The organism is Azospirillum doebereinerae, assembly GCF_003989665.1.
GTDB classification, from domain to species: domain Bacteria; phylum Pseudomonadota; class Alphaproteobacteria; order Azospirillales; family Azospirillaceae; genus Azospirillum; species Azospirillum doebereinerae.
The window spans coordinates 113,919-225,892 of record NZ_RZIJ01000009.1 but is presented as its reverse complement, the minus strand read 5'-3'; the positions used below and the strand labels follow the sequence as shown (position 1 = coordinate 225,892).

The following is a 111,974-nucleotide window of genomic DNA, read 5'->3' as shown; positions in this document are numbered from 1 at the left end:
AAGCCAGGGTCGCAGATCGGCCGTCGTTCGTCGGAGCCCGTTGGCGGGCCGACGACGCTGGCCGCTTTCACGACTCAAGCGGACGATTGAGGGGGGAGACCGCGATGCTTCGCGACGAGGACCGCATCTTCACCAACCTCTACGGGTTCCAGGACTTCGGCCTGGACGCCGCCCGCAAGCGTGGTGATTGGGACAACACCGCCGCCATCCTGAACAATGGCCGCGAGTGGATCATCGAGAACGTCAAGGAATCGGGCCTGCGCGGACGCGGCGGCGCCGGATTCTCGACCGGCATGAAGTGGTCCTTCATGCCCAAGAACGTCGTCGACAAGCCGGTCTACCTCGTCATCAACGCCGACGAGGGCGAGCCGGGCACCTGCAAGGACCGCGACATCCTGCGCCACGATCCGCACAAGCTGATCGAGGGCTGCCTGATCGCCGGCTTCGCCATCGGGGCGTCGGCCTGCTACATCTACATCCGCGGCGAGTTCTACAACGAGGGCTCCAACGTCCAGCGCGCCATCGACGAGGCGTACGCGGCGGGGCTGATCGGCAAGAACGCCTGCGGCACCGGCTACAGCTACGACGTCTTCATCCACCGGGGTGCGGGCGCCTACATCTGCGGCGAGGAAACCGCGCTCATCGAGTCGATCGAGGGCAAGAAGGGCCAGCCGCGCAACAAGCCGCCCTTCCCGGCCCAGGCGGGTCTCTACTCCTGCCCGACCACGGTGAACAACGTCGAGTCGATCGCCGTGGTGCCGACCATCCTGCGCCGTGGCGCCGGCTGGTTCGCCGGCATCGGCCGTCCGAAGAACACCGGGACCAAGCTCTTCTGCATCTCCGGCCACGTCAACAAGCCGTGCAACGTGGAAGAGGAGATGGGCATCCCGCTGCGCGAGCTGATCGAGCGACACGCCGGCGGCGTGCGCGGCGGCTGGGACAACCTGCTGGCGATCATTCCCGGCGGGTCCTCGGTGCCGCTGATGCCCAAGGAGACCTGCGACACCGTCCTGATGGACTTCGACAGCCTCCGCGACGTCCGCTCCGGCCTCGGCACGGCGGCGGTCATCGTCATGGACAAGTCGACCGACGTCGTGAAGGCCATCGCCCGGCTGTCGTCCTTCTACGCGCATGAATCCTGCGGCCAGTGCACGCCGTGCCGCGAGGGCACCGGCTGGATGAGCCGCATCATGCAGCGCATGGTGTCCGGCAACGCGCGGGTCGAGGAAATCGACATGCTGCTGCAGGTCACCAAGCAGATCGAGGGGCACACCATCTGCGCGCTCGGCGACGCCGCCGCCTGGCCCATCCAGGGCCTGTTCCGCCACTTCCGTCCGGAAGTCGAGCGGCGCATCCAGGCCTACCGCAACGCTGCGCCGCTGGCGGCCGAGTAAGGAGTTCCCGTTCCCATGCCGAAACTTACCATCGACGGGATCGAGATCGAGGTCGAAGCGGGCACCTCGATCCTCCAGGCTTGCGAGCAGCTGGGCATCGAGATTCCGCGCTTCTGCTACCACGAGCGCCTCAGCGTGCCGGCCAACTGCCGCATGTGCCTGGTGGAGATGGAGCGCGCGCCCAAGCCCGTCGCGTCCTGCGCCATGCCCTGCGGCGACGGGATGGTCGTCAAGACCAACAGCGAGACCGTGCTGAAGGCCCGCAAGGGCGTCATGGAATTCCTGCTGATCAACCACCCGCTGGACTGCCCGATCTGCGACCAGGGCGGCGAGTGCGATCTCCAGGACCAGGCCATGGCCTACGGCTTCGACCGTGGCCGCTACGGCGAGAACAAGCGCGCGGTCCATGACAAGTACATGGGCCCGACGATCCAGACCGCCATGACCCGCTGCATCCATTGCACGCGCTGCGTCCGCTTCATCAACGAGGTGGCCGGGGTCCCCGACGTGGGCGCCGTGAACCGTGGCGAGCACATGGAGATCACCACCTTTGTCGAGAAGGCGATCGGCTCGGAGCTGTCGGGCAATCTGGCCGACGTCTGCCCGGTCGGCGCGCTGCTGCACAAGCCCTACAGCTTCACCGCGCGTCCGTGGGAGCTGCGCAAGACCGAGAGCGTCGACGTGCTGGACGCGGTCGGCTGCAACATCCGCGTCGACACGCGCGGCTCGGAAGTGATGCGCGTCCTGCCGCGCGTCAACGACGACATCAACGAGGAATGGCTGAACGACAAGAGCCGCTACGCCTATGACGGGCTGAAGCGCCAGCGCCTCGACCGCCCCTACGTCCGCAAGAACGGCAAGCTGGTCGCGGTCAGCTGGCAGGAGGCCTTCGCCACCGTCGCCGCCAAGGTCAAGGGGCTGCCGGGCAACCGCATCGCCGCGATCTCCGGCGATCTGGCCGACGTCGAGTCGCAGTTCGCGCTCAAGGAGCTGATGGGCCGCCTGGGCTCGGCCAACCTCGACTGCCGCCAGGACGGCGCGCGGTTCGACACCTCGGTGCGCGCTGGCTACCTGTTCAATTCCGGCATCGCCGGGATCGAGAAGGCCGACGTCATCCTGCTGGTCGGCACCAACCCGCGCTGGGAAGCCACGCTGGTCAACGCCCGCATCCGCAAGCGCTATCTGGCCGGCGGCGTCAAGATCGCCCTGATCGGCGAGCAGAAGGACCTGACCTACCCCTACGCCCACATCGGCACCGGGCCGGACGCGCTCCAGCAGCTCAGCGACGGCACCCACGCCTTCGCCGAGACGCTGCGCAACGCCAAGAACCCGATGCTGATCGTCGGCATGGGCGCCTTCCAGCGCGCCGACGGTCTGGCCGTCCAGGCCGCCGCCCGCGTGGTCGGCGAGGTCTACGGCATGTTCCGCGACGACTGGGCCGGCTTCAACGTGCTGCACACGGCCGCGGCCCGAGTCGGCGGCATCGAGGCCGGCTTCCTGCCGGGCGAGGGCGGCCGCGACATCCACGGCATCCTCGACGGGGCGTCGAAGGGCGAGATCGACGTCGTCTACCTGCTGGGCGCCGACGAGATCGACACCGCCCGTCTGGGCAAGGCCTTCGTGGTCTACCAGGGCCACCACGGCGACGCCGGCGCCCACCGCGCCGACGTGATCCTGCCGGGCGCCGCCTACACCGAGAAGAACGCGGTCTACGTCAACACCGAGGGCCGTCCGCAGCTCGCCCGCCTCGCGGCCTTCCCGCCGGGCGAGGCGCGCGAGGACTGGAAGATCGTCCGCGCGCTGTCGGAAGCCGTGGGCGCCACGCTGCCCTACGACACGCAGACGCAGCTGCGCCAGCGCCTGATGGGCGTCAACCCGATCTTCGCGGCGGTGAACGCGATGACCCCGGCGGCTTGGGCGCCGTTCGGCGTGCAAGGCGCCGTCGATCCGGCCCCCTTCGTGTCGCCGGTGACGAACTTCTACATGACCGACCCGATCAGCCGGGCGTCGGTGACGATGGCCAACTGCACGGAAGCGCTCGCGGGTGCTGTCGGCGGCCCTGCCCAAGAGAGGACTGGCACCCATGGCTGAGTTCCTGAACGGCTTCCTCTTGCCGCTCATCATCATGGTCCTGAAGATTCTGTCGATCACTGTGCCGCTGCTGGTGGCCGTGGCCTTCATGACCTACGCCGAACGCAAGATCATGGGTGCGATGCAGCTCCGCCAGGGGCCGTCGATCGTCGGTCCCTTCGGCCTGCTGCAACCCTTCGCCGACGGCCTCAAGCTGTTCGCCAAGGAGCAGATCCTGCCCGAGGGCGCCAACCGCGTGGTCTTCTACGTGGCGCCGATGATCACCTTCTTCCTGGCGCTGGTCGCCTGGGCGGTCATTCCCTTCGACTACGGCCTCGTGCTGTCGAACATCAACGTCGGCGTGCTGTACCTGTTCGCGATCTCGTCGCTGGGCGTCTACGGCATCGTGATGGCGGGCTGGGCGTCGAACTCGCGCTACGCCTTCCTGGGCGCGCTGCGCTCGGCGGCGCAGATGGTGTCCTACGAGGTCTCGATGGGCCTCATCATCATCTCGGTGCTGCTCTGCGTCGGCTCGCTGAACCTGACGGAGATCGTCAAGGCGCAGGAGACGGTGTGGTTCGCCATCCCGCTCTTCCCGATGTTCATCATGTTCTTCATCTCGGCGCTGGCCGAGACCAACCGCTCGCCCTTCGACTTGCCGGAAGGCGAGTCGGAGCTGGTCGCGGGCTTCATGGTCGAGTACAGCTCCGCCCCCTTCGCGCTCTTCTTCCTTGGCGAATACGCCAACATGATCCTGATGAGCGCGATGACCAGCATCCTCTTCCTGGGGGGCTGGCTGTCGCCGCTGCCCTTCGCGCCCTTCACTTGGATCCCCGGCGTGGTGTGGTTCGCGCTCAAGATCGCGGCCTGCCTGTTCACCTTCGTGTGGGTGCGCGCCACCATGCCGCGCTACCGCTACGACCAGCTGATGCGGCTGGGCTGGAAGGTGTTCCTGCCCTTCTCGCTGTTCTGGGTCGTCCTGACGGCCGGCGTGCTCGTGACCTTCGGCTGGCTGCCCAAGTAAGCGCGAACCGATCCCAAGAAGCCCATTACTGAATTTCGTTGAGAGTGCCGGCGGAGACCCCCAGGGAACCTCCCAGTTGGGTCCGCCGGCAAGGAAGGAGACGAAGAGGCCATGGCGTTCCTCGACCGCGCGGCGCGCAGCCTGTTCCTGACCGAGCTTGTGGGCGGCCTCGCGCTGACCTTCAGCTACATGTTCAAGCCCAAGGTCACGCTGAACTACCCGTATGAGAAGGGGCCGATCAGCTCCCGCTTCCGTGGCGAGCACGTGCTGCGCCGCTACGCCAACGGCGAGGAGCGGTGCATCGCCTGCAAGCTCTGCGAGGCGGTGTGCCCGGCGCTTGCCATCACCATCGAGGCCGAACCGCGCGACGACGGCAGCCGCCGCACCACGCGCTACGACATCGACATGACCAAGTGCATCTACTGCGGGCTCTGCCAAGAGGCCTGCCCGGTGGACGCCGTGGTCATGGGGCCGAACTTCGAGTTCTCCACCGAGAACCGTGAAGAGCTTTTCTACAACAAGCAGAAGCTGCTGGCGAACGGCGACCGCTGGGAGGCGGAGATCGCCCAGAACCTCGCAGCCGAGGCTCCTTACCGGTAAGCGGAAGCGAGAATTACGATGATACTCCAAGGCATCGCCTTCTACGTGTTCGCGGCTTTGCTGGTGGCCTCCGGTGTGATGGTCATCTCGTCGCGCAACCCGGTTCACTCCGTCCTCTTCCTGATCCTCGCCTTCTTCCAGGCGGCGGGTCTCTGCCTGCTGATGGGCGCCGAGTTCATCGCGATGATCCTCGTGATCGTCTACGTCGGCGCCGTGGCCGTGCTGTTCCTGTTCGTGGTGATGATGCTCGACATCAACTTCCGCGAGCTGCGGCAGGGCGCCATGGAGGTGCTGCCGCTGGGCGGGCTGATCGGGCTGATCCTGTTCGCCGAGCTGGCCGCCGTCCTTGGCGGCTGGATCGTGGCGCCGGGCGTCGAGAAGCTGGCCGGGTCGCCGACCCCGTCGATCGACACGGTGTCCAACACCGTGGCGCTGGGCCGGCTGATGTACACCCAGTATGTCTATCTGTTCCAAGCCTGCGGCATCGTCCTGCTGGTCGCCATGATCGGCGCCATCGTGCTGACGCTGCGCCACCGGGTCGGCGTCCGGAAGCAGGACATCGGCGCCCAACTCGCCCGTCGCCGGGACGAGGTGGTCGCCATCCGCAAGGTCACGACCGGGGAGGGCGTGTGATATGGAGATCGGTCTCGGGCATTATCTGACGGTCTCGGCCATCGTCTTCACCCTGGGTGTGATCGGCATCTTCCTGAACCGGAAGAACGTCATCATCATCCTGATGTCGATCGAGATGATGCTGCTGGCGGTGAACCTCAACCTGGTCGCCTTCTCCACGCATCTGCACGATCTGGTCGGCCAGATCTTCGCCATGATCATCCTGACGGTGGCGGCCGCCGAGGCGGCCATCGGCCTCGCCATTCTGGTGGTCTACTTCCGCAACCGCGGCTCGATCCGAGTCGAAGACATCAACCTGATGAAGGGCTGAGGCGGCGTCATGGAAGTCCTTGTCGTATTCCTTCCGCTTCTGGCGTTCCTCATCGCCGGATCGATCGCGCTGTTCGGCGGGCCGAAGGCCCAGCCGGCGGCTGCCGGTCACGGACACGATCACCATTCCCATGGGCACGACGCGCACGGTCACGACGACCACGCGCACGCGGCCCTCACCCATGACGATCATGGCCACGACGACGCGCACGACGACCACCACGTGGTCGCCGGCCCGCCGACCGCCGGCGACCGCACGGCGCAGTTCGTCACGACCGGCGCCCTGCTGGTGTCGGCGCTGCTCTCCTGGATCCTGTTCTTCGACGTCGCCGTCGGCGGTCACCCCCGCACGATCGAGCTGATGACCTGGATCCAGAGCGGCACGCTCGACGTGAAGTGGGCGCTGCGCGTCGACCAGCTCACCGCGGTGATGCTGATCGTCGTCAACACCGTGTCGGCCTGCGTGCACCTCTACTCCATCGGCTACATGGCCGAGGACCCGCAGAAGCCGCGCTTCATGGGCTATTTGTCGCTGTTCACCTTCGCCATGCTGATGCTGGTGACGGCCGACAACCTCGTGCAGCTCTTCTTCGGCTGGGAGGGCGTCGGTCTGGCCTCCTACCTGCTGATCAACTTCTGGTACGAGAAGCCCTCGGCCAACGCCGCCGCCATGAAGGCCTTCCTGGTCAACCGCGTCGGCGACTTCGGCTTCGCGCTCGGCATCTTCGCGATCTTCGTGCTGACCGGCTCCGTCCAGTTCGACGCGATCTTCGCCAAGGCTCCGGGCGTCGCGGGCGAGACGCTGCATTTCCTCAGCTGGGACTTCAACGGCCTGACCATCGCCTGCCTGCTGCTGTTCATGGGCGCCATGGGCAAGTCGGCGCAGCTTGGCCTGCACACCTGGCTGCCCGACGCCATGGAGGGCCCGACCCCGGTGTCGGCGCTGATCCACGCGGCCACCATGGTGACCGCCGGCGTGTTCATGCTGTGCCGCCTGTCGCCGGTCTTCGAATATGCGCCGACCGCGCTGGAGGTCGTCGCCGTCGTCGGCGCCCTGACCGCCTTCGTCGCCGCGACCATCGGCTTCACCCAGTTCGACATCAAGCGGGTCATCGCCTATTCGACGATGTCGCAGCTCGGCTACATGTTCTTCGCCGCCGGCGTCTCGGCCTACGGCGCGGCCATGTTCCACCTGTTCACCCACGCCTTCTTCAAGGCGCTGCTGTTCCTTGCCGCCGGTTCGGTGATCCACGCCCTGCACCACGAGCAGGACATGCGCAAGATGGGCGGCGTCTGGCGCAAGATCCCCTTCACCTACGCGGTGATGTGGATCGGCAATTTGGCGCTGGCCGGTCTGCCCTTCTTCGCGGGCTACTACTCCAAGGACATGATCCTGGAGGCCGCCTACGCGTCCGCCAGCCCGATGGGCCGCTTCGCCTTCGCGCTCGGCATCGCCGCGGCGCTGCTGACGGCCTTCTACTCGTGGCGCCTGCTGTTCATGACCTTCCACGGCAAGCCGCGGATGGAGAAGGACGTCTACGACCACGCCCATGAATCGCCGCTGGTCATGCTGATCCCGCTGGGCGTGCTGGCTCTGGGCGCGCTGTTCGCCGGCGTCGGCTTCCACCAGTGGTTCATCGGTCACGACCGCATGGAGTTCTGGGGCAAGGCGATCCTGGCGCTGCACGACCACGACAGCATCGAGGCCGCGCACCATCACACCCCCGCCTGGGTGGCGCTGGCGCCGCTGGTCGTCGGCCTGATCGGCATCGCCATGGCCTACGTCGCCTACATCCAGATGCCGGGCCTGCCGGCCAAGGCGGCGCGCGCGCTGCCGGGGCTGCACCGGTTCTTCTACAACAAGTGGTACTTCGACGAGCTGTACGACCGCCTCTTCACCCGTCCGGCCAAGGCGCTGGGCTACGGGCTGTGGAAGTCGGGCGACGGCGCGCTGATCGACGGCGTCGGTCCGGACGGCATCGCCGCCGCGACCCGCGACGTCGCGGCCCGCGCCAGCCGGTTGCAGTCGGGGTATGTCTATCACTACGCCTTCGCCATGGTGATCGGGGTCGTCCTGTTCGTCGCCTGGCTTGCGGCGTTCGGTTGAGCGGTTGAGAGGGAACAACAACAATGGCTAGCTGGCCGCTCCTGTCGTTCACGACCTTCCTGCCGCTCGTCGGTGTGGCGCTGATCCTGCTGTTCTGCAGGGGCACGTCGCCGGACGTGGTTCGGAACGTCCGTTACATCGCGCTGTGGACGACCCTCGTCACCTTCGTGCTGACGCTGTTCATCTGGATCAACTTCGACGCCCGCAATCCCGGCTACCAGATGGTCGAGAAGGCGGCGTGGATCCCCGATTTCGGCATCTCCTACCACATGGGCGTCGACGGCATCTCGGTGCTGTTCGTCGTGCTCTCGGGCTTCCTGATGCCGCTGTGCATCCTGGCGGGCTGGGAGTCGGTGCAGACCCGCGTCAAGGAGTACATGATCGCCTTCCTCGCGCTGGAAACCCTGATGATCGGGATGTTCTGCGCGCTGGACTTCGTGCTGTTCTACATGTTCTTCGAAGGCGTCCTGATCCCGATGTTCCTGATCATCGGCATCTGGGGCGGTCCGCGCCGGGTCTACGCGGCGTTCAAGTTCTTCCTCTACACGCTGCTCGGCTCGGTGCTGATGCTGCTGGCGATCCTGGCCATGTATTACGTGGCCGGCACCACCGACATCCCGACCATCACCGCCACCCAGTTCCCGCGCGGCATGCAGATGTGGCTGTGGCTGGCCTTCTTCGCCTCCTTCGCGGTGAAGGTGCCGATGTGGCCGGTCCACACCTGGCTGCCCGACGCCCACGTCGAGGCGCCGACCGCCGGGTCGGTCATCCTGGCCGGCGTGCTGCTGAAGATGGGCGGCTACGGCTTCCTGCGCTTCAACATCCCGATCCTGCCGGAAGCCACCGAGTATTTCGCGCCGCTGGTCTACACCCTGTCGGTCGTCGCCGTGATCTACACCTCCCTGGTCGCGTTGGCCCAGGAGGACATGAAGAAGCTGATCGCCTATTCGTCGGTCGCGCACATGGGCTTCGTCACCATCGGCATGTTCGCGCTGAACCAGCAGGGCATCGAGGGCTCGATCTTCCAGATGCTGTCGCACGGCGTGGTGTCGGGCGCCTTGTTCCTCTGCGTTGGCGTCGTCTACGACCGGCTGCACACCCGCGAGATCGCCCGCTACGGCGGCCTCGTGAAGAACATGCCGAAATACGCGGTGGTCTTCCTGTTCATGACCATGGCGTCGGTCGGCCTGCCCGGCACCGCCGGCTTCGTCGGCGAGTTCCTGGTGCTGCTCGGCGTCTTCCGCGACAACACCTGGGTCGCGGCGCTGGCCGCCACCGGCATGGTGCTGGGCGCCGCCTACGCGCTGTGGCTCTACCGCCGCGTCGTGTACGGCAAGCTGGTCAAGCCGGACGTCAAGGCGATGTTCGACATGAACGGCCGCGAGGTCGCGACCTTCATCCCGCTGGTGCTGGTCGTCCTGTGGATGGGCGTCTACCCCAGCAGCTTCCTGAACATGACCTCGGCGTCGGTCGAGCATCTGATCCAGACCTACCAGACCAAGCTGGCCGCGTCGCACGCCGCGTCCGGCGTGTCGGTCGCCGCGCGCTAAGGGGTTCTTCGACATGACCGCAGTGTTTCCCGACATCTGGCCGGCCTTGCCGGAGATCTTCCTCGCGGTGGCGGGGATGGCCCTGCTGCTGATCGGCGTCTTCCGTGGGGACGGCTTCACCCGTCCCATCTCCTACCTGACCGTGGTGGTCATGCTGCTCGCCGCCGTCCTGGCGATGGGCTACGGCGCCGGCCGCGTCGTCACCTTCAACGGCCTCTTCGTGATGGACGGCTTCGGCGTCTTCATGAAGGTGCTGGTGCTGGTCTCGGCGGCGCTCTCGGTCATCCTCTCGCTCGGCTTCAACGAGCGGGAAGGGATCGCGCGCTTCGAGTTCCCGGTGCTGATGCTGTTCGCCACGCTCGGCATGCTGATGATGATCTCGGCCAACGACCTCATCTCGCTGTATGTCGGGCTGGAGACGCAGAGCCTCGCGCTCTACGTCATCGCCGCCTTCCGCCGCGACCACGCCAAGTCGTCGGAAGCGGGCCTGAAGTACTTCGTCCTGGGCTCGCTGTCGTCGGGCATGCTGCTCTACGGCTCCTCGCTGGTCTACGGCTTCGCCGGCACGACCTCCTTCGACAAGGTGGCGGCGCTGTTCGCCGGCGGCGCGCACGTCTCGACCGGCCTCGTGATCGGTCTGGTCTTCGTGCTGGCCGGTCTGGCCTTCAAGCTGTCGGCCGCGCCCTTCCACATGTGGTCGCCCGACGTCTACGAGGGCGCGCCGACCCCGGTCACCGCCTTCTTCGCCGCAGCACCCAAGGTGGCCGCCGTCGCGCTGTTCACCCGCGTGCTGATCGAGCCGTTCGGCCATCTGACCGCGCAGTGGCACCAGATTCTGGTGGCCACGGCCATCCTGTCGATGGTCATCGGCTCCTTCGCCGCGATCATGCAGACCAACATCAAGCGCCTGATGGCCTACAGCTCCATCGGCCATGTCGGCTACGCGCTGGTCGGCCTGTCGGCCGGCACGCAGGACGGCGTGCGCGGCGTGCTGATCTACATGGCGCTCTACATCGCCATGAACATCGGCGCCTTCGCCGTCATCCTGTCGATGAAGGCCAAGGGCGTCATGCTGGAGGAGATCAAGGACTTCGCCGGCCTGTCGAAGACCAGCCCGATGCTGGCGGCGACCATGGCGATCTTCATGTTCTCGATGGCCGGCATCCCGCCGATGGCCGGCTTCTTCGGCAAGCTCTACGTCTTCCTGGCCGCCGTCGCCGCCGGCGACTACGCGCTGGCGGTGATCGGCGTGCTGACCAGCGTGGTCGGCGCCTACTACTACCTGCGCATCATCAAGATCATGTATTTCGACGAGCCGGTGGTGGTGGTGGACAAGGTCGACGACGACGGCATGACGGGCATCCTGGTGGTCACCAGCCTGTTCACCCTGCTGTTCTTCGTCGCCCCGGCGCCGATCCTGAACGGGGCCGCCATCGCGGCGGCCGCGCTCTTCGCCGGATGAAGCCCTCTGGGATGATCGGCACCGGATGATCGACCACACAGAGGCGGAGGCGGCGCGGTTGCGCCTGCCTCCCGGCTTCCGCATCAAGGCCTTCGACTCCGTCGGCAGCACGAACGACGAGGCGAAGGCCTTGGCGCGTTCGGGCGCCGGGGAGGGCAGCATCGTCTGGGCGCGCCGGCAGGAGAGCGGGCGCGGCCGGCGCGGGCGCGCCTGGACCTCGCCCGAGGGCAACCTCTACAGCTCGACCATCCTGCGGCCGGATTGCCCGCCGGCCGAGGCCGCGCTGATCTCCTTCGTCGCCGCGCTCGCCATCGCCGAGACCGCCGAATCGGTGCTGCCCGATCCGTCCGGCGTGCGCTGCAAATGGCCCAACGACGTGCTGGTCCACGACCGCAAGCTCTCCGGCATCCTGCTGGAATCGGAGCCCGACCGTTCCGGCAAGGTGTCCTGGGTCGTGCTCGGCGTCGGCATCAATTTGCGCCATTTCCCCGACGACGCCGGCTACGCCGCCACCTCGCTGATCGCCGAGGGCGCCCCCGTCATGGCCGCCTCGGCCCTGCTGGAGGTCTACGCCGGGCATCTCGCCACGTGGTACGGGCGCTGGCGGGAGTTCGGCTTCGGCCCGGTGCGCGACGCGTGGCTGGCGCGGGCCAAGGGGGTCGGCGGCCCGATCCTGGTCCGTCTCGCCGACCGCACGATCCCCGGAACCTTCGCCGATCTGGACAGCGACGGCGTTCTGTTGCTTGATCCAGCGGACGGCGGTCCGCGTCAGCGCATCGCCGCCGGGGACGTGTTCTTTCCGCCTCCGCCCGCAGCCTGATACGGACGCCAGCCATGTTGCTCGCCATCGACGCCGGAAACACGAACGTGGTGTTCGCCATCTACGACGGCGACCGACAGCGCGGAATCTGGCGCACCGCCAGCGACCCCAAGCGCACCGCCGACGAGTACATGGTCTGGCTGATGCAGCTGATGGCGCTGAAGGGTTTGAAGGCGCTGGACATCCACGGCGCCATCATCGCCAGCGTGGTCCCCGGCGCCACCTTCAACCTCAAGCGGCTCTGCAAGGACCATTTCGGCTGCGACCCGATGATCGTCGGCCAGCCCGAGGTCAAGCTGGGCGCCCAGGCGCTGGTCGACCGGCCGGAGGAGGTCGGGGCCGACCGCCTCGTCAACACGGTGGCGGCGGCGGCGACCTACAAGACCCCGCTGATCGTCATCGATTTCGGCACCGCGACCACCTTCGACGTGGTCGATTCCGACGGCAACTACCGGGGCGGGGTGATCGCGCCGGGGCTGAACCTGTCGCTGGAAGCCCTCCAGATGGCGGCGTCCAAGCTGCCGCGCGTCGAGATCCAGCCGCCCGCCGAGGTCATCGGCAAGAACACCATCGCCTGCATGCAGTCCGGCATCTTCTGGGGCTACGTCGGCCTGATCGAGGGGCTGATCGCCCGCATCCGCGCCGAATACGGCGAGCCGATGTCGGTCGTCGCCACCGGCGGGCTGGCTGTTCTTTTCGCCAAGGCCACCCATGTCATCGAACACACCGACGGCGAGCTGACGCTTCGCGGTCTCCTCCTGATCCACAAGCGCAACACGAGCCAATGACCCAATCCTCCCAGACCGCCGCCGGAGCTGCCCCGATGCCGGCGGATGCCTTCGTTCCGGAGGATGACGCGCTGTATTTCCTGCCGCTCGGCGGCTCCGGCGAAATCGGCATGAACCTCAACCTCTACGGCCACAGGGGCAAATGGCTGATGGTCGATCTCGGCATCTCCTTTGCCGACGACACCATGCCGGGGCTGGACGTGATCATGCCGGACCCCAGCTTCATCGCGGAGCGGCGGGCCGATCTGGTCGGGCTGGTGGTGACCCACGCGCACGAGGATCACCTCGGCGCCATCCAGTATCTCTGGCCGGAGCTGCGCTGCCCGGTCTACTGCACGCCCTTCACGGCCTCGGTGCTGCGCGCCAAGCTGCACGAGCGCGGCCTGAACGGAATCGTGCCGATCCATGAGGTTCCGCTCGGCGGCCGCGTCGAGGCCGGTCCCTTCGCGGTCGAATACGTCACCATGACGCACTCGATCCCCGAGCCCAACGCGCTGGCCATCCGCACCGCGGCCGGGACGGTGCTGCACACCGGCGACTGGAAGCTCGACCCCGCCCCGATGCTGGGCCGTGTGGCCGACGAGGAGCGCCTGCGCCAGATCGGCGATGAGGGCGTGCTGGCGCTGGTCGGCGACAGCACCAACGCGCTGGTGCCCGGCGCCACCGGGTCGGAGGCCACGGTGCGCGAGACGCTGGTCGACCTGATCGGGCGCTACCCCGGCGTGCGGGTCGCGGTGAGCTGCTTCGCCACCAACGTCGCCCGGCTGGAGAGCATCGCCGTCGCGGCGGCCCGGCACGGCCGCCATGTGGCGCTGGTCGGCCGCTCGCTGTGGCGGATCAACGAGGCGGCGCGGGCCAACGGCTACCTCGCCGACGTGCCGAAATTCCTCTCCGAGCACGACGCCGCCTATCTGCCGCGCGAGAAGCTGGTGCTGATCTGCACCGGCAGCCAGGGCGAGCCGCGCTCGGCGCTGGCCCGCATCGCGGCCAACGACCACCCGCAGATCACGCTGGGGCGCGGCGACGTGGTGGTGTTCTCCTCGCGCGAGATCCCCGGCAACGAGCGCGACATCGGCCGCATGCAGAACCAGCTGGTCGCCCAGGGCGTCGAGCTGGTGACCGCCGAGGACGCGGAGGTCCACGTCTCCGGCCACCCGGCGCGCGACGAGCTGGTGCGCATGTACCAATGGGTGCGCCCGCGCATCGCCGTCCCGGTCCACGGCGAGCAGCGCCACCAGCAGGCCCACGCCGCGCTGGCCGGCGACTGCCAGGTGCCCGAGAGCATCATCCCGACCAACGGCGAGCTGATCCGCCTCGGCCCCGACGGGCCGCCGCGCGTCGTCGCCCATGTGCGGTCGGGCCGCATGGCGCTGGACGGCAAGCGGCTGATCCCGCTCGACACCGGCCTGATGCGCACGCGCAACCGCATGGTGAACAACGGCGCCTCGGTGGTGACGTTGGTCATGACCGCGCGCGGCGAGCTGGTGACCGCGCCGCAGGTGGCGACGATGGGGCTGCTCGACGAGGCCGCCGACCGCGACCTGCTGCTTGACGTCATCGACGCGGTGCGCGAGGCGGTGGCCGGGCTGTCCAAGACGGCGAAGGCCGACGACGCCCAGGTCAAGGAGGCGGCGCGCATCGCGGTGCGCCGCTGCTTCAACGCGACGCACGGCAAGAAGCCGGTGACGGAGGTCCACCTCGTCCGTGTATAAGGTCGGGGAACGCGGATATTCCGTCTCACAGGCATTGCGGGGGCACCCATGATCGGAAAGCTGAACCACATCGCCATCGTCGTTCCGGATCTGCCGGCGGCGACGGCGCTCTACCGCGACACGCTGGGCGCCGCCGTGTCGCAGCCGGTCGATCTGGCCCCGCATGGCGTCACCGTGGTCTTCGTCAACCTGCCCAACACCAAGATCGAGCTGCTGCACCCCTTCGGGGACGCCTCGCCGGTCGCGGGTTTCCTGGCGAAGAACCCGTCGGGCGGCATCCACCACGTCTGCTACGAGGTGGACGACATCCTGGCGGCGCGCGACCGGCTGAAGGCGGAGGGCGCGCGGGTGCTGGGCGACGGCGAGCCCAAGCTCGGCGCCCACGACAAGCCGGTGCTGTTCCTGCACCCGAAGGATTTCTGCGGCACGCTGGTGGAACTGGAGCAGGTCTGAAACGGCCTTGCGATAAGAGGGTGCGATGGACGGCTGGGTGACGGGGATTTTCGTCTACATCGTCGTGTGGTGGGTGGTGCTGTTCGCGGTGCTGCCCTGGGGCGTGCGGACTCCGGACAACCCGGAGCCCGGCATGGCGTCGAGCGCGCCCATCGAGCCGCACATGCTGCGCAAGGTGATCGCGACCTCCGTCGTCGCGCTGCTCGTCTGGCTGGTGATCTACGCCATCGCCCAGTCGGGGCTGGTCTCCTTCCGCGACATGGTCAAGGATCTGTGAGAGATGCCGTGAGCCTGACCTACTGCGCCGCCGCCCCCGGCCACCCCTTCCATGGGCCGTACCACGAGCGCGAATACGGCTTCCCCAGCGCCGACGAACGCATCCTGTTCGAACGTCTGGTCCTGGAGATCAACCAGGCCGGCCTGTCCTGGCTGACCATCCTCAAGAAGCGCGAGGCGTTCCGCGCCGCCTTCGACGGCTTCGACGTGGACCGCGTCGCCGCCTACGGCGAAACGGAGCGGGCGCGGCTGCTGGCCGACGCCGGCATCGTGCGCAACCGCCTGAAGGTCGACGCCGCCATCGACAACGCCCGGCGGATCATCGCCCTGCGGGCCAGCCACGGCTCCTTCGACGGCTGGCTGCGCGCCCATCACCCGCTCGGCAAGGCGCAGTGGGTGGCGCTGTTCCGCAAGACCTTCCGCTTCACCGGCGGCGAGATCGTCGGCGAGTTCCTGATGAGTCTGGGTTATCTGCCGGGCGCCCACCAACCCGATTGCCCGGTCCAGGCGTCGGTCCTGGCCGAGGCGCCGCCGTGGAAGAGCGCCATGGACGCCGGCTTCACCGGCTATAATGACTGAAAGATAGGCAAACACCGCTTCCGGATGCGGCAACCGCCCAGTCCTCAGGCAAAAAAGCAAGTTTTTTAAGCAGAGCTTCCGTCTGCCTCTGTTTTGGGCTTGCCAACCCCGGTGGCCGGGTCCACATTTTTATGTGTGACGAGGGGGGATACGATGTTCCCTCTTTTCCGACGCCTGGTGGCGATTCCTCCCTAAACTCGAAAGGCCGCGCCGGACAACCGCGCGGCCTTTTTTCTGTGCGCCGGGGGGGCGGGCGCTCCGGGTCGGTTACTTTCCGCCGGTCTGGCAGGAAACGTTAACGGTTTACTTGGTAACGTTGTTTCGATACCCACATGAAAGATGTCCCTGCGAACCGGTCGCGGGGACGGCAGCCGGTTTCGGGCGCGGAAGGAAGGACAGTCGAGGCATCCGATGGCCGCGAACGAAAACGAACGCTTCGACCAGTTCGCCGCGGTGCTGACGACCGAACTGCTGGAGCGCACCCGGAAAAACATGGAGCTGCTGGCGCCGGAACAGCAGCCGCGTTCCCGGCTTCCCTTCATCCAGACCCCGTCCTTCGTCGAATTCTACGCCGATCTGGTGCGGGTCGGCATCCTGCCGGTCGTGCTCAGCCGCCGGCCGGTCCGCTCCATCGTCGGCGACGTCGACTGGCGGCGGGAGGGGCGCGAGTATCTGCTGACGGTGCTCGACGACCGCTCCAACGCGGTGTTCACCGCCTGGGACTACGCCTGGGATTCCCTGTGGGACGAGCGCAAGGTCGGCGCCGACAGCGCCGCCTCCAACGCCGCCAAGCCCAAGAAGGGCTTCCTCAGCGCTCTCTTCGGCCGCAGGAACGCCGCCAAGCCCGAGACCAAGCCGGCCGGGGAGGGCGAGGGCGGGGTGATGGCCGGCCTGCACAGCATGCTGACCGAACTGGGCGAGCGGCGCGGCTTCCTGCCGCTGTTCCACGAGGACGTGCGCATCCTGAAGGGCATGCCCCGCGTCAAGCCCGGTCGTCTGGCCCAGGCGTGGAAGGAGATCTCCCAGTACCACCACCAGGAATTCTACATGGACGAGAAGGAGCAGGCGAAGCCCGGCGTCACCTCCGACTGTCTGCAGAAATGGCATTACAATTTGCCGGACAAGATCGGCGAGTTCCTGGTGATCAAGGCGGCGGTCGATCTGGAGCATGTGAACAAGCCCTTCATCGGCAAGTACATCCGCCAGTCCGCCCGCACCCAGGAGGAGGCGGAGAAGGGCATGCCCTATCTGTCGATCTACTGGAAAGCCATGTCGAATCCGGCCATCGTTCACCAGCAGCACAGCCTGTAGGGAGACGCGGCGATGCGCGCGACGGCGATGACGGTTCTGATGGCGACGCTGATCGCCGCGCCCCCCGCCTTGGCGCCCCCGGCCTTTGCGCAGGGCCGCCCGGCGGTGGACTTCTCAGCCTGCCAGACGCTGACCCGGCACCGCCCGGCGGCGGATGTGGAGTACCGGCCGGGCGTGGACGTGCGCGGCCGCCCGGTGGCGCCCGCCGACCTGCCGGGCTCGGCCCCCACCGTTCCCCTCGATCGTTTCGACATCCCGGTCTCGGGCGATCTGGCCCGCGTGATCGGGCTGAACGTGCCCGGACGCGACAGCAACGTCCAGGTCGGCTGGCTGTCGCTGGAGGGAAACCACTTGTTTTTCAACGGCCAGCCCATCGGCGGCCCCGCCGAGGCGGAGCTCTACGCCTATTGCCGGTCGCGCTGAGCCGCCTCCAAGCCCTCTCCCGCTCCGGGAGAGGGAGGGGACCCGCGAAGCGGGGAGGGTGAGGGGCTATCGGGCGTGGTACGCAATCCATGTCCCGCTGGCCCCTCACCCGCCCCGCTGCAGCGCAGTGGACAATCCGGGGCGACCTTCCTAAAGTCGCTGTCCCCACCTGGGCCGTGGTCTTGACCCGTCGCGGCCCCGAACACCTCGCAGACGAGATCCGAGCCATGCGGCTGTCCAGCTTCTTCATGCCGACCCTCAAGGAGACCCCGACGGAGGCGCAGATCGTCTCGCACCGCCTGATGCTGCGGGCCGGGATGATCCGCCAGACCAGCGCCGGCATCTACGCCTGGCTGCCGCTGGGTCACCGGGTGCTGAAGAAGATCGAGCAGATCGTCCGCGAGGAGCAGAACGCGGCCGGCGCTCAGGAACTGTTGATGCCGACGATCCAGTCGGCCGACCTGTGGCGCGAGAGCGGCCGCTACGACGATTACGGCAAGGAGATGCTGCGCATCACCGACCGCCACGACCGCGACATGCTGTTCGGCCCGACGAACGAGGAGATGATCACCGACATCTTCCGCAGCTTCGTCAAGAGCTACCGCCAGCTTCCGCTGAACCTCTACCACATCCAGTGGAAGTTCCGGGACGAGATCCGCCCCCGCTTCGGCGTGATGCGCGGGCGCGAGTTCCTGATGAAGGACGCCTATTCCTTCGACATCGACGCGGCCAGCGCGCGGCGCTCCTACCAGAAGATGTTCCTGGCCTACCTGCGCACCTTCGCGCGGCTCGGCCTGAAGGCGATCCCGATGCGCGCCGACACCGGCCCGATCGGCGGCGACCTCAGCCACGAGTTCATCATCCTGGCCGAGACCGGCGAGAGCGGCGTCTTCTGCCACAAGGATTGGATGGAGCTGGACGTCCTGAAGGACGCCCCCGGCATGGACGACGACCTGCAGCCCTTCTTCGACCGCGTCACCGGCATCTACGCCGCGACCGACGAGAAGCACGACGTCGCCAACAGCCCGGTGCCGGAGTCCGATCTGGTCTCGGCGCGCGGCATCGAGGTCGGCCACATCTTCAACTTCGGCACCAAATACTCCAAGCCGATGAACGCGGTCGTCGCCGGCCCCAACGGCGAGTCGGTCCCGGTCGAGATGGGTTCCTACGGCATCGGCGTCTCGCGCCTGATGGGCGCGATCATCGAGGCCAGCCATGACGACAACGGCATCGTCTGGCCCGACGCGGTGGCCCCCTTCAACGTCGGCCTGATCAACCTGAAGGTCGGCGATTCCGAGACCGACCGGGTCTGCCAGGATCTCTACGCCAAGCTCCAGGCCGCCGGCCTCGACGTGGCCTACGACGACCGCGACGAGCGGCCGGGCGCCAAGTTCGCCGACATGGACCTGATCGGCGTGCCGTGGCAGCTGGTGGTCGGCCCGCGCGGCCTGAAGACCGGCGTGGTGGAACTGAAGCGCCGCGCGACGGGCGTGAAGGAAGAACTTTCGGTCGATGCCGCCTTGGCCAAGCTTACGCAGTAAGTTCGCCTTTCCGGCGCCATGGTGGCTGTGTAGGTTGGGCGCGCCCGTCGTGCCCAACCCACCCGTTGCGCCCATGGCGGGTCCGGTCACACAGCCCACGGCGTTCCAAGCATGATCTTCACCGCCTTCGAACGCATGGTCGCGATGCGTTACCTCCGGGCGCGCCGCCAGGAAGGGTTCATCTCGGTCATCGCGGGGTTCTCGCTGCTCGGCATTGCGCTGGGGGTGGCGACGCTCATCATCGTCATGTCGGTGATGAACGGCTTCCGGGCGGAGCTTCTGGGCCGCGTGCTCGGCCTCAACGGCCATCTCAACGTCTACAACGCGCGGGGCGGGCCGCTGCCCGACTTCGACGTCCTGACCGGCACCCTGCGCAACACGCCGGGCGTCGTCAACGTCACCCCCACGGTTGAGGGGCAGGCTCTGGTCTCCGCGCGCGGCGTCGCGTCGGGCGCCGTGGTGCGCGGCGTGCGGGCGGAGGATTTCCGCGCCCGCCCGACCCTGGCGCGCGGCGTCGTCCGCGGCAAGGCCGAGGATTTCGGCGAGGACCGCATCGCCATCGGCAGCCGCATGGCGCAGCGCCTGGGCCTGTCGGTCGGCGACCAGTTGACGCTGATCGCGCCCCAGGGCAACGTCACCGCCTTCGGCACCGTGCCGCGCCTGCGCAGCTACCCGATCGGCGCCATCTTCGACGTCGGCATGTTCGAATACGACAACAGCTTCGTCTTCCTGCCGCTGGAGGAGGCGCAGGCCTTCTTCCGCACCGGCGACGCGGTGACCTCGCTGGAGATCTTCGTGCAGGACCCGGTGCAGATCCGCGCGGCGCGCGACGCGGTGCAGTCGGTGGTCGCCGGGGTGGGCCGGGTGGTGGACTGGCAGCAGTCCAACTCCAGCTTCTTCACCGCGCTCCAGGTCGAGCGCAACGTGATGTTCCTGATCCTGTCGCTGATCATCATGGTGGCGGCCTTCAACATCATCTCCAGCCTGATCATGCTGGTGAAGGACAAGGGGCGCGACATCGCCATCCTGCGCACCATGGGCGCCACGCGCGGCATGATCATGCGCATCTTCTTCCTGTCCGGCGCCAGCATCGGGGTGACCGGCACGCTGCTGGGCCTCGCGCTCGGCGTGTCCTTCGCGCTCAACATCGAGACGATCCGGCAGGCGATCCAGGCGCTGACCGGCACCAACCTGTTCTCCGCCGAGATCTATTTCCTCTCGCAGCTGCCGGCCAGGATCGACTGGAGCGAGGTGACGCAGGTGACGCTGATGGCCTTGGGCCTGTCCTTCGCGGCGACGATCTACCCGTCCTGGCGCGCCGCCCGTCTCGATCCGGTGGAGGCCCTGCGCTATGAATAACGAGCCGATGCTGGAACTGTCGGGAATCGTCCGCCGCTTCGAACAGGGCGGCACGGTGCTCGACGTGCTGCGCGGGGCCGAGCTGACGGTCCGCGCGGGCGAGCTGGTGGCGCTGGTCGGTCCGTCCGGCGCCGGCAAATCGACCCTGCTCCAGATCGCGGGCCTGCTGGAGAAGCCGACCACCGGCACCGTCCGCATCGCCGGAACCGACGTGTCGGATCTCGACGACGGCAAGCGCACCGAGGTGCGGCGGCGCTCCATCGGCTTCGTCTACCAGTTCCACCACCTGCTGCCGGAATTCTCGGCGCGGGAGAACGTGGTGCTGCCGCAGATGATCGCCGGGGTCTCCAAGAGCATCGCCAAGCAGCGCGCCGACGAGCTTCTGCGCATGGTCGGGCTGGATGCGCGCGGCAGCCACCGCCCGGCCCGGCTGTCGGGCGGCGAGCAGCAGCGCGTCGCCATCGCCCGCGCGCTGGCCAACGCGCCGTCGCTGCTGATCGCCGACGAGCCGACCGGCAACCTCGACCCCCACACGGCGGAGAACGTCTTCGCCATGCTGACCGCCATCGTGCGGCAGGCGCGGGTCGGCGCGCTGGTGGCGACGCACAACCTGGAGCTGGCGCGTCGCATGGACCGGGTGCTGGAGATGCGCGACGGCGTTCTGGTGGAGCACGCGGCGGCACCGGAGGCGGCGGTGCCGGAAGAGGCGTAGGCCGAAAGGTTTCCCGCCCGCGCGGTTGCCCATTACCGGCGTCGTACCCATTCTTGACCGAAACCAACCATGTGGCGGGGGCTCTCAGGGAATGGACCAGAAGATCATCGATCTTTACGACGAGTACACCCACGCGCCGCTGCCGCGCCGGGTCTTCCTGGAGCGGCTGGTGGTTCTGGCGGGGGGCGCCGCCGCCATCCCGGCGATCCTGGCCAGCATCGAGCCGAACTACGCCCGCGCCGCCGTGGTGGGCGAGGACGACAGCCGTTTGGCCGCCGAGAAGGTCAGCTTCCAGGGCGCGACCGGCGACGTGTCGGGCTACATCGCGCGGCCCAAGCTGATCGACAAGGCCCCGGCGGTCATCGTCATCCACGAGAACCGCGGCCTCAACGCCTATGTCGAGGACGTCACCCGCCGGCTGGCGACCGAGGGCTTCGTCGCCTTCGCGCCCGATCTGCTGTCGCCGCTGGGCGGCACGCCGCAGGACGCCGACAAGGCGCGCGACATGATCGCGCAGCTCGACGCCGACAAGACGGTCAACAACCTCGTCGGCGCCATGAGCTACCTGATGGCCTACCGGTATTCCTCCGGCAAGGTCGGGGCGGTCGGCTTCTGCTGGGGCGGCGGGATGATGAACCGGCTGGCGATCAAGGCGTCGGACCTCAAGGCCGGCGTCGCCTTCTACGGCCCGCCGCCCGACCCGGCGCTGGTCGGCACGATCAAGGCGCCGCTGATGCTGCATTACGCCGGTCTCGACCAGCGCCTCAACGCCGCCGTCCCGGCCTATGACGAGGCGCTGACCAAGGCCAAGGTCGAGCATCAGGTGTTCATGTACGACGGCGTCAACCACGCCTTCCACAACGACACCTCGGCCGAGCGCTACAACAAGGAGGCCGCCGATCTGGCCTGGACGCGCAGCGTCGCGTTCCTCAAGGCCAAGCTGGCGTGATCTGATTTCTCCCTCTCCCGTCCCGGGAGAGGGAAGGGGCCCATGCGATCGCATGGGAAGGGTGAGGGGCTATCGGCCGTGGTGCGCAATCCATGTCCCCATAGCCCCTCACCCTCCCCGCCTTCGGCGGGTCCCCTCCCTCTCCCGGGGCGGGAGAGGGCGCTTTACGCCCCGGCCCGCCGCAGTCCCGGCAGCTTCAGCACCGACAGCGCCAGCCCGCCGAACACCAGCAGCCCGCCCGCCAGCTTCAGCGTGGTGAAGGTCTCGCCCAGCAGCAGCGCGCTGGAGCTCATGCCGAAGATCGGCACCAGCAGCGAGAAGGGCGCCACGAGGCTGGCGGGGTAGTGCCGCATCAGGAAGCCCCAGGCGGCGAAGCCGAACAGCGTCGCCGCCCCCGCGATGTAGACCAGCGAGCCGACTCCGACCCAGCTCAGCCCGGTCAGGGCGTGCCCGATCCGCTCCGGCCCCTCCGCCACCAGCGACAGCGCCAGCAGCGGCAGCGGCGGCACCAGGCTGACCCAGACCATCATGCGGAACAGGTCGGGCGCCTTGGCCTTCTTCATCACGATGTTCGCCACCGCCCAGGACGCCGCCGCCGCCAGCGTCATCCCGAGGCCGAGCAGCGAGCTGCCGCTCGGCATCTCCGTCGCGATCAGCCCGACGCCGGCAAAGGCCAGCAGCATGCCGGCGATCTGCTTGGCCCCCGGCCGGTCGCCCAGCGCGAATACGGCGAAGATCGCCGTGAAGAAGGCTTGGCTCTGCAAGACCAGCGAGGCCAGTCCCGCCGGCATGCCGACGTCGATGCCGAAGAACAGCAGCGGGAACTGCACCACGCCCAGCGGCACGCCGATGGCGACGATCCAGCGCCAGGGCAGCGGCGGCCCCTCGCGCCAGCCCAGCACCAGCACCGGCAGGGCCGCCAGCGCGAAGCGCAGGGCGCAGAAGAAGACCGGCGGGAAGTCGCGCAAGCCCAGCTTGATCGCGACGAAGTTCAGCCCCCAGACGGCGGCGACCGCCACGGCGAGCAGGATGTGGGAGGTGCGCATGATCCCGAGCCTAGGCAGGCCCCTCGGACCGGTCAACACGGCCACCCCCGCGCGCCGCGCGGGTCAGCGATCCGTCCGTGCGCGTCGCGCTCAGGGATCGGCGTGCAGGATGCGGCACTCGTCCGACGCGTTGATCGCCCAGGACGACCCGCTCAGCGCCAGGCTGCCCAGATCGCCCAGCGTGGCGCTGCGGAAGGTCACCCGCTTGCCGCGCGCGAAGGGCGCCAGCTCCTCCAGATAGGTCTTGGTCGGGACGGACACGTAGAGCCCGCCGCCCGGCAGCCCGCGCGCGCCCAGCATCAGCTTGGCGCCCTGGTCGAAGCTGGCGGTCAGCTCGTAGCGCTCGCCGGGGGTGGCCGCCGTCACGCCGGTCAGGGTGAAGCCCGATTCGGCCGACGCGGTGCGGAACACCATGCCGAGTCCGCCGTCCGACTCCTCGGCGGCGCGCGCCGCCTGGCAATAGGTCCTGCCGCTGCCGGGCTTGTGGATGGTGACGGCCCACCCGCTGCGCGGGGCGCTGCGGAAGGGTTGGCCGGCGGCGCTTTCCAGCCCGCGCGGCGCCGGCGGGGCGGGGGTGGGGGCGACCGTCGTCTGGCAGGCGGCCAGCGCCAGCAGCACCAGCGGCGCGGTGAGTCGAGCGTTCCCCAGACCAAAGCGCCGCCGCCCAAGGTGCTGCCGATCCATCGCGGCCCTCCCCCTCGCTGTTCCCGTTTTGCCGTTCTGCATAACACGAACGCGTGCGCCGGGCGACGGTGGAGGCGCGAGCGCCGCCTGTGCTAGAACCGGACGGTCGTTTCCGAACAGCACGGTTCCCATGACCCACGCCGACTTCATCCATCTGCGCGTCCACTCCGCCTATTCGCTGTCGGAGGGCGCCATCAAGGTGAAGGAGCTGGTGAAGCTCTGCCACAAGCAGCGCATGCCCGCCGTCGCGGTGACCGACACCGGCAACCTGTTCGGCGCGCTGGAGTTCGCGCTGGCCGCCGCCGACACCGGGGTGCAGCCGATCCTCGGCACCGTGCTCGGCATCACCCGGATCGGCCCGGCGGCGACCAAGCCCGGCCTGCCCGGCAAGGCGGCGTCGGTCCCCGACCAGCTCGTCCTGCTCTGCCAGAACGAGGAGGGCTACCGCAACCTGATGACCCTGGTCTCCAAGGCCTTCCTCGAATCCGACCCGCTCGCCGGCCCGCAGGTGGCGCTCGACGCGCTCGACGGGCATTCCGGCGGGCTGATCGCGCTGACCGGCGGCGTCGGCGGCTCGCTCGGCCGGCTGCTCGGCGAGGGGCAGAAGGATCTGGCGCTCGACACGCTGGAGCGGCTGAAACGCCTGTTCCCCGGCCGCCTCTACGTCGAGCTGCAACGCCACCCCGGCGGCCATTTCGAGGCGCAGGAGAACGCCATCGAGCCGGCGCTGATCGACCTCGCCTACGCCCACGACCTGCCGCTGGTCGCCACCAACGACTGCTACTTCGCCGACACGGAGATGTACCAGGCCCACGACGCGCTGCTCTGCATCGCCGAGGGCGCCTACATCAGCCAGAGCGAGCGGCGCCGCCTGACCCCCGACCACCATTTCAAGTCGGCCGAGGACATGCGCCTCCTCTTCGCCGACCTGCCCGAGGCGATCGAGAACACGCTGGCCATCGCCCGCCGCTGCTCCTTCCTGCTGAAACCCATCAAGCCGATCCTGCCCCCCTTCGCCTGCGAGGACGGCCGCACCGAGGACGACGAGCTGCGCGCCCAGTCGCGCGCCGGGCTGGAGATGCGGCTGGAGAAGGCCGTCTACACCCCGGAGATGACCCCGGAGCAGCGCGCCGAAACCCGCAAGACGTATTTCGACCGGCTGGAGTTCGAGCTGGACGTCATCGTCGGCATGAAGTTCCCCGGCTACTTCCTGATCGTGTCGGACTTCATCAAATGGGCGAAGGACCGGGACATCCCGGTGGGTCCGGGGCGCGGGTCGGGCGCCGGCTCGGTGGTCGCCTGGGCGCTGACCATCACCGACCTCGACCCCCTGCGCTTCGGCCTGCTGTTCGAGCGCTTCCTGAATCCCGAACGCGTGTCGATGCCCGACTTCGACATCGACTTCTGCCAGGACCGCCGCGAGGAGGTGATCCGCTACGTCCAGGACAAGTACGGCAGCGACCGCGTCGCCCAGATCATCACCTTCGGTAAGCTCCAGGCCCGCGCCGTGCTGCGCGACGTCGGCCGCGTGCTCCAGATGTCCTACGGGCAGGTCGACAAGATCTGCAAGATGGTGCCGAACAACCCGGCCAACCCGGTCACCCTGCAACAGGCGCTCGACAGCGAGGAGATGCTGCGCGCCGCGCGCGACGGCGACGAGACGGTGGCCCACCTGATCGACATCGCGCTCAAGCTGGAGGGTCTGTTCCGCCACGCCTCGACCCACGCGGCCGGCGTGGTGATCGCCGACCGCCCGCTGCACGAGCTGGTGCCGCTCTACCGAGACCCGCGCTCGGACATGCCGGTCACCCAGTTCAACATGAAATACGTCGAGCAGGCCGGTCTGGTGAAGTTCGACTTCCTCGGCCTCAAGACGCTGACCGTCCTCCAGACCGCCGTCAACCTGATCCCGGAGAAGCCCGACCTCGCCACCGTCCCGCTCGACGACGAGAAGAGCTACCAGCTTCTCAGCCGCGCCGAGGCGACGGGCGTGTTCCAGTTGGAAAGCTCGGGCATGCGCGACGTGCTGCGCCGCCTCAAGCCCAACCGGCTGGAGGACATCATCGCGCTGGTGTCGCTCTACCGCCCCGGCCCGATGGACAACATCCCGAAATACATCCGGGTGAAGAACAAGGAGGAGCCGGCCGACTACATGCACCCGTCCCTGGAATCGATCCTGAAGGAGACCTTCGGGATCATGATCTACCAGGAGCAGGTCATGCAGATCGCCCAGGTGCTGTCCGGCTACTCGCTGGGCGGCGCCGACCTCCTGCGCCGCGCGATGGGCAAGAAGATCAAGGAGGAGATGGACAAGGAGCGCTCCAAGTTCGTCGACGGCGCGGCCGCGCGCGGCGTCGAGCCCGAGCGCGCCAGCCTGATCTTCGACCAGGTGAACAAGTTCGCCGGCTACGGCTTCAACAAGAGCCACGCGGCGGCCTACGCGCTGGTCGCCTACCACACCGCCTACCTCAAGGCGAACCACCCGGTGGAGTTCATGGCGGCGTCGATGACGCTCGACCTCGGCAACACCGACAAGCTGAACGTCTTCCGCCAGGAGCTGGCCCGCCTCAAGATCAAGCTGCTGACCCCGGACATCAACAAGTCCGACGCCATCTTCGGCGTCGAGCAACTCGGCGACGGGGTGAAGGCGGTGCGCTACGCGCTGGCCGCCGTCAAGGGCGTCGGCGCGCCGGCCATGAAGGCGGTGGTGGAGGAGCGGCGGAAGAACGGCCCCTACCGCAGCCTGTTCGACTTCGCCCGCCGCCTCGACCTCAAGACCATCAACAAGCGCCAGCTCGAGAACCTCGCCTGCGCCGGGGCCTTCGACGGGATGAACCCCAACCGGGCGCAGGTCCACGCCGCGCTGGAAACCGTCATCCGCTACGCCCAGGCGGAAGCCGCCGAGCGCGACAGCGGCATGGTCGGCAGCCTGTTCGGCGGCGGGGGCGGCGGCCTGCCGGAACCGAACCTGCCCAAGGTCAAGGACTGGGACCCGCTGGAGAAGCTCAAGCACGAGTTCGGCGCCATCGGCTTCTACCTGTCGGCCCACCCGCTCGACGCCTATTCCGGGCCGCTCGGCCGCATGAAGGTGGTGCGCTCGGCCGATCTGGCGACGGCGGCGGCGCGCGGCGGCTCGACCCGCTACAAGATGGCCGGCATCGTCGTCTCGAAGAAGGAGAAGACCGCCAAGTCGGGCAACCGCTTCGCCTTCGTCGAGCTGTCCGACGCGACCGGCGGCTACGAGGTGACGCTGTTCTCGGAGATCCTGGCGGTCAACCGCGAGCTGCTGGAGCCGGGCACCCCGGTGCTGATGACGGTGGACGCCCAGCTCAACGGCGAGGAGGTCCGCCTGACCTGCCAGGACATCCGCCCGCTGGAGGAGGCCGTCGCCTCGGTCAGCGCCGGCCTGCGGGTGGTGCTGCGCGACGGCGGTCCCATCGAGGCGCTGAAGGCGACGCTGGAGCGCCTGTCGCGCGGCAAGAGCAAGGTCAACGTGCTGGTCGAGATCGAGCCCTTGAAGGAGGTCGAGATCGAGCTTCCCGGCGCCTACACCATCACCCCGCAGAGCCGGGGCGCCCTGAAGGCGGTGCCGGGGGTGGTCGAGGTGGCGGAGCTGTGAGGACGGCGGGGGCACGCCCGGCGGCGCCCGGCGGCGCCCGCGCCGGGACGGCCTCACCCAAGATTGACGACCCTGTTCACCTCGCCGTATCCGCCGCTGTAGTTCCGGAGGATCTGGGCGTAGAAGGTCCAGCCGAAGGTGCCGGCCACGCCATAGACGATGCAGCATTCGGCGCCGAGGCTGTCGTTCGTCCCGGTGATGTAGCCCGCCTTGTGGAGCTGGACACCGTAGCCGGTCAGGGCCGTCGCGTTGGCCGCCACATTGATCTGACCGGCTGTCTTCAGGTTGGAATGGGCGATCCGGATGCCGCCCATCTTGAAGCGTTTGACCCCGAACGAACATCCGGTCAGCAGGTTGGTCATGACGACCTTCGCCGAGGTCCAGAACCCGACGTCGAGGGTCGTCGTCATGTTGTCGTTGTACTTGAGCCATGCGATCCTGGCCGTCTTGCTGGCGGTGGGCGTCAGGGAAAGATAGGTGAGATTTCCCATCGAATGGCCGTCGGCCGAACGCACATGCCCTTTCATCACGGCCTCCACCGAGCCATCGCAAAGCCCGCTGGCTGGAGAGTCGTAGTTCTCGATGACGTTCTTGCTGAGGAACGCCGTCGGGTTCGCGATCAGGTCGTCGATCGCATCGGCCATTCGCATCTCCGCGACAAAATGATGGATTTCCATCCGGAATACGCACGCAATTGAAGAAGGGCAATCGGCTTGTTACCGCATAATGAGAAAGTCCCCGCCCTGACTTCGCCCCATCATCCCGCTGCCCGACGCCATCCATGACGCTTCCTCCCCACGGTTTCCGTCGCTTCGTCGCCATCGACTGGTCGGGGGCGCGCGGCAAGCGTTACGCCGGCGTCGCGGTGGCCGAATGCGCGGCCGGACACGAGGCGCCACGGCTGGTGACCGGGCCGGGCGGCTGGTGGTCGCGGACCGCCGTGTTTGACTGGCTGCGGACGGAACGGGTGCGGGAGCCGGCGCTGGTCGGGATCGACTGCGCCTTTTCCCTGCCCTTCGCGGTGGCGGCGCGCGGCTTTCCCGGACAGGACGCCACCGTCTTCGACCTTTGGGACGCGGTGGAGGAGGTCTGCGCCGGCGAGCCGGATTTCGGCGGCGCGCCGTTTGCCGAGCACGCGCTGCACGGCGCCGGATTCTGGCATCGCGGCCCGCAGCCGGACTGGTACGACGATCCGCACCGGGCGACGGAGCTGGCCTGCCGCGCCGACGGCCTCGGCAACCCGCAGAGCCCCTACAAGCTGATCGGCTCCAAGCAGGTGGGGAAGGGCGGGCTGGCCGGCATGCGGATGCTGCGCGCGCTGCGCATCGCCGAGCCGGAGCGCGTCGCCGTCTGGCCCTTCGAGGATCCGGCGCCCGGCCGCACCGTGCTGACCGAGATGTACCCGCGCCTGTTCCTGAAGCGCACCGGCTTCGGCCAGCGGAAGATCCGCGACGGCGCGGAGGTGGATTCGGCGCTGGCGCAACTCGGCTCCCGCCCGGCCGGGCTGACGGGCGCGGTCAGCGACCACGACTCCGACGCGCTGGTGTCGGCGGCGGGGCTGCGCTGGCTGGCCGGCTGGCCGGAGGCCTGGGCGCCACCCGCGCTGGACGAGCGGGCGCGGCGGCAGGAGGGGTGGATCTTCGGCGTGGGCATGGGCGGCTGAGGGCGGCTGAGGTCAGCGTCCTGGCGGCAGGAGCAGGGCGGCCGCTCCATCCAGGTCCGACACCTCCGCGTAGGGCAGCCAGTCCGGGTTGCCGGTTTCGCCCCGCCGGTTCACCCAGATGCCGCGCAGACCCAGGTCATGGCAGGCCTTCATGTCCCAGTGCATGCCCATCGCCACGTGCACCGTTTCGTCCGGCGTCACGCCCATCTTGCGGTGGGCGTATTCGAAGAGCTGCCGCGACGGCTTGTAGGCCCGCGCCTGTTCGGCGGTGATGACGTGGTCGAAGGGCACGCCGATGCGCGCCACGGTCGGCGCGATGAGGTCGTCGTCGGAGTTGGTGAAGATCGCGAGCTTGTAGCGCTCGCGCAGCCGCCGCAGGGCCTCCGGGACCTCGGGGTGCGGCCCCATCGTCATGGGGGACGCCGCGATGCCCTCGATCTCGTCCGCGCTCGGGGTCAGGCCGTGTTCGCCGAACGCGGCCGCGAAGCCGATGCGCAGGATGTCCTTGTAGAGGCGGTGCGGCCTCTCCGCCGTCAGGCGCCGCCCCTGCGCGGAGAAGCTGTCGAGGATCGCGGAGGCGCTCACGCCGCCCGCGCCGTGCGTCGCCAGCGTCGCGCCGATCTCGCGCAGAAGCACCTCGTGCCACCGCACGAGCGTGCCATAGCAGTCGAAGGTGATGACCTTCGGCGCGGGATCGAGCGTGAACATCGAGGTGTCGGGTTCGGGCATCGGGAGAGCCTGCGGTTGGTGGGTGGGGGGAAAGGGCGTCGCCAAACGGCGCCGGCACGCGTCCGGACGGGCTGCTTGCGGCCCTCGATGCCGTCAAACAGCTCAGGCCGCCGGTCCATCGCGCCAGCTTCAAGGGGAAGTCGCGATGGAGCAAAGCCACAGCCAGCCGGGTTCTTGCAAAAACCCCCGCGAAAAGGAAAATTTACCTATACCATGACGCGCCCTTTTCCCTCGCCCCCGGAGCCCCGCCATGCCCCTCGACGCGCCCGCCTCTCCCACCGCCAACTTCCCCCGTTGGGCCGAGGAACCCCCGGTGCCGCCGGACGGTTCGCTGGTTCCGGGATCCCGCTTCGCCGAGGAGCAATGGGTGATGGCCGCCGGCATGCTGGCGCGCGGATCCTCCTTCCTGCACGTCGCGCGGGCCATGGGGTGCAGCCGCACCACGCTGTGGCGGGCCTATTACGGCTCGCAACCCCTGCGCGTCCGGGTCTGGTGGGAGCGTCAGGCGCTGAACCGCGAGGCGGAGCTGCGGCTGTCGTCGCTGCGCGATCTGGTGGCGCAGCAGGTGGAGCGGCTGGTGGCGATGGGCGATCCGGCGACGGTGCGCTGGGCGGCCGACCGGCTCGGCCTGTTCGCGGCGGCGGACGCTTCCCTCCGGCCCCAGCCCGAAACCGGAACCGGCTTCCCTCAACCGTCCGACCCCGGCGCCCACCTGTCTCCCTCTTCCGGGGCGGGAGAGGGCTTCGGCGTCACCGGTGATCGTGCCGCGCCCGCCGAAACCGTCTTCGGTCCGCCGGCCGTACCCCTGTTCCCCGCCTTCGACGACGACGACGCGGTCCCCGGCGCCTTTCGCGAGCACGTCTTGCCCGACCCCTCCGCCATCGCCGCCATCCTGGCCCGGCCGGAGGCGGAAGGCCCCAAGGGCGCCTATCCCTGGACCTTCAACCCCGACGACGCCTACCCCAGCCTCGGCTCGGCGGAGGAGCGGCGCGGCAAGGGCGTGTACCGGCTGTCCGGCGAGCGCGCCGGATGACCCGGCCGGGCGTGCCGAGGACCACGGAACGGGACGGAAAAGCGTTCCACGGCGTTTCAAACGTTCCAAACCGCCCGCCGTCTCCGGCCCGGCCCGCGCCGGTCTCAGCCGCCGCCCAGCGCCGCCAGCACCGCCGCCAGCACCGCCGCCGTGTCCATGACCGTCGCGTATTCCCCCGACAGGTTCGCCAGCGACAGGTCGTGGACCTCCTCGGCGGTCCGGTGCCGGCCCGACCAGTCGAGCCGGGCGAAGGTGAAGGTCGCGTCGCTCACCACCCGCGTGTCGTAGCCGAGATTCCCGGCCATCCGCGCCGTCGCCTCGACGCTGTTGTTGGTGATGACGCCCACGACGACCAGCGTCCCGATCCCGCGTTCCCGCAGCCACGCGTCCAGATCGGTCCCGACGAAGGCGCTGTGCACCGTCTTGGCCACCACCCGTTCGCCGGGCAGCGGCAGCGCCTCGTCCTTGAACGGATGCCCCGGCCCGCCGGGACGGTAGGTCGATCCCGGCTCCGTCGAATCGTGGCGCACATGCACCACCGTCCGCCCGGCCCGCCGCCACGCGCCCAGCAGCGCCGCGACGTTGGCCTCCGCCTGCGGGTTGTTGCGCGGACCGACCCGCGCCCAGCGCGGATCGTCGATGGCTTTTTGCAGGTCCACCACCAGCAGGGCGGCGTCGGTGGGCAGGCGTTCCGTCAGCCCTTCTGGTGGTCTTTCCATGCGCGCGCTCCCGGTCCAAGCGTCCGCCGCGTGACAAGCGGGCGCGTTTCTGGCTCTATTCGGCCACGACTCCCCCTTGTCCCGTCAACCCCCGTGAGGATCCGTGCTCGCTTCGCCTGTCTCCCTGCTCGCGGTCGCCGTGGGGGGCGCCGCCGGATCGGTGGCCCGCTACCTGCTGATCCTGGCGGTCGGGCAATGGCTCGGCACGCGGTTTCCCTTCGGGACGCTGATCGTGAACGCCTCCGGCTGCCTCGCGATGGGCGTGCTGTCGGAACTGGCGGCGCTGGCCTGGTCGCCGTCGCCGGAGACGCGCGCGCTGGTCTTGGTCGGCGTGCTGGGCGGCTTCACCACCTTCTCCTCCTTCACCCTGGACATCGGCGTCCTGGTGGGGCGGAACGAGCTGGGCGCGGCGATGGGGTACCTTCTGGCCTCGGTGGCGTTGTCCATCCTTGGTTTCTTTGCCGGCCTGTGGGCCGTGCGTTCTCTTGTTCCGGTGTCTCTGTGATGAACGATTCCGCCTCCAACCCCGCCCCCAAGCCCGCGTCCGACTCGCCCAAGGAAAGCCGGGTCGAGAACCGCAAGGTGACGGGGGACGAGGCCGACATGCGCCTCGACCGCTGGTTCAAGCGCCACTACCCCGACGTGAACCACAGCTACCTGCAAAAGCTGCTGCGCACGGGGCAGGTCCGCATCGACGGCAAGCGCGCCGAGACCTCCGACCGGCTGGCCGCCGGGCAGATCGTCCGCGTGCCGCCGCTGGCCGACTGGGCCGCGCCGTCGTCCAAGGGGCCATTGGTCGTCACCGGCAAGCCCAAGCCGCTGGTCTCCGACAAGCAGGCGGCCGAGTTGCAGGCGATGGTGCTCTACCGCGACGCCGACGTGATCGCCATCAACAAGCCGGCCGGGCTGGCGGTGCAGGGGGGGACCAACACCGCCAAGCACCTCGACGGCCTGCTGGACGCGCTGCGTTTCGACGGCAACGAGCGGCCCAAGCTGGTCCACCGGCTCGACAAGGACACCTCGGGCGTCCTGCTGCTGGCGCGCACCAGCTTCGCCGCCACCAAGCTGACCGAGATGTTCCGCGGCACCGAGGTGCGCAAGATCTACTGGGCGGCGACGGTCGGCGTGCCCAAGCCCTACCAGGGCAAGATCGACCTCGCGCTCGCCAAGGAGGCCGGCCCCCACGGCGAGCGCGTCGCCGAGGGCAAGGAGGACGCCCGCCGCGCCCTGACCTATTATTCGGTGCTGGAGAACACGGGCAAGCAGTCGGCCTTCGTGGCGATGTGGCCGCGCACCGGCCGCACCCACCAGCTCCGCGTCCACATGGCGGCCATCGGCACGCCGATCCTGGGCGACGGCAAATACGCCGGGCAGGACGCCTTCCTGGCCGGCGCCGAGCTGACCAAGAAGCTGCACCTGCACGCCCGCCGGGTGATCCTGCCCAACCCGCGCGGCGGCAAGGCCATCGACGTGACGGCGCCGCTGCCCGACCACATGCTGGCGACCTGGAAGTATCTGGGCTTCAGCGCCAACCTGCGCGACGACCCCTTTGAGGATCTGGAATGACCGCGCCGTTGCGCCCCTCGTTGCGTCTGGCTCTGTTCGACTGCGACGGGACGCTGGTCGACAGCCAGTTCGCCATCATCGACGCCATGACGGCGGCCTGGGCCGAGCATGGGCTGGGCGTGCCGGACCCGATGGCGGTCCGCCGCATGGTCGGGCTGTCGCTGGTCGAGGCGGTCGCCCTGCTGCTGCCGGCGGAGGCGCCGGATCTCCACGTCGCCGTCGCCGAGAGCTACAAGCGGGCCTTCGCCGCCAGCCGGGGCCGGGGCGAGGTGCACGAGCCGCTGTTCCCCGGCATCCTCGACACGCTGGCCGCGCTGGCCGACGCCGGGGTGCTGCTGGGGGTGGCGACCGGCAAGTCGCGGCGCGGGCTGGACGCGGTGCTGAAGGGGCACGGCATCACCGGCCGCTTCGTCACCCTGCAGACCGCCGATGTCGGGCCGGGCAAGCCGAACCCCCATATGGTGCAGCGCGCGCTGGCCGAGACCGGGGCGGCAGAGGCCGGCACGGTCGTCATCGGCGACACCACCTACGACATCCAGATGGCGCGCAACGCGCGGGTGGCGTCGGTCGGCGTGTCCTGGGGCTACCACGCGGTGGCGGAGCTTGAGGCGGCCGGCGCCGACCGCATCGTCCACGGCGGGGCCGAGGTCGCGCGCGCGGTGCTGGATCTGCTGGAAAGGTAAGCGATGAAGCGTTTCTACAAGGGCGCCGCCGTCGGCGCCGCGCCGGCCTCCGCCTCTGGGGCCGGTTTCCAGGTCGAGTTGGACGGCCGTCCCATCCGCAGCCCGGCCAAGGCCCCGCTGGTCTTCCGCTCCCAGGCGCTGGCCCAGGGCGTCGCGGCGGAGTGGGAGGCCCAGGGCGACAAGATCGACGCCGCCGCCATGCCGCTGATGCAGCTCGCCAGCACGGCGGTCGATCTGGTCCCGGCCAAGCGCGGCGAGATCGTCGACGCGGTCTCGGCCTACGCCGAGACCGACCTGCTCTGCTACCGCGCCGAGCACCCGGAAACCCTGGTGGAGCGGCAGGCGCGGGTGTGGCAGCCGCTGCTCGACTGGGCGGCGCTGCACTACGACGCCCCCCTGCGGGTCTGCGCCGGGCTGATGCCGCAGCCGCAGGCGCCCGAAGCCTTGCGCGCCTTGCGCAACGTGGTGGAAGGCTACGACGACTGGACGCTGGCGGCGCTGCAGACCGTGACGGGGGCCTGCGGCTCGCTGATCGTCGCGCTGGCGCTCCTCGAGGGCCGCATCGACGCGGCCGAGGCGTTCGAAGCCTCGCAGATCGACGAGAGCTTCGAGATCGAGCGCTGGGGCGAGGATTCGGAGACGACCAAGCGCCGGGAACTCCTGCGCCTCGACATCGACGCCTGCCGGCGCTTCGTCGATCTGCTGCGGGCGTAAGGAAACGGAAAAGGCCCCCTTCCGCTGGGGAAGGGGGCCTTCTCGCGTCATCCGGCTGCGGGGGCAAGACCGGACGGAGGGGTACGCTTACTTGGCGATGACGTTGCCGTCACCCGCCGGCTTCTTGCTGCGGTTGAACGACGTCATCGTGTCGTCGTACTTGAACTCCGGCATCGCCTTCACGTCGTCGCGGCTCATGCCCGAGAGGTTGATCCGGTTGTTGGCCGAATCCCAGTTGGCGGCGTTGTACTCGACCGCGACCTTCTTCTCGCCGATGCCCAGGAACCCGCCCGAGCCGATGACGAGCTGCTTGGCCTGGCCGTTGGTGTCGAGGATCACGTCGTCGACCTCGCCCAGCTTGTCGTTGTCGCGGCCGTAGACGTTCTTGCCGATCAGCGCGTCGGCGCTGGCCAGCTTGCCGTTGGTCAGGCCGCCCGCGGTGACCGGATCGGTGGCGACCGGCGCCGCCGTGTTCGACATGGTCGAGGGCGAGCTGGACGGGCTGGTGGCGGACGGCGCGGTGGTCTGCGCGAAGGCCGCGCCGGACAGGAGGGCCAGCGTGGCGGAGGCGGCAATCAGGGTGCGACGCATTGTGGTGGCTCCTTTGTCGTTGCAAACGGTACACGCCAACAACACGGAAGGAGGCGGTTCGGTTTCCTGGAACGCGAACTCTTAAGGCGGAGGACTATCCTTAAGGGGTGGTGTCCCATTCCGGCGTGCGAGGGCTCAGCCCGGAATCGCCGGCCTTCAGGGACAGCCCGGCTTCGGCCGCCCGATTGGCCTCCTCCAGCCGCAGCAAGGCCAGCGCCACGCCGTCGCGCCCGCTGCGCAGCTCGCCGATCTCCTTGCCGTCGAGCGTGACCGGAGTTCCGGCCTCGGGCAGCGGTCCATCGATTGTCACAGGGAACAGCTTCTTGCGGATCAGCGCCCGGTACTTGGTGCGGGCGGTCAGCTCCTGCCCCATGTAGCAACCCTTGTCCCAGGAGATCGCGTTCAGCGCGTCGAGCCGGTTCTCCAGCGGGATCGACTTCTCCGGGACCAGATCGCGGCTGCCGTCCGGCACGCCCAGCGACAGGCGCAGCCGGTCGTACTCCGCCCCGTCCCGGCGCGTCAGCCCGGCACCCTCCAGCGCCGCCTCCAGCCCGTCTGCCGGCAGGAACAGCCGCGCGCCCAGCCCCGGCAGGCGCGGGTCGGTGAAGGCCAGGCCGCCGCCGAAGCCCACGGCGGCGCCGGCCTCGGCCTGCAGCCCCAGCGCCTCCAGCGCGCCCGTGCCGAAGGCCACGGCGACGCGCATCCGGTCGGCGCGGTCCTCCAGCGCGATCTTCGAGCGCAGCTTGTACATCTTCAGCCGGCGCAGCAGGTCGGCCCGGCGCTCCGTCTCCGGGTCGAGCAGCAGGGCGCCGCCCGAATCGACCATGGTGAAGTCGTGCAGAAACTTGCCCTGCGGCGTCAGGAACAGGGCGTAGGCCGCCCGCGACTCGTTGACGCGGAGCATGTCGTTGGACACCAGCCCTTGCAGGAACGCCGCCCGGTCCTCGCCCGACACCGCCACCACGCCGCGATGCTCCAGCACCGCGTATCCAGCCGCACCCGTCGCCATCATCGTCTCCGATTCCCTCATGCCGGACGGAGTGTTGGATGGATCGGGCGGGTTGGCAAGGCCGCCGGGGCGCATGGTTGCCTTTCACCCCAGCATGGCTCAAGCTTGCCGTTGGAAAGTGCAGATGCACAGGGCTTGGGCAGGCGATCCGTTGTTGACGCGCGGCATCCCGCCCGCATACCTCTGCCCGGAGGTGGCACGGCTTTGGCATTGCCCCGAAGGTTTCACTTTTTTGGATCCGTCCTCATTGGACTCGCACGCCAAGAGCCACGCCTCGGACGCCCCGCCGCCCCGATTGGAGCTGCGCGGCATCACCAAACGTTTTCCCGGCTGTCTCGCCAACGATCATGTGGATCTGGTTCTCCAGCCGGGCGAGATCCACGCCCTGCTGGGTGAGAACGGGGCCGGCAAATCGACGCTGGTGAAGATGATCTACGGGGTGCTGCACCCCGATTCCGGCACCTTGCTGTGGCAGGGGCGGGAAACGGTGGTGCCCGACCCGGCGGGCGCCCGGCGGCTCGGCATCGGGATGGTGTTCCAGCATTTCTCGCTGTTCGACACGTTGACCGTGGCGGAGAACATCGCGCTCGGCCTCGACGGGCCGGGGCCGATGGACGCGCTGTCCCAGCGCATCCGCACCGTGTCGGAGCGCTACGGCCTCGCGCTGGACCCGGAGCGGCACGTCTTCCACCTGTCGGTGGGCGAGCGCCAGCGGGTGGAGATCGTGCGCTGCCTGTTGCAGGACCCCAAGCTGCTGATCATGGACGAGCCGACCTCGGTCCTGACCCCGCAGGAGGCGTCCAAGCTGTTCGAGACCCTGCGCCGGCTGGCGGCGGAGGGCTGCACGATCCTCTACATCTCGCACAAGCTGGAGGAGATCCGCGCGCTGTGCGGGCGGGCGACGGTGCTGCGCGGCGGCAAGGTGGTCGGCGCCTGCGACCCGCGCCTGGAGACCGCGCGGGGCTTGGCCGAACTGATGATCGGAACCGAGCTGTCGACCCCCGAACGCCCGCCGGCCGGCGAATCCGGCGCGGCCCGGCTGGTGGTGAAGCATCTTTCGACCACGTCGGACAACCCCTTCGCCACCAGCCTGAAGGACGTCGGCTTCGAGGTGCGGGCGGGCGAGATCCTCGGCATCGCCGGGGTCGCCGGCAACGGGCAGGCCGAGCTGATGGCCGCGCTGAGCGGCGAGGCGCTGGTCGCCGACCCGGCCTCCGTCGTCATCGAGGGCGTATCGTCCGGGCATCTCGGCCCCCGCGCGCGCCGCGAACTGGGCCTCGCCTTCGTTCCGGAGGAGCGGCTCGGGCGCGGCGCCGTGCCGGAGCTGAGCCTGTCGGAGAACGCGCTGCTGTCGGGCTACGCCCGCGAGCCGCTGGTGCGCGGCGGGCTGGTGCATTTCGGCCGGGCGCGGGCCTACGCCGAGACGATCATCAAGGGCTTCAACGTCGTCGCCCACGGGCACAAGGCGGAGGCGCGGTCGCTGTCGGGCGGAAACCTCCAGAAGTTCATCATCGGGCGGGAGATCCTGCAACGGCCCAAGCTGCTGGTCGTCGGCCAGCCGACCTGGGGCGTCGACGCCGGGGCGGCGGCGGCCATCCACAAGGCGCTGATCGGGCTGGCCCGCTCGGGCGCGGCGGTGCTGGTCATCAGCCAGGATCTGGACGAGCTGTTCGTGCTGAGCGACCGCATCTCGGTGCTCTTCCACGGCCGCCTGTCCGACAGCCGCCCCACCCACGAGACCAGCGTGGAGCGCATCGGCCTGCTGATGGGCGGCCTGTTCGCCACGCCGCCGGACGAGGATGGGGAGATCGTCCGTGCGCTGTGATCCCGCATGCTGTGAAGTCGTGCGCTGCAACGTCGTGAGGGAATTCGGCGCATGAGCCTGATCCGTCTGGAACCGCGTGGACAGGCCTCCAAGGCCATGGTCTACGCGACGCCCCTGCTCGCCGTCGCGCTGACGCTGCTGAGCGGATTCATCCTGTTCCTGCTGTTGGGCTTCGACCCGGTGAAGGCGCTGCACGCCTTCTTCATCGATCCCGTCTCCAGCAAGCGCGGCATCGGCGAATTGATCGTCAAGGCGACGCCGCTGGTCCTCTGCGCCGTGGGGCTGGCCATCGGCTTCCGCGCCAACGTCTGGAACATCGGGGCGGAGGGGCAGCTCACCATGGGCGCCATCGCCGGAGGCGGTCTGGCGCTGGCCTTCTACGGCGAGGGCGGCTGGTGGCTGCTGCCGCTGATGGTGATCGGCGGGGCGGCCGGCGGCATGGCCTGGGCGGCGATCCCGGCCTACCTGCGCATCCGCTTCAACGCCAGCGAGATCCTCACCAGCCTGATGCTGACCTATGTGGCGCTGCTGGCGCTGAACTATCTGGTCCATGGCCCCTACCGCGACCCGGACGGCTTCGCCTTCCCCGAATCGCGGCTGTTCGAGGCCGACGCGGTGATGCCGATCCTGTGGTCGGGCACCCGCGTGCATCTGGGCACCGCCTTCGCGCTGTTCGCGGTGGCGGCCGGCTGGGTGCTGATCGCGCGGACCTTCATCGGCTTCCAGATCAAGGTCATCGGCCTGACCCCGGCGGCGGCGGGCTACGCCGGCTTCGACCAGAAACGGATCATCTGGCTCAGCCTGCTGCTGTCCGGGGGCTTGGCCGGAATCGCCGGGATGGGCGAGATCGCCGGTCCGATCGGCCAGATCACCCCCAGCGTGTCGCCCGGCTACGGCTTCACCGCCATCATCGTCGCCTTCCTGGGCCGGCTGCACCCGGTCGGCATCCTGTTGGCGGCGCTGCTGATGGCGCTGTCCTTCATCGGCGGCGAGGCGGCGCAGATCGCCATGGGCCTGCCCAAGGCCATCACCGGAGTCTTCCAAGGCATGCTGCTGTTCTTCCTGCTGGCCTGCGACGTGCTGATCCGCTACCGGGTGCGAATCGGCGCGCGGAGGGCCGTGGCATGAGCGCCGAATTCGCCTTGGTCGGCCCCATCCTGGCGGCGATGTTCGCGGCGGCGACCCCGCTTCTCTTCGCCGCGCTTGGCGAGGCGGTGACCGAGAAGTCCGGCGTCCTCAACCTGGGCGTCGAGGGCATGATGCTGATGGGGGCCGTCTGCGGCTTTGCCATTACGGTGAAGACCGGCAGCGCGCCGCTGGGCCTGCTGATCGCGGCGGGAGCGGGGGCGGCGATGGGCGCGCTGTTCGGCGTGCTGACCCTGCTGCTGCTGGCCAACCAGGTCGCGACCGGGCTGGCGCTGACGCTGTTCGGCGTCGGGCTGTCGGCGCTGGTCGGGCAGGGCTTCGTCGGCATTCCGCTGGAAGGCCTGCCCAAGCTGCACATCCCGGTGCTGAGCGACCTGCCGGTGGTCGGCCAGGCGGTGTTCGGGCAGGACCTGCTGGTCTATCTCGGCATCGCGGCGGTACCGCTGGTGCATCTCTTCCTCTACCGCACGCGGGCCGGTCTGGTGCTGCGGGCGGTCGGCGAGAACCACCACGCCGCCCACGCGCTGGGCTACAAGGTGATCCGCATCCGCTTCCTGGCCGTGATGTTCGGCGGCGCCATGAGCGGGCTGGGCGGCGCCTTCCTGTCGATGGACTACACGCCGATGTGGGCGGAGAACATCACGGCCGGGCGCGGCTGGATCGCGCTGGCGCTGGTCGTCTTCGCCACCTGGAAGCCGGTCCGCGTCATGCTGGGCGCGTGGCTGTTCGGCGGCGTGACCATCGCGCAGCTGCACGTGCAGGGCTTCGGCATCGACATCCCCTCGCAGATCCTGTCGATGCTGCCCTATCTGGCGACCGTCCTGGTCCTGGTGCTGATTTCGCGGGATGTCGCCCGCATTCGCTTGAACGCGCCGGCCTGTCTGGGCAAGCTGTTCCATCCCGATTCTTGACCGCCCAATCAAAAAACGAAACAAGTCTCGGCAACCCAACACCCCAAGGAGCTTTGACGTGAACAGAAGGACGATGGGCAAGACGCTGCTGGGGCTGGCCGGTGCCGCCGCCATCGCGCTGAGCGTCGGCACGGCCGCCGCCCAGGACAAGCTGAAGGTCGGCTTCGTGTATGTCGGTCCGATCAGCGACCACGGCTACAGCTACCAGCACGACCAGGGCCGTCTGGCGGTCGAGAAGCAGCTCGGCGACAAGGTCACCACGACCTATGTCGAGAACGTTCCGGAAGGCGCCGACGCCGAGCGCGTGATCGAGCAGCTGGCGGCCAGCGGCCACAAGCTGATCTTCACCACCTCCTTCGGCTTCATGAACCCGACGCTGAAGGTCGCCCAGCGCTACCCCGACGTGAAGTTCGAGCACGCCACGGGCTACAAGCGCGCCGCCAACGTCGCCACCTACTCCGCGCGCTTCTACGAGGGCCGCACGGTGATCGGCGCCATCGTCGGCAAGATGACCAAGTCGAACGTCATCGGCTACATCGGCTCCTTCCCGATCCCCGAGGTGGTCAGCGGCATCAACGCCTTCACCATCGCGCTGCGCGAGCAGAACCCGAAGGCCGAGGTCCGCGTCGTCTGGGTGAACAGCTGGTACGACCCCGGCAAGGAGGCCGAGGCCGCCAAGGCGCTGATCGACCAGGGCGCCGACGTCATCGTCCAGCACACCGACAGCCCGGCTCCGGTGCAGACCGCGCAGGAGCGCGGGCTGTGGTCGGTCGGCCAGTCGTCGGACATGACCCGCTTCGGCCCCAAGTCGCACCTGACCGCCATCGTCGACGACTGGAACGGCTATTACGTCGACCGCGTCAAGGCGGTGCTCGACGGGACGTGGAAGTCGGTCGACACCTGGGGCGGCTTCAAGGACAAGATGCTGTTCCTGGCCCCCTACAACCCGGCGATCCCGGCCGACGTCGTGGCGCTGGCCGACACGATCAAGGCCGACATCATGTCGGGCAAGCGCCACTCCTTCCAGGGTCCGGTCAAGGACCAGTCCGGCAAGGTGGTGATCCCCGAGGGCAAGACCGCCACCGACGAGCAGATCCTGAAGATGGACTGGTACGTCGAGGGCGTTCAGGGCAAGGTTCCGAAGTAAGCGCACCGCGCAGGACGGCGAGCCGGGAACGCATCCCGGCCCGCACCCTCGCGGGAGACTCCCCGTGAGGAGGACAGGCATGGACCAGACCCTCTACGACCGTGATTTCTACGCCTGGGCGAATGAGCAGGCGGCGCTGCTGCGCGCCGGAAAATTCGACTCGGCGGACATCGCGCGCATCGCCGAGGAGATCGAGAGCATGGGCAAGACCGAGAAGCGCGAGTTGGTCAACCGCTTGGTCACCCTGATGCTCCACCTGCTGAAATGGCGTTTTCAGCCGGGCCTGCGCGGCAACAGCTGGCGGTTGAGCATCAAGGAGCAGCGTTACCGGTTGGCCGACCATATGGCCGACAATCCCAGTCTGAAGTCCAAACGCGCGGAGGCCATCAGCGATGCCTATCGGTTGGCGCTCGTCGAAGCGGAGCGGGAAACGGGTCTGAGCGAGTCGACGTTCCCGCCGTCATGCCCATGGTCGTTCGATACGATGATCGACCACGGCTTCTGGCCGGACGCCTGACCCCCTACAGATACGGCCCCAGCAAGCGCAGGAAGGGCCGCGCCTCCTGCAAGACCAGGACGGTCTGGTGGAACAAATCCTCCGGGGCCGCGTGATGCTCGAAGGTCGTTTCCGAGAACAGGATGATCTTCTGGCCTTCCTGCACGATGAATTTCACGTTCTTCAGCCCCTCGATCCCGCGCAGCAGCGCCAGCAGCGTGCGGCGGCGCTCCGGCGCCTGCGCGGTGTAGGGCACATGGCCGACGTCGGCCCAGATCTGGCAGACCGACCCTTCGCCCTCGTGGCGCACCGCGACGTTGAAGGGCAGGCCGTCCGCCATGAAGTTCAGCTTGCAGGGCTTGGGCGGCTTGGCGATGCCGAGAACCCCCTCCGGAGTCATCACGATGGAGCCGGGGGTGATCGGCAGGGCGCCGTCGGGCACCTCGGCCAGCGACTGAATGGTCTTCAAATCGGGAACGGACACGGGCGCGCACTCGGGTTTGGAGAAGGATCCGACGGTCAGCATCCTGTGCCGCCGCTAAAATTCTGTAAAGGCTTGGAACGGGCGTCTAGAATGCCTGTTCGTAATCGGCTGAAAAAGTGAAGAAAGAGGCGATGTCCGCCATCGATACCGTCGTCGTTCCGATTCACCGCGCTGGCTGGCCGTTCATCGCCGCTTTCGCCGTGGTTTCGTTGATCCTGGGGCTCCTGTGGGTGCCGCTGGGCTGGGCCGGCCTGGTCCTGACCCTGTGGTGCGTCTACTTCTTCCGCGACCCCGACCGCGTGACCCCGACCCGGCCCGGCCTGCTGGTCAGCCCGGCCGACGGGCGCGTCACCATGATCGTCCCGGCGGTGCCGCCCAAGGAACTGGGCATGGGGGACAAGCCGCTGACCCGAATCAGCGTCTTCCTCAACGTGTTCAACGTGCACGTCAACCGCGTCCCGGCCGACGGCACCATCGTCGCGGCCGAGTACCACAAGGGCACCTTCGTCAACGCCGCGCTGGACAAGGCGAGCGACGAGAACGAGCGCATGGCCTTCCGCCAGCGCCTGCCCGACGGCCGCGAGATCGCCTATGTGCAGATCGCTGGCCTCGTGGCGCGCCGCATCCTGTGGTGGGTCAAGGCGGGGCAGGACGTGAAGGCCGGCGAGCGTTTCGGCCTGATCCGCTTCGGCAGCCGCACCGACATCTACCTGCCGGACGGCGTGGCGCCGCTGGTCTGCGTCGGCCAGAACGCCATCGGCGGCGAGACCGTGCTGGCCGACCTGAACAGCCACGAGGCCCAGCGAGTCGGGGACGTGCGGCGATGAAGCGCCCGCCCGTCTTCAACCAGCCGATCTTCCGGCCCGGCCGCGTCCGCCGCCCGCGCCGTCCGCACCCGCGGCTGAAGGGGTTGTCGATCAACCACCTGCTGCCCAACGTGCTGACCGTGCTGGCGCTGTGCTCGGGCCTGACGGCGATCCGCTTCGCCATTCAGGAGCGGTGGGAGCCGGCGGTGATCGCCATCGTGATCGCCGCCATCCTCGACGCGCTGGACGGGCGGATCGCCCGGCTGCTGAACGGGCAGAGCAAGTTCGGGGCGGAGTTGGACAGCTTGTCCGACGCGATCAGCTTCGGCGTCGCCCCGGCCTTCATGATGTATCTGTGGGGGCTGAACGGGGCGGGCAGCCTGGGCTGGATCGCCGCCATGGCCTACGCCGTGTGCTGCGCGCTGCGGCTGGCGCGCTTCAACTCGCGGCTGGGCGTGGTCGACCTGCCGCCCTGGGCGTACAACTACTTCACCGGCGTGCCGGCCCCGGCCGGGGCCGGGCTGGTGCTGCTGCCGATGACGCTGGGCTTCGAGGCCGGTCCCGATTGGATCGGCCACCCGGTGGTGATCGTGCCGTGGACGCTGATGATCGGCGGGCTGATGGTCAGCACGCTGCCGACCTTCTCGTTCAAGGGCGCCCGCGTTCCGGCCCAGTGGGTGGTGCCGGCGCTGGCCGGCGTCGGCTTGATCGCCGCGATGATGGTCAGCCAGCCCTGGTGGACGCTGTCGATCATCGGCTTGGCCTATCTCGCCACCCTGCCGTTCTCGATCCTGCAGTTCCGCAAGCTGCAACGCGCCGCCGAACTGATGAAGGGCGAGATCGTCGAGCCGGTTCCGGCCGAGGACGCGCCCGCCGAAGCCGGCACGACCCCTGGGGAAACGGCCAAGCCGCTCTGAGGAGCGGCCTACTCCGCCGCGACCGCCAAGCCGGTGGCCGGCGCGCGTTCCGTCACGGTGACGCGCGCCACCATCGGGATCTGGCTCAGGCAGTTGGCGACGTGGCGCGACTCGGCGTGGGCCATGCCGACGACCTCCATCTCGATGGCGAGCGTGTCGCCGGCCAGGACGCTGCTCAGCGCGTCGGGAACCAGCCCGCGCTTGGCGACCAGTTCGAGGATGCGGGGCAGGGTGCCCGGATCGGCGTCGGCGACGACGGAAAAGCCAACGCGGCGGCCGGGTTCGACCGGCCGGGCTTCGGCGGCGGGCGGGGCGAGCGTGACGGTGCTGGACATGGTGCGTCTCTTGTCTTCAGGCGGCCTGCGATGTGAGGGCGAGCGTTTCCCCGGCTCTCAAAGGAGAACCGGGCCGCTAATTCGCAGAATGCCGACAAGACGATGCGCGTTCATGGCGGGTAGGCTACGGTGTGACGGTGGCCGCGTCAACCGGCGAGCGATCCGCTCCGGCGGAATCCCGCAGGCCGGCCACACCCGGTGCGAATGCCCAAGAACAAGTGAAGGTCGGAGATGAGCGACGACGGCATCATGATCCGCCCGGCCCAGGCCGACGACGCGCTGGACCTCGCGCGCCTGATCGACATCGCCGGGGGCGGCGTCTACGAATTCCTGCTCGACGGGCTGGTGCCCGGCCTGACGGCGCGGGAGATGCTGGCGCCGGGCCTCGCCGGGGGCACCGGTTCGTTGTCGCACCGGCAGAGCGGGTTGGCGGAGATCGGGGGCCGCGTGGTCGGCGTCGCGCACGGCTACCCGGTGGACTGGATCCGGACCGAGGATTACAGCGGCCTGCCCCCCGACCGGGTCGCGCATCTGGCCCCCTTCACGGCGACGCACGATTGGGGCAGCTATTTCCTGTCGGCGCTGGCGGTCGATCCGGTGTTCCGCCGCCGGGGCATCGCCGGCCGGCTGCTGAACTGGTTCTACGAGCGGGCGCGGACGGGCGGCTTCGACCGCGTCACCCTGCATGTCTGGGCCGACAACCAGCCGGCGCAGCGCCTCTACGCCGGGGAGGGATTCGTCGAGGCCGGCCGCGCCGCGATCCCCTGGCACGCCCGCCTGCCGCACGAGGGCGGCAGCATCCTGCTGCGGCGGTCGGTCGATCGGGACTGAAAAGGGTGTAAGGGCTACACCGCCACCTGGGTGAGCATCGGGGTGTTCATCCCGGCGTCGGCGCGGCGGTAGGCGTCGATGGCGTCGGACCACGGCTCGATGTGCAGCCCTTCGCCGACGATCTCCTGATGGATGCGCTGGGTCTCGAAGCCGGCGTTGGGAAGCGCCGAGGGCGCCGCCGCCGTGGCGGTGACCGGCCCTCTGTCGGTGGCCGTCCCGCCGATGCTGAACCCGCCGGCCCCGGCCCCCGCAGCGCGCGACCGCGTGCCGGTCTGCTCCGCTTCCGCCCGGCCGCTGCCCTTCAGCGCGTCGTCGGTCGCGTCGAGCTTGGCCTGCTCCTCGGAGCGCTTGCGCTCCTCCTCGCCCGGAACGCGGCGGATCGGCTGCACCGCCGCGGCGTCGCTCGCCAGCATCTGCCGAAGCTTCGCCAGCCCGGTGGGGCTCTGCGCGCTCGACGGCGATGGCAGGGCGGGGATGCTGGACACGGGACGGGATCACCAGTGGGAAGGGTCTAGGATTCCTGACTCGAAACAGCCTAGCAAGGCAAGTGTTCCCGAAAACTTAAAATGTCCGCTAAATGTCTCGAGGCGGTTCCGTTTAAAATGCTACGTGCAAGACCGCGTGCCCATACCCGGACGACGGAGGCTCGGCAGGGGCCGGGCCGCCTGCTACACTGGGTGCCGCCGCATCGCGGTTTCCCCAAGACGACGGACGGTGGAGCGCCCTTGCCCATACCATCCTCGCCCCCTTCGGCGTCCTCCCCGGCGCCCCTTCCAGCGCCCTCTGCCGACGAGACCGGCGCGCGCATGGCCGCGCTTCTGGAGCAGATGGACCAGGGCGTCATCATGGTGGACGCCGACCTGTCGGTCCTGGCGATCAACGGCCCGCTGTACGCCCTGTTCGGCGAATCGCACGACCTCCTGCCCGGCGCCAGCTTCGCCGACCTCGTGCGCTTCCTGGCGGGGCACGGCGAGTACGGCCCCGGCGACGTCGAGGCCATCGTCGCCCACCAAGTGGACTCCGCCCGCCGCGCCGACCCGGCGTTCCAGGAGCACCGCCGCCCCGACGGCCGCGTGCTGGAGATCCGCACCCGCCGCTCGCCGTCCGGCGGCTTCGTGCGGACCTACACCGACATCACCGAGCGCAAGCGGGCGGAGAACGATCTGGCCGGCCAGCGCGAGCTGCTGCGCCTGACGCTGGAGAACATGGGGCAGGGGATCGTCCTGCTCGACCGCGACCTGCGGTTCCGGACCTACAACGCCAAGGCGCTGGAACTGCTCGGCATCCCGGAAGCGGTCATGCGCGCCACGCCGACGCTGCACGAGGTGGCGCGGTTCCAGGTCGCCACCGGCCTGCTCGACCTGCCGCCCGGCGCGCCCGAGTTCGGTGACGACGTGGACGCCAAGCTGGGCTACCTGCTGGAGCGGCTCGAACGACCGGAGCGCGAGTTCGTCTACGCCCGCCCGCAGGGCGACGGCCGCTTCCTGGAGATCCGCATCGTCCCGCTTCCCGACGGCGGGCAGGTGCGGACCTACACCGACATCACCGACCGGCTGATCGCCGACGAGGCGGTGCGCCAAAGCCGCGAGATCCTGAAGGGCGTGATCGACTCGATCCCGGCGCTGATCGACGTGCGCGACCGCGACCGCAACATCCAGCTGGTCAACCGCTACCACCGCGAGACCTACCACCCCGCCGGCGCGCCCGCCGCCGGCCCCGCCGAGGAGCAGGCGGCGGAACTCGACCGCCACGTGGTGGAGAGCGGCCAGGGCGTCCCCTTCTTCGAGGAGAGCGGGTGCGACGGGGCGGGGCGGCGGCGCGACTGGCTGACCACCAAGATGCCGCTGACCGACGAATCGGGGGCGGTGTCGCACATCGTCACGGTGGCGCTGGACATCACCGCCCGCAAGCGCGCGGAGGCCGAGCTGCGCGACGTCCAGACCAGCCTGATCCAGGCGGAGAAGCTGGCCTCGCTGGCGCAGATGGTCGCCGGGGTGGCGCATGAGGTGAATACGCCGATCGGCGTGACCCTGACCGCGATCTCGCATCTGGGCGAGGAGGTGGCCCGCATCCAGACCCTGTTCGCGGAGAACCGCATCCGCCGCGCCGACTTCCAGGAGTTCCTGGACGTGGCCTGGGAGACGACGCGGATGATCCTGTCGAACATCGAGCGCGCCGGCGGCCTGATCCAGAGCTTCAAGCAGGTCGCCGTCGATCAGGCGAGCGGCGAGCGCCGCGCCTTCGACCTCGCCGCCTATGTGGACGAGGTGCTGCTGAGCCTGCGCCCGCGCCTGCGCCGCACCAAGGTGACGGTGGAGACCGACATCGCGCCGGGCCTGACGGTGGACGGCCACCCCGGCGCCTTCGCGCAGGTGCTGTCCAATCTGGTGATCAACGCGCTGGTCCACGCCTACGACGAGGGCGAGGCGGGGCGGATCGTCCTGTCGGCCCGCGAGGAGCCGGCCGGCTGGGTGACGATGCGCTACGCCGACGACGGCCGGGGCATCCCCGACGCCATCCGCGACCGCGTGTTCGACCCCTTCTTCACGACCCGGCGCGGCGAGGGCGCCAGCGGGCTGGGCCTCAGCATCTGCCGGAACATCATGACCGGGACGATGCAGGGAAGCATCGCGATGGAGAGCGGGCCGGGGCGGGGGACGCGCTTCCTGCTGCGCTTTCCGCTGCGGGTGACCGGCGTGTCGGGGTATCCTCCGCCGCACGGGTGACCTCAATCGGTTTTTTCGGCCGGATTTCAGGCGGACTTCTCATGGCGACGATAGCGGAGGCCCTGCTGGCCGCCCTCGACCACCACCAGGCCGGGCGCATGAACGAGGCGGCGACGCTCTACGGCCGCATCCTCGACGCCGATCCGGAGCAGCCCGACGCCGCGCAGCTTCTGGGCGTCCTGCTCGCCCAGGCCAACCAGCCGGCGGAGGGCAGGCGCTTCCTGCGCCGCGCGGCGGTGCTGCGGCCGGGCTCGGCGGAGACGCAGTCGAACCTCGCCGGGGTGCTGCGCCTGCTGGGCGAGGCGGGCGCGGCGGAGGCGGCCTACCGGCGGGCCCTGCGGATCGCCCCGCTGCTGGCCGACGCCCACGCCAACCGGGCCGGTGCCCTGCGCGCGCTGGCCCGCCCGGACGAGGCGGCGCGGTCGGCCGAGCGGGCGCTGGCGCTCGACCCGGCCCACGCCGAGGGGCTGGTCAACCACGCCGACGCCGACGTGGCGCTGGGCCGCGCCGCCGCCGGGGAGGCCGGGGCGCGCCGGGCGCTGGCGGTGCAAGGCGGTCTGGCGGCGGCGTGGATGGTGCTGGGCTCGGCCTTTTCCCTGACCAACCGCTGGGACGAGGCGGAACCCGCCTACCGCAAGGCCGTGGACCTCAACCCGCGCTACGGCGAGGCGTGGGAGAACTGGGGGGCGCTGCTCGCCAAACTCGGCCGCTTCGCGGAGGCGCTGGCCGCCTTCGACCAGGCCGAGGCGCTGCGGCCCGGCGCGCTGCTCTGCGTGACGCGCGGCATCGCGAAGCTCGCCATGGCCCGGCCGCTGGAGGCGGTGGCCGATTTCGACCGCGCGCTGGCGGCCCGGCCGAACGACGCCGGCCTGCACTGGAACCGGGGCTTCGCCCAGCTTCTGGCCGGCAACTGGGCCGAGGGCTGGCCGGAGATCGACTGGCGCCGCTTCGAGGTGAACACGGCGCTGCCCTGGCGCGCCTTCCCGCAGCCGACGTGGCGCGGGGAGGACCTGGCCGGGCGCCGCATCCTGCTCTACGCCGAGCAGGGCTTCGGCGACACCCTGCAATTCGTCCGCTACGCGCCGCTGGTGGCCGCGCGGGGCGGGCGCGTGCTGCTGGAGGTCCAGCCGCCGCTGGTCTCCCTGCTGTCCGGTCTGCCGGGGGTGGAGCGGGTCTTCGCGCGGGGCGGGCCGCTGCCCGAGTTCGATCTGGAATGCCCGCTGATGAGCCTGCCGCGCGCCTTCGGCACGGCGGTGGACTCCGTGCCGCCCGCCCCCTACCTGACGCCCGACCCGGCGCGCGTCCGGCGCTGGCGGGAGCGGATCGGGGCGGGGCCGGGGGAGACGGCGCGGCCGGGGCCGGGAACGGGGCCGGAAACGGGGAGGGGGCTGAGGGTCGGGCTTGTCTGGGCCGGCAACCCGCGCTTTCAGGGCGACCGGCTGCGCTCGCCCCGGCTCGACGGGATGCTGCCGGTGCTGGGCGTGCCGGGGGTGCGGTTCTTCGGGCTCCAGATGGGGCCGGGCCGCGCGGATCTGGGGCTGGTGCCGGGCTTTGCGGATTTCACCGATCTGGGGCCGGAGATCGCGGATTTCACCGACACGGCGGCGATCATGGCGAACCTCGACCTCGTGATCTCGTCCTGCACCGGGCCGGCGCATCTGGCCGGGGCGCTGGGCGTGCCGCTGTGGGTGATGCTGCCCTTCTCGCCGGACTGGCGCTGGCTGCTGGAGCGCGAGGACAGCCCCTGGTACCCCACGGCCCGCCTGTTCCGGCAACGGAGGGTGGGGGATTGGGCGGAGGTGGCGACGCGGGTTGCAAGGGCCTTGCAGGGCTGGGGGTAGCCTCGAAGTCCCGGATTTTCCTCTGCCCTGTTCTTTTCCGCAGCACCGGGACGATCAGACCTTTCCGTTCCGCGTCAGCCCGAGACGGAATCAAATACAAAAAAAGATTGTCCGAAGACTTTCCATGTCCATTGGAAGGCTACTGCATACTACTGTATTCATTTCGCTCCCATTTCAATAAATCGAAGAGAAATTTATAGAGGTTGAAATGTTTCTTAATGTAGAGCAAATTTACATTTCCCAATTTTCAAAATTCCGCTCCGAAATTCATTTTTGAGGGGGATTTTTTATGTTGATATGAGGGAGTTGCCAGGATGAAAATCTACGCCATAGCCCTTGCCATCGTCTTGGCGGCCGCCATTCTGCGCCTGGGCTTTTTGCTGGATCTTGGCCTTAATGCTCCTTTTGTGACGTTCTATCCTGCGGTCATGCTGGCGGCGCTCTATGGCGGTCTCCGGGCCGGGGCCGTGGCCACCGTCTCCTCGGCGCTGATTGCCGATTATTTCTGGATAGAGCCGGTCGGGGCCCTGATTCCGGTCAGCATGCAGGATTGGGTCGTGTTGTCCCTTTTCGTGATCACCAACATTCTGGTGTCGTGCATCGCTGAAAATTTGCAGAAGGCTAACATCAAGCTTCAAGACAAGGAGAACAATCAGAAGAAGGAGCTTGAGAACCAAGTCTATGAGCGAACCTCCGAGCTGGAAAAGCAAATTATCGAGCGAAAGCACGCCGAAGAATCCCTGGCGGAAAGTGAAAACAGATTCAGGACGTTGGCGAATGCGATACCGCAACTTGCCTTCATTGCTCACGCCGATGGTCATGTTCATTGGTATAACGAAAGATGGTATCAATATACGGGAGAGACCCCGGAAAGCATGGAAGGCTGGGGCTGGAAAAGCGTGCATCATCCGGATGTGCTTCCGGCGGTCATGGAGCGTTGGCTCACCAGCATCGCGACGCGAAACCCTTTTGACATGACGTTTCCTTTGCGTGGGGCGGACGGTCAGTTTCGCCCGTTCTTGACGCGTGTCATGCCGCTTCTGGATTCGGAAGGGCGGGTGATGGAATGGTTCGGTACGAACACGGAACTTTCCGAACAGATCAGCATGGAGAACGATCTCCGCAAAGCCAAGGTCGAGGCGGAGCGCGCCAACCTCGCCAAGTCCAAATTCCTGGCCGCCGTCAGCCACGATCTCCGCCAACCTGTTCAATCGCTTGTCCTTCTGCTCGAAGTTCTGAAAACGCACAGGGACGGCTCGAAGGTTACAAAGGCCATCGAAGCCATGGGAGGAGCGCTGAACGGACTGAACGATCTGCTTAAGGGCACGCTCGACATTTCGCGCATCGACGCCGGTGTCGTGACGGTGGAGTTGTGCAGCGTCGACGTCCGTGCGATGCTCAAACGGCTTTCCGTCGAATACGCGCCTCTGTCCGAGCGGAAGGGCCTGAAATTCCGCTATTTCTGCAAGGCCGGACGGCATGCGCACACGGATGGCGCGATCCTCGAACGGATCATCCGCAACCTTGTCGAAAACGCCATCCGCTACACGAATCGGGGCGGTCTGCTCATCGGGGTCCGTCCGCGCGGGGATCGGATGCGGATCGAGATCGTGGACACCGGCATCGGCATCCCGGCCGATAAGATCGGGGAGATCTACGAGGAGTTCTTTCAGGTCGGCAACCCGGCGCGGGACCACAGGTTGGGGCTGGGGCTGGGCCTTGCCATCGTCAGGCGCTGTGCCCGTCTGCTTGATGTCGAGTTGCAGGTCCGGTCGAACGAGGGGCGGGGAACCCGTTTCACGATACTGCTGCCGCTCGATGGCTCCGTTCCCGTTGCGCCCGCTCCCTCCATCAAGACCAGGATCGCCGGGGGGGCGCGCATCATGATCATCGAGGACAATCCCAAGATCAGGACAGGCTTCCAGATGCTTCTGGAATGCTGGGACTACGAGGTTTTCTGTGCCGAAACGGGGGAAATATCCCTGACGGTCGGAGAACAGGAGGGATGGCGCTTCGATGCCATCATCGCCGATCACCGCCTGGGTGCGGGGATGTCCGGCACCGAGACCGCCGCTGAAATCCGCCGGCGGGCCAAACGGCCGATTCCCACACTGATCGTCACCGGCGACACCTCCCCCGAGCGCATAGAGGAGGTTCATGCAAGCGGGTTCGAGATGCTTCACAAGCCCGTCGCACCGGACGCGTTGGCGCGGAGAATGGCGATCTTGTTGCAAGCGGCCGGCTAGGGGGCCGATGGCCGGGAGTTGGGAAGACCGGGTTCCCTTCGAACCGGGTCGTCGAGGTTCCCGGCCCGTGTTTGGAGGGTGCGGCTTGCGGCGTCCCTCCCCCGGCTGCCGGACGACCGGCGTCCGCGAGCCCGTTCCGCCAAGAGGACGAACGAAGCCCGGCGCCGTTTCCCGACGTTCCAAGCCGCCGGGCTTCCTAGGGCCGCCCCCTTGGGCCGGGGGAGCGCCGGAGCCTCCCCCCTACCGCCGTCCCAGCCGCTTGTCGCGCCACACGGCCGGGGGGACGAAGACGCCGCCCCACATGCCGGTGCGCCGCTCCCTGGCCTGCGCCTCGACGGCGGCGTAGAGGCCGCCGCTTTCCGGCCGGTCGAAGGCGTAGCCGATCAGCACCATGCGCCCGTTCAGGTCGTAGCCCTCGACCGTGCAGCGCGCGGGCGCCGCGTCGGCCGCGCCGGAGCCCGGCCCCGGCTCGACCGTGCGGCAATCCAGCCGGCGCCCGGTGGTGAGGAGATCCAGGGCCAAGCGCGCCATCAGGCCGCAACGCTGCGCCTGCCGCTCGGAATCGAGGCAGGCCTGATCGGCGTCGGGCGCGTCGATCCCCCAGAGCCGCAGGCGCTTGCCGGAGAGGACGAACTGGCCGCCGGTCTCCACGGTCTCGATCAGGCCGGTGTAGCTGTCGGAGGGGTAGGCTGGTGCGGTGGTTGGGATGGTCAGCAGGAGGATAGCGACGCAGAGGAAACGGTACAAAGGCATGAGGGGTTTCCACAGCAGGAAGACTGGAGGCTGCTGTTCCGTACTGGGATCTCTTGGCGGAGACTCAGCGGAACGGCCTTGAACTCGACGTGCGGGAAATCTGCCTTTTTCGTATTACGGTTTCATGCGAAAGAGCCGTTTTGCGTCATATAAGAATGCGGTTGTTCAATGTGTGGCGCGGTTGGGTGGCGCTGCGGCACGACTGGGGGATGATTACGCCGCGTCAAACTCGCGCTGCCCGCGCCATGCTTGGATGGAGCCGTCAGGACTTGGCGGACCGTGCCCTTGTTTCTCTCAGCACCGTGCGGCGTATTGAGGAGGCAGGAAGCGACGTTCGTGTGAGTTCGCTTAAGAGTGTGCGGAAGACGTTGGAAGCCGCCGGGGTAGAGTTTTCCAATCGGGACGATGACGGTGTCCGGATGAAGCCTTAAACGACTGGTGTTGAGTTGAAGGGGGAGGCAGATCTGACCCTGAACCGCCATACAGACACGGCGATTCCTGACCCAAAGTGGACGCGGTCAGTGGGCGTTAAGAGTGCGGATCAGAACCGGCCTGAGGCTGAGAGAAATCAATGACTTCAGCACGCCAGACCGGGATTTTCGATGGGCACTAATGCTCCTTTCCGCGAAAAAATCGGATGATATATTTATTGTTAGCGCACTGATACAGACAGAAGAGCATTGCGACCACCTTCAAGGCACTGATTTTCCTGAGTTGTTACTAAACCATCTGAATGCACCTTTACACTAGCGCCAATTCCGGTCGGTACAAGAGTGTCTCTTGGCTTGGTCAGGGTTTCAATGGCGGCGACCAGAGGACAGCGCAAGCCCTGCCGGCAGATTATTGCCTCCGATATGTGCGGGGGGCGTTGCGCAGATGCGGGCATAAAAGCAGCTCTCTACCGCTAATGCTATGAAAAGTCTTAATAATTCTCTGATTTTGATATCTGATAAACTATCTTCTCTCGTTATAGGGGATTGATTCAAGATTTAAATCATTTTTAACTATTTACTGCCAAGATTTTTAATTACTAGAAGGTGATACCTTAAAATCTAACTCTTCTTAAAGGAGGTATGTATGAGCCTATCACAAGCTTTCCGCGACCCCATGTCTAAGGTTTCCGGGACAATTGTATTTTTTGATCTTGTTGGCTCAACAATTATGAAATTTGCTGAGCCGGAAATATCTTGGCTTCCAAAAATTGGGGACTTTTTGGATATTATTTCATCTGAAGTAAAAAAAGAGGAGGGAGGGGAAATAATAAAATACTTAGGAGATGGGGCAATGGCATTTTACCATATAGATAACGCGACGGAAGCAATAAATGCATCAATCAGAATTCAAGTAAAATTGGCCTTGCAAAGGAAAAATGGAGAAAATAACAATTTTTGCAAAATAGGAATATCTTCTGGAAAAATATATTCAGCAAAAACTCCAAATGATTTTGTAGATTATTTTGGGACTGTGGCTGATAAGGCGCAAAGGCTTTGCTCAGCTTCGGAGAAAAATGGAATATTTATTGATGAAGCCACACGAGATGAATGCAGGCCAAATAAAATAACGTCTCCACTTGGTAGTGCAAAAAGCAGGGAGGGAAGGGACTACCTTTCGAAAGAAGCATCTCTTTGGCTGAAAGGATTTTCTAAGCCAGTACAATATTTTGAAATTATTTGGGATGAGCAGGGATTTGGGCCAAATGTTGACGCGATATCTTATACCACATCTGGTGGACAACTAAAATCTAATAACTCAGAACCGTCACCAAAACATGATATCGAAAATCATGACCAAATTAAAAGTAACATCAATGATAGAACAAAATGGATGAAGGGTGTTATTAGTGCGAACAAAGGTCAATTTGGATTCATAAACGGAGCAGATGGAAACACATACTTCTTTGATGGAAACACATCTATACCAGATTTACACCCAGAGAATTCAAAAATATTTTTCCACCCACTACCGCCGAGGCCAGGGAAGAGATATCCAATTGCTGGAAATGTTATCTGCATAGGATCAGAACTGAATGGCACTATTATAAATAAAAATAAAGAAAGATCTTTCTGCTTTGTTAGTATTAATGGAGCGAGGCAACCAAATGCTAATGTATACGTATCGCTAAAAGACGAAGAAGAAGTGGAAAATGGAGATTTCGTAAGCTTTGAGATCGCTGAAAATCAATTCGGCCCATATGCAAAAGGCATTCTAAGAGATCAATGAGTTAGTCCGGGATAACTTCCGAACCCCTCAAATTCACTTCCACCAGCACCGTGTCCCGAACGAACTCCGCCGCGTGCCAAGCCTCGGGATCGAAGCAGACGACCATGCCGGGGCGCAGTTCGACCGTTCCGGATTCGGTGGTGAGGCGCGCAAGCCCCTCCAGCACCAGGAGGAACTGTTCGTGATCGTGGCTGTGGCGCGGCGACACCGTGCCGGCCTTGATCACGACCTGCTTCAGCGACGCGCCCGCGCCGACGATCTCCCGCCGCTGCGCGCCGTTGGCCTCGGCCGCCGGGAGGTCGTGCCATATGAACAGCTCGGTCCTGGGCATGCTGGGATCCTCATCGATGGTGACGTCGGTCGATACGGACGCAACGGCGGGCCGGATCACCGGCCCGGCCCAACCCGGCCGAGGCGGGCGCGGCGAGGGTCCGCCGCCGCGCCCGCCGGTTCCGGTCAGGCTCCCCTCACTCCGCCGCCATCGGCTGCGGCTGGGCCGGGGCGCGGAAGGCGGCCAGCAGCTTGGCCTCCTTCGCCTTGGCGGCGGCGACGTTGCGGGCCTTGACCGGGCCGTAGCCGCGCATCTCCATCGGCAATGCTGCGATCTCCAGGGCGAGGGCCAGGGTGTCGCGGGTCAGGCTGTGCAGGACCTCGCCCATGATCGCCTCGTAGTCGGCGATGAGCTGGCGTTCCTGGCGGCGCTCCTCGGTGCGGCCGAAGGGGTCCATCCAGGTGCCGCGCAGGCGCTTTCCCTTGGCCAGCAGGCGCAGGACCGGCAGCATCCAGGGGCCGAAGGTCTTCTTCTTCGGCTCGGCCCCGTCCTCGGCGGCCTCGCCCAGCGTCGGCGGGGCCATGTGGAAGGTCAGCTTCCAGTCGCCCTCGAACATGCGTGACACGTTCTCGACGAAGCCGGTGTCGGTGAAGAGGCGGGCGACCTCGTACTCGTCCTTGTAGGCCATCAGCTTGAAGTGGGCGCGGGCGACGGCCTCGGTCAGGGCGGTGGAGCCGGGGATCTTCTGGCCCTCGACCCGGCGGGTCCAATCGACCAGGGCGTGGAAGCGGGCGGCGTAGGCGGCGTCCTGGTAGTCGGTCAGGAAGCGGGTGCGGCGCTCGATCACCTCCTCCAGGCTGGCCGACGGGCGGCGCTGGTCGAGCAGCAGGTTGGCGTTGCCGGCCTCCACCGGCGCCGGGGGCGTGGCGGCGGCCTGGACGGCCGCGAGGTCCACGGCGGCGCGGCGGCCCCACTGGAAGGCGTCGAGGTTCAGCTTGATCGACACGCCGTTCAGCTCGATGGCCTTCAGGATGGAGGCCTCGGACAGCGGGATCAGGCCCTTCTGCCACGCGTAGCCCATCAGGAAGGGGTTGGCGTAGATGCTGTCGCCGAGCAGGCCGGTGGCGAGCTTGGCGGCGTCGATGGCGTCGACCATCGCCTCGCCGCCGCAGGCCCGGCGGACGTCGCCGACCAGATCGCGGACCGGGATGACCATGTCCGGCTGCTTGATGAAGTCGGCGGTGATGGCGTCGTGGGTGTTCAGCACGGCGCGGGTGTGGCCCGCCCGCATCTTGGACAGGCCGTCGCCGGCCGCCGCGACGACGATGTCGCAGCCCAGCACCGCGTCGGCGCCGCCGGCCGCGATGCGGACGGAGTGGATGTCCTCGGGCGTGTCGGCGATGCGGATGTGGCTGGTGACGGCGCCGCCCTTCTGGGCGAGACCGGTCATGTCGAGCACGCCGACGCCCTTGCCCTCCAGATGCGCCGCCATGCCCAGCAGGGCGCCGATGGTGACCACGCCGGTGCCGCCGACGCCGGTGACGTAGAGGCCCCAGGTCTTCTCGTAGACGGGCAGGGCGGGGGCGGGCAGCGGGGTGGCGTCGGCGGCCTTGGCCGCGGCCGGCTTGGGCTTGCGGAGCTGGCCGCCCTCGACCGTCACGAAGCTGGGGCAGAAGCCCTTGGTGCAGGAATAGTCCTTGTTGCAGCTGGACTGGTCGATCTGGCGCTTGCGTCCGAACTCGGTCTCCTGCGGGACCACCGAGACGCAGGACGACTTGGCCGAGCAGTCGCCGCAGCCCTCGCAGACCAGCTCGTTGATGACGACGCGCTTGGCCGGGTCCACCATCTTGCCGCGCTTGCGGCGGCGGCGCTTCTCGGTGGCGCAGGTCTGGTCGTAGATCAGGATGCTGGTGCCGGGAACCTCGCGCATCTCCTTCTGGACGCGGTCGAGGTCGTCGCGGTGCTCCACCGCCGTGAACTGCGGCAACCCGTTGTTGAGGCCGTACTTCTCCGGCTCGTCGGTGACGACGGTGATGCGGGAGACGCCCTCGGCGCGCAGGGTCTGGGCGATGGACTGGACGGTCTGGGTGCCGTCGAAGGGCTGGCCGCCGGTCATGGCGACCGCGTCGTTGAACAGGATCTTGTAGGTGATGTTCACCTTGGCGGCGATGGCCTGACGGATCGCCAGGATGCCGGAGTGGAAATAGGTGCCGTCGCCGAGGTTGGCGAAGATGTGCGTCTCGTCGGTGAAGGGCGCTTGGCCTACCCACGGCACGCCCTCGCCGCCCATCTGGGTGAAGGTGTCGGTCTTGCGGTCGAGCCACGTCGCCATGTAGTGGCAGCCGATGCCGCCCAGCGCGCGGCTGCCGTCGGGCACATGGGTGGAGGTGTTGTGCGGGCAGCCCGAGCAGAAGGTCGGCTTGCGGACGACGCGGGCGACGTGGCCCTTCTGCTTCTCCTGGGCGTCGAGGAAGGCGATGCGGCGCTTGAGGTTTTCGTTGTCGATGAAGCGCTCCAGACGGCGGCCGATCACCACCGCGATCTGGGCGGGCGACAGCTCGCCGGCGCTGGGGAGGATCCACTCGCCCTGCTCGTCGAACTTGCCGACGACCTTGGGGCGGACGTCCGGGTTCCAGTTGTAGAGCTGTTCCTTGAGCTGGTTCTCGATGACGGCGCGCTTCTCCTCGACGACGACGATCTCCTCCAGCCCCTCGGCGAAGTGGCGGACGCCGTCGCGCTCCAGCGGCCAGGGCATGCCCACCTTGTAGACGGTGATGCCCCAGTCCGACGCCATCTCCTCGGTGATGCCCAACTCGTCGAGAGCCTGCCGGACGTCGAGGTAGCTCTTGCCGGTGGTGACGATGCCGAAGCGCGGGCGCGGGCTGCCCATCACCACCTGGTCCAGCTTGTTGGCACGCGCGAACGCCAGGGCGGCGTAGAGCTTGTGCTTCATCAGCCGGTGTTCCTGCTCCAGCGGCGGGTCGGGCCAGCGGATGTTCAGGCCGCCGGGCGGCATCGGGAAGTCGGTCGGGATGACCGGGTTGACGCGGTGCGGATCGATGTAGACCGAGGCCGAGGTGTCCACCGTCTCGGCGATGGTCTTCATGGCGACCCAGCAGCCGGAGAAGCGGCTCATCGCCCAGCCGATCAGGCCGTAATCCAGGATCTCCTGCACCCCCGACGGGTTCAGCACCGGGATCATCGCGTGCATGTAGGCGTGTTCGGACTGGTGCGGGAAGGTCGAGGACTTGGAATTGTGGTCGTCGCCGGTCAGCACCAGCACGCCGCCGTTCTTCGAGGTGCCGGCGCCGTTGGCGTGCTTGAACACGTCGCCCGAGCGGTCGACGCCCGGCCCCTTGCCGTACCACATGGCGAAGACGCCGTCGTATTTGGCGCCCTTGAACATGCCGACCTGCTGGCTGCCCCAGACGGCGGTGGCGCCCAGCTCCTCGTTGACGCCGGGCTGGAACTGGATGTGGTTCTTCTCCAGGAACTTGCGCGCGTTCCACAGATTTTGGTCGAAGCCGCCCAGCGGCGACCCGCGATAGCCCGAGATGAAGCAGCCGGTGTTCAGCCCGGCGGCGAGGTCGCGCTGGCGCTGCATCATCGGCAGGCGCACCAGCGCCTGGGTCCCGGTGAGATACACGCGGCCCTGTTCGAGCGCGTATTTGTCGTCCAGTGAAACGGTCGCGAGCGCCATGTTACCCATCCCTCCCTGCACCGGGCGTCTGGCTTTATCGCTGGACCGCCGGTTTGTTCGATGGGCAAAAAGGTAATGAAGGCTGCCGTATATCGCAACGCCCGCCACCGGCCGTTCCGCAAAAAGCAAGGAACGGCCGGTAGCGGGCGAGGATCGGAAACGGAGCGCATGGAAACATCCGCTTTACGGAAATTCCCGCTCCGCCATTGCCTTCCCACCCATCGGTCTCAAGGGATATGGGGCTGACTCGGCGCGGCGTCAGAGGAGATTTTTGGGCGGGGACTTTGGCGTCGGGTTGGGCGTCGGGTTGGGGGAGGGCGCCGAGGGGCCGGCTTCGGGCCAGCCGCCGAAATCGCTCTGGCCGCGCGCCGCCAGCGTGCGGACGCTGGCGCGCAGCGTGCGGATCAGGCAGAGCGCCACCGCCATCGACTGCGCGCCACCGTCGCAGCCCACCGCCCAGCGCAGGGCAGCGGCGTGGGCCTGAAGCGCGTCGACGAAGCCCTCGGTGTCGGGCTCGACCCAGGTGACGCAGGTGGACAGCGACGCCACCATCGAGGACGCGGCGTGGTCCCCCGCCGCCGCGACCTGAAGGTCGGACACGGCGTGGCGCAGGCGGCTGCCGATGGGGTCGGGGCGCTCGATGGCGGCGTCCAGCCGGTCGAGCGCCAGCAGCAGGCGGACCCGCTTGGGATCGGTGCTGCGCGGGGTGAGCGCGGCCGGAAGCACCGGCGTGATCGGCGGCGGCAGCTTCGGCGTGGCGTCGGCCTGCGGGCCGCTCTGCGGGCCGGGCCGCGCGGGCTGCGGCCCGGCGGCGGAATCCTGGGCGCGCTGGCCGCCGGCCTTCACGCCGCTGTCGCGGCGGTTCAGCACGGCGTCGATCCGGCGCGCCAGCGTCGCCGCCGGCACCGGCTTGGCCAGGACGGAATCGGCCCCGGAATCCCAGGCGCAGCGCACGGTGGACAGGTCGGCGTTGGCGGTCAGCACGATGATCGGCAAATCGGGGCGCAGGCAGCCGGGCGACTGGCGCACCCATTGGATCAACTGTGCGCCGCCCACCGGCTCCATCACCCAATCGGTGACCATCAGGTCGAAGACCTCGCGGCGCAGGGCCTCCTTGGCGTCCTGCCCGTTGGAGACGGCGGTGATCTGCCCGACGCCCCACAGGCCGAGCATGTCCTTCAAGGCGCGCTGGAGCAGCGGATTGTCGTCGACAATCAGAATCTTGATCTGCGAGGAGGGGCGCTTCGTCATGGACCGGTCCCGTTTCGTCGGCGTGCCATCCCGATATCCGCACCGGCCGCAACATTTTCACGGCACGGGGAAGGGGGAACGCCCAACGAGCCGGCACGATGCACCGGACGGGATGGTCGGGATACCCCGACGCTCCGATCGAAAGAGGTGGGGTGGGATTTCGCCTATCCCAATGAGCGTTCCGGCCCATCGGGATGGCGGCCGATCACGATCAAGCCGCGTGGCGGGCCGCGCGACGGCTGGTCTGCTGATCGATGGCGTCGGCGCGTTCCAGCGCGCGGGCGATCAGATCGTCGAACAGGGAGCCCAAGGGCTGCACCAGACGCTCCGGCCCGCCGCCGAGTTCGGGGCCTTCCATCAGGAAGGAGCCCTCCTCGCCGGGGCCGACGACGCGCCAGCCGAGGCTCTTCATCTCCGCGACGCGCGTCCTGGAGATCAGCGCGCGAACAGGGTCCAGAGCGAACGTGTCCATCCGATTTCCCCCATGGCAGGCGTTTCAAGAACGCTACGCCCTGACGATGAACAAAACAAGAACGATTTCGGAGTGCCGGCAAGCTTGTGGGCAAGCTTTCACAAGGAGACCCTTGCCTTTCGCCGGCTCCATGGAAAGATCAGGTCCACAGCCAGCGAGTGCCAGCCGATCACAGCGAACAAAAAGAGGACAATCATGAGCGGCGTCCGCATCGAGACCGACAGCTTCGGCCCCATCGAGGTCCCCGCCGACCGTTACTGGGGTGCGCAGACCCAGCGTTCCCTTCAGAACTTCCGCATCGGCGGCGAGCGCATGCCGGCCCCGCTGGTCCGCGCGCTGGGCATCCAGAAGCGCGCCTCGGCGGTCGCCAACATGCGGCTGGGCGCGCTCGACTCCGCGCTCGGCGACGCGATCACCGCCGCCGCCGACGCGGTGATCGACGGCACGCTGGCCGATCATTTCCCGCTGGTGGTCTGGCAGACCGGCTCGGGCACGCAGAGCAACATGAACGCCAACGAGGTCATCGCCAACCGCGCCATCGAGGCGCTGGGCGGCACGCTGGGCTCGAAGACGCCGATCCACCCCAACGACCACGTCAACATGGGGCAGTCCTCCAACGACAGCTTCCCGACGGCGATGCACATCGCGGCGGCGGAACAGATCGTCCACCATCTGGTCCCGGCGCTGGAAAAGCTGCGCGCCGCGCTGGCGGCCAAGGCCGACGAATTCCGGGACATCGTCAAGATCGGCCGCACCCATCTCCAGGACGCGACGCCGCTGACGCTGGGGCAGGAGTTCTCCGGCTACGCCATGCAGATCGCCTACGGGATCGAGCGGGTGCGCTCGTCGCTGCCGCAGCTCTACCGGCTGGCCCAGGGGGGCACGGCGGTCGGCACCGGGCTGAACGCGCAAATCGGCTTTGCCGAGGCCTTCGCCGAGGAGGTCGCGGCCTTCACCGGCCTGCCCTTCGTCACGGCGGAGAACAAGTTCGAGGCGCTGGCGACCCATGACTCGTTGGTGGACGCGCACGGGCACCTGAACACGCTGGCGGTGTCGCTGATGAAGATCGCCAACGACCTGCGCCTGCTCGGCTCGGGGCCGCGCTCGGGCATCGGCGAGCTGTCGCTGCCGGAGAACGAGCCGGGCTCCTCGATCATGCCGGGCAAGGTCAACCCGACCCAGTCGGAGGCGATGACGATGGTCTGCGCCCAGGTGATGGGCAACCACACCACCGTGACCGTCGCCGGGGCCACCGGGCATTTCGAGCTGAACGTGTTCAAGCCGGTGATCGCCTTCAACGTGCTGCAATCGATCCGCCTGCTGGGCGACGCCGCGGTGAGCCTGACCGACAACTGCGTCGTCGGGATCGAGGCGAACCGCGAGCGCATCGCCCAGTTGGTCGGCGACAGCCTGATGCTGGTGACGGCGCTGAACCCGCACATCGGCTACGACAACGCCGCGAAGATCGCCAAGAAGGCCCACAAGGAGGGCACCGGCCTGAAACAGGCCGGGCTGGCCCTGGGCCTGCTGACGGAGGAGCAGTTCGACGCCTGGGTCCGGCCGGAAAGCATGGTTGGACCGGGCTGAGCGCTGCGGTTAGGGTGGGGCGTTTCCGCTCCACCCTTTACAGCCAAGCCGACCGGGGGCGCGTGCCGCCATGAAGAAGCGTTCGGTGCTGATCGCCGGACACCCCACCAGCGTCTCGCTGGAGGAGGAGTTCTGGGACGCCCTGAAGCGGGTCGCCCAGGCGCGGGGCCTGTCGGTCAACGCGCTGATCGAGGAGATCGACCGCGCACGGACCGGCAACCTGTCCAGCGCCATCCGCGTCCATGTCCTGAACGACTTGCTGGCCCGATTGAACAGCGAAGCGACGAACCCGTCTTCAAGCCCTCTCCCCCCCGGGGAGAGGGTTGGGTGAGGGGGACGCACGGCAACGGGTCTGTGTCAGGAAACAACGTTCGAAGGATCGGCGAAGGGGCATGCTGCCCCATCGCGACGCGCTTTGCGCGTCGGCCCCCTCACCCTCCCCACGCCTGCGGCGCGGGTCCCCTCCCTCTCCCCCGGGGAGAGAGGGCTCTCCTTGCTCTTGCGCACATGGGGCCTGTGGACAGCCGCCCGGATGGGGCGTAAACGAAGCGCCGATCCTCCCCTTTCCATCGCGAGTGCCGCCCCTTGCCGCCCGATCTCGCAGCGCTCGACCTGATCGCGTTCGTCTGGTTCGTCACGGCCTGGGTCGGCTTCACCGTCATCCAGGACCATCTGCTGACCGGGCACCGCGTCGTCAACCAGCACCTCAAGGTGATCCGCCGCCACTGGATGGAGCGGATGCTGGAGCGCGACAACCGCATCATGGACTCGCAGCTCGTCGGCCACACGATGCAGAGCTGCACCTTCTTCGCCTCGACCAACATGCTGATCCTGGCCGGTCTGGTCGGCTCCTTCGGCGCCATCGAGCACGCGCACGAGATCATCACCAACCTGTCCTTCACCGTGAAGACCTCGCGCCAGCTCTTCGAGATCAAGATCCTGCTGATGGTGGTCGTCTTCACCTTCGGCTTCTTCAAGTTCACCTGGGCCTTGCGGCAGTACAACTACTGCTGCGCGCTGATCGGGTCGGCGCCGATCACGCCGTTGCCCCCGGAGGAGCGGCGGGCGATGGGCGAGACGATCGCCGAGGCGCTGACCCTGGCGGTCACCGCGCTGAACGGCGGGATGCGGTCCTATTACTTCGCGCTGGCGGTGCTGGCCTGGATGGTCGGGCCGCTCTTCTTCATGCTGGCGACCGCCACCGTCTTGGTGGTCCTGACCCGCCGGCAGGCGTTCTCGCTCACCGAAAAGGTCATCCGTGTCCAGACCGACCGGTTGGAGGGAAAAGACACAACCAAATGATAACAACGCATAAAAAGCCACACGATAAACGATAGGTGCGACCAAATATCCTCTACTCGTCCGGGTGCAAGGATGTTTCAGTGCTGATCATTGCGCGACGCCAAAGACAAGCGCCGCGACAAGGGCAAGCAAAGGGGGCAGCGATGGACGCCGACACCGCATGGGCGATCATGAGTTCTCTGGACGAGGCGGAAGCCCTGCTGAGTCGTGTGCATCTGCGCGACGGACAGGCCGGCGCCAACGCGCTGGCGCGGAACCGCAGCCTTCTGGACGAGGCCCGGCGGCGGCTGGATCAGGCCCACGCGCTGGAATGACGGCGGCCGGCGCGCCCGTCAGCTTTTCCAGATCACCTTGCCGCCGCCGCGCACCTTGGACCAGTCCTTGGCGAAATAGGCGAAATCCCGCGACGGGCGGCTGAACAGGAACCCCTGCGCCAGCGGCACGTCCAGGCTGGCGAGCAGCTGGGCGTGCGCCGGCTCCTCCACCTGCTCGCCGATCAGCTTCATGCCGAGCTGGCGGCAGACGTCCACCATCGACCGCAGCATCGTCATGTCGCGCGGGCTGCTGACGGCGCCGCGCACGAACTGGCCGTCGATCTTGGCGTAATCGGCCTGGATGCCGTAGAGCGACTGGAACGACGTCGATCCGGCGCCGACGTCGTCCAGGCAGATGCGGTAGCCGGCCTCGCGCAGCTTCTGCAGCACCCCGTTCAGCCGGGCGATGTCGGAGACCACCACGGTCTCCGTCACCTCGATCAGCAGCTTCTTCCGCAGGTCGCCGTAGGGCGCGACCACCGACTGGAACTGGGTGAGGAAGATCGGGCTCATCAGGGTCTTGGCCGACAGGTTGATCGCCACGTCGGGCAGCTTCGGCTCCCGGCGGTGGGCGTGCAGCGTCTCGAGCACCGTCTGGGTCAGCAGCAGGTCGAAGTCGTAGATCAGCCCGACGTCCTCGGCGAAGGCGATGAACTCCACCGGGGACTTCATGCCGTCGACCCGCGTCAGCGCCTCCAGATGGTGGACGGCCTGGGTCTCCAGATCGACGATGGGCTGGTAGACGACGACGAAGTCCTTGTTGGCGATGGTGGCGCGCAGGCGGCCGATGCGCTCCACCGCCTCGGCCATCATGCGGTTGGCGCCGTCCTCCAGGCTGGAGATGGTGAACTCCCCGCCCTGGGCCAGCGCGAAGGCTTGCACCGTGTAGACCAGCGCGCGCGCCGCGTCGGCGGCGTCCAGCCGGTCGTCGGTCATGTCCATGGTCCAGGACCGGATGCCGCCGGGAAGCGCGCCGCCCGCCGCCTCGATGATCTGCGCGATGTGGCCCTGAACCTCGCGCCCGTCGATGTCGGCGGCGTGGACGATGCCGTAGCGGTCGCCGGCCAGATGCCCGGCGCTGTCGCCGTCGGCGGAGATGCCGCGCAGATAAGCGTCGATGCTCTCCTTCACCTCCTCCGCCGCGCCTTCGGGCATGGAGGCGACCATCGACTGGAGCCCCTCGACCAGCAGCAGGGTCAGCCCCCGGTCGAGCCCGCGCTCGCGGGCGTCGAGGATGCGCTTTTCGAGGATGCCGTTGAACTCGTGCTCGTCCAGCAACTCGCCGGTCGGGGTGGCCATCGGGCTGGAGGCGAGCAGGACCGTCAGGAACAGCGATTCCGGGCAGGAATCGAGCCGGCAACCGCCCAGCAGCGCCGGAAACATCTGCCCGTCCATTCCTTGGAACAGGACGCGGGCGGGCTTGATGCGCGCCTTTTCCTTGATGCGGTTGAACAGGACATGGACGTATTTGCGGTCGCTCGGCGCCACCACGTCCAGCAAATTGGTGCCGACCAGCCCGCCGACGTCCCCCTTGGTCAGCCGGCAGCGGGCCCCGGCGGAAAACAGGATGGTCCCCATGCTGTCGGTCTCGACCAGCAGATCGGCGGCGGCGAAGGCGAAACCGACGAAACGGTCGCGGTCGCGGCTCGACTGGGGCCGCCGCGGCCCGGCGCTGGTCACCGGGGCTGTGCGCGTCGCGTTGTTCTGCGCAAGGGTCATCATCACCCAGCCACAAATTGAAACGAAGTTTAGCGACTTTGCGTATTTCTCATCGGAGAGTAACGAAGATTTCAACCGGTTAAAAGCTGCATAATTCCCTTACGTCCTTCGCGCCATGGGCGTGCCAATCCTTGCCGCCGACCGGATGGCGAAAGCGGACTGGCGTCCTCGCGCGCGCCGGACATCTTGGGAATCCTCGGGGCACAAGGGATGGCGGCCGAGGAGAGCGGCATCGGAACGGCGGCCTTTCGGGCGCCAAGCCGGATCAAGACGAAGGGCAACGCGCGTGCGGCGTATTGTCCCGAAAAGGCAAATCAACTTCAGGATGTTGTCTTGCAACCCCTTCCCATCCCCCGCTGGGCAGGGGATGGGGCACCGTCAATGGTGGTTATGGGGTTCCGGGCGAGGCTCAGCCGCGCGGGAACAGGCGCGTGACGTGGCCCATCTTGCGGCCGGGCCGGGCTTCGGCCTTGCCGTACAGGTGCAGGCGGGCGCCGGGTTCGGCCATCAATTCCGGCCAGCGCGCGGCGTCGTCGCCGATCAGGTTGACCATCTCGGCATCGGCGACCCGTTCGACCGAGCCCAGCGGCAGGCCGCAGACGGCGCGGACCAGCTGCTCGAACTGCGAGGAGGCGCAGGCGTCCATCGTCCAGTGGCCGGAGTTGTGCGGGCGCGGCGCCATCTCGTTGACCAGCACGCCGCCTTCAGGGGTGACGAACAGCTCCACCGCCAGCACGCCGACCAGATCCAGCGCCTCGGCGATGCGGCGGGCGACCCGTTCGGCCTCGGTCGCCGTTTCGGGCGCGATCTTGGCCGGGGCGACCGTCACGTCGAGGATGCCGTCCTTGTGGCGGTTCTCCACCGCCGGGTAGGCCGCCATGGCGCCGTCGCCGCCGCGCACGACGATGACCGACACCTCGCAGGCGAAGGTCACGAAGCCCTCGACGATCCCGCCCGCCGTGCCGCCCCCCGCGTCGTCCGACGCGGGCGCGCCGATGGTGGCCCAGGCCTCGGCCGGATCGCTGCCCGCGCCGATGCGGGCCTGGCCCTTGCCGTCATAGCCCATGCGCGTCGATTTCAGGACGCAGCGCGGCCCGATCTCCGCCACCGCGCGGGCGACGTCGTCGGCGCTGGCGGCGGGGCGCCAGGGGGCGGTCGCGATCCCCAGAGCGTTGACGAAGGACTTCTCGTTGATGCGGTCCTGCGCCACCGACAGCACGTTCGGCCCCGGATTGACGGTGGTGAAGCGGCGCAGATGCTCGACCGTGGCGACGGGGACGTTCTCCCACTCCAGCGTCACCGTATCGACCGAGCGGGCGAAGCGCTCCAGCGCGTCGAGGTCGTCCCAGCCGGCGACGGTCGCGGCGGCGCAGACCTGGGCGGCCGGGCTGCCGGCGGCGTCGGGCGCGTAGACATGCGTCTTGTAGCCGAGCTGCGCCGCCGCCAGCGCCGTCATGCGGCCGAGCTGGCCGGCGCCCAGCATGCCGATGGTGGCGCCGGGGGCCAGACGGGGAAGGGGAGCGTTCGTCATGGTCAGGCGGTCTCGTCGACCGGGGCCTCGGCCACGGCGGCGGTCTGGCGGGCGCGCCACGCATCGAGCGCGTCGGCGACCGCCGGATCCATCAGGGCGATGACCGAGCCGGCGAGCAGGGCGGCGTTGATCGCGCCGGCCTTGCCAATGGCCAGCGTGCCGACCGGCACGCCGCCCGGCATCTGGACGATCGACAGGAGGCTGTCCATGCCCTTGAGCGCGTGGCTCTCGACCGGCACGCCGAACACCGGCAGCGGGGTCATCGAGGCGGCCATGCCGGGCAGATGGGCGGCGCCGCCGGCCCCGGCGATCACCACCTTCAGCCCGCGCGCCTTGGCGGTGGTGGCGTACTCCACCAGCCGGGCGGGGGTGCGGTGGGCCGAGACGATGCGGACCTCGTGGGCGACGCCGAGCGCCGTCAGGGTGTCGGCGGCGTGCTTCATGGTGGTCCAGTCGGACTGGCTGCCCATGATGATGCCGACCAGCGGCGAACCGTTCGGGGTGCTGTTCTGGGTTTCGGCGGACACGGCGCGCGCTTTCCTCAAGGTCCGGAAAGCGGCGGATTATAGGAAGAGTGGGGCCGGAGTCCAGAAGATCGCGGCCCCCGCGCAAAATCCCCAGCCCGCCGCTGCGGCATTCCGGCCCTTTCGTGCCGGTCCGGCCCGCCCTATGTTGTGCCTTTCGTCCCCGAACCCGACCCAAGCACCGGACCAGAGCCATGACCGAAGCCGACGACCGCCGCGACATCCGCACCGCCCTGGCCGAGGAGCGCATGGCGAGCGTCGGCATCGACGAGGCGTCCATCGACACCCTCGTCCGCACTTTTTATGGAAAGGTGATGAAGGACGAGGTGCTGGGGCCGATCTTCGACCGCGCCATCACCGATTGGGAGCCGCATCTGCGCAAGATGGTGGATTTCTGGTCGTCCATCGCGCTGCTGACCCAGCGCTACGACGGGCGGCCGATGCCGGTCCACATCCAGCTCGGCATCGAGCCGCAGCATTTCGAGCGCTGGCTCGGCCTGTTCCGCGAGACCGCCAACGAGCTGTTTCCGGGGGAGGGCGCGGCCTTCCTGATCGGCAAGGCGGAGAACATCGCGCGCAGCTTCCAGATGGGCATCCAGTTCTTCACCGTGCCCAAGAAACCGGCCGCTTGAGAGGGCTTCGTCGGGAGGCCGCCGCCGTCAGGCGATGATGTCGGGCAGCAGGCGGCTTTCCAGGACCATGATCTGATCCTTCAGCATCAGCTTGCGCTTCTTCAGGCGCTGCATCTGGAGCTGGTCGTAGGGCGCGCGCTCCACCAGCCGGGCGATCACGTCGTCCAGGTCGCGGTGCTCGCTGCGCAGGGTCGCCAGCTTTTCCTTCAGGATCTCTTGTTCGTTCATTGCGCCCGCTGCGAGTGGCCGGTTGCCCTTGAGCTCTTAGGTCGTTCTTAGGTCGTTCGTCGCTGTCGTCGCCCGCGTCCCGGACGGTGCTTTCGCGGGTGTCCCCTGGTTCGGCGGGCGGGACTATATCAGATTTCCGTGAAAGCGGCAGCGCGAAACCTCAGCCTCTCCCGCAGGTTATGGTTTGGTGACGGGCGCTGGTCCGCGTGCACGTTTTCCCCTTCGGCGATTGCGGGAAGCGCGTGTTCCGGTAACTATGGACGCCCTTGCGCAACAAACAATCGAAACGGGACGGAAACCCTCCATGAACGCCCCCATCAAAGCCGGCAAACGCATCGGCATTCTCACCAGCGGCGGCGATTGCGCCGGTCTCAACGCGGTCATCCGCGCCGCGGTCCACCGCGCGGCTGGCTATGGCTGGCAGGTTCTCGGCATCGTCGAGGGCACGCAGGGCCTGCTGCACCGCCCGGTGAAGTACCAGACCCTCGACCTCGGCAACGTCGACGGCAACATGATGCGGCAGGGGGGCACGATCCTCGGCACCACCAACCGGGGCGATCCCTTCGCCTACCCGATGCCCGACGGCACGGTGAAGGACCGCTCCGACGAGATCATCGGCGGTTACCGCGAGCTGGGGTTGGACGCGCTGATCGGCATCGGCGGCGACGGCAGCTTCGCCATCCTGCACAAGCTGGCCCAGAAGGGCGGCTTCCCGATGGTCGGCGTGCCCAAGACCATCGACAACGACCTCGGCATGACCGAGGTGTCGGTCGGCTACGACACCGCCGTCGCGGTGGCGGTGGAGGCGCTCGACCGTCTGCAGCCGACCGCCGCCAGCCACCAGCGCGTCATGGTGCTGGAGGTGATGGGCCGCGACGCCGGCCACATCGCGCTGGCGGCGGGCATCGCCGGCGGGGCCGACGTGATCCTGATCCCGGAGATCCCCTATTCCATCGAGCGCATCGCCGCCAAGATCCAGGAGGTCCGCGGCAGCGGCCGCAACTTCGCCCTGGTCGTGGTGTCGGAGGCGGTGAAGACGCTGGAGGGCACCGGCGTGAAGAAGATCCTCCAGGGCGGCGAGAAGCGCTACGGCGGCATCGGCGACTACATCGGCGAGAAGATCGCCGACGCCACCGGGGCCGAGACCCGCGTCACCGTGCTGGGCCACGTCCAGCGCGGCAGCATGCCCAGCCCGCGCGACCGTCTGGTCGCCTCGGCCTTCGGCGTCCACGCGGTGGATCTGATCGCCGAGGGCAAGTTCGACCGCATGGTGGCGTGGTCCAACCGTGGCGTGATCGACGTGCCGATCACCGACGCCATCAAGCAATACGCCTGCGTCGAGCTGGACAGCGCGCTGGTCAAGACCGCGCGCGGCCTCAGCATCAGCTTCGGCGACTGATGGACGGCACCAGCTCTTCCGCCAACCCGTTCTGGGACTTCTCCCTGGCCGTCTACGGGCGGGCGGGGGTGCCGGCCTGCTGTCTGGCCTTGCAGGACGGGCGCGGGGTTGACGTCAACCTGTTGCTGTTCGCCGCCTGGGCCGGGATGGATTGCGCGACGGCCCTGTCGGCCGACGCGTTGGAGCGGGTCGATTCCGCCGTCGCGGCGTGGCGGCGGGAGGTGGTGCGGCCACTCCGCGCGGTGCGCCGCCGGGTGAAGGCCGAGGACGACGCGCTGTACCGGCGGATGAAGGCGGTGGAGTTGGAGGCCGAGCGTATCCAGCAGGACCGCCTGTTCGCGGCCGGCGGGCTGGCGCCGCGTCCCGGCGGCGGTCCGGCGCTGGCGGCGGCGAACATGGCGCTGCTGGTGCCGGGCGGCGACCCGGCGCTGGACGCGCTGGCGGAGGCGCTGGCGGAGGCGCTGGGGGGGTGAAGGAGGATTGTGTGGGTGGGGGCAACCGTGGCAGAACTTACGCCCGGCGTCAGCGGTTGAGGATCAGCATGTTCGGATCGCGCTCGACGTCGGACACCATGAAGGCCTTGCCGACGTAGAAGGCGCTGCACCGCTTGCCGCTGACCAGACGGGTGAGGGAGGCCTCCCATTCCCGGCCCTTGGGACCGACGATGCGCAGCTTGAGCTGATCGACCAGCGGATAAATCTGGTAGGGCTCGATCACGACCGGCTCGCTGCTCGGCGCCGCGAACACCGCTTGGTTGAGCGTCAGCGTTTTGCCGTTGATCTCCAGCGACACGTCCTGCGCCCATGGGCAGCCGTTCGACTTCGCCCCTTCGTTCGCCAGGGCCGGAGCGGCGACGGCCAGCGCGGCGGCGATCAGAAGAGGCCGGACGAGGGTGGTCGGGAAAAGGCGCATGCTCCGCTCCTGGATGAACGAAGCGATGGGTATCAGAGAGTCGGTCACGTGATAATCCAGGGCTGTTCCGGATGCGGAAACTAGACCGAGTGTGCAGCTGCGAGCCATGACGGTTTCTCGCATCCGCCTCGACAATCCCGCAAGACAGCCATGGTTATCCCGAAGCGTGAAGCGGGAGGAGCGGCCACGACGCACCGCTTCTCCCGCTTCCATCGCCGCGATCAGCGCTTGATCCCGTCGCCCCGGCGCGAGCAGTCGTAATCGTCGGTGCCCACCTCGGCGTGGCCGCCGTTGGAGGTGTTGTAGCGCGGGTCGTCGCATTGCCCGTTGCGGGCGTAGCGGGAATCGGAGCTGCCCGAGCCGAACATCCCGCCGCCGCCGCCGCCGAACAGGCCGCCTCGGTCGTTGCCGGTCTGGTTGCAGGCGGCGAGCGCCAGCGGGGCGGCCACGAGGATGGCCAGACGGATCGCGGATTTCATGGCGTTTCCTTTCCCTTCGAGGGTGAAGAACAATGGGTTCCTCGTCCTCAACAGCGAAAGGGCGGCGGAATTCCGCCGCTCAGCCGTTATTACACCGGCTCGAACAGCCGGGTCTTCGGGTCGATGGCCCACAACTCGCCGTCTTCCAGGTCGAACCACCAGCCGTGCAGGCTGAGCGTGCCCGCCTCGACCCGCTCGCGCACGAAGGGGAAGGTCATCAGGTTGTCGACGGAGGTGCGGACGGCGGCGCGCTCGACCACGTCGGGCTGCTGCTGGAGCCGTTCGGCGTCGGCTTGGCTGCGTTCCGTCCCGTCGGCCCCGTTGATGTAGGGATCCAGCGCGGAGCCGGCGATCGACACCCAGGGCGACACGAAATCGTCGTCGGTCTTCTGCCCGGTGCGCAGGCGGATCAGCCCCTGGATACCGCCGCATTGGGCGTGGCCCAGCACGATGACGTGCGACACGCCCAGCACCCGCACCGCGTATTCGATGGCGGCCGAGGTGCCGTGGTAGCTGCCGTCGGGCTGGTAGGGCGGCACGAGGTTGGCGACGTTGCGCACCACGAAAAGCTCGCCCGGCTCCGCCTGGGTGAGCAGGGCCGGATCGACGCGGCTGTCGGAGCAGCCGATCATCAGAATCTCGGGATGCTGCCCTTCCGTGACCAATTGCCGCATGCTGTCCGGGCGGCGCTCGTAGTAACGGGCGCGGAAGCCCTTGATACCGGCCAGGAGTTGGCGAATGGGCTGGCTCTGTTCGGTGTGGGGCATGACCGTTCTGTCCCTCGTCTTGCCGGCCGGCGCGATGCCGGCCCCCGCACCGATGGGGTATACCGGCATTGCTCTTGCAGTCCAAGCCGTCTGTTGCCGTGCGGCGAAAACCGGCGGGAGGGTCAGCCCTGCGCGGGCGGCTCGCCCCAGCGGCGCAGGTTGCCGGCGTCCAGCCCGAACAGATCGAGCACGCGGCCGACGGAATGGTCGATCAGGTCGTCGATGCTCTGCGGCCTGGCGTAGAAGGCCGGGACCGGCGGGGCGATGACGGCGCCCATCTCGGCCAGCGCGGTCATGGTGCGCAGGTGGCCCAGGTGCAGCGGGGTTTCCCGCACCATCAGCACCAGCCGCCGCTTCTCCTTCAACGCCACGTCGGCGGCGCGGGTCAGCAGGGTGGAGGTCACGCCGCTGGCGATCTCGCTCATCGTGCGGACGGAGCAGGGGGCGACCACCATGCCCAGCGTGCGGAAGCTGCCGCTGGCGATGGCGGCGCCGATGTCGGCGGTGGCGTAATGGACGTCGGCCAGCGCCCGCAGTTCCGCGACCTTCAGGTCGGTCTCGTGCGCCAGCGTCACCTCGGCGGAGCGGCTGACGACCAGATGGGTCTGCACGCCGATGCGCCGCAGCGTCGTCAGCATGCGGATGCCGAGCACGACGCCGGACGCCCCGCTGATGCCGACGACGAGACGGGGTGGGGTGGTGGTCATGGATGGGGTGCCCCGGAGCCGCCCCCGCCGCGCGGGCGAAGGCGACCCAGTTTCACGTCAGCGCGCGTCTTCCCGCTGGGACCAGGGCTGCTCGTCGTCGCGCTCCTCGCCGTAGCCCTCCTCCTGCTCCTGCGGGGGCAACGGCGTGCCGCCGCGGCGGATCCCCAGGGCCAGGGCCTCCTCCAGCTCGCGCTGGGTGCACAGCCCCAGCATGACCGGGTTGCGCGGCTTGATGTTGGCGGCGTTCCAGTGGGTGCGGTCGCGCACGGCGGCGATGGTCGGCTTGGTGGTGCCGATCAGGCGGCAGGTCTGCGCGTCCGACAGTTCCGGGTGGTTCTTCAGCAGCCAGGCGACGGCGTCGGGCTTGTCGCCGCGCTTGGTGATGGGGGTGTAGCGCGGCCCCTTGGAGCGCGCCGCCACCTGCGGCAGGTCGACCACCAGCAGCTTGAGGCGCAGATCCTCGTTCTTCTCGCAGCGCGCGATCTCGGCCTTGGTCAGCTGGCCGTTGGCGACGGGATCGAGGCCGACCATGCCGACCGCCACCTCGCCGTCGGCGATGGCCTGGACTTCCAGCGAATGCATCCCGCAGAAGGCTGCGATCTGCTCGAAGGACAAGGACGTGTTCTCGACCAGCCAGACGGCTGTCGCTTTCGGCATCAAGGGCAGTGCCATCATCCCTCCTGACAACTCTCTTCCAGCCGCGCCCGCTGGCGGGTGACGCGGCCGGTCTTTTCATATCCGGGCGGAAGCGCGCGCGGTTTCGACCCTGGATATAGGGGCGAAACCGGATCAAGTAAGCATGCTTTCGCAGGCTCACCGGGAAAGCCCGGTCGCCCACGCGTCTCTGCTAACCCGTCTTGGGCGGTCAAGGCAAGCCCGACCGCTCCATCGGCGGCAAGAAAGACGCGGGGACTCCCGTTTCGCTCCCGATCAGGGGGTGACGGTCAGCACGATCTTCCCGATGTGGGCGCTGCTTTCCATCAGGCGGTGCGCCTCGTCGGCCTGCTCCAATGGGAAGACCGCGTGGATCAGCGGCTTGACGCCGCCGGCCTCCAGCAGCGGCCAGACCTTGTCGCGCAGAGCCGCCGCGATGCGCCCCTTCTCCGCCACCGGGCGCGCGCGCAGGGTCGATCCGGTCAGGGTCAGCCGCTTCATCATCACCGGCGCCATGTTCAGCGACACCTTCGGCCCGTTGAGGAAGGCGATGGAGACGTGGCGGCCGTCGGGCGCCATGATCTCCACGTCGCGGGCGACGTAGTCGCCGCCCACCATGTCGAGCACCACGTCGACCCCGCGCCCGCCGGTCGCCTCGCGGATCACCGCGACGAAATCCTCGGTCTTGTAGTCGATGGCGCGGTCGGCGCCGAGTTGCTCGCAGGCCCGGCACTTGTCGGCGCTGCCGGCGGTGGTGAAGACGGTGGCGCCGAAGGCCTTGGCGAGCTGGATCGCCGTGGTGCCGATGCCGCTCGACCCGCCATGGACCAGCAGCGTCTCGCCGGGCTTCAGCGCGCCGCGCTCGAACACGTTGGTCCAGACGGTGAAGAAGGTCTCGGGCACCGCCGCCGCCTCGGTCATCGACAGGGTCTTGGGCACCGGCAGGGCCTGCACCGCCGGGACGACGCAGTACTGGGCGTAGCCGCCACCGGCCACCAGCGCGCAGACCGCGTCGCCGCTGGCCCACTCCGTCACGCCCTCGCCGATGGCGATGACGGTGCCGGAAATCTCCAGCCCCGGCAGGTCCGACGCGCCGGGCGGCGGGTCGTAGCGGCCCTGGCGTTGCAGCGTGTCGGGCCGGTTGACCCCGGCCGCCGCGACCTCGACCAAGATCTCTCCCGGACCGGGGACGGGCGCCGGGCGTTCGGCGGGGCGCAGGACCTCCGGTCCGCCCGGTTGGGTGATTTCGACGCAGCGCATGGTGTCCGGCAAGGCGAGGCCCATGAGTGTTTCCCCGGTTTGTTTCGTTGGACGGGAAGGGTAGATTTGCCGCGATGCCCTGGCAAGGCGAACCGGGGCGAGGCGGCAAAAGGGGAGGGGACGGATGAGCTTCGACGATCTCGAACCGCGCAAGGCCAAGCCGGCCTTGAAGGATTTGGGCGCGCTCGGCGTGGCCGAGCTTCAGGACTACATCGCCGGGCTGGAGGCGGAGATCGCCCGCGCCCGCGCCGCGATATCCGCCAAGGAGGCCCAGAAGAACGCCGCCGAGGCGTTCTTCAAGAAGCCCTGACGGTCACGGTCATGGTCACGCCCACGCCGGCACGGCAAAGGAAAAGCCCCTCCACCGGACCGGGGAAGGGCTTTTCCTTGTTCGGGCCGACGAGGGAGCGTCAGGGTTGCCGGGCGCGGCCCACCAGATCGCGGTAGCAGTGCCAGGAGGCGTGGCCGATCAGCGGGAAGGCGATGGCCATGCCGAGGAAGCCGGTGACCATCCCGGCCGAGGTGAACAGCGCGACCAGGAAGGCCCAGGTCATCATCGGGCGGACGTTCTCGCGGACCACCGCGACGCTGGTCGCCATGGCGGTGAACACGTCGGTGTCGCGGTCGAGCAGCATCGGGATCGACACCACGGCGATGGAGAACACCCCCGCCGCGATCACCGCGCCGAACACCGTGCCGGTCAGCAGGAAGGGAATGGTCTCGGCGGAGAAGAAGATGCGGTCGACCAGCTGGTCGAAGGCCGGCGGCTGGGACGAGTAGAACAGGGCGAAGATCAGGAAGGCGACGCGGATCCAGGCCAACAGCGCCATCATCAGCACCAGCCCGATGCCGGCGACCTGCATGCCGTTGCGTTGATAGGCGGCGGCCACCCGGCCGAGCGTCGGACGCTCGCCCAGTTCCATCAGCCGGCTCGATTCGTAGAGCCCGACCGCGAAGACCGGCCCCAGCAGCATGAAGCCGGCGGCCAGCGGCAGGATCAGGTATTCCAGCCCCTCCAGCGCGAGACCGACCACCAGCACGAAGCTGGAGATCACCGCCAGCGCCCCGTAACCGAAGCTGACCAGCGGCGCGGCCATCATGTCGCGCCACGCGGCGGAGAGCCACACCCAGGGCCGGTCGCTCTCGACCGCGCGGATGGGGGGCAGGAAGGCACTGGACTGAGGCTGCTGAACCGAACCGCGAAACGACGTCATGTCGACCATGATGCCGGCCCTCCCCGATGCCTGACCGGCGCGCCCGACGGCGCGCATGAGGCAACTCTCACACGAGGCGGCTGATTGTGGCAATAACCAATTGTTTAGTGAGTCAATAGTAATAGAAAACCTAGGGATATCCCGACTGTACAGCTCGGGCTTTATCGCCTTTCGAGGGATGGGAAGGCGAAATCCTCGACGATCCGCCTATGCCGGGTCGTCGAGTTTCTTGCCGTCCAAAGCCTGAGTTCCCCGCTCGGCCTCCTGCCGGTCACGAAGCTTCTCCGCCTTGGTGCGGCCGAATCGGACCCGGTTGGCGTCGGCTTCCTTCGCGCGTTCGGCGCGCTCGCGGGTCTTGCGGAAGCGGTTCAGGTTGACCACGTCGCCCATGGCTGGTCTCCGGCTGGCGTTCTGGGAGGGAAACCGGGTCCGCGGCGGCCCCGCTCCGGACAATTTTTCGGCCGCTCGTCGTTCGGCCCTCGGATTGCCCAAATTGCTTGTTTCCTCTGCGGGCGCTAGCTTAGCGAAAGACGGTTCGGGCGAGAAGGCGGGCCGGTTCCGGCGACGGGAGCGGGCGGTGACAAGAATGGGCGGCGTATACCGGATTGGCGGATGACGTGAATGGACGACGGGGCACGGCCGGCGACACGGCCGGTCGCAGGGAAGGCGGGCATCCGGTGAGGACGATTCTGATCGCGGCGGGGGCCGGGCTGGCGGTGCTGGCCGGCGGCGTTCTCGCGGCGCCGAGCCTGATCGACTGGAACGCCTACAAGGGAACCATCGCCGAGCGGGTGTCGGCCGCCACCGGCCGCACCGTCGAACTGCGCGGCGACATCGGCCTGACGCTGCTGCCCTCCCCGGCGCTGACGGTGCGCGACGCCCGGCTGGCCAACCCGGCCGGCGCGGCCGAGCCCGACATGGCGCGGCTGAAGAAGCTGGACGCGCGGGTGGCGCTGGGGCCGCTGCTGACCGGCCGCATCCAGGTCGAGAGCGTCACGCTGGTCGAGCCGGTCTTCGTGGTCGAGGTGCTGAAGGACGGCCGGGTGAACTGGGACCTGTCGGGCGGCGCCCCGGCCGCGTCCGGCCGCCTGCCCGCCGCCGACGGCTTCGCCTCGGCCGTCAGCTTCGACCGGGTGACGGTGGACAACGGCACGGTGGTCTACCGCGACGACCGCTCCGGCCGCACCGAGACGCTGGAGGCGGTCAACGCCGCCGTCGTCGCCGGCAGCCTGACCGGCCCCTTCCAACTGCAGGGCGATTTCCGTCTGCGCGGGCTGTCGCTCCATGGCGAGATCACGGCCGGTCGCTTCACCGACGGCGCCGCCGTGCCGGTGCGCGCCGCCCTGTCGATGCCCGGCACCGACGCCACCCTGCGCTTCGCCGGCATCCTGTCGGGCGGCACCGGCAATCCGGGCGGCAGCGGCGCGCTCCGCGCCCAGGGCGACCTGCGGGCGGAAGGCGGCGACCTCGCCCGCCTGTTCGATTCGAAAAGCTTCGATTCGAAGACGGTGCCGGCGCTGGCCCAGCCCTACAGCCTGCGCGCGACGGTGGAGGCGGGAACCAGCCTTGCCGTGTTCAGCAACCTGGAGGCCCAGCTCGGCGACACCCGCGCCACCGGCACGGCGACGTTGCGGGCGGGCGACCCGGCGCGCACCGAACTGACGCTGGCGGTCAACCGGCTGGACCTCGACGCGTGGCTGGCGCGCGCCACCAAGGGAACCGCCGTCCCCCCGTCCGCGCGCGGCCCCGCCGCGACGGCCAACGGGAGCGCGGCCGGAACGCCGCCCCGTTCCATGTCTCTCGCCCTGCCGGTCGGGATCGAGGCGAAGCTCGACCTCGCGGTCGACGGGGTGACCTACAACGGCGGCGTCGTCCGCCAGGGCCGGCTGGAGGCCAGCCTGTCCGACGGGCGGCTGAACATCGACCGCCTCAGCGCCCTGCTGCCCGGCGGCTCCGACTTCGTCGCGGCGGGCGAGATGACCACCCCCGGCGGCCAGCCGACGCTCGACGTCCGGATGGAGGCCAACGCCGACAATCTGCGCGCGCTGCTCGACTGGATGAAGCTGGACGTCCGCGCCGTTCCGGCCGACCGGCTGCGCCGCGCCTCCATCGCCGGCCGAGTCCAGGGCCACGCCGACCGCTTCGAGCTGTCGGGGCTGGACCTGCGGGTGGACAGCAGCCGCCTGTCGGGCGCCGTCGCCTATGTGGACCGGGGCCGCCCGGCCTTCGGCGCGCGGCTGGAGCTGGACCGGCTGAACCTCGACGCCTATCTGCCGGCGTCGGGCGAGACCCCGGCCCCCGGCACCGCCCTTGGCCCCAACCCCACGCCGGTCCCCGCCAAGACGGCCACGCCCGCCACGCCCGCCGCCGCCGCCTCGTCGGGGTGGTCGCCGCAGCGCGTCCTCGGCATGGCCGACGCCAACCTGAACATCGACATCGGGCAGCTGACCCTGCGCGGCCTGCCGATGCAGGGCATCCATCTCGACACCACGGTGGCCGGCGGGTCGCTGACCATCCGCGAGGCCCGGATCGACGACCTCGTCGGGCTGAAGGGGCGCGTGGACGGCCAGATCGCCGTCCTGTCCCCCCTGCGCGGCGTGAACATCGCCCTCTCGGCCGAGGCCGAGAGCCTGGGCGGGCTGCCCCGCGCGGTGCCGTGGCCTTCGGGCGTGCCGGTGCCCGAACGGCTGGGGGCGGTCACCGCCAAGGCGCGGCTGGCCGGCGACGCCGACCGGCTGGCGCTGGAGCTGTCGGCCGGCATGGCCGGCGGCACGCTGGAGGCCGGCGGCGCCCTGTTGGCGCTGGACAAGACCCCCGCCGCCGACGTGAAGCTGCGGGTGACGCATCCGGAACTCGGCCGCATCGCGGCGCTGTTCACCGATCGGACGCAGGCGCGCGCCTACGGTCCGCTCGACCTCTACGGCGAGCTTGGCGGCACGGCCAAGGCGCCGAGCCTCGGCAACCTCCAGGGCATCGTCGCCGGCACGGCGGTGCGGGGGAAGCTGGCGGCCGATCTGGCCGGCGAACGCCCGCGCCTGGAGGCCGATCTCCAAACCGGCGACCTCGACCTCGACCGTCTGATCGCCGCCCCACTGGTCGGCGCGGCGCCGGGTGACGGCGCCGACGCTCCGCCCGCCCAGGGGGGAGCCTCGGCCGGCGGCGCCTCGGCCGCGCCGACGGAGCCGGAGCTTCACAACGCCGACCCCTCCTGGCTGCGCGCGGCGGACGGCCGGCTGTCGCTGACGGCGGCGTCGGTGACCGTCGGCGGCGCGCGGATCGAGCAGCCGGCCCTGCGCGCCGGGCTGGCCGGCGGGATCCTGACGCTCGACCAGCTCGACGGCGAATGGCTGGGCGGCCAGATCGGCCTCAGCGGCCGGGTGATCGCCACGGCCGGGCGTGTCCCCTCGGTCGAGGCCGACGTGACGCTGGTCAAGGCGGCGCTGTCGGAGATCGCGGCGGGCAGCGGCGTGGCGCTGACGGGCGGCACCGTCGATCTCGACATGACGCTGAGCAGCGCCGGCACGAGTCGCGAGGCGCTGCTGCGCGGCTTGGCCGGGCGCGGGCGCGTCGCCGCCACCGGCGGGGTGCTGCGCGGGCTCGACCTTGGCGCCCTGCGCGACCGGCTCGGCCGGGTGGAGCGCCCGCAGGAGGTGCTGGGCGCCGTCGCCGGCAGCCTGCAGGGCGGCGAGACCCGCGTCGACCGGCTGGACGGCCGCTTCGCCATCGATCACGGGGTCGTCCGCACCGACGACACGCGGCTGATCGCGGCGGCGGGGGAGGGGGTGCTGACCGGCCTGTGGTCGCTGCCCGAATCCCGCGTCGACCTGGGGCTGAGCCTGCGGGTGAAGGCCGACTCCGCGCCGCCGCCGCTGACCCTGCGGATCGCCGGCCCGGCCTCGGCGCCGACGCAGAGCCTGGACATGCGGGCGGTGCAGGAGCATTTCGCCGGCGCCCCGCTCCCCAAGCCTTGACGAAGCCCCGAACCGGACGCCCTGGACGGCGCGTTTGAAGGCTGCATTGTGTGCTGCGCTGCACAAGAGCGGGCCAAGAGCGTTGAAGTCCGCCGGTTCGGAAGCCATAATGATCAAACGGTAACCGGAAGTTTGAGCCGATGCAGGTTGACAACAAGATTCTCGACGATCTCGCCCGCGTCGCGGGTGGGGCGCTCGGCGCCTTCTCGTCCTTGCGCGAGGAGGCCGAGGGCCATCTTCGCGCCCAGCTCGAACGCGTGCTGTCGCGCATGGACGTGGTCGGCCGCGAGGAGCACGAGGCCGTCCGCGCCATGGCCGCCAAGGCCCGCGCCGAGCAGGAGGCGATGGCCGAGCGGCTCGCCACGCTGGAGGCGACCGTCGCGTCGCTGATGGCCGCGACTCCGGGCACCCATCTCCCGGCCACGACCGTTCCCGCCGCCGTCCCCACGGTGATCGAGGATCCCGGCGCCGCCCCCGACGCTCCCGCCCCCGGCACGGCCCCCTGATCCGCCGGGTCCGGTCACGAATCGGTCATCGCGGCTGTCTTTGAATTCGATTGCACGGACCGGACGGCTTTGGCACCGTCCCGCCCCATCGGGGAGCATTCCCAGGTCCTGCCCTTCGTTCCGGGTATACGGTACCGCCCACCGCGCCTTCACAGGAGGACGCTGACATGTCGGCTGTTGCCGTCGAAACCACCGCTTCCGCCCACAACCCGCTCGACGTGGTCGAGGAGATCGTCACCGCCAACGAATGGCCGTTCGAGCGCGCGAGCGAGGACGAGCTGGTCGTCGAGATCGGCGGCCGCTGGTGCGATTACCGCCTCTATTTCGTCTGGCAGCCCGACGTCAGCGCGATGCAGTTCTCCTGCCAGTTCGACATGAAGGTGCAGGCGCCCCGCCGCGTCGCCGTCGCCGAGCTGCTGGCCGAGGTGAACGGCCGCATGTGGCTGGGGCATTTCGACGTCTGCGCGGAGGAGCACACCCCGATGTTCCGCCAGACCATGCTGCTGCGCGGCGCGCGCGGCGCCGCCGTCGAGCAGTTGGAGGATCTGGTGGAGATCGCGCTGTCGGAGTGCGAACGCTTCTACCCGGCCTTCCAGTTCGTGATCTGGGGCGGGAAATCGGCGCAGGAGGCGGTGTCCGCCGCCATCCTCGACACCATGGGCGAGGCGTGAGCGTCATGAGCGACGGTGGAAACGGCGGGGCCAGCCTGCTGCTGGTCGGCTGCGGCAAGATGGGCGGCGCCATGCTGGACGGCTGGCTGGCCTCCCGCATCGCGTCGCGGGTGGTCGTGGTGGAAAAGTCCGGCCTGCCGGATTCGCTGGCCGGCAACCCGCTGGTCAGCGCCGCGACCGGGCCGGAGGATCTGCCCGCCGGCTTCGTCCCCGACGTCGTCGTGCTGGCCGTCAAGCCGCAGGTGATGGACGGGGCGCTGCCCGCCTACCGCGCGCTGGCGCGTCCGGGCACCGTCTTCCTCTCCATCGCCGCCGGCAAGACCATCGGCTATTTCGAAGGGCCGCTGGGCGGGGAGGCGGCCGTCGTCCGCTCCATGCCCAACACCCCGGCCGCCATCGGGCGCGGCATGACGGTGGCGGTTCCCAACGCGCGCGTCACCCAGGCGCAGACCGCGCTGTGCGACGCGCTGTTGCGCGCCGTCGGCGACGTCGCCTGGATCGCCGACGAGGCCCTGCTGGATCCGGTCACGGCGGTGTCGGGCAGCGGTCCCGCCTACGTCTTCCTGCTGGTCGAGGCCATGGCCAAGGCCGGCGAGGCGAGCGGCCTGCCCGCCGATCTGGCGATGCGCCTCGCCCGCGCCACCGTGTCGGGCGCCGGGGAGTTGCTGAACCGCTCGCCGCAGGAGGCCGCCGACCTGCGCAAGGCGGTGACCAGCCCGAACGGCACGACCCAGGCCGCGCTCGACGTGCTGATGGCCGGGGACGGCTTGCAGCCGGTCCTGACCGCCGCCATCGCCGCCGCCACCCGGCGCTCGAAGGAACTGGCCGGCTGACATGGAGGCGCTGAGCCCCTCCGCCCGCCGCGTCCAGGATCTGCTGGACGCCGCCGGGCTCGGCCACCGGGTGGTCGAGCACGCGGGCAGCACCCGCACCTCGGAGGACGCCGCCGCCGCCGTCGGCTGCGCCGTGGCGCAGATCGCCAAATCGCTGATCTTCCGCGCCAAGGAGAGCGGCCGTCCGGTCCTGGTGATCGCCAGCGGCGCCAACCGGGTGGACGAGAAGGCGGTCGGCCGGCTGATCGGCGAGAAGATCGAGCGTGCCGACCCCGATTTCGTCCGCGAGTCCACCGGCTACGCCATCGGCGGGGTCTCGCCCATCGGCCACGCGGTGCCGCCGCTGGTGCTGATCGACGCCGACCTGATGGCCCTCGACAGCCTGTGGGCCGCCGCCGGGACGCCGAACGCGGTGTTCCGCCTGACCCCGGCCGATCTGGTCGCGTTGACCGGCGGGCGGGTCGAGGCGATTCGCAAGGGGTGACGAAACCCGGAACGCACCCCACCTTATAAGCCGGTGAACAACCGCGAGGGTGGGCGCGATGTCCGAGGCTCCGCAACACACGCCGTCCAACGGCGACAGGCCAAATCCCGAGACGGATCCCGACGCGCTCGACCGTTCGGTCGCCACGGCGGCGATGCGGCTGGCCGCCGAAAAGGGCTGGAACCACGTCGGCCTGCTCCAGGTGGCGCGGGCGGCCGGCGTGCCGCTCTCCGCCTTCCACCGGCGCTACCGGGGGCGGGCCGATCTGCTGGCCGCCGTGTCGCGGGTGGCCGACGCCACGGTGCTGGCCGGCGACACGCCCGCCGATCCCGCCGAGAGCCCCCGCGACCGTCTCTTCGACATCATGATGCGCCGCTTCGACGCGCTGCGGCCCTTCCGCGAGGGCTTGCGCGCGGTGCTGCGCGACCTGCCGGGCGAGCCGGCGACCGCGCTGGCCTTCCTCTGCCCCTTCGGGCGCTCGATGGCCTGGATGCTGCGCGGCGCCGGGATCGACCCGGACCGGCGCGGCGGCTCGGCGCAGGTCGCCGCGCTGGCCGCCATCCAGGCGCGCGTCCTGCGGGTCTACCTCGACGACGACAGCGCCGACCTGTCGCGCACCATGGCGGCGCTCGACACCGAGCTGAAGCGGGCGGAGCGTTGGGCCGCGACGTTCTGCCGCTGGGGCGGGAAAAATTTCCGGACGCCGGAACCTTCCACCGCATCAACTGGTTGAGTTGTGTCGGCTCTTTGTTTTACGCCGAAAGGAATATGTTGCGTCGCAAAAGCGCGTTGACTAACTTTTTGGCACTCTGCATAGTCGGCTTCCAGAAATGTTGCGTCGCAACATGCCGAACGCTCCAAAGCGGGGATGAGAAACGATGGCCAAGTTGACCGGTAACCCCTTCCTCGAATTCGACCTGTCCAAGACCCTGGGCGACTTCAAGGTGCCGGGCGTGGACGTCGAGTCCATCATCGCCAGCCAGCGCAAGAACATCGAGGCGGTGACCGCCGCCAACCAGCTCGCCATCGAGGGCTTCCAGGCCGTCCTGCGCCGTCAGGCCGAGATCGTCCGTTCCTCGCTGGAGGAAGCCAGCGGCTACGTGAACGACGTCATCGCCGCCGGCACCCCGGAAGAGAAGGCCGCCAAGCAGGCCGACCTCATCAAGATCGCCTTCGAGAAGTCGCTGGCCAACGTCCGCGAGCTGTCGGAGCTGGTCGCCAAGTCGAACACCGAGGCCGCCGAAGTGCTGTCCAAGCGCGTGTCGGAGAGCCTGGAAGAGGTCAAGACCCTCATCTCCAAGGCCCCCAAGTAAGCGCTTTCCGCGTTTCGACCGTTTGTGGAAGGGCCGCCCGCCGGGCGGCCCTTTTCGCGTTTCCGGGCCGGTGGTTTCACGCTACGCTTCCGACCTCGAACAACGTCGGGACGCAAGGCGCGGACATGACCATCGGTTACGACGATTTCGCGAAGCTGGACATCCGGGTCGGCACCATTCTCGCGGTCGATCCCTTCCCCGAGGCCCGCAAGCCGGCCTACAAGCTGACCGTCGATTTCGGCGGCGACATCGGCACCAAGCGCAGCTCCGCCCAGATCACCGCCCTTTACGCGGCGGATTCGCTGGTCGGCCGGCAGGTTCTGGCGGTGGTCAATTTCCCGCCCAAGCGGATCGGCCCCTTCACCAGCGAGGTGCTGTGCCTGGGCGTGCCGGACGCGGACGGCGCGGTGGTGCTGGTCGGCCCCGAGCGCGCCGTGCCGAACGGCGGGCAGCTCTACTGAGGTCCCCGCTTCCCGGACGGGGGCAGCGACAAAACGAAGCAGAGCGATTCTAAGCTTCCGATTCTCCCAAGGAATCCAACGCTTAAGCATCAAATTTATGACGGATTTTACCAAAATCCGTGATTTCTCCCATCCCCGCCCCGATGCTATGCTTTCGACATAGAACGAATACGCATCGGTGGTTGAGGGGGTGGTCCTATCATGAACGCGTTCATCGGAAAATGGTCGATCTCGACGAAGGTCACGGCCCTCAACCTGTTGGGAATGCTGTTCCTCAGCACCGCCATCCTGTTCGCCATCGCCCAGGTCATTTCCCGCGACCTGGAACGGCAGGCCATCGACATGCAGCGCCTCAGCATGGACATCGCCTGGAGCTCGCTCCAGGAAGGCGGCCATGACTTCTCGGTCGCCGACGGGGTGCTGAAGCTCGGTTCGTCGACGCTGAACGACAACAACGCGGTGGTCGACCGCATCAAGCGCATCACCGGCGGCACCGCCACGATCTTCCAGGGCGACACGCGGGTCGCCACCAACGTGATGAAGCCGGACGGCACGCGCGCGGTCGGCACCACGCTGGCGCGCGGCCCGGCCTACGACGCGGTGATCGGGCAGGGCGCCAGCTACCGCGGCATGGTGACCATCCTCGACGAGGCGTATTACGCCGCCTACGACCCCATCAAGAACCGCCAGGGGCAGGTCGTCGGCATCCTCTACGTCGGCATCCAGAAGAGCCAGGTCTTCGCGACCTTCAACGACAGCATGCGCTTCGCCACCCTGCTGGTGGTGCTCTGCGCGCTGGTGCTGGCAGTTCCGGGCTATCTGGTGCTGCGCCGCCTGCTGCGGCCGATCGGCCAGCTGACCCGCGCGATGGACGCGCTGTCGGCCGGCGACCTCGCCACCCCCATCGCCGGCACCGAGCGCCAGGACGAGATCGGCGTCATGTCGCGCTCCGTGGTGGTCTTCCGCACCGGCATGGCCGAGGCGGAGCGGCTGCGCGCCGAGCAGGAGAACCAGCGCATCGAGGGCGAGGCGCAGAAGCGCCGGGCGCTCCAGACCATGGCCGACACGGTGGAGCACGAGAGCCGCGAGGCGGTCGATCTGGTCGCCCACCGCACCCAGGCGATGGACCGCGACGCCGAGGCGATGGCGCTCTCGGCCGGGCTGGTCGGCGCCAACGCCCAGAACGTCGCCGCCGCCGCCCAGCAGGCGCTCAGCAACGCCCAGGCGGTCGCCGCCGCCGCCGAGCAGCTCTCCGTTTCCATCGACGAGATCGGCGCCCAGGTCGGCCACGCCTCCTCCGTCACCCGCTCGGCGGTCGACGCCAGCCAGCGCACCGAAAACACCATCGAATCGCTGTCCTCGGCCGTGGGCCGGATCGGCGACGTGGCCGGGCTGATCCAGGGCATCGCCGCCCAGACCAACCTGCTGGCGCTCAACGCGACCATCGAGGCGGCGCGCGCGGGCGAGGCCGGCAAGGGCTTCGCCGTCGTGGCGACCGAGGTGAAGAACCTCGCCAATCAGACCTCGCGCTCGACCGAGGAGATCTCGCGCCTGATCTCGGAGATCCAGTCGGTCACCGCGCAGAGCGTCGCCGAGGTCCGCGCCATCAGCCACACCATCGGCGAGATCGACGCGATCTCCAGCACCGTCGCGGCGGCGGTCGAGGAGCAGGCGGCGGCCACCCAGGAGATTTCCCGCAACGTCACCCAGACCGCGTCGGCGGCGACCGACGTGTCCGTGCGCATCGACGAGGTCTCGCGCGAGGCGGCGACCACCGGGTCGCGCGCGGCCGACCTGCGGGCCGGCGCGTCGGGCGTGGCGCACAGCATCGACGAGCTGATGCATGTGCTGGTGCGCGCCGTGCGCACCGCGACCGACGACGTGGACCGCCGCCATCTGCCGCGCTACCGCGTCGAGGCGCCCTGCACGGTCGACGGGCCGAACGGCCGGGTGACGGTGCAGCTCCTCGACATCTCGCGCCACGGCGCGGCGCTGGCCGGCGCCGACAAGCTCGGCCAGCGCGGGACCCTGGCCTTCGACGCGCTGGGCGTCGCCCTGCCTTTCGACGAGGTCAACCGCGAGGAGGACGTCGTGCGGGTGCGCTTCCGCATGGAGGCGATCGACCAAGGCGATTTCGACAGCCGCTTCGACCGTTTCGAGCGCGGCATGGCAAGCCGCCGCATCGCCGCCTGACGTGCAGGGTCACAGCGGCAGGCGGATGACCGCCCGCAGGCCGCCATAGGGGCTGTCGTCGAGCGTGATGTCCCCGCCGTGGCTGCGCGCCACGTCGCGCGCGATGGTCAGCCCCAGCCCGGACCCGCCCGTGGCGAGGTTGCGGGAGCGGTCCATGCGGAAGAACGGCTTGAAGACGTCCTCGCGCGCGGCGGCGGGGATGCCGGGGCCGTCGTCGTCGATCTCGATCTCGATGGCGCCGTTGCGCCGCTCGGCCCGCACCCAGGCGGTGCCGGCGTGGCGCCCGGCGTTGGCCAGCAGGTTGGCGACGCAGCGCCGCATCGCGTTGGGGCGCAGCGGCAGGGTCAGCCCCGATTCGACCGTCAAGGTCACCTCGGTCCCCTCGCGCCGGGCGCCCGACGCCACCTCGTTCAGCAGGCGCGACAGATCGGTGGGCTGGACCGCCTCCGTCCCCTCGCCGCGCGCGAAGGCGAGGTAACCCTCGATCATCGCCTCCATCTCGGCGACGTCGGCCATCAGCTCCTCGATCTCCGGGTCGCAGCCTTCCGACATGGTGCCGATCATGTCGAGCGCCAGCTTCATGCGGGTCAGCGGCGTGCGCAGGTCGTGGCTGACGCCCGCCAGCATCTCGGTCCGCTGGGTGATCTGGCGCTGGATGCGCTCGCGCATCACCAGGAAGGCGGAGGCGGCCTGACGCACCTCGGTCGCGCCCTCCATCTTGAAGTTGGTCACGTCGCGGCCCTTGCCCAGCGCGTCGGCGGCGGCGGCGAGCCGCTTGATCGGGCGGATCTGGTTGCGCATGAACAGGATCGCCACGGCGAACAGCACCACGGCCGACCCGACCATCCACAGGATGAAGATGTAGCTGGTCGGCGTGAACAGCCGGCGTTCCGGCGACATCACCGACAGCACGCCGCCCGCCATCTGGACGCGGATCTCGTACCATTCATGGGCGACGCTGGTGTTGATGGCGAAGGGGCGCGCCACCCGCTCGTCCAGCGCCTTGCCCAGCGTGCGTTGCAGCAGGCCGCGCAGGACCGGGGGCTCGTCGGGGAGGATCTGCCCCGGTTCCAGCGTGACGATCAGGTCGGTGGTGCGCGCGGTGGTCGCCAGGACCCAGTTGCGGCCCTCCTCGCTCGGGTCGTGCTCGAGTTGGGCGACGACGGTGGCGATGTCGCCGGCCACCGCGAAGGCCAGCCGGTTCGTCACCGTGTCCCAGTGCCGGTCGTAGAAGATCCAGGTCGCCACCGCCTGGGCCAGGATCACCGGGGTGACGATGATCAGCAGCGACCGGCCGAACAGCGTGCGCGGCAGGAAACGCTTCACCCACAGCCCGCGCACCCGGCGGTCGCGCCGCAGCGCGCCGCCCGAATTGGCGGCGCCACCCGGACCGGCCCCCCCCGAACCGGCGGTGGCCGTCATGAATCGGGCCTCAGCACATAGCCTTCGCCGCGCACCGTGTGGAGGTAGCGCGGCTCGCGCGGGTCGGCCTCGATCTTGCGGCGCAGGCGGGTGACCTGGACGTCGATGGTGCGGGCGTTGCCGGCGACCTTGCTGCGCTCGGTCAGCTCCTCGCGGGTGAAGGTGACGCCGGGGGAGGCGGCGAGGATGCGCAGCAGGCTGGCCTCGGCGGTGGTCAGGCGCACGACCTCCTCGCCGGCCCGCAGCTCGTCGCGGTCGGGCAGGTAGAGCAGGGGGCCGAGCCGCACCGGCGGGGCGGGGGCCGCCGCCGCCTCGGGCGGGCGGGCGGCCTGCCGGCGCAGGATCGAGTTGATCCGCAGCAGCAGTTCGCGCGGGTTGAAGGGCTTGGCGAGGTAGTCGTCGGCCCCGGCCTCCAGCCCGGCGATGCGGTCGTCGGGCTCGTCGCGGGCGGTCAGCAGCAGGATCGGCAGGTCGCGCGTCCGCCGCAGCGACTCGGTCAGCTCCAGCCCCGATTCGCCGGGCATCATGATGTCGAGCACCAGCAGATCGAAGGCCAGACCGCCGAGCTGCGCCCGCGCGTCCGCCGCGTCACGCGCCGTGCTCACCAGAAAGCCATTGCTTGCCAGATATTTGCGCAGAAGCTCGCGCAAGCGGGTGTCGTCGTCGACGACCAGGATGTGGGGCTGGTCTTCCGTCATGGGGGGACTATAGCGCGGGCACCCATCCGGCGTATAGCGGACCGGCGCGGAAGGGTATTGGCGGATTCGTCGCGTTTCCGTGTTACACTGGTGACCGTGGGGATCACAGGAGCGATCACGATGACCAATGACAACAGGTCCAGCGACCGTCAGGACCTGGACGCGATGACCCGCGAATTCCTGGCGAAGGGTGGCAAGATCTCCCAGTGCGCGCCGGGCTCCTCGGACAACGTGGTGTACAGGAAGGGCACCTTCCGCCGCCGCCCCGCCGGGGATGGCAAGGCCGCTGCGCCGACCATCGACACCCCGGCCGCCGACGCCCAACCGGCGGCGCCTCCGCAACCCGTCGCGGCCGGCGGCGATTCCTCGGCCGCCGACTGAGTGTCCGGGCTTCCCCTGATGTAGCCAGCCGTTTGTGATCTAACGTTTGGTGGCGAGACGGGCCGGTGCGGGAGGTGTGAATTTCGCCCGGTCCCCGTCGTCCAGCATGCCCATCATGACCTTGCGGAACCCCTCCACCGCCTCGGCCCCCGCCATGCGGTAGGCGCGCGCGATGCGCTGGCGCTGGGTCTCCGACAATTGCCGTTCCAGTTCGACGCCCTTGTCGGTCAGTTGCAGCAGACGCTGGCGGCGATCCCGCGCGCCCGTCTGCTGGTCGATGAATCCCTGACGGACCAGTTCCCCCAGCACGCGCGACAGGCTCTGCTTGGTGATCTTGAGGATCGCCAGCAGCTCCGACACCGTGATCTTCGGGTAGCGCCCGACGAAATAGATGACGCGGTGGTGCGCTCGGCCGAAGCCGATCTCGCCCAGGATCTCGTCGGGTTCGGACGTGAATTCGCGGTAGGCGTAGAACAGCAGTTCCATCCCGGTGCGGAGTTCCTCCTCGCGGAGGAAGAGCTGATTCACGCCTGCTTTTAGGTCAGCCATGTTGACGCGGTTGGTTCGATTCGTTATAAATAGGTCAGCAACTCAGACATAAACAATCCTGCGACCGGACACAAGAGCAAGCTCATGAGCGGCAACCCGTTGCCGCGCGTGCACGCCCACTCTTGCCCAAAAACAAGGCGCAGCCAAGCCCGCAGCCAAGCTCCAAGGAATCACCATGTCCCTTCTGCCTTTCGACGACCGCGACGGTTCCATCTGGTTCGACGGCGCCCTGGTGCCGTGGCGCGACGCCAAAATCCACGTGCTGACCCACGCCCTGCACTACGCCAGCAGCGTCTTCGAGGGCGAGCGCGTCTACGACGGCCGGGTCTTCAAGCTGACCGAGCACAGCGAGCGGCTGGTGAACTCCGCCCGGCTCCTCGGCTTCGAAATCCCGTATTCGGTGGCGGAAATCGACGCCGCCACCCGGCAGACGGTCGCGGCGGCGGGCTTCGCCGACGCCTATGTCCGGCCGGTGGCGTGGCGCGGCAGCGAGATGATGGGCGTCGCGGCGCAGGCCAGCCGCATCCACCTCGCCATCGCGGTCTGGCAGTGGCCGAGCTATTTCAGCCCGGAGGCCAAGATGGCCGGCATCCGCCTGACCTGGGCGCCGTGGCGCCGCCCCGCCCCGGACAGCGCCCCCACCGCCTCGAAGGCATCGGGCCTCTACATGATCTGCACCCTGTCCAAGCACGAGGCCGAGGCGCAGGGCTACCAGGATGCGATCATGCTGGACCATCGCGGGCATCTGGCGGAGGCGACGGGGGCCAACCTGTTCCTGGTCATCGACGGCGCGCTGCACACCCCGGCGGCGGACTGCTTCCTCGACGGCATCACCCGCCGCACGGTGATCGACCTCGCCAAGGCGCGCGGCATCCCGGTGGTGGAGCGCCACATCCCGCCCGAGGATCTGGCCAAGGCGCAGGAGGTCTTCCTGACCGGCACGGCGGCGGAGATCACACCGGTCAGCGAGATCGGCGAGCACCGCTTCACGCCCGGCCGGGTTTGCGAAACGCTGGTCGCGGATTACGACGCGCTGGTGCGGAAGGGCTGAGGGGCGGGTTCTGTCGTCACGATCCTGAGCGGGGGGCAGCCCTGCGTGCCCCCTCCCCATCCCTCCCCCGCCTGCGGCGGGGGAGGGGGCCGGACCCTTGCCAGAGTACGGCGAAGTTCCCTCTCCCGCCGCGGGCGGGGGAGGGTTAGGGAGGGGGCAACCGCAACCTTGCGGTCCGCACAACCGCCACGCTCCCCGTCGTCACCGCGCGTGCTGGTCGAGGAACTGCCGGCACTGGTCGAAATCCCGCATGCAGGGATCGGGCAGCGCGATCCCCTTGCGCTCCGCGAGGCTGCGGGCGAAGGCGACCATCTTGTCGGTCGGCTCCCGGCGCCGCGCGGCGCCGGACGCTTCCCCGGCCGCCGATGGGGCAGGGGCGGCCTCCACATTCATCGGCGCCGCCTCCACCGCCGTCGCGGTCTTGGTCTTGGTCTTGCGCGCGCGGCGCGGCTTCGGCGCGGCGGCATCCCCGCCCCCCGCAACCGCTCCACTTGCCGCCGCCTTGGTCCGGCTGCGGCTTCCCGTGGCGCGGGGCGCCCCGGTGGCGCGGCGCTTGGTGAAACGGGCCTTCACCGCCGGCACGCCGAGATCCACCGTGCCGCCCCGGCTGCCCAGCAGCACGCCGATCAGCCGCCCGGCCTCGCCGGCGATGGCGTCGATGACCGCGCGGAAATCGGCGCGGCCGGTGACGACCTCGTCGAGCTTCATCTCCCACAGCGCCGTGGTGCCGGGATCGACCAGCGCGGGGGCGGCGGCGCGCAGGGTCTCGAACAGTTGCAAGCCCGCCGGGGTCGGCATCAGCCATTTGCCGTCGGCGTCCAGCAGGTTCTGCTTGCGCAGCCCCTTGATGACCTCGGCGCGGGTCGCCGGGGTGCCGATGCCCTTGGCCTCCTTCAGCCGGTCGCGCAGGGCCGGGTCCTCGACGAAGCGCCACGCGTTCTGCATGGCGTCGACCAGCGTGCCCTCGTTGTAACGGGGCGGCGCCTGGGTGCGCTTGGCCTCGACCTTCGGGTCGGACAGGGTGGCGGGCTCGCCGTCGGTCAGCGGGGGCAGGGTCTGTTCGGCCTCCTCCTCCGGCTTGCCGCTCTCGCTCTCAGCGGAGCCGAAGGCCGCCTTCCAGCCGAGCTTCAGCGGGATGCGGCCGACCGCGCGGAAGGGCACCGGATTGCCCTCCACCGGCACCGCCATCGCGACGCTGGTCTGGCGGTACTCGTAATCCGGCATGACGGCGGCGAGGTAGGAGCGGCAGACCAGCGCGAACAGCCGTTTCTCGTCGTCGGTCAGCCGGGACAGCCGCGATTCCAGGTCGTCCAGCACGTTGACGTTGGGGATGACCGCGTGGTGCGACACGCCTTCCAGCGCCTTGTCGCAGAAATGCCCGGACTTGCCCTTGCGGATCACCGGCCGCCCGACGTCCATATGGTCTTCCAGATGGGCGAAGCCGCGCAGCCGGGTCAGGGCGCCGACGATGGCCGGCGCGTCGCCGATCTGGTTTTCCGACAGGTAACGCGCCTCGGCGCGCGGGTAGGTGATCAGCTTCTTGCCGTCGCCGTCGTAAAGCTCCTGCGCCACCGACAAGGTACGGTCGGCGGTCCAGCCCCAGCGCTGGCCGCAGGTCTTCTGCAACGCCGGCAGGTCGTAGAGCTTCGGCGGCGCCTGCCGCTTCTCCTCCACCGTCACCGACAGCGGCCCGCGATGCTGGTCGGCGGCCTTGGCGATGGCCTCGGCCCGCGCGCGGTCCTTGATGCGGTCCTTGGGCGCGGGCGCGTGGCGCATCGTGAAGGCGCCCCCATCGACGGTGGTGCCGGCGGTCGCCGTCGCCACGATCTCGAAATAATCCTCCGGCTTGAAGTTCCGGATCTCCAGCTCGCGCAGGCAGACGATGGACAGGGTCGGCGTCTTGACCCGGCCGATGCCGATCACGCCCCGCGTGCCCGGCGCCAGCAGCGTCTTGGTCGCGGTGCGGGTCAGCGACAGGTTGAAGATCTGGTCGGCCTGCTGGCGCGCCACCGCCGCCTCGTAGAGCGGGCGCAGCTCGTCGTTCGGCTTGAGCTTGGCGAAGGCGTCGCGCAGGGTCTTGGGGTCCTGCGCCGTGAACAGGGCGCGCTGGACCCGGCCGCGATAGCCGACATGCTCCAGGATCTCCTGGCCGATGAGCTGCCCCTCGCGGTCGCAGTCGGTCGCCAGGATCACATGGTCGCACGCCTTCAGCGCCGCCTTGATCGCCTGGAATTTCGCAGTTTTGTTGCCGCCGCTGTCCGGCTTGGTCGGGTAGAGTCCGTCCGGCTTCAGCAGGGTGGGCGACCAGCGCTTCCACTCGGGATCGACCTCGTCGGGCTCGGCCAGCCGCAGCAGATGGCCCTCCGCCGGCAGGATGCGGCCGTAGCGGTCGCCGAACGCCGCGCGCAGGTCTTTCGCCTGACTGGATTTTTCGGTGATGATCAAGGTCGCCATGACGGAAAGGATACCGATTTCGTGAAAACGGATCAAGAACACAGGCGCCGTCCGGTTGCGGTTTTTCCCGTTTCGTTCGCGTTGCTGGTCGCCGTCCTGACGCTGGCCACCGCCTCCATGGCGAGCGCTGCGGAGCGTCCGCTGCTGCCCGGTGTCGGGACCGACGACCGCCGCGTTCCGGTGCCGGTGGAGGAGGCGCCGTGGCGCAGCCTGGTGCGCGTGCAGACCAATCTGGGCGGGCGCTGCACCGGGGCGCTGGTGGCGCCGCGCCGGGTGCTGACGGCGGCGCACTGCCTGTTCAACGCGCGGACCCGCCGCTTCTTCCCCGAATCCTCGCTGCACGTGCTGTTCGGCTACGCGCGCGGCGACTACAGCCGCCACGTCACGGTGACCGCCGTCGCCACCGATCCGGCCTACGACCCGGCCGCCGCCCGTCCCGACACCGCCGCCGACTGGGCCGTGCTGACGCTGGCCGAGCCGGCCCCGGCCGCCACGCCGCCGCTGCCGCTGGCGGAAACCCTCTCGGTCACCGGCACGCCGGTCATGCTCGGCGGCTACAGCCAGGACCGCGCGCAGATCCTGATGGCCGACCGCGACTGCAAGGTTCTGGGCGCCGGGAGCGGGCTGATCGCGCACGACTGCGACGCCACGCGCGGGACCAGCGGCGGGCCGCTGCTGGTGCGCGACGGCGCCGGCTGGGCGGTCGCCGGAGTCGGGGTCGCCGCCGGGCGGGGGCCGGAACGCCGCAATTTCGCGGTGCCCACCGCCCGATTCCGGACGGTTTTGCACGGACAGGCCGCTGCGGGGCAGCCCTGAGTGGCGATCCCGCATTTTTTTCTTCGCGCGGGCGCGGGAATGGCATAGAGGTACGCGCGTCTCAGCCCCGGAACCCGGAGTCTTTCCGTCATGTCGATTCAGCGCTTCCACACCGGACCGCGCATGAGCCAGATGGTCGTCCACAAGGACACGGTCTATCTCGCCGGTCAGGTCGCCGATCAGCCGACCCCGGACGTCGAGCAGCAGACCCGCCAGATCCTGGCCCAGATCGACGGCCTGCTGGCCGAGGCCGGCTCCGACAAGAGCAAGCTGCTGGCGGCGACCATCTACCTCGTGGACATCGCCACCTTCGGTGCGATGAACAAGGCTTGGGAAGCCTGGGTCGACGCGGCCAACCCGCCGGCCCGCGCCACGGTCGAAGCCAAGCTGGCCGCGCCCGAATATCTCGTTGAAATCCAGGTCACCGCCGCTAAGTAAGTGGCGGAAACGGGGCAACCCGGCAGCCTCGGTTGGGGTTATGCCGGCGTGGCCCGACACACTCGTGAGGGCCTCGCTCTTCCTTATTCCGGCGGGATCGCCCGCCGGTTTACCGAATGTTAATGACGCCTTAACGGTTCGCCCGTAAAACCCCGACCAACCTCTGCCGCCGAAGCGGTCGACCCCGACGGGTCGCGCTTCGGTTGCCGCGTACCTGCAATGGAACTGCAACATGCCGCGCCAAACGCCACTTTCTGACATCCGCAACATCGGCATCATCGCCCACGTCGACGCCGGCAAGACGACGACGACCGAGCGCATCCTGTATTACACCGGTCGTAAGCACACGATCATCGACGTGCACGAGACGAAGGATCTCAAGACGTCGACGACGACCGACTACATGGAGCAGGAGCAGAAGCGCGGCATCACCATCCAGTCGGCCGCCGTTTCGACCTTCTGGCGCGAGAAGAAGATCAACGTCATCGACACCCCCGGCCACGTGGACTTCACCATCGAGGTGAACCGTTCGCTCCGCGTGCTCGACGGCGCGGTCGTGGTGTTCGACGGCGTCGCCGGCGTGGAGCCGCAGTCGGAGACCAACTGGCGTCTGGCCGACAACTACAACGTGCCGCGCATCTGCTACGTCAACAAGATGGATCGTTCGGGTGCGAACTTCCAGCGTTGCGTCAGCATGATCAAGGCCCGGCTGAACGCCCGTCCGGTCTGCATCCAGGTTCCGCTCGGCTCGGAAGACAACTTCCGCGGCATGGTCGATCTGGTCGAGATGAAGGCGTATGTCTGGTTCTCGGACGACAAGGACGCCAAGTGGGAGATCTGGGAGATCACCGACGATCTCGCGAGCAAGCTCAACCTGACCGTCAAGGAAGACCTGGACAACATCGCCAGCATTCCCGAGCTGCGCGCCGAGCTGGTCGACACCGCGCTCGAGCAGGACGACGTGGCGATGGAGGCCTATCTGGAGTCCGGTGAGGACCCGTCGGCCGACGTGCTGCGCGCCTGCCTGCGCAAGGGCACGCTCAACGGCTCGTTCACCCCGGTGCTGTGCGGCTCCTCCTACAAGAACAAGGGCGTCTGCCAGGTTCTCGACGCCGTCGTCGACCTGCTGCCGGCCCCGACCGACGTGCCCGCCATCAAGACGGTGGACGAGGACGGCAACCCGAACGGCGAGCGTGACAGCTCCGACGAGGCGCCCTTCTCGGCGCTGGCCTTCAAGGTGCTGAACGACACCTACGGCTCGATGACCTTCGTCCGCGTCTATTCGGGCGTGCTGACCAAGGGCATGTCGATCCTGAACTCGACCCGTGGCAAGCGCGAGAAGATCGGCCGCATGGTCGAGATGTACGCGAAGGACGCCAACCCGATCGAGGAAGCCCGCGCCGGCGACATCATCGCGCTCGTCTCCCTGCAGGAGACCGAGACCGGTGACACCCTGTGCGACAGCTCCGCGCCGGTGATCCTGGAGCGCATGCGCTTCCCGGACCCCGTCATCAGCGTCTCGGTCGAGCCGAAGTCGAAGGGCGAGCAGGAGAAGTTCTCCATCGCGCTCGGCAAGATGGTCCGCGCCGATCCGTCGCTGCGTCTGGAGACCGACCGTGAAACCGGCCAGACCATCCTGCGCGGCATGGGCGAGCTGCACCTCGAAGTGACGCTCGACCGCATGCGCACGGAGTTCGGCGTGGAAGGCAACATGGGCAAGCCCCAGGTCGCCTACCGCGAGGCGATCACCAAGTCCTTCGAATACACCTACACCCACAAGAAGCAGACCGGCGGTTCGGGCCAGTTCGCCGAGGTGAAGATCATCTTCGAGCCGCGCGAGCGTGGCGAGGGCTTCGAGTTCGTCGACGAGACCGTCGGCGGCACCGTGCCCCGCGAATACGTTCCCTCGGTCAAGAAGGGCCTGGAGCTGCAGAAGGAAGACGGCGTGCTCGCCGGCTACCCGACGGTGGACTTCCGCGCCCGCCTGGTGGACGGCAAGTACCACGACGTCGACTCGAACGCCCTGACGTTCGAAATCGCCGCCAAGGCCTGCTTCCGCGAGGCCCTGCCCAAGGCCGGCCCGATCCTGCTGGAGCCGGTGATGAAGGTCGAGATCGTGACGCCGGACGACTACCTCGGCGACGTGATCGGCGACGTGAACCGCCGCCGCGGCACCGTGCTGGGCCAGCTGGAGCGTGGCTCGAACATCGCCGTGGAAGCCAACGTCCCGCTGAATGAGATGTTCGGCTACATCGGCCAGCTGCGCGGCATGACCTCGGGCCGTGCGTCCTACACCATGGAGTTCAGCCACTACGAGCCGGTGCCGCGCAACGTCACCGACGAAATCGTGGCCGGCCGCAACAAGGCCGCCTGATCTCTCTGACCCGGTGTTCGTGAATCTTTGGTTGTAAGGCGACGGCCGGCGGAGCGATCCGCCGGCCGTTGTCGTTGGTGGGGGCGGGGCGGGGTGTTACGCCTTTGACATAGAGCGGGCGCTTTATGCCCTGGTTTCGACCAATTCGTCGAATTTCGTAATCGTCTGCAACCAAAAACCAGTTGGAGTCGGGGCGGAGTCGTGGCCAAATTTGGACCATGATGATCCGCCGCTTCTTTTCCTTGACTGTGCTTTTGCTGCTGACCGTCGGTGCGCCGGCGGGGGCGGGCCAGGGGAATCTGCGGCTGGACGCTCTTTTCCAGGCGCTGCGCGCAACGTCCGATGAGGCATACGCCGAATCGGTCGAGGAGCACATCTGGGATTCCTGGCTGGAGCATCCCAACGGCGACATGATCCGCGTCATGCGCGACGGCGTTCTCAGCCTGAACGCCGATGATTACGCGGGCGCGCTGGACGCCTTCAACACCGTCATCGCCACTGACCCCACCTACGCCGAAGGCTGGAACAAGCGGGCGAACGTCTATTACATGCTTGGCGACTATCGGGCGGCGGTGGACGATTTGCGCCACACGCTGCTTCTGGAGCCCCGTCATTTCGGCGCGCTGACGGGTCTGGGGCTGGTCTATCTCGCTTTGAATCAACCCCAGCCTGCGCTGCGCGCCCTCGACGCGGCGCTGGTCCTGAACCCGCATCTGGTCAAGGTGCGGCAGCAGGCGGACTCGATTCGCACCCAGCTGTCGGGTCTGGCGCTCTAGCCGTTCCCTGCGCTCGGGCTGTCCCATTGTTGTTTCCGCGTGGATCTTTGCATCGGAACCCGCAGTGAGGGTATGTATCCCAGGATCGTTTCCTGGGGGATGATGCGATGTTTCAATCGGCCGTCGAATTCGTGAGCGATCTGCGCGTCCTCAGCACGCTGGGATTGCTGTGCCTGTCCTTTTTGCTGCCGCTGACGATCTTCATCGGACGCAGCAACATCAAGAGCGTCCGGCAAAAGATCATCGCCGATCTGGAGGCCGTGTTCCGCATCGATGGCCAGGACAACGACAAGCTGATCCCGTCCTTCGAGTTCGCCGCCTACAAGTACCGGGCGCTGCCGCATCGCACCGATGGACCGGAGCCGTCGGAATGGCGCTCCTATTTCCTGCCGGTCACCGTGTTCATCATGGTGACGTTCAGCGGCTTCGTCGCCTGCACCGGCGTTCTTCTGGACAAGCAGAGGCTCGGGACGTTCCAGCCGCTGTTCAGCGGGATGACGCTGGTCAACGCCACCGACCCGGCCAGCCTGACCGCCATGGTGGATTACCAGCTGCAAACCATGGCGGTGCTGATCTTCACCTTCCTGGGCGCCTACATCTGGTCGATCGACTATCTGGTGCGGCGGATCTCCAACTACGATCTGTCGCCGATTTCCTTCCTGCGCGTCACCGCCCACATCATCCTGGCCTGCATCGCCTCGGTGACGCTGCATCACGGTTACATGGACATCGCCCAGGCCACCCCGGCCAGCGCCGTGATGGACCGCATGCCGGAGCTGATGGTGGCCTTCCTGGTCGGCTTCTTTCCCAAGCTCGGCCTGCAGACCCTGGTGAGCCGGGTGCCCCAGCTGCAAATCCGGCGGGTCGACCCGCGCGCCCTCGGCTTCGTCCGCGAATACCCCATCGACATGATCATGGGCATTGATTCGTCCATCAAGTTCCGGCTCGCCGAGTTCGAACTCGACGACGTGCAGAATCTCGCCACGGCCAATCCGATCCTGCTGTTCGTCGAAACCCCCTACGGGATCTACGAGACGGTGGACTGGGTGGCGCAGGCCCAACTGATCCTGGCCCTGGATCTCGACCAGATCGACGCGCTGCGCACGATCAACGTCCGCACGATCTTCGACATCGAGCGCTTCATGACCCGGCCGGAGTCGCGCCCCCGCCTCGTCCAGGCGCTGAACACGCCCAAGACGGACGGCAAGACGGTGATTCTGGCGGATCGCGGCATCACGCTCGACAACCTCGACTCGGTGGTCCAGGCCATCGGCGAGGATCTGCACGTGCAGCGGCTGCGGCAAATCTGGCGCAACATCGAGCTGAAGCTGAGCTTCGACCTGCCTTACGTCACCCGCCAGCGCGCCTTGCTGACGCCCGACGCGCTGCCGGTCCCGGCCGTGCCGGTGCCGGTTCCCGCCCCCGAGCACCCCGCCGCTCCGCCGCCCGAGAGCGACGCGCTCCCGCCGCCCGCCGGGGAGCCCGTGCCGGCGGAGGAGAAACGCGTGCCGGAACTGGTGCCGGGCTGAAACGGCGGCTCGACGGGCGGCAGGGGGGCTGTCGGTGCTGTACGAGAACCAATCATGCACCGTCGTCTCCGCAGAAACGCATGGGTACCAATGTAGCCCCTCTCCCCTTGTGGGAGAAGGGCTTTAACTCAGCGCCCATGCCTCTCTGCGGGAATCACAGGACGCAAAGGCTTAGACCGTCACCCCCCGCTGTCACTCCGCCTCGACCCAGGCGATGCGCAGGATGTTGGTGTTGCCGGGGGTGCCGAAGGGCACGCCGGCGGTGATCACCAGACGCTGGCCCTCCAGGGCGATGCCGTCCTTGTGGGCCGTCCGCGTGGCCTTCTGCACCATCTCCGAGAAGTTGGCGATGTCCTCGGTGTGGACCGCGTGGACGCCGAAGACCAGTTGCAGCCGCCGCGCCGTCTCGATCACCGAGGTCAGGCAGAGAATCGGCTGCTCCGGCCGCTCGCGGGCGGCGCGCAGCGTGGTGGAGCCGGACGTCGTGTAAGTGACGATGGCCGCCGCCTGGATGGTGTGGGCGACCTGCCGGGCGGCCGCCGTGATGGCGTCGGCGGCGGTCTGCTGCGGGTCGGGGTGCTGGGCGTCCATGATGGTGCGGTAGAGCGGGTCGTGCTCCACCCGGCGGGCGATGCGGTCCATCATCGACACCGCCTCGATGGGGTAGTCGCCCGACGCGGTCTCCGCCGACAGCATCACCGCGTCGGCCCCGTCGTAGACGGCGGTCGCCACGTCCGACGCCTCGGCGCGGGTGGGTGCGGGGGCGGAGACCATCGACTCGAGCATCTGCGTCGCCACGATCACCGGCTTGCCGGCGCGCCGCGACTCGCGGACGATGCGCTTCTGCAGGGTGGGGACGTCCTCGGCCGGCAGCTCGACTCCGAGATCGCCGCGCGCGACCATGATGCCGTCCGACAGCTCGATGATCTCGTCGAGATGGGCGATGGCCTGCGGCTTCTCCAGCTTGGACATCAGCGCGGCGCGGCCGGCGACCAGCTTGCGGGCCTCGGCCACGTCTTCCGGCCGCTGCACGAAGCTGAGCGCCACCCAGTCGACGCCGCTGTCCAGCGCGAAGACCAGATCCTCGCGGTCCTTCTTGGTCAGCGGCGACAGCGGCAGAACCACGCCGGGGACGTTGACCCCCTTGCGGTCGGACAGCTTGGTGCCGGAAACGACCACCGTCTCGGCGAAATCGGGGCCGCAGGACTCGACGCGCAGGCGCACGCGGCCGTCGTCGAGCAGCAGGTCGGTGCCGGGCGTCAGCGCCGCGAAGATTTCCGGGTGGAACATGCCGACGCGGCGGGTGTCGCCGGGCTCCTTCGACAGGTCCAGGCGGAAGGACTGGCCGGGCATCAGCGTGATCGGGCCGTTGGCGAAGGTGGCGACGCGCAGCTTGGGGCCTTGCAGGTCGGCCATCACCGCGATGGGGCGGCCAGTGCGCGCCTCCATCTCGCGCAGCACCTTCAGGCGGGCGCCATGGTCCTCGTGGGTGCCGTGGCTGAAGTTCAGGCGGAAGACGTCGACTCCGACCTCGAACAGCTTGGCGATGGTTTCCGGCGTGGTGGTGGAGGGCCCGAGCGTCGCGACGATCTTGGTCAGGCGCGAGCGGCGGATGGTCGAGGAGCTGGTGGGGGAGCCGGTCGGCGCCGTTGCGGTTGTGCCAGTCGTTGTCATGAATGCAAGCCTTCTTCGGTTGGTCGGGCGTTGATGGGGCTGAGACTGGTGCGCCGTGGCTGTCCGTTGCTTCGAACAATCCGTTGCGGTGGTTGTTGCCCAACATTATGCGCCGATCAAGGGGTTGCTTGCCGCGATTGCCCTTCGATGTCCTTCCGATGGGCCGCTTGAGTCGGGCTTGCGTTCCGCGACGCGCTCGTTTACGGCTTTCCTCCGCGACGGCAAGACCCGGCACCGCCATTCGGCCTTGACAAGTTCCGGGTTTTTTCTATAGTCGCACCCTCTCGTGCCTCACCAGGGTACGAACGACGTTTTGCGTCCCGAGATCAGGGGGATCTGGATCGGGGCGCGTGAATCAGCGGCCGTCCATGCGGGCGGTCGACGGGAATCGAGGAGAGCAGGCGTGGCGCGTATTGCTGGCGTCAACATCCCCGCGCAAAAGCGTGTGGAGATCGGGTTGACCTACATCCATGGTATCGGCCCCTTCAAGGCCAAGGAACTCTGCGCGAAGCTGGACATCCCGGCCGAGCGCCGCGTCAACCAGTTGACCGACGACGAGATCCTGAAGATCCGCGAAACCATCGACGCCGACTACCGCGTCGAGGGCGACCTGCGTCGTGAAGTCGCGATGAACATCAAGCGTCTGATGGACCTGGGCTGCTACCGCGGCCTGCGTCACCGTAAGGGCCTGCCGGTCCACGGCCAGCGCACCCACACCAATGCCCGCACCCGCAAGGGTCCGGCGAAGCCGATCGCCGGCAAGAAGAAGTAAGACAGAGGATTACCTTCCATGGCCAAGCCGTCCGCCGCCTCGCAGCGTCTGCGTCGTCGTGAGCGTAAGAACATCACCGCTGGCGTCGCGCATGTGAACGCCTCGTTCAACAACACGATGATCACCATCACCGACGCGCAGGGCAACACGATTGCCTGGTCGTCGTCGGGCACCATGGGCTTCAAGGGTTCGCGCAAGTCGACGCCCTACGCCGCCCAGGTGGCTGCCGAAGACGCGGGCCGCAAGGCTCAGGAACACGGCATGAAGACCCTGGAAGTCGAAGTGAAGGGTCCGGGTTCGGGGCGCGAGTCCGCCCTGCGCGCCCTCCAGTCGGTCGGCTTCCAGATCACCTCGATTCGCGACGTCACGCCGATCCCCCACAACGGTGTCCGCCCGCCGAAGAAGCGCCGCGTCTGATACAGCGTTTTTAAAGCCTCCGCACCCGCGGGGGCCGACCGTTCCGGGACAGGAGGCCGCAGCCATCGCGGCCTCCTCAGCATGGGAACGGCCGGCCCCCGCGGGTTCGTGTTCACCCGATGGCATCTTGAGGTCGATCCGTGCTTCAGAAGAACTGGCAGGAACTGATTAAGCCGAACAAGCTGGACATCCAGCCCGGCGACGATGTTGACCGCTTCGCGACCGTGGTCGCCGAGCCGCTGGAACGCGGTTTCGGCCTGACTCTCGGCAACGCGCTGCGTCGCATTCTGCTGTCCTCGCTGCAAGGCGCCGCCGTCACCGCGATCCACATCGACGGCGTGCTGCACGAGTTCTCGTCGATCCCCGGCGTCCGCGAGGACGTGACCGACATCGTCCTGAACATCAAGACGATGGGTCTGCGCATGGGCGGCGACGGCCCCAAGCGCATGCGCCTGCGCGCCGAAGGCCCCGGCGAGGTCAAGGCCGGCATGATCGAGACCGGCGCCGACATCCAGGTCATGGATCCGGAGCTGGTCATCTGCACGCTGGACAACGGCGCGCGGCTGAACATGGAACTGACGGTCGAGACCGGCAAGGGCTACGTCCCGGCCAGCCAGAACCGTCCCGAGGACGCCCCCATCGGCCTGATCCCGGTCGACGCGCTGTTCTCGCCGGTCCGCAAGGTCTCCTACAAGGTCGACAACGCCCGCGTCGGTCAGGTCACCGATTATGACCGCCTGACGATGGTCGTCGAGACCAACGGTTCGGTGAAGCCGGACGACGCGGTGGCGCTCGCCGCCCGCATCCTCCAGGACCAGCTGCAGCTGTTCATCAACTTCGAGGAGCCGACGCACGCCGTCTCCGAGGAGAAGCACGAGGAGGTTCCGTTCAACAAGAACCTGCTCCGCAAGGTGGACGAGCTGGAACTGTCGGTCCGTTCGGCCAACTGCCTCAAGAACGACAACATCGTCTACATCGGCGATCTGGTGCAGAAGACGGAGGCGGAGATGCTCCGCACCCCGAACTTCGGCCGCAAGTCGCTGAACGAGATCAAGGAAGTGCTGTCCCAGATGGGCCTGCACCTCGGTATGGAAATCCCGAACTGGCCCCCCGAGAACATCGAGGAACTGGCCAAGCGTCTGGAAGAGCCGTACTAAGTCTCGGCAGTCTTTGCCCCCTCCCTAGCCCTCCCCCGCCTTCGGCGGGAGAGGGAACTCTGCCGAGCGCCGACAAGCGTCCGGCCCCCTCTCCCGCGCAAGCGGGGGAGGGATTGGGGAGGGGGCCGCTCTCTTTACCCAAGGGCCATCCGGCCCGTCCCCGTTGCCGTACCAGCCCTAGGCCTGGGCGGCGGGGTTCACGATCGGCTCCCCGAGGGGGGCCAAGCCATGAAGGAGGACCGCCATGCGTCACGGCGTTTCTGGACGTAAGCTCAGCAAGACCTCGAGCCACCGCAAGGCCATGTTCTCGAACATGGCGAACGCGGTGATCAAGCACGAGCAGATCAAGACGACCTTGCCCAAGGCCAAGGAAATGCGTCCGATCATCGACAAGCTGATCACGCTCGGCAAGAAGGGTGGCCTGGCCAACCGCCGTCTCGCCTACGCGCAGCTGCGCGACAACGAGATGGTCACCAAGCTGTTCACCGTTCTGGCCGACCGCTACAAGGACCGCCAGGGTGGCTACAGCCGCGTCCTGAAGGCCGGCTTCCGCTACGGCGACGCCGCCGACATGGCCGTGATCGAGCTGGTTGACCGCGACGTCAACGCCAAGGGCCTGGATTCCGGCCCGACGCAGGACGCCGTCGAGGGCGACGAGGCCGAAGGCCAGGAGTAAAGGGGTGAGGCTCTTCGGAGCCTCCTTCCCGTCGTTGTCCCGCGAGGGGCGGCGACCGCTGTAGTCGATTGTCCGACCCTTCCTTCGGTTCCCCCGGAGGAAGGGTTTTCTCATATGTGGCCATCAGAATGTTGCGTTCTCTTTACAACCGGATCCAGCGCTTGGCGGCGCGCGACGACGCCGTTTGGTGGATGTCGGCGATCTCCTTCGCCGAAAGCTCGTTCTTTCCGCTGCCGCCGGACGTCATGCTGGTGCCGATGTGTCTGGCCAAGCCCAAGAAGCTGTGGTTCTACACGAACGTCTGCGCGCTCGCCTCGCTGCTCGGCGGGCTGCTGGGCTACGCGCTGGGCTTCTACCTGTTCGAGAGCGTCGGCCGGCTGATCATCGACTTCTACAACGCGCAGGAGTCGTTCCACCGGTTCCAGGAAATGTTCACCGAGTTCGGTCCCTGGTTCCTGATCCTCAAGGGCGTCACGCCCATCCCCTACAAGCTGCTGACGATCACCGCCGGCTTCGCGCATCTCGACCTGACGGTGTTCATCCTCTGCTCGATCGTCGCGCGCTTCTCGCGGTTCTACATGATCGCCATCCTGCTCCACTTCTACGGGCCGCAGGTGCAGACCATCATCGAGAAGCGGCTGATGCTGGTGACGACCATTTTGCTGGTCGTCGTGGTCGGCGGCCTGCTCAGCTTCAAGTTCGTCTGACGGGCGCGATGCCGCTCAGCGCGGCATCCCCTGGTCCTGGCGGCTGCGCGCGTTGGGCGGCAGCGAGTCGCGCTCCTGGCGGTCGCGCCGCACGATGACGACGATGGCGGCGGCGATGGCGAGGCCGCCCAGCGCCGGGAACACCATCTCGGCGACGCTCACGTCGGGCCGCGCCACGGTGCGCGCCACCAGCATCAGCAGCCCGATCACCAGCAGCCCGGCGAACAGCAGCTTGGGGGTGCGACGGGACGGGCCACTCCCATTGTTCCCAGGCCCATTGTTCGATGTCATTTGGGTCATTCCCTTCTCACGCAAGTTCCCGGCATATTGGAGACCGAACCGGGGATGGTCCAGTGGGTGTGGCAATCCGTCATGCCGGTCCGCATCTTCGTAACAAGAACAATAGGAGCTGTCGCCGCAATGTTCCGCCCGAACCGCCTTTTCGCTCCGCTGGTCGCCCTTGCCTTGCTGGGCCTGTCGGCCTGCGCCGAAGCCCCCGCCCGGCGCGCCGCCACGGTCACCACCCCCACCGCGACCCAGAGCCAGGCGGTGACGGCGCCGCGCGGCACCCCGGGTCCGGACGACCAGTCGTTGCGTCTGGACGGCGGCGACGTCACCGCCGGCGGCAGCTGCCGCCAGCAATGCGAGCGCGGTCACAACGTCTGCATGGACTCGGTCGCCGCCCGCACCCAGAGCGGCCTGGAGCGGCCGGATTCCAGCAACCCCTTCTCGCCGTCGGACAATTGCGGCTACCAGCTGCGCCAGTGCTTCGACCGCTGCAACGCGGCGCGCTGACGGTCCTTTCCGTTTCGGGTGGGTGAAAGAAGGCATGGATGGGCGTCGGCCGATCCATGCCTTTTCCTTTTGGCGTTCGGCCATAAGGCGTCGCGCCGCCGCCGTCGGGTGGATGGAAATCCCCGTTCGCGCTTGCTAGAAGGCTCTGAGCGGGATTGTGGACGTTCCGCCACGGTTTGCCTCCTCCCTAACCCTCCCCCGCGTTGCGGGAGAGGGAACTCCGCCGAACGCCGACAAGGCTCCGGCCCCCTCTCCCGCCGCAGGCGGGGGAGGGATGGGGAGGGGGCAACCGGGGCCGAACGTCCACACCCCCGCCCGGGACCCAAAACGACCGATAAAAACGAGGAAACACGATGACCGAGCGCCGGAAGCTGATCGCTGGAAACTGGAAGATGAACGGGCTGAAGGCCGACGGGCTGGCCCTGGCGTCGGACCTCGCGGGGCGGCTGAAGGGCGCCGGCGCGGTGCCGTTCGACCTGCTGGTCTGCCCGCCCTTCCCGCTGCTGTTCCCGGTCGGCGAGGCGATCAAGGACAGCCCGCTGGCGCTGGGCGGCCAGGATTGCGCGCCCAAGACCTCGGGCGCCCACACCGGCGACGTGGCCCCGACGATGCTGACCGACGCCGGCTGCCGCTACGTCATCCTCGGCCATTCGGAGCGCCGCGCCGACCACGCGGAGGCCGACGCGCTGATCGCCGCCAAGGCCGCCGCCGCCCACAAGGAGGGCCTGATCGCCATCGTCTGCGTCGGCGAGACCGAGGCGCAGCGCGACGCCGGCCAGGCCGATGCCGTGGTCTCCGGCCAGCTCGCCGGCTCGATCCCCGCCGGGGCCACCGCCGCCAACACGGTGATCGCCTACGAGCCGGTCTGGGCCATCGGCACCGGCAAGACCGCGACGCCGGACGACGTCAAGGCGATGCACGCCAACATCCGCGCCACGCTGGACGGCAAGATCGCCGACCCGGCCAAGGTCCTGATCCTCTACGGCGGTTCGGTCAAGCCGGGCAACGCGGCGGAACTGATGGCGGTGGAGAACGTCGACGGCGCGCTGGTCGGCGGGGCCGCGCTGAAGGCCGACGATTTCTGGGCCATCGCGACGAGTTGCCGCTAGCATATCGCGCGGCGGCGCGGTACAAACAGTGGGCGCGCGCCACGGGCCCATGAGACGGCCTGTGGCGCGCTGTTCGATTTTCGGGCCAGTTGATCTTGCTTCGGGTGGGGATAGGCTTCGCATGGAATCGGTGCTTCTCGTTATTCACCTGTTGATCGCGGTGGCGTTGGTCGGCGTGATTCTGGTCCAGCGGTCGGAAGGCGGCGGGCTGGGGGTCGGCGGCGGCACCATGGGCGGCATGATGAGCACCCGCGGCACGGCCAACCTGCTGACCCGCACCACCGGCATCCTGGCCGGCGTCTTCTTCCTGACCAGCATCGTGCTGGCGATCCTGGCCGGCGGCCATTCGCGCCCGACCTCGATCATCGACACGATGCCCGCCGGCATCCCGGCCCAGCCGACGGCTCCGGCCCAGCCGGCGCCGCCCGCGCAACCCGCGCCGCCGGTCGCCCAGTAACGGGCGACCGCTCCACGGGGCACACGGGTGCGAACAACAGAGGCGGCCTCCCAGAAGCCGCCTCTTTCTTTTGAGGGTCGTTTGCGGGGGGACTCCATCTTCCGCCGGCGGTCCTTCTGGGGACATGGAACAGCTCTCAAGCTCTTCGGACGGACATGACTCGCTACATCTTCATCACCGGTGGCGTCGTTTCTTCGCTGGGCAAAGGTCTGGCCTCGGCGGCGCTGGGTGCGCTCCTCCAGACGCGCGGCTACAAGGTTCGGCTCCGCAAGCTCGACCCGTACCTGAACGTCGATCCCGGTACGATGAGCCCCTACCAGCACGGCGAGGTCTTCGTGACCGACGACGGGGCGGAGACCGACCTCGATCTGGGCCATTACGAGCGCTTCACCGGCGTCTCGGCCCGTCGCGGCGACAACATCACGACCGGGCGCATCTACTCCACCGTGATCGCCAAGGAGCGGCGCGGCGACTATCTGGGCGGCACCGTCCAGGTGATCCCGCACATCACCGACGAGATCAAGGAGTTCATCCGCTCCGACGCCACCGACGAGGACTTCGTCCTGGTCGAGATCGGCGGCACGGTGGGCGACATCGAATCGCTGCCCTTCCTGGAGGCCATCCGCCAGTTCGGCAATGAGGTGGGGCAGGAGAACGCGCTCTACATCCACCTGACGCTGTTGCCCTACATCCCGACGGCGGGCGAGCTGAAGACCAAGCCGACCCAGCATTCGGTCAAGGAGCTGCTGGGCGTCGGCATCCAGGCCGACATCCTGCTGTGCCGCGCCGACCGCGCCATCCCGGAGAACGAGCGCAAGAAGATCGCGCTGTTCTGCAACATCCGTCCGGAGCGGGTGATCGCGGCGCTCGACGTCGATTCGATCTACCAGGTGCCGATCAGCTACCACGAGGAAGGCTTCGACACGCAGGTCCTGTCCTATTTCGGTCTGCCGACCGACAAGGCGCCGGACCTGTCGCGCTGGACCCGCATCATGGAGCGCGTGCGCAAGCCGCAGGGCGAGGTCACCATCGCGGTGGTCGGCAAGTACATCAGCCTGCTCGACAGCTACAAGTCGCTGGCCGAGGCGCTGACCCACGGCGGCATCGCCAACAACGTCAAGGTCAACCTCGACTGGATCGATTCGGAGATCTTCGAGGACGACGACGCGGCGGTGAAGCGGCTGGAGAACGTCCACGGCATCCTGGTGCCGGGCGGCTTCGGCTCGCGCGGGACCGAAGGCAAGATCCGCGCGGCCCAGTTCGCCCGCGAGCGCAAGATCCCGTATTTCGGCATCTGCTTCGGCATGCAGATGGCGGTGATCGAGGCGGCGCGCAACATGGCCAAGATCGAGGACGCCGGCTCGACCGAGCTGGGCAAGCCCGGCAACCCGGTCGTCGGCCTGATGACCGAGTGGATGCGCGGCAACACGCTGGAGCGCCGCGCCGAGGCCGGCGATCTGGGCGGTACCATGCGTCTGGGCGCCTATTCGGCCAAGCTGCTGGAAGGCAGCAAGGTCGCCGGGGTCTACGGCACCACCGACATCTCGGAGCGCCACCGCCACCGCTACGAGGTCAACGTCTATTACAAGGAGCGGCTGGAGCGCTGCGGCATGCTGTTCTCGGGCCTGTCGCCCGACGGCGAGCTGCCGGAGATCGTCGAGCTTCCGGACCACCCGTGGTTCATCGGCGTGCAGTTCCACCCGGAACTGAAGTCCAAGCCCTTCGAGCCGCACCCGCTGTTCACCGCCTTCATCAAGGCGGCGATGGACCAGAGCCGTCTGGTCTGATCCGGGCGCTGCATCGACGGACCCAAAACCCCCGCCTCCCCTGGAGGCGGGGGTTTTCGTTTTCCGGCCGGGAGCGTGCCGGTTTGCCCCCTCCCTAACCCTCCCCCGCCTTTGGCGGGAGAGGGGACTGCCGCCGCCGTCCCACAAGGCCCCCTCTCCCGCCAGAGGCGGGGGAGGGTCGGGGAGGGGGCAAGCACCCGCTCACGTCAGCGCTCCTGTGCGAAGAGGGAGGTGCCGTTTGGCGGCGACGCCCCATATCAGGGGCGGCTTTGCAAACCAGGGAGGATGGACCCTCATGTCCGAGGTTACGATCGACGCCGCCGACGGTGGCCGCTTCTCCGCCTATGTCGCCAAGCCGTCGGTGGCTCCGGCGGGCGGGCTGGTGGTGATCCAGGAGATCTTCGGCGTCAACGCGGTGATGCGCGAGCTGTGCGACGAGTACGCGGCGCAGGGCTTTCTGGCGGTGTGCCCGGACCTGTTCTGGCGCCAGAAGCCGGGCGTGCAACTGACCGACAAGACCGAGGAGGAATGGAATCAGGCCTTCGCCTACATGAACGGCCTGGACCAGGACAAGGCGGTCGACGACCTGATCGCGACGCTGGGCTGGCTGCGCACGCAGGGCGACTGCACCGGCAAGGCGGGCAGCGTCGGCTATTGCCTGGGCGGGCGGCTGGCCTTCCTGATGGCGGCGCGGTCGGACGCCGACGCCAACGTCGGCTTCTACGGCGTCGGGCTGGACGGCCTGCTGGGCGAGGCGCCCGGCATCAAGAAGCCCCTGCTGCTGCACGTGGCCGAGCAGGACAAGTTCTCCTCCCCCGAAAAGCGCGACGCGCTGCTGGCCGGGGTGGCGGGCAACAGCTGGATCACCGCGAAGGTCTATCCCGGCATGGACCACGCCTTCGCCCGTCCCGGCGGCGAGCATTACGACGCGGCGGCGGCCGACGAGGCCAACCGCCTGACCGTCGAGTTCTTCCGCACGCATCTGAGTTGACCCGCCCCCCTCATTAATGGGATGCAAGGGCCACCGGCCCTTGCCCCGGAGAGCGCGAGAGGGCGGGCCAGCCCTCTCGCTTCGTTTTGCCTGGAGTTCCCCGCCCATGACCACCCCGCGCACGGTCCAGATCGGCGACCTGACCATCGCCAACGACCGCCCCTTCGTGCTGCTCGCCGGCCCCTGCCAGATGGAGAGCCGCGACCATGCGCTGGAGACCGCGTCGGCGCTGTCGGAGATCACCAGGGCGCTGGGCATCGGGCTGATCTACAAGTCGAGCTTCGACAAGGCCAACCGCACCTCGATCACCACGGCGCGCGGTCTCGGCATGGACAAGGCGCTGCCGATCTTCTCGGAGATCCGCGAGACCTTCGGCTGCCCGGTCATCACCGACGTGCACGACGCCGCGCAATGCGCCCCGGTGGCCGAAGCCGTGGACGTGCTCCAGATCCCGGCCTTCCTGTGCCGCCAGACCGACCTTCTGATCGCCGCCGCCGAAACCGGCCGGGCGGTGAACGTCAAGAAGGGCCAGTTCCTGGCGCCGTGGGACATGAAGAACGTCGCGGCCAAGCTGGTGGCGTCGGGCAACGAGCGGGTGCTGCTGTGCGAGCGCGGCGCCAGCTTCGGCTACAACACGCTGGTGTCGGACATGCGCGCGCTGCCGATCATGGCGGAGACCGGCTTCCCGGTGGTGTTCGACGCCACCCATTCGGTGCAGCAGCCGGGCGGGCAGGGGACGACGTCGGGCGGCCAGCGGGAGTTCGTGCCGGTGCTGGCCCGCGCGGCCATCGCGGTCGGCGTGGCGGCGGTCTTCATGGAGACCCACGAGAATCCGGACTGCGCCCCCAGCGACGGCCCGAACATGGTCCCGCTGAAGGAGATGCCGGCCCTGCTGGCGCGGCTCCAGGCCTTCGACCGTCTGGCGAAGGCGTAAGGACCGGGCGTTATCGACCACCAACAAAGTCAGGGGACGCGCGATGGCCGGTTGGGTGCTGCGGGGTGTGGCGGCCGTGTTTCTGCTGCTGGCGGCGGCGTTGCCGGCCGGGGCGCTGGAGAGTTTCCAGAAATCCTCCCTGAGCATCGAGACCGCGTCGGGCGGGCGCTACCGCTTCGACATCGAGTTGGCGGAGACGATGGCCCAGCAGGCGCAAGGCCTGATGTTCCGCGAGAGCATGGCCGCCGACGCCGGCATGCTGTTCATCTACGACAGCGTCCGCCCGGCCAGCTTCTGGATGAAGAACACGCTGATCCCGCTGGACATGCTGTTCATCGGCCCCGACGGGCGCATCGTGAACATCCACGAGCGCGCGGTCCCGCAGTCGCTGGACTCGGTCAACTCGGCCGGGCCGGTCAAGGCGATCCTGGAGCTGAACGGTGGGATGAGCGCGCGGCTGGGCATCCGGCCGGGCGACCGGGTGCGGCACGAGACCTTCGGGACCAAGTAGGCGGTAGGGGAGAGAGGCCGGGAGGCGGCGCTGGCTTTGGGCTCCGGTGGCAGGCAGGAGTTCCCTCTCCCGCCCCGGGAGAGGGAAGGGGCCCATGCGATAGCATGGGAAGGGTGAGGGGCTAGGTGGACATGGATTGCGTACCACGCCCGGTAGACCCTCACCCTCCCCGCTTCGCGGGTCCCCTCCCTCTCCCGGGGCGGGAGAGGGCTTTGGCGCCATAGGCAATCCCTCTGCACTGGGGAGAGCCGGGAATTTCTCGAAACCTCCAGACTTGACATGATTTGGCTTTATCATGGCGCCGACCTTCCCGTCGTCCATGGAGCCCCGCCATGCCTGCCGTTGCGTCCGCCATCCCAGTTTCGGCCCAACGGCTGGGAGCCGTGGCAAGCGGACGCGCGAACCGCTTGGCGCCGGGGGCGGCGGACCGGCCGGTGAAACATGGAACAGAACCCGGCCCCCTGTTCCACGGTGTTTCAAACGTTCCAAACGTTCCATTCCCCACCCCGCTCCTCCCCCCGGTGGCATCCCGCCGCCGCCGCCCCACATCATTCCGCATGGGGACGGGGAAGACGGGATGAGCGGACGGACGGCGATCCTCCTGGGCGGCGCCCTGGCGATGGCGGCGGGGTTGTCGGCCTACGTCATGCTGGCGCGGGCCGAACCGCCGCCGGCCTACCGCCTCGCCCGTCTCGAACAGGGGCCGCTGGTCAGCGCCATCACCGCCACCGGCACCATGAGCGCGCTGGTGACGGTGGAGGTCAGCTCCCAGCTCTCCGGCCAGATCGCCGAGCTTCACGCCGATTTCAACAGCCGGGTGACCAAGGGGCAGGTGCTGGCCCGGCTCAACGGCGACCAGTTGGCCGCGCGTCTGGCGCAGGCCACCGCCGACCTGGATTCGGCCGCCGCGTCGGTCACCCAGCAGCAGGCCCAACTCGACAAGGCCCGCGCCGACGTCGCCAACGCCAAGGCCAGCGTCGCCAACGCCCGGGCGCAGTTGGTCCAGGCCGATCTGGCGCAGCGCGACGCCGAGCGCGACCTCGGTCGCCGCCGCGACCTGCGCGGGCGCGGCGTGGTCGCCGCCGCCGATCTGGAAAAGACCGAGACCGCCGCCCGCAGCGCCCAATCCCAGGCGGTCGCCGCGCGGGCGCAGATCCAGCAGGCCGAGGCCGGGGTCGCGTCGGCCGAAGCGACGCTGGCGGTCGGCGCCGCCCAAATCGAGGTCGCCCGCGCCCAGGTCGCCCAGCGCGAGGCGGCCCTGCAACTGGTCCGGGTCGACGCCAACCGCTCCGTCATCCGCTCCCCCATCGACGGGGTGGTGGTCAACCGGGC

General features: G+C 68.3%; 112 protein-coding genes (2 of these 112 cut by a window edge). 79 read left to right on the top strand and 33 right to left on the bottom strand.

Annotated elements, in window-relative coordinates; all coding sequences use genetic code 11:
• The 22 genes from nuoE to EJ913_RS13750 form a co-directional block, all read left to right on the top strand.
• Positions 1–90, top strand: partial view of an NADH-quinone oxidoreductase subunit NuoE gene (gene nuoE, locus EJ913_RS13855; protein ID WP_126998772.1) — the 3' portion only. It extends 534 nt beyond the left edge of the window; the window shows 90 of its 624 coding nt (coding positions 535–624); its start codon lies off the left edge, out of view; it ends in the stop codon at positions 88–90.
• A 14-nt stretch (positions 91–104) separates the two neighbouring features.
• Positions 105–1,394, top strand: a complete 1,290-nt coding sequence (gene nuoF / locus EJ913_RS13850) for an NADH-quinone oxidoreductase subunit NuoF (RefSeq protein WP_126998770.1) — start codon at positions 105–107, stop codon at positions 1,392–1,394.
• Between the two features lie 15 nt (positions 1,395–1,409).
• Positions 1,410–3,485, top strand: a complete 2,076-nt coding sequence (gene nuoG, locus EJ913_RS13845; RefSeq protein WP_126998768.1) for an NADH-quinone oxidoreductase subunit NuoG — start codon at positions 1,410–1,412, stop codon at positions 3,483–3,485.
• Complete coding sequence (gene nuoH / locus EJ913_RS13840) at positions 3,478–4,488, top strand: NADH-quinone oxidoreductase subunit NuoH (protein ID WP_126998766.1); 1,011 nt, start codon at positions 3,478–3,480, stop codon at positions 4,486–4,488. Before nuoG ends, nuoH begins: the two co-directional genes overlap by 8 nt.
• A gap of 111 nt (positions 4,489–4,599) precedes the next feature.
• Complete coding sequence (nuoI, locus tag EJ913_RS13835) at positions 4,600–5,088, top strand: NADH-quinone oxidoreductase subunit NuoI (RefSeq protein ID WP_126998764.1); 489 nt, start codon at positions 4,600–4,602, stop codon at positions 5,086–5,088.
• An 18-nt stretch (positions 5,089–5,106) separates the two neighbouring features.
• Positions 5,107–5,721, top strand: coding sequence for an NADH-quinone oxidoreductase subunit J (locus EJ913_RS13830; RefSeq protein WP_126998762.1), 615 nt, complete (start codon positions 5,107–5,109; stop codon positions 5,719–5,721).
• 1 nt (position 5,722) lies between these two features.
• Complete coding sequence (nuoK, locus tag EJ913_RS13825; RefSeq protein ID WP_126998760.1) at positions 5,723–6,031, top strand: NADH-quinone oxidoreductase subunit NuoK; 309 nt, start codon at positions 5,723–5,725, stop codon at positions 6,029–6,031.
• Positions 6,032–6,040: 9 nt separating this feature from the next.
• Entirely contained in the window at positions 6,041–8,137 is a 2,097-nt protein-coding gene (gene nuoL / locus EJ913_RS13820; protein ID WP_126998758.1) for an NADH-quinone oxidoreductase subunit L, read from the top strand.
• A 23-nt stretch (positions 8,138–8,160) separates the two neighbouring features.
• Positions 8,161–9,687 (top strand): NADH-quinone oxidoreductase subunit M, encoded by a 1,527-nt coding sequence (locus EJ913_RS13815; protein ID WP_126998756.1) that lies wholly within the window; start codon positions 8,161–8,163, stop codon positions 9,685–9,687.
• Positions 9,688–9,700: 13 nt separating this feature from the next.
• Positions 9,701–11,149, top strand: a complete 1,449-nt coding sequence (gene nuoN / locus EJ913_RS13810; RefSeq protein ID WP_126998754.1) for an NADH-quinone oxidoreductase subunit NuoN — start codon at positions 9,701–9,703, stop codon at positions 11,147–11,149.
• 25 nt (positions 11,150–11,174) lie between these two features.
• A complete protein-coding gene (locus EJ913_RS13805) occupies positions 11,175–11,969 on the top strand; it encodes a biotin--[acetyl-CoA-carboxylase] ligase (RefSeq protein ID WP_126998752.1) in 795 nt (264 codons plus the stop codon).
• Between the two features lie 14 nt (positions 11,970–11,983).
• Positions 11,984–12,757, top strand: a complete 774-nt coding sequence (locus EJ913_RS13800) for a type III pantothenate kinase (RefSeq protein WP_126998750.1) — start codon at positions 11,984–11,986, stop codon at positions 12,755–12,757.
• Between the two features lie 35 nt (positions 12,758–12,792).
• Positions 12,793–14,469, top strand: a complete 1,677-nt coding sequence (locus EJ913_RS13795; RefSeq protein ID WP_238521593.1) for a ribonuclease J — start codon at positions 12,793–12,795, stop codon at positions 14,467–14,469.
• A gap of 48 nt (positions 14,470–14,517) precedes the next feature.
• Entirely contained in the window at positions 14,518–14,922 is a 405-nt protein-coding gene (gene mce / locus EJ913_RS13790; RefSeq protein WP_126998746.1) for a methylmalonyl-CoA epimerase, read from the top strand.
• Positions 14,923–14,959: 37 nt separating this feature from the next.
• Positions 14,960–15,199 (top strand): DUF1467 family protein, encoded by a 240-nt coding sequence (locus EJ913_RS13785; RefSeq protein ID WP_238521594.1) that lies wholly within the window; start codon positions 14,960–14,962, stop codon positions 15,197–15,199.
• 8 nt (positions 15,200–15,207) lie between these two features.
• Positions 15,208–15,777, top strand: coding sequence for a DNA-3-methyladenine glycosylase I (locus EJ913_RS13780; RefSeq protein ID WP_126998742.1), 570 nt, complete (start codon positions 15,208–15,210; stop codon positions 15,775–15,777).
• Positions 15,778–16,188: 411 nt separating this feature from the next.
• The gene (locus EJ913_RS13775) at positions 16,189–17,088 is read left to right on the top strand and encodes a hypothetical protein (RefSeq protein ID WP_126998740.1); all 900 of its coding nucleotides are present in this window, start codon (positions 16,189–16,191) and stop codon (positions 17,086–17,088) included.
• A 12-nt stretch (positions 17,089–17,100) separates the two neighbouring features.
• Positions 17,101–17,511: a hypothetical protein gene (locus EJ913_RS13770; RefSeq protein WP_126998738.1), complete on the top strand. Its 411-nt coding sequence runs from the start codon at positions 17,101–17,103 to the stop codon at positions 17,509–17,511.
• 227 nt (positions 17,512–17,738) lie between these two features.
• Positions 17,739–19,052: a proline--tRNA ligase gene (gene proS / locus EJ913_RS13765; protein ID WP_126998736.1), complete on the top strand. Its 1,314-nt coding sequence runs from the start codon at positions 17,739–17,741 to the stop codon at positions 19,050–19,052.
• 111 nt (positions 19,053–19,163) lie between these two features.
• On the top strand, positions 19,164–20,411 hold the full coding sequence (locus tag EJ913_RS13760; RefSeq protein ID WP_126998734.1) for a lipoprotein-releasing ABC transporter permease subunit: 1,248 nt from the start codon (positions 19,164–19,166) through the stop codon (positions 20,409–20,411).
• Positions 20,404–21,123, top strand: coding sequence for an ABC transporter ATP-binding protein (locus EJ913_RS13755; RefSeq protein ID WP_126998732.1), 720 nt, complete (start codon positions 20,404–20,406; stop codon positions 21,121–21,123). Before EJ913_RS13760 ends, EJ913_RS13755 begins: the two co-directional genes overlap by 8 nt.
• 91 nt (positions 21,124–21,214) lie before the next feature.
• Positions 21,215–22,072: a dienelactone hydrolase family protein gene (locus tag EJ913_RS13750; protein WP_126998730.1), complete on the top strand. Its 858-nt coding sequence runs from the start codon at positions 21,215–21,217 to the stop codon at positions 22,070–22,072.
• A 164-nt stretch (positions 22,073–22,236) separates the two neighbouring features.
• Here EJ913_RS13750 and EJ913_RS13745 read toward each other — a convergent pair whose 3' ends face one another.
• Together EJ913_RS13745 and EJ913_RS13740 are read right to left on the bottom strand one after the other, a co-directional pair.
• Positions 22,237–23,118, bottom strand: a complete 882-nt coding sequence (locus EJ913_RS13745) for an EamA family transporter (protein WP_126998728.1) — start codon at positions 23,116–23,118, stop codon at positions 22,237–22,239.
• Between the two features lie 90 nt (positions 23,119–23,208).
• Positions 23,209–23,802 (bottom strand): hypothetical protein, encoded by a 594-nt coding sequence (locus EJ913_RS13740; protein ID WP_126998726.1) that lies wholly within the window; start codon positions 23,800–23,802, stop codon positions 23,209–23,211.
• A 130-nt stretch (positions 23,803–23,932) separates the two neighbouring features.
• Between EJ913_RS13740 and dnaE the strand changes: the two genes are divergently transcribed.
• Positions 23,933–27,421 carry a DNA polymerase III subunit alpha gene (gene dnaE, locus EJ913_RS13735; RefSeq protein WP_126998724.1) on the top strand — a complete coding sequence of 1,163 codons (3,489 nt, stop codon included), beginning with the start codon at positions 23,933–23,935 and terminating at the stop codon, positions 27,419–27,421.
• Positions 27,422–27,474: 53 nt separating this feature from the next.
• Here the strand turns inward: dnaE and EJ913_RS13730 are convergent, their stop codons facing one another.
• On the bottom strand, positions 27,475–28,065 hold the full coding sequence (locus EJ913_RS13730; protein ID WP_126998722.1) for a hypothetical protein: 591 nt from the start codon (positions 28,063–28,065) through the stop codon (positions 27,475–27,477).
• A gap of 137 nt (positions 28,066–28,202) precedes the next feature.
• On the opposite strand from EJ913_RS13730, the gene EJ913_RS13725 reads away from it, so the two are divergent.
• Positions 28,203–29,084, top strand: a complete 882-nt coding sequence (locus EJ913_RS13725; RefSeq protein WP_126998720.1) for a hypothetical protein — start codon at positions 28,203–28,205, stop codon at positions 29,082–29,084.
• 12 nt (positions 29,085–29,096) lie between these two features.
• Here the strand turns inward: EJ913_RS13725 and EJ913_RS13720 are convergent, their stop codons facing one another.
• Complete coding sequence (locus EJ913_RS13720) at positions 29,097–29,813, bottom strand: haloacid dehalogenase type II (protein ID WP_126998718.1); 717 nt, start codon at positions 29,811–29,813, stop codon at positions 29,097–29,099.
• A gap of 250 nt (positions 29,814–30,063) precedes the next feature.
• Here EJ913_RS13720 and EJ913_RS13715 point away from each other — a divergent pair, with 250 nt between their 5' ends.
• Complete coding sequence (locus EJ913_RS13715) at positions 30,064–30,846, top strand: hypothetical protein (RefSeq protein ID WP_126998716.1); 783 nt, start codon at positions 30,064–30,066, stop codon at positions 30,844–30,846.
• Between the two features lie 104 nt (positions 30,847–30,950).
• Here EJ913_RS13715 and EJ913_RS13710 read toward each other — a convergent pair whose 3' ends face one another.
• Entirely contained in the window at positions 30,951–31,565 is a 615-nt protein-coding gene (locus EJ913_RS13710) for a cysteine hydrolase family protein (protein ID WP_126998714.1), read from the bottom strand.
• Positions 31,566–31,668: 103 nt separating this feature from the next.
• On the opposite strand from EJ913_RS13710, the gene crcB reads away from it, so the two are divergent.
• The 4 genes from crcB to EJ913_RS13690 are packed head-to-tail and all read left to right on the top strand — an operon-like array spanning position 31,669 to position 34,528.
• Positions 31,669–32,070 (top strand): fluoride efflux transporter CrcB, encoded by a 402-nt coding sequence (gene crcB / locus EJ913_RS13705; RefSeq protein WP_126998712.1) that lies wholly within the window; start codon positions 31,669–31,671, stop codon positions 32,068–32,070.
• Positions 32,070–33,131, top strand: a complete 1,062-nt coding sequence (locus tag EJ913_RS13700) for an RluA family pseudouridine synthase (RefSeq protein ID WP_126998710.1) — start codon at positions 32,070–32,072, stop codon at positions 33,129–33,131. Before crcB ends, EJ913_RS13700 begins: the two co-directional genes overlap by 1 nt.
• Positions 33,128–33,814 (top strand): HAD-IA family hydrolase, encoded by a 687-nt coding sequence (locus EJ913_RS13695; protein WP_126998708.1) that lies wholly within the window; start codon positions 33,128–33,130, stop codon positions 33,812–33,814. The genes EJ913_RS13700 and EJ913_RS13695 overlap by 4 nt, the downstream gene beginning before the upstream one ends.
• Before the next feature lie 3 nt (positions 33,815–33,817).
• Positions 33,818–34,528, top strand: coding sequence for an ATP12 family chaperone protein (locus tag EJ913_RS13690; protein ID WP_126998706.1), 711 nt, complete (start codon positions 33,818–33,820; stop codon positions 34,526–34,528).
• Positions 34,529–34,615: 87 nt separating this feature from the next.
• Here EJ913_RS13690 and EJ913_RS13685 read toward each other — a convergent pair whose 3' ends face one another.
• Together EJ913_RS13685 and ygfZ are read right to left on the bottom strand one after the other, a co-directional pair.
• Positions 34,616–35,119: a PRC-barrel domain-containing protein gene (locus tag EJ913_RS13685; RefSeq protein ID WP_126998704.1), complete on the bottom strand. Its 504-nt coding sequence runs from the start codon at positions 35,117–35,119 to the stop codon at positions 34,616–34,618.
• Between the two features lie 100 nt (positions 35,120–35,219).
• Positions 35,220–36,131 (bottom strand): CAF17-like 4Fe-4S cluster assembly/insertion protein YgfZ, encoded by a 912-nt coding sequence (gene ygfZ / locus EJ913_RS13680; protein ID WP_244939349.1) that lies wholly within the window; start codon positions 36,129–36,131, stop codon positions 35,220–35,222.
• A 244-nt stretch (positions 36,132–36,375) separates the two neighbouring features.
• On the opposite strand from ygfZ, the gene EJ913_RS13675 reads away from it, so the two are divergent.
• The 5 genes from EJ913_RS13675 to EJ913_RS13655 all read left to right on the top strand — a co-directional run bounded on the left by EJ913_RS13675 (position 36,376) and on the right by EJ913_RS13655 (position 41,674).
• Positions 36,376–37,953, top strand: coding sequence for an ABC transporter ATP-binding protein (locus EJ913_RS13675; RefSeq protein ID WP_126998702.1), 1,578 nt, complete (start codon positions 36,376–36,378; stop codon positions 37,951–37,953).
• A gap of 51 nt (positions 37,954–38,004) precedes the next feature.
• Positions 38,005–39,081, top strand: a complete 1,077-nt coding sequence (locus tag EJ913_RS13670; protein ID WP_126998700.1) for an ABC transporter permease — start codon at positions 38,005–38,007, stop codon at positions 39,079–39,081.
• Complete coding sequence (locus EJ913_RS13665; RefSeq protein WP_126998698.1) at positions 39,078–40,010, top strand: ABC transporter permease; 933 nt, start codon at positions 39,078–39,080, stop codon at positions 40,008–40,010. The genes EJ913_RS13670 and EJ913_RS13665 overlap by 4 nt, the downstream gene beginning before the upstream one ends.
• 73 nt (positions 40,011–40,083) lie before the next feature.
• The gene (locus EJ913_RS13660; RefSeq protein WP_126998818.1) at positions 40,084–41,157 is read left to right on the top strand and encodes a BMP family ABC transporter substrate-binding protein; all 1,074 of its coding nucleotides are present in this window, start codon (positions 40,084–40,086) and stop codon (positions 41,155–41,157) included.
• Positions 41,158–41,236: 79 nt separating this feature from the next.
• Positions 41,237–41,674, top strand: coding sequence for a DUF29 domain-containing protein (locus EJ913_RS13655; protein ID WP_126998696.1), 438 nt, complete (start codon positions 41,237–41,239; stop codon positions 41,672–41,674).
• 4 nt (positions 41,675–41,678) lie between these two features.
• Here the strand turns inward: EJ913_RS13655 and EJ913_RS13650 are convergent, their stop codons facing one another.
• Positions 41,679–42,137 carry a hypothetical protein gene (locus tag EJ913_RS13650; RefSeq protein WP_126998694.1) on the bottom strand — a complete coding sequence of 153 codons (459 nt, stop codon included), beginning with the start codon at positions 42,135–42,137 and terminating at the stop codon, positions 41,679–41,681.
• Between the two features lie 131 nt (positions 42,138–42,268).
• On the opposite strand from EJ913_RS13650, the gene EJ913_RS13645 reads away from it, so the two are divergent.
• Entirely contained in the window at positions 42,269–42,964 is a 696-nt protein-coding gene (locus tag EJ913_RS13645; protein WP_126998692.1) for a phosphatidylserine decarboxylase, read from the top strand.
• Entirely contained in the window at positions 42,961–43,860 is a 900-nt protein-coding gene (locus EJ913_RS13640) for a CDP-alcohol phosphatidyltransferase family protein (protein ID WP_126998690.1), read from the top strand. The genes EJ913_RS13645 and EJ913_RS13640 overlap by 4 nt, the downstream gene beginning before the upstream one ends.
• Before the next feature lie 8 nt (positions 43,861–43,868).
• Here EJ913_RS13640 and EJ913_RS13635 read toward each other — a convergent pair whose 3' ends face one another.
• Complete coding sequence (locus tag EJ913_RS13635) at positions 43,869–44,195, bottom strand: ACT-like domain-containing protein (RefSeq protein ID WP_126998688.1); 327 nt, start codon at positions 44,193–44,195, stop codon at positions 43,869–43,871.
• A 231-nt stretch (positions 44,196–44,426) separates the two neighbouring features.
• On the opposite strand from EJ913_RS13635, the gene EJ913_RS13630 reads away from it, so the two are divergent.
• The gene (locus EJ913_RS13630) at positions 44,427–45,026 is read left to right on the top strand and encodes a GNAT family N-acetyltransferase (protein WP_126998686.1); all 600 of its coding nucleotides are present in this window, start codon (positions 44,427–44,429) and stop codon (positions 45,024–45,026) included.
• A 14-nt stretch (positions 45,027–45,040) separates the two neighbouring features.
• Here EJ913_RS13630 and EJ913_RS13625 read toward each other — a convergent pair whose 3' ends face one another.
• Positions 45,041–45,511 carry a hypothetical protein gene (locus tag EJ913_RS13625; RefSeq protein ID WP_126998684.1) on the bottom strand — a complete coding sequence of 157 codons (471 nt, stop codon included), beginning with the start codon at positions 45,509–45,511 and terminating at the stop codon, positions 45,041–45,043.
• Positions 45,512–45,832: 321 nt separating this feature from the next.
• Here EJ913_RS13625 and EJ913_RS13620 point away from each other — a divergent pair, with 321 nt between their 5' ends.
• From EJ913_RS13620 to EJ913_RS13610, 3 genes are all read left to right on the top strand, one after another.
• The gene (locus EJ913_RS13620; protein ID WP_126998682.1) at positions 45,833–47,752 is read left to right on the top strand and encodes a PAS-domain containing protein; all 1,920 of its coding nucleotides are present in this window, start codon (positions 45,833–45,835) and stop codon (positions 47,750–47,752) included.
• 41 nt (positions 47,753–47,793) lie between these two features.
• Entirely contained in the window at positions 47,794–49,593 is a 1,800-nt protein-coding gene (locus EJ913_RS13615; RefSeq protein ID WP_126998680.1) for a tetratricopeptide repeat protein, read from the top strand.
• 314 nt (positions 49,594–49,907) lie between these two features.
• The gene (locus tag EJ913_RS13610; RefSeq protein ID WP_126998678.1) at positions 49,908–51,839 is read left to right on the top strand and encodes an ATP-binding protein; all 1,932 of its coding nucleotides are present in this window, start codon (positions 49,908–49,910) and stop codon (positions 51,837–51,839) included.
• Positions 51,840–52,079: 240 nt separating this feature from the next.
• Here EJ913_RS13610 and EJ913_RS13605 read toward each other — a convergent pair whose 3' ends face one another.
• A complete protein-coding gene (locus EJ913_RS13605) occupies positions 52,080–52,592 on the bottom strand; it encodes a thermonuclease family protein (protein WP_126998676.1) in 513 nt (170 codons plus the stop codon).
• Between the two features lie 155 nt (positions 52,593–52,747).
• Between EJ913_RS13605 and EJ913_RS13600 the strand changes: the two genes are divergently transcribed.
• Positions 52,748–53,023, top strand: coding sequence for a helix-turn-helix domain-containing protein (locus EJ913_RS13600; protein ID WP_338019207.1), 276 nt, complete (start codon positions 52,748–52,750; stop codon positions 53,021–53,023).
• 646 nt (positions 53,024–53,669) lie between these two features.
• A complete protein-coding gene (locus EJ913_RS13595; RefSeq protein ID WP_126998674.1) occupies positions 53,670–54,812 on the top strand; it encodes an adenylate/guanylate cyclase domain-containing protein in 1,143 nt (380 codons plus the stop codon).
• 1 nt (position 54,813) lies between these two features.
• Here the strand turns inward: EJ913_RS13595 and EJ913_RS13590 are convergent, their stop codons facing one another.
• The 4 genes from EJ913_RS13590 to EJ913_RS13575 form a co-directional block, all read right to left on the bottom strand.
• Entirely contained in the window at positions 54,814–55,143 is a 330-nt protein-coding gene (locus tag EJ913_RS13590) for a cupin domain-containing protein (protein WP_126998672.1), read from the bottom strand.
• A 136-nt stretch (positions 55,144–55,279) separates the two neighbouring features.
• The gene (locus tag EJ913_RS13585) at positions 55,280–58,783 is read right to left on the bottom strand and encodes an indolepyruvate ferredoxin oxidoreductase family protein (protein WP_126998670.1); all 3,504 of its coding nucleotides are present in this window, start codon (positions 58,781–58,783) and stop codon (positions 55,280–55,282) included.
• Positions 58,784–59,041: 258 nt separating this feature from the next.
• Positions 59,042–60,034, bottom strand: coding sequence for a response regulator (locus EJ913_RS13580; protein ID WP_126998668.1), 993 nt, complete (start codon positions 60,032–60,034; stop codon positions 59,042–59,044).
• A 211-nt stretch (positions 60,035–60,245) separates the two neighbouring features.
• On the bottom strand, positions 60,246–60,506 hold the full coding sequence (locus EJ913_RS13575) for a hypothetical protein (RefSeq protein ID WP_126998666.1): 261 nt from the start codon (positions 60,504–60,506) through the stop codon (positions 60,246–60,248).
• Between the two features lie 195 nt (positions 60,507–60,701).
• Here EJ913_RS13575 and fumC point away from each other — a divergent pair, with 195 nt between their 5' ends.
• From fumC to EJ913_RS31640, 4 genes are all read left to right on the top strand, one after another.
• Positions 60,702–62,093: a class II fumarate hydratase gene (fumC, locus tag EJ913_RS13570; protein ID WP_126998664.1), complete on the top strand. Its 1,392-nt coding sequence runs from the start codon at positions 60,702–60,704 to the stop codon at positions 62,091–62,093.
• Between the two features lie 70 nt (positions 62,094–62,163).
• Positions 62,164–62,424, top strand: a complete 261-nt coding sequence (locus EJ913_RS13565) for a ribbon-helix-helix domain-containing protein (protein ID WP_126998662.1) — start codon at positions 62,164–62,166, stop codon at positions 62,422–62,424.
• A 254-nt stretch (positions 62,425–62,678) separates the two neighbouring features.
• A complete protein-coding gene (locus EJ913_RS13560; protein WP_126998660.1) occupies positions 62,679–63,395 on the top strand; it encodes a DUF599 domain-containing protein in 717 nt (238 codons plus the stop codon).
• Positions 63,396–63,538: 143 nt separating this feature from the next.
• Positions 63,539–63,709, top strand: a complete 171-nt coding sequence (locus EJ913_RS31640) for a hypothetical protein (protein WP_185909770.1) — start codon at positions 63,539–63,541, stop codon at positions 63,707–63,709.
• An 18-nt stretch (positions 63,710–63,727) separates the two neighbouring features.
• Here the strand turns inward: EJ913_RS31640 and EJ913_RS13555 are convergent, their stop codons facing one another.
• The 3 genes from EJ913_RS13555 to purE form a co-directional block, all read right to left on the bottom strand.
• Positions 63,728–65,431, bottom strand: a complete 1,704-nt coding sequence (locus EJ913_RS13555; RefSeq protein WP_244939348.1) for an EAL domain-containing protein — start codon at positions 65,429–65,431, stop codon at positions 63,728–63,730.
• A 406-nt stretch (positions 65,432–65,837) separates the two neighbouring features.
• Positions 65,838–66,959, bottom strand: a complete 1,122-nt coding sequence (locus tag EJ913_RS13550) for a 5-(carboxyamino)imidazole ribonucleotide synthase (RefSeq protein WP_126998658.1) — start codon at positions 66,957–66,959, stop codon at positions 65,838–65,840.
• A 2-nt stretch (positions 66,960–66,961) separates the two neighbouring features.
• Positions 66,962–67,429: a 5-(carboxyamino)imidazole ribonucleotide mutase gene (purE, locus tag EJ913_RS13545; protein ID WP_126998812.1), complete on the bottom strand. Its 468-nt coding sequence runs from the start codon at positions 67,427–67,429 to the stop codon at positions 66,962–66,964.
• Between the two features lie 248 nt (positions 67,430–67,677).
• Here purE and EJ913_RS13540 point away from each other — a divergent pair, with 248 nt between their 5' ends.
• Entirely contained in the window at positions 67,678–68,115 is a 438-nt protein-coding gene (locus tag EJ913_RS13540; RefSeq protein WP_238522088.1) for a group III truncated hemoglobin, read from the top strand.
• A gap of 27 nt (positions 68,116–68,142) precedes the next feature.
• Here EJ913_RS13540 and EJ913_RS13535 read toward each other — a convergent pair whose 3' ends face one another.
• A complete protein-coding gene (locus EJ913_RS13535; RefSeq protein WP_126998656.1) occupies positions 68,143–68,343 on the bottom strand; it encodes a YdcH family protein in 201 nt (66 codons plus the stop codon).
• A 304-nt stretch (positions 68,344–68,647) separates the two neighbouring features.
• Between EJ913_RS13535 and EJ913_RS13530 the strand changes: the two genes are divergently transcribed.
• A complete protein-coding gene (locus EJ913_RS13530) occupies positions 68,648–69,742 on the top strand; it encodes an ATP-dependent 6-phosphofructokinase (protein WP_126998654.1) in 1,095 nt (364 codons plus the stop codon).
• Complete coding sequence (locus tag EJ913_RS33010; RefSeq protein ID WP_126998652.1) at positions 69,742–70,215, top strand: TIGR02444 family protein; 474 nt, start codon at positions 69,742–69,744, stop codon at positions 70,213–70,215. Before EJ913_RS13530 ends, EJ913_RS33010 begins: the two co-directional genes overlap by 1 nt.
• Before the next feature lie 49 nt (positions 70,216–70,264).
• Here the strand turns inward: EJ913_RS33010 and EJ913_RS13520 are convergent, their stop codons facing one another.
• The 6 genes from EJ913_RS13520 to EJ913_RS13495 all read right to left on the bottom strand — a co-directional run bounded on the left by EJ913_RS13520 (position 70,265) and on the right by EJ913_RS13495 (position 74,545).
• On the bottom strand, positions 70,265–70,654 hold the full coding sequence (locus EJ913_RS13520; RefSeq protein ID WP_126998650.1) for a hypothetical protein: 390 nt from the start codon (positions 70,652–70,654) through the stop codon (positions 70,265–70,267).
• A 221-nt stretch (positions 70,655–70,875) separates the two neighbouring features.
• Positions 70,876–71,133: a hypothetical protein gene (locus EJ913_RS13515; RefSeq protein ID WP_126998648.1), complete on the bottom strand. Its 258-nt coding sequence runs from the start codon at positions 71,131–71,133 to the stop codon at positions 70,876–70,878.
• An 89-nt stretch (positions 71,134–71,222) separates the two neighbouring features.
• On the bottom strand, positions 71,223–71,900 hold the full coding sequence (locus tag EJ913_RS13510; RefSeq protein WP_126998646.1) for a carbonic anhydrase: 678 nt from the start codon (positions 71,898–71,900) through the stop codon (positions 71,223–71,225).
• Positions 71,901–72,022: 122 nt separating this feature from the next.
• Complete coding sequence (locus EJ913_RS13505; RefSeq protein ID WP_126998644.1) at positions 72,023–72,607, bottom strand: UbiX family flavin prenyltransferase; 585 nt, start codon at positions 72,605–72,607, stop codon at positions 72,023–72,025.
• A gap of 57 nt (positions 72,608–72,664) precedes the next feature.
• Positions 72,665–73,279 (bottom strand): DUF1013 domain-containing protein, encoded by a 615-nt coding sequence (locus tag EJ913_RS13500; RefSeq protein WP_126998642.1) that lies wholly within the window; start codon positions 73,277–73,279, stop codon positions 72,665–72,667.
• Positions 73,280–73,537: 258 nt separating this feature from the next.
• A complete protein-coding gene (locus EJ913_RS13495; protein WP_126998641.1) occupies positions 73,538–74,545 on the bottom strand; it encodes an NAD(P)H-quinone oxidoreductase in 1,008 nt (335 codons plus the stop codon).
• Positions 74,546–74,645: 100 nt separating this feature from the next.
• Here EJ913_RS13495 and EJ913_RS13490 point away from each other — a divergent pair, with 100 nt between their 5' ends.
• Complete coding sequence (locus EJ913_RS13490; RefSeq protein ID WP_126998639.1) at positions 74,646–74,831, top strand: DUF1192 domain-containing protein; 186 nt, start codon at positions 74,646–74,648, stop codon at positions 74,829–74,831.
• Between the two features lie 100 nt (positions 74,832–74,931).
• Here the strand turns inward: EJ913_RS13490 and EJ913_RS13485 are convergent, their stop codons facing one another.
• The gene (locus EJ913_RS13485; protein ID WP_126998637.1) at positions 74,932–75,744 is read right to left on the bottom strand and encodes a DUF2189 domain-containing protein; all 813 of its coding nucleotides are present in this window, start codon (positions 75,742–75,744) and stop codon (positions 74,932–74,934) included.
• Positions 75,745–75,942: 198 nt separating this feature from the next.
• A complete protein-coding gene (locus EJ913_RS13480) occupies positions 75,943–76,125 on the bottom strand; it encodes a DUF4169 family protein (RefSeq protein WP_126998635.1) in 183 nt (60 codons plus the stop codon).
• A 287-nt stretch (positions 76,126–76,412) separates the two neighbouring features.
• Between EJ913_RS13480 and EJ913_RS13475 the strand changes: the two genes are divergently transcribed.
• The 9 genes from EJ913_RS13475 (at position 76,413) to EJ913_RS13435 (ending at position 86,167) form a co-directional block, all read left to right on the top strand.
• Positions 76,413–79,706 carry an AsmA family protein gene (locus tag EJ913_RS13475; protein ID WP_126998633.1) on the top strand — a complete coding sequence of 1,098 codons (3,294 nt, stop codon included), beginning with the start codon at positions 76,413–76,415 and terminating at the stop codon, positions 79,704–79,706.
• A 140-nt stretch (positions 79,707–79,846) separates the two neighbouring features.
• Positions 79,847–80,212, top strand: a complete 366-nt coding sequence (locus EJ913_RS13470; RefSeq protein ID WP_238521781.1) for an accessory factor UbiK family protein — start codon at positions 79,847–79,849, stop codon at positions 80,210–80,212.
• A 167-nt stretch (positions 80,213–80,379) separates the two neighbouring features.
• Entirely contained in the window at positions 80,380–80,883 is a 504-nt protein-coding gene (locus EJ913_RS13465) for a type III secretion system chaperone family protein (protein ID WP_126998631.1), read from the top strand.
• Between the two features lie 5 nt (positions 80,884–80,888).
• Positions 80,889–81,716, top strand: a complete 828-nt coding sequence (gene proC, locus EJ913_RS13460; protein WP_126998629.1) for a pyrroline-5-carboxylate reductase — start codon at positions 80,889–80,891, stop codon at positions 81,714–81,716.
• Position 81,717: 1 nt separating this feature from the next.
• Entirely contained in the window at positions 81,718–82,200 is a 483-nt protein-coding gene (locus EJ913_RS13455) for a YbaK/EbsC family protein (RefSeq protein WP_126998627.1), read from the top strand.
• A 58-nt stretch (positions 82,201–82,258) separates the two neighbouring features.
• Positions 82,259–82,933 carry a TetR/AcrR family transcriptional regulator gene (locus EJ913_RS13450; RefSeq protein ID WP_126998625.1) on the top strand — a complete coding sequence of 225 codons (675 nt, stop codon included), beginning with the start codon at positions 82,259–82,261 and terminating at the stop codon, positions 82,931–82,933.
• Between the two features lie 145 nt (positions 82,934–83,078).
• Positions 83,079–83,513: a phasin family protein gene (locus EJ913_RS13445; protein WP_126998623.1), complete on the top strand. Its 435-nt coding sequence runs from the start codon at positions 83,079–83,081 to the stop codon at positions 83,511–83,513.
• A gap of 125 nt (positions 83,514–83,638) precedes the next feature.
• A complete protein-coding gene (locus EJ913_RS13440) occupies positions 83,639–83,974 on the top strand; it encodes a tRNA-binding protein (protein ID WP_126998621.1) in 336 nt (111 codons plus the stop codon).
• A 201-nt stretch (positions 83,975–84,175) separates the two neighbouring features.
• A complete protein-coding gene (locus EJ913_RS13435; RefSeq protein WP_126998619.1) occupies positions 84,176–86,167 on the top strand; it encodes a methyl-accepting chemotaxis protein in 1,992 nt (663 codons plus the stop codon).
• 9 nt (positions 86,168–86,176) lie between these two features.
• On the opposite strand, the gene EJ913_RS13430 is transcribed toward EJ913_RS13435, so the two are convergent.
• Both EJ913_RS13430 and EJ913_RS13425 read right to left on the bottom strand, forming a co-directional pair.
• The gene (locus EJ913_RS13430) at positions 86,177–87,589 is read right to left on the bottom strand and encodes an ATP-binding protein (RefSeq protein ID WP_126998617.1); all 1,413 of its coding nucleotides are present in this window, start codon (positions 87,587–87,589) and stop codon (positions 86,177–86,179) included.
• A complete protein-coding gene (locus EJ913_RS13425) occupies positions 87,586–88,287 on the bottom strand; it encodes a response regulator (protein WP_126998615.1) in 702 nt (233 codons plus the stop codon). Before EJ913_RS13425 ends, EJ913_RS13430 begins: the two co-directional genes overlap by 4 nt.
• Positions 88,288–88,407: 120 nt before the next feature.
• On the opposite strand from EJ913_RS13425, the gene EJ913_RS13420 reads away from it, so the two are divergent.
• The gene (locus tag EJ913_RS13420; RefSeq protein WP_126998613.1) at positions 88,408–88,668 is read left to right on the top strand and encodes a hypothetical protein; all 261 of its coding nucleotides are present in this window, start codon (positions 88,408–88,410) and stop codon (positions 88,666–88,668) included.
• 39 nt (positions 88,669–88,707) lie between these two features.
• On the opposite strand, the gene EJ913_RS13415 is transcribed toward EJ913_RS13420, so the two are convergent.
• The gene (locus EJ913_RS13415) at positions 88,708–89,217 is read right to left on the bottom strand and encodes a MarR family winged helix-turn-helix transcriptional regulator (protein WP_126998611.1); all 510 of its coding nucleotides are present in this window, start codon (positions 89,215–89,217) and stop codon (positions 88,708–88,710) included.
• A gap of 175 nt (positions 89,218–89,392) precedes the next feature.
• On the opposite strand from EJ913_RS13415, the gene EJ913_RS13410 reads away from it, so the two are divergent.
• On the top strand, positions 89,393–90,268 hold the full coding sequence (locus EJ913_RS13410; RefSeq protein ID WP_126998609.1) for a branched-chain amino acid aminotransferase: 876 nt from the start codon (positions 89,393–89,395) through the stop codon (positions 90,266–90,268).
• A gap of 201 nt (positions 90,269–90,469) precedes the next feature.
• Here EJ913_RS13410 and EJ913_RS13405 read toward each other — a convergent pair whose 3' ends face one another.
• Positions 90,470–92,722: a DNA topoisomerase gene (locus EJ913_RS13405; protein ID WP_126998607.1), complete on the bottom strand. Its 2,253-nt coding sequence runs from the start codon at positions 92,720–92,722 to the stop codon at positions 90,470–90,472.
• Positions 92,723–92,803: 81 nt separating this feature from the next.
• Between EJ913_RS13405 and EJ913_RS13400 the strand changes: the two genes are divergently transcribed.
• The 5 genes from EJ913_RS13400 to EJ913_RS13380 all read left to right on the top strand — a co-directional run bounded on the left by EJ913_RS13400 (position 92,804) and on the right by EJ913_RS13380 (position 98,655).
• Positions 92,804–93,538, top strand: coding sequence for a trypsin-like serine peptidase (locus tag EJ913_RS13400; protein WP_244939347.1), 735 nt, complete (start codon positions 92,804–92,806; stop codon positions 93,536–93,538).
• 90 nt (positions 93,539–93,628) lie between these two features.
• Positions 93,629–93,976, top strand: coding sequence for a RidA family protein (locus EJ913_RS13395; RefSeq protein ID WP_126998603.1), 348 nt, complete (start codon positions 93,629–93,631; stop codon positions 93,974–93,976).
• Positions 93,977–94,208: 232 nt separating this feature from the next.
• Positions 94,209–96,350: an elongation factor G gene (gene fusA / locus EJ913_RS13390; protein ID WP_126998601.1), complete on the top strand. Its 2,142-nt coding sequence runs from the start codon at positions 94,209–94,211 to the stop codon at positions 96,348–96,350.
• A 218-nt stretch (positions 96,351–96,568) separates the two neighbouring features.
• Entirely contained in the window at positions 96,569–97,126 is a 558-nt protein-coding gene (locus tag EJ913_RS13385) for a tetratricopeptide repeat protein (protein WP_126998599.1), read from the top strand.
• A 107-nt stretch (positions 97,127–97,233) separates the two neighbouring features.
• Positions 97,234–98,655, top strand: a complete 1,422-nt coding sequence (locus tag EJ913_RS13380; protein WP_126998597.1) for a hypothetical protein — start codon at positions 97,234–97,236, stop codon at positions 98,653–98,655.
• A 192-nt stretch (positions 98,656–98,847) separates the two neighbouring features.
• Here the strand turns inward: EJ913_RS13380 and pyk are convergent, their stop codons facing one another.
• A complete protein-coding gene (pyk, locus tag EJ913_RS13375; RefSeq protein WP_126998595.1) occupies positions 98,848–100,329 on the bottom strand; it encodes a pyruvate kinase in 1,482 nt (493 codons plus the stop codon).
• Between the two features lie 403 nt (positions 100,330–100,732).
• On the opposite strand from pyk, the gene rpsM reads away from it, so the two are divergent.
• The 5 genes from rpsM (at position 100,733) to EJ913_RS13350 (ending at position 104,058) form a co-directional block, all read left to right on the top strand.
• Positions 100,733–101,101: a 30S ribosomal protein S13 gene (rpsM, locus tag EJ913_RS13370; protein ID WP_119830004.1), complete on the top strand. Its 369-nt coding sequence runs from the start codon at positions 100,733–100,735 to the stop codon at positions 101,099–101,101.
• Between the two features lie 18 nt (positions 101,102–101,119).
• Entirely contained in the window at positions 101,120–101,518 is a 399-nt protein-coding gene (rpsK, locus tag EJ913_RS13365; RefSeq protein ID WP_119830003.1) for a 30S ribosomal protein S11, read from the top strand.
• A 140-nt stretch (positions 101,519–101,658) separates the two neighbouring features.
• Positions 101,659–102,675 (top strand): DNA-directed RNA polymerase subunit alpha, encoded by a 1,017-nt coding sequence (locus tag EJ913_RS13360; protein ID WP_126998593.1) that lies wholly within the window; start codon positions 101,659–101,661, stop codon positions 102,673–102,675.
• A gap of 244 nt (positions 102,676–102,919) precedes the next feature.
• Positions 102,920–103,351 (top strand): 50S ribosomal protein L17, encoded by a 432-nt coding sequence (gene rplQ, locus EJ913_RS13355; protein ID WP_126998591.1) that lies wholly within the window; start codon positions 102,920–102,922, stop codon positions 103,349–103,351.
• A gap of 128 nt (positions 103,352–103,479) precedes the next feature.
• Positions 103,480–104,058: a YqaA family protein gene (locus EJ913_RS13350; protein ID WP_126998589.1), complete on the top strand. Its 579-nt coding sequence runs from the start codon at positions 103,480–103,482 to the stop codon at positions 104,056–104,058.
• A gap of 15 nt (positions 104,059–104,073) precedes the next feature.
• Here the strand turns inward: EJ913_RS13350 and EJ913_RS13345 are convergent, their stop codons facing one another.
• On the bottom strand, positions 104,074–104,349 hold the full coding sequence (locus EJ913_RS13345) for a hypothetical protein (RefSeq protein ID WP_126998587.1): 276 nt from the start codon (positions 104,347–104,349) through the stop codon (positions 104,074–104,076).
• Positions 104,350–104,478: 129 nt separating this feature from the next.
• Here EJ913_RS13345 and EJ913_RS13340 point away from each other — a divergent pair, with 129 nt between their 5' ends.
• The 8 genes from EJ913_RS13340 to EJ913_RS13305 form a co-directional block, all read left to right on the top strand.
• A complete protein-coding gene (locus EJ913_RS13340) occupies positions 104,479–104,853 on the top strand; it encodes a hypothetical protein (protein WP_126998585.1) in 375 nt (124 codons plus the stop codon).
• A 353-nt stretch (positions 104,854–105,206) separates the two neighbouring features.
• Positions 105,207–105,962 (top strand): triose-phosphate isomerase, encoded by a 756-nt coding sequence (gene tpiA, locus EJ913_RS13335; protein ID WP_126998583.1) that lies wholly within the window; start codon positions 105,207–105,209, stop codon positions 105,960–105,962.
• Positions 105,963–106,083: 121 nt separating this feature from the next.
• A complete protein-coding gene (gene secG / locus EJ913_RS13330; RefSeq protein WP_126998579.1) occupies positions 106,084–106,419 on the top strand; it encodes a preprotein translocase subunit SecG in 336 nt (111 codons plus the stop codon).
• Positions 106,420–106,574: 155 nt separating this feature from the next.
• Positions 106,575–108,206: a CTP synthase gene (locus EJ913_RS13325; protein ID WP_126998577.1), complete on the top strand. Its 1,632-nt coding sequence runs from the start codon at positions 106,575–106,577 to the stop codon at positions 108,204–108,206.
• Positions 108,207–108,501: 295 nt separating this feature from the next.
• The gene (locus EJ913_RS13320) at positions 108,502–109,197 is read left to right on the top strand and encodes a dienelactone hydrolase family protein (RefSeq protein ID WP_126998575.1); all 696 of its coding nucleotides are present in this window, start codon (positions 108,502–108,504) and stop codon (positions 109,195–109,197) included.
• Positions 109,198–109,303: 106 nt separating this feature from the next.
• Positions 109,304–110,131 carry a 3-deoxy-8-phosphooctulonate synthase gene (gene kdsA / locus EJ913_RS13315; RefSeq protein ID WP_126998573.1) on the top strand — a complete coding sequence of 276 codons (828 nt, stop codon included), beginning with the start codon at positions 109,304–109,306 and terminating at the stop codon, positions 110,129–110,131.
• 43 nt (positions 110,132–110,174) lie between these two features.
• Positions 110,175–110,642, top strand: a complete 468-nt coding sequence (locus tag EJ913_RS13310; RefSeq protein WP_126998571.1) for a DUF192 domain-containing protein — start codon at positions 110,175–110,177, stop codon at positions 110,640–110,642.
• Between the two features lie 577 nt (positions 110,643–111,219).
• Positions 111,220–111,974 carry the start of an HlyD family secretion protein gene (locus EJ913_RS13305; RefSeq protein WP_126998569.1) on the top strand. The gene runs 889 nt beyond the window's last position, so the window shows 755 of its 1,644 coding nt (coding positions 1–755); it begins with the start codon at positions 111,220–111,222; its stop codon lies beyond the right edge, outside the window.

Coding starts and splice junctions, on each gene's coding strand:
- nuoF (WP_126998770.1), top strand. CDS start 105: ATGCTTCGCGACGAGGACCGCATCTTCACCAACCTCTACGGGTTCCAG.
- nuoG (WP_126998768.1), top strand. CDS start 1,410: ATGCCGAAACTTACCATCGACGGGATCGAGATCGAGGTCGAAGCGGGC.
- nuoH (WP_126998766.1), top strand. CDS start 3,478: ATGGCTGAGTTCCTGAACGGCTTCCTCTTGCCGCTCATCATCATGGTC.
- nuoI (WP_126998764.1), top strand. CDS start 4,600: ATGGCGTTCCTCGACCGCGCGGCGCGCAGCCTGTTCCTGACCGAGCTT.
- EJ913_RS13830 (WP_126998762.1), top strand. CDS start 5,107: ATGATACTCCAAGGCATCGCCTTCTACGTGTTCGCGGCTTTGCTGGTG.
- nuoK (WP_126998760.1), top strand. CDS start 5,723: ATGGAGATCGGTCTCGGGCATTATCTGACGGTCTCGGCCATCGTCTTC.
- nuoL (WP_126998758.1), top strand. CDS start 6,041: ATGGAAGTCCTTGTCGTATTCCTTCCGCTTCTGGCGTTCCTCATCGCC.
- EJ913_RS13815 (WP_126998756.1), top strand. CDS start 8,161: ATGGCTAGCTGGCCGCTCCTGTCGTTCACGACCTTCCTGCCGCTCGTC.
- nuoN (WP_126998754.1), top strand. CDS start 9,701: ATGACCGCAGTGTTTCCCGACATCTGGCCGGCCTTGCCGGAGATCTTC.
- EJ913_RS13805 (WP_126998752.1), top strand. CDS start 11,175: ATGATCGACCACACAGAGGCGGAGGCGGCGCGGTTGCGCCTGCCTCCC.
- EJ913_RS13800 (WP_126998750.1), top strand. CDS start 11,984: ATGTTGCTCGCCATCGACGCCGGAAACACGAACGTGGTGTTCGCCATC.
- EJ913_RS13795 (WP_238521593.1), top strand. CDS start 12,793: ATGCCGGCGGATGCCTTCGTTCCGGAGGATGACGCGCTGTATTTCCTG.
- mce (WP_126998746.1), top strand. CDS start 14,518: ATGATCGGAAAGCTGAACCACATCGCCATCGTCGTTCCGGATCTGCCG.
- EJ913_RS13775 (WP_126998740.1), top strand. CDS start 16,189: ATGGCCGCGAACGAAAACGAACGCTTCGACCAGTTCGCCGCGGTGCTG.
- EJ913_RS13770 (WP_126998738.1), top strand. CDS start 17,101: ATGCGCGCGACGGCGATGACGGTTCTGATGGCGACGCTGATCGCCGCG.
- proS (WP_126998736.1), top strand. CDS start 17,739: ATGCGGCTGTCCAGCTTCTTCATGCCGACCCTCAAGGAGACCCCGACG.
- EJ913_RS13760 (WP_126998734.1), top strand. CDS start 19,164: ATGATCTTCACCGCCTTCGAACGCATGGTCGCGATGCGTTACCTCCGG.
- EJ913_RS13755 (WP_126998732.1), top strand. CDS start 20,404: ATGAATAACGAGCCGATGCTGGAACTGTCGGGAATCGTCCGCCGCTTC.
- EJ913_RS13750 (WP_126998730.1), top strand. CDS start 21,215: ATGGACCAGAAGATCATCGATCTTTACGACGAGTACACCCACGCGCCG.
- EJ913_RS13745 (WP_126998728.1), bottom strand. CDS start 23,118: ATGCGCACCTCCCACATCCTGCTCGCCGTGGCGGTCGCCGCCGTCTGG.
- EJ913_RS13740 (WP_126998726.1), bottom strand. CDS start 23,802: ATGGATCGGCAGCACCTTGGGCGGCGGCGCTTTGGTCTGGGGAACGCT.
- dnaE (WP_126998724.1), top strand. CDS start 23,933: ATGACCCACGCCGACTTCATCCATCTGCGCGTCCACTCCGCCTATTCG.
- EJ913_RS13730 (WP_126998722.1), bottom strand. CDS start 28,065: ATGGCCGATGCGATCGACGACCTGATCGCGAACCCGACGGCGTTCCTC.
- EJ913_RS13725 (WP_126998720.1), top strand. CDS start 28,203: ATGACGCTTCCTCCCCACGGTTTCCGTCGCTTCGTCGCCATCGACTGG.
- EJ913_RS13720 (WP_126998718.1), bottom strand. CDS start 29,813: ATGCCCGAACCCGACACCTCGATGTTCACGCTCGATCCCGCGCCGAAG.
- EJ913_RS13715 (WP_126998716.1), top strand. CDS start 30,064: ATGCCCCTCGACGCGCCCGCCTCTCCCACCGCCAACTTCCCCCGTTGG.
- EJ913_RS13710 (WP_126998714.1), bottom strand. CDS start 31,565: ATGGAAAGACCACCAGAAGGGCTGACGGAACGCCTGCCCACCGACGCC.
- EJ913_RS13700 (WP_126998710.1), top strand. CDS start 32,070: ATGAACGATTCCGCCTCCAACCCCGCCCCCAAGCCCGCGTCCGACTCG.
- EJ913_RS13695 (WP_126998708.1), top strand. CDS start 33,128: ATGACCGCGCCGTTGCGCCCCTCGTTGCGTCTGGCTCTGTTCGACTGC.
- EJ913_RS13690 (WP_126998706.1), top strand. CDS start 33,818: ATGAAGCGTTTCTACAAGGGCGCCGCCGTCGGCGCCGCGCCGGCCTCC.
- EJ913_RS13685 (WP_126998704.1), bottom strand. CDS start 35,119: ATGCGTCGCACCCTGATTGCCGCCTCCGCCACGCTGGCCCTCCTGTCC.
- ygfZ (WP_244939349.1), bottom strand. CDS start 36,131: ATGATGGCGACGGGTGCGGCTGGATACGCGGTGCTGGAGCATCGCGGC.
- EJ913_RS13670 (WP_126998700.1), top strand. CDS start 38,005: ATGAGCCTGATCCGTCTGGAACCGCGTGGACAGGCCTCCAAGGCCATG.
- EJ913_RS13665 (WP_126998698.1), top strand. CDS start 39,078: ATGAGCGCCGAATTCGCCTTGGTCGGCCCCATCCTGGCGGCGATGTTC.
- EJ913_RS13660 (WP_126998818.1), top strand. CDS start 40,084: ATGGGCAAGACGCTGCTGGGGCTGGCCGGTGCCGCCGCCATCGCGCTG.
- EJ913_RS13655 (WP_126998696.1), top strand. CDS start 41,237: ATGGACCAGACCCTCTACGACCGTGATTTCTACGCCTGGGCGAATGAG.
- EJ913_RS13645 (WP_126998692.1), top strand. CDS start 42,269: ATGTCCGCCATCGATACCGTCGTCGTTCCGATTCACCGCGCTGGCTGG.
- EJ913_RS13640 (WP_126998690.1), top strand. CDS start 42,961: ATGAAGCGCCCGCCCGTCTTCAACCAGCCGATCTTCCGGCCCGGCCGC.
- EJ913_RS13635 (WP_126998688.1), bottom strand. CDS start 44,195: ATGTCCAGCACCGTCACGCTCGCCCCGCCCGCCGCCGAAGCCCGGCCG.
- EJ913_RS13630 (WP_126998686.1), top strand. CDS start 44,427: ATGAGCGACGACGGCATCATGATCCGCCCGGCCCAGGCCGACGACGCG.
- EJ913_RS13620 (WP_126998682.1), top strand. CDS start 45,833: ATGGCCGCGCTTCTGGAGCAGATGGACCAGGGCGTCATCATGGTGGAC.
- EJ913_RS13615 (WP_126998680.1), top strand. CDS start 47,794: ATGGCGACGATAGCGGAGGCCCTGCTGGCCGCCCTCGACCACCACCAG.
- EJ913_RS13610 (WP_126998678.1), top strand. CDS start 49,908: ATGAAAATCTACGCCATAGCCCTTGCCATCGTCTTGGCGGCCGCCATT.
- EJ913_RS13605 (WP_126998676.1), bottom strand. CDS start 52,592: ATGCCTTTGTACCGTTTCCTCTGCGTCGCTATCCTCCTGCTGACCATC.
- EJ913_RS13600 (WP_338019207.1), top strand. CDS start 52,748: ATGCGGTTGTTCAATGTGTGGCGCGGTTGGGTGGCGCTGCGGCACGAC.
- EJ913_RS13595 (WP_126998674.1), top strand. CDS start 53,670: ATGAGCCTATCACAAGCTTTCCGCGACCCCATGTCTAAGGTTTCCGGG.
- EJ913_RS13590 (WP_126998672.1), bottom strand. CDS start 55,143: ATGCCCAGGACCGAGCTGTTCATATGGCACGACCTCCCGGCGGCCGAG.
- EJ913_RS13585 (WP_126998670.1), bottom strand. CDS start 58,783: ATGGCGCTCGCGACCGTTTCACTGGACGACAAATACGCGCTCGAACAG.
- EJ913_RS13580 (WP_126998668.1), bottom strand. CDS start 60,034: ATGACGAAGCGCCCCTCCTCGCAGATCAAGATTCTGATTGTCGACGAC.
- EJ913_RS13575 (WP_126998666.1), bottom strand. CDS start 60,506: ATGGACACGTTCGCTCTGGACCCTGTTCGCGCGCTGATCTCCAGGACG.
- fumC (WP_126998664.1), top strand. CDS start 60,702: ATGAGCGGCGTCCGCATCGAGACCGACAGCTTCGGCCCCATCGAGGTC.
- EJ913_RS13565 (WP_126998662.1), top strand. CDS start 62,164: ATGAAGAAGCGTTCGGTGCTGATCGCCGGACACCCCACCAGCGTCTCG.
- EJ913_RS31640 (WP_185909770.1), top strand. CDS start 63,539: ATGGACGCCGACACCGCATGGGCGATCATGAGTTCTCTGGACGAGGCG.
- EJ913_RS13555 (WP_244939348.1), bottom strand. CDS start 65,431: ATGATGACCCTTGCGCAGAACAACGCGACGCGCACAGCCCCGGTGACC.
- EJ913_RS13550 (WP_126998658.1), bottom strand. CDS start 66,959: ATGACGAACGCTCCCCTTCCCCGTCTGGCCCCCGGCGCCACCATCGGC.
- purE (WP_126998812.1), bottom strand. CDS start 67,429: ATGGGCAGCCAGTCCGACTGGACCACCATGAAGCACGCCGCCGACACC.
- EJ913_RS13540 (WP_238522088.1), top strand. CDS start 67,678: ATGACCGAAGCCGACGACCGCCGCGACATCCGCACCGCCCTGGCCGAG.
- EJ913_RS13535 (WP_126998656.1), bottom strand. CDS start 68,343: ATGAACGAACAAGAGATCCTGAAGGAAAAGCTGGCGACCCTGCGCAGC.
- EJ913_RS13530 (WP_126998654.1), top strand. CDS start 68,648: ATGAACGCCCCCATCAAAGCCGGCAAACGCATCGGCATTCTCACCAGC.
- EJ913_RS33010 (WP_126998652.1), top strand. CDS start 69,742: ATGGACGGCACCAGCTCTTCCGCCAACCCGTTCTGGGACTTCTCCCTG.
- EJ913_RS13520 (WP_126998650.1), bottom strand. CDS start 70,654: ATGCGCCTTTTCCCGACCACCCTCGTCCGGCCTCTTCTGATCGCCGCC.
- EJ913_RS13515 (WP_126998648.1), bottom strand. CDS start 71,133: ATGAAATCCGCGATCCGTCTGGCCATCCTCGTGGCCGCCCCGCTGGCG.
- EJ913_RS13510 (WP_126998646.1), bottom strand. CDS start 71,900: ATGCCCCACACCGAACAGAGCCAGCCCATTCGCCAACTCCTGGCCGGT.
- EJ913_RS13505 (WP_126998644.1), bottom strand. CDS start 72,607: ATGACCACCACCCCACCCCGTCTCGTCGTCGGCATCAGCGGGGCGTCC.
- EJ913_RS13500 (WP_126998642.1), bottom strand. CDS start 73,279: ATGGCACTGCCCTTGATGCCGAAAGCGACAGCCGTCTGGCTGGTCGAG.
- EJ913_RS13495 (WP_126998641.1), bottom strand. CDS start 74,545: ATGGGCCTCGCCTTGCCGGACACCATGCGCTGCGTCGAAATCACCCAA.
- EJ913_RS13490 (WP_126998639.1), top strand. CDS start 74,646: ATGAGCTTCGACGATCTCGAACCGCGCAAGGCCAAGCCGGCCTTGAAG.
- EJ913_RS13485 (WP_126998637.1), bottom strand. CDS start 75,744: ATGGTCGACATGACGTCGTTTCGCGGTTCGGTTCAGCAGCCTCAGTCC.
- EJ913_RS13480 (WP_126998635.1), bottom strand. CDS start 76,125: ATGGGCGACGTGGTCAACCTGAACCGCTTCCGCAAGACCCGCGAGCGC.
- EJ913_RS13470 (WP_238521781.1), top strand. CDS start 79,847: ATGCAGGTTGACAACAAGATTCTCGACGATCTCGCCCGCGTCGCGGGT.
- EJ913_RS13465 (WP_126998631.1), top strand. CDS start 80,380: ATGTCGGCTGTTGCCGTCGAAACCACCGCTTCCGCCCACAACCCGCTC.
- proC (WP_126998629.1), top strand. CDS start 80,889: ATGAGCGACGGTGGAAACGGCGGGGCCAGCCTGCTGCTGGTCGGCTGC.
- EJ913_RS13455 (WP_126998627.1), top strand. CDS start 81,718: ATGGAGGCGCTGAGCCCCTCCGCCCGCCGCGTCCAGGATCTGCTGGAC.
- EJ913_RS13450 (WP_126998625.1), top strand. CDS start 82,259: ATGTCCGAGGCTCCGCAACACACGCCGTCCAACGGCGACAGGCCAAAT.
- EJ913_RS13445 (WP_126998623.1), top strand. CDS start 83,079: ATGGCCAAGTTGACCGGTAACCCCTTCCTCGAATTCGACCTGTCCAAG.
- EJ913_RS13440 (WP_126998621.1), top strand. CDS start 83,639: ATGACCATCGGTTACGACGATTTCGCGAAGCTGGACATCCGGGTCGGC.
- EJ913_RS13435 (WP_126998619.1), top strand. CDS start 84,176: ATGAACGCGTTCATCGGAAAATGGTCGATCTCGACGAAGGTCACGGCC.
- EJ913_RS13430 (WP_126998617.1), bottom strand. CDS start 87,589: ATGACGGCCACCGCCGGTTCGGGGGGGGCCGGTCCGGGTGGCGCCGCC.
- EJ913_RS13425 (WP_126998615.1), bottom strand. CDS start 88,287: ATGACGGAAGACCAGCCCCACATCCTGGTCGTCGACGACGACACCCGC.
- EJ913_RS13420 (WP_126998613.1), top strand. CDS start 88,408: ATGACCAATGACAACAGGTCCAGCGACCGTCAGGACCTGGACGCGATG.
- EJ913_RS13415 (WP_126998611.1), bottom strand. CDS start 89,217: ATGGCTGACCTAAAAGCAGGCGTGAATCAGCTCTTCCTCCGCGAGGAG.
- EJ913_RS13410 (WP_126998609.1), top strand. CDS start 89,393: ATGTCCCTTCTGCCTTTCGACGACCGCGACGGTTCCATCTGGTTCGAC.
- EJ913_RS13405 (WP_126998607.1), bottom strand. CDS start 92,722: ATGGCGACCTTGATCATCACCGAAAAATCCAGTCAGGCGAAAGACCTG.
- EJ913_RS13395 (WP_126998603.1), top strand. CDS start 93,629: ATGTCGATTCAGCGCTTCCACACCGGACCGCGCATGAGCCAGATGGTC.
- fusA (WP_126998601.1), top strand. CDS start 94,209: ATGCCGCGCCAAACGCCACTTTCTGACATCCGCAACATCGGCATCATC.
- EJ913_RS13385 (WP_126998599.1), top strand. CDS start 96,569: ATGATGATCCGCCGCTTCTTTTCCTTGACTGTGCTTTTGCTGCTGACC.
- EJ913_RS13380 (WP_126998597.1), top strand. CDS start 97,234: ATGTTTCAATCGGCCGTCGAATTCGTGAGCGATCTGCGCGTCCTCAGC.
- pyk (WP_126998595.1), bottom strand. CDS start 100,329: ATGACAACGACTGGCACAACCGCAACGGCGCCGACCGGCTCCCCCACC.
- rpsK (WP_119830003.1), top strand. CDS start 101,120: ATGGCCAAGCCGTCCGCCGCCTCGCAGCGTCTGCGTCGTCGTGAGCGT.
- rplQ (WP_126998591.1), top strand. CDS start 102,920: ATGCGTCACGGCGTTTCTGGACGTAAGCTCAGCAAGACCTCGAGCCAC.
- EJ913_RS13350 (WP_126998589.1), top strand. CDS start 103,480: ATGTTGCGTTCTCTTTACAACCGGATCCAGCGCTTGGCGGCGCGCGAC.
- EJ913_RS13345 (WP_126998587.1), bottom strand. CDS start 104,349: ATGACATCGAACAATGGGCCTGGGAACAATGGGAGTGGCCCGTCCCGT.
- EJ913_RS13340 (WP_126998585.1), top strand. CDS start 104,479: ATGTTCCGCCCGAACCGCCTTTTCGCTCCGCTGGTCGCCCTTGCCTTG.
- tpiA (WP_126998583.1), top strand. CDS start 105,207: ATGACCGAGCGCCGGAAGCTGATCGCTGGAAACTGGAAGATGAACGGG.
- secG (WP_126998579.1), top strand. CDS start 106,084: ATGGAATCGGTGCTTCTCGTTATTCACCTGTTGATCGCGGTGGCGTTG.
- EJ913_RS13325 (WP_126998577.1), top strand. CDS start 106,575: ATGACTCGCTACATCTTCATCACCGGTGGCGTCGTTTCTTCGCTGGGC.
- EJ913_RS13320 (WP_126998575.1), top strand. CDS start 108,502: ATGTCCGAGGTTACGATCGACGCCGCCGACGGTGGCCGCTTCTCCGCC.
- kdsA (WP_126998573.1), top strand. CDS start 109,304: ATGACCACCCCGCGCACGGTCCAGATCGGCGACCTGACCATCGCCAAC.
- EJ913_RS13310 (WP_126998571.1), top strand. CDS start 110,175: ATGGCCGGTTGGGTGCTGCGGGGTGTGGCGGCCGTGTTTCTGCTGCTG.